The organism is Bradyrhizobium sp. CIAT3101 (assembly GCF_029714945.1).
GTDB lineage: Bacteria > Pseudomonadota > Alphaproteobacteria > Rhizobiales > Xanthobacteraceae > Bradyrhizobium.
In genome coordinates this window covers 1,642,965-1,756,647 of sequence record NZ_CP121634.1, presented here as the reverse complement: position 1 = coordinate 1,756,647, position 113,683 = coordinate 1,642,965, and the positions used below count along the sequence as shown (strand labels likewise).

General features: G+C 63.4%; 108 protein-coding genes, 1 tRNA gene and 4 pseudogenes (2 of these 113 only partly in view). 53 read left to right on the top strand and 60 right to left on the bottom strand.

Features of this window, described 5'->3' with window-relative positions:
• The 12 genes from QA645_RS08140 to urtA all read right to left on the bottom strand — a co-directional run.
• Window positions 1-315, bottom strand: the start of a protein-coding gene (locus QA645_RS08140) for an urease accessory protein UreE (RefSeq protein WP_283049451.1). 354 nt of this gene lie to the left of the window's left edge; the window shows 315 of its 669 coding nt (coding positions 1-315); the start codon lies at window positions 313-315; its stop codon lies beyond the left edge, outside the window.
• A 6-nt stretch (window positions 316-321) separates the two neighbouring features.
• The gene (locus QA645_RS08135; protein ID WP_254134030.1) at window positions 322-621 is read right to left on the bottom strand and encodes a putative quinol monooxygenase; all 300 of its coding nucleotides are present in this window, start codon (window positions 619-621) and stop codon (window positions 322-324) included.
• Window positions 622-760: 139 nt separating this feature from the next.
• The gene (gene ureC / locus QA645_RS08130; RefSeq protein ID WP_254134031.1) at window positions 761-2,476 is read right to left on the bottom strand and encodes an urease subunit alpha; all 1,716 of its coding nucleotides are present in this window, start codon (window positions 2,474-2,476) and stop codon (window positions 761-763) included.
• A gap of 37 nt (window positions 2,477-2,513) precedes the next feature.
• On the bottom strand, window positions 2,514-3,053 hold the full coding sequence (locus QA645_RS08125; RefSeq protein ID WP_283049447.1) for an HD domain-containing protein: 540 nt from the start codon (window positions 3,051-3,053) through the stop codon (window positions 2,514-2,516).
• Window positions 3,054-3,056: 3 nt separating this feature from the next.
• Window positions 3,057-3,362, bottom strand: a complete 306-nt coding sequence (locus QA645_RS08120) for an urease subunit beta (protein ID WP_092227079.1) — start codon at window positions 3,360-3,362, stop codon at window positions 3,057-3,059.
• Between the two features lie 11 nt (window positions 3,363-3,373).
• Window positions 3,374-3,676, bottom strand: coding sequence for an urease subunit gamma (locus QA645_RS08115; protein WP_007605424.1), 303 nt, complete (start codon window positions 3,674-3,676; stop codon window positions 3,374-3,376).
• A 24-nt stretch (window positions 3,677-3,700) separates the two neighbouring features.
• Complete coding sequence (locus QA645_RS08110) at window positions 3,701-4,543, bottom strand: urease accessory protein UreD (RefSeq protein WP_283049443.1); 843 nt, start codon at window positions 4,541-4,543, stop codon at window positions 3,701-3,703.
• Between the two features lie 53 nt (window positions 4,544-4,596).
• Entirely contained in the window at window positions 4,597-5,292 is a 696-nt protein-coding gene (gene urtE / locus QA645_RS08105) for an urea ABC transporter ATP-binding subunit UrtE (RefSeq protein WP_254134034.1), read from the bottom strand.
• Window positions 5,293-5,295: 3 nt separating this feature from the next.
• Window positions 5,296-6,057 carry an urea ABC transporter ATP-binding protein UrtD gene (gene urtD / locus QA645_RS08100; protein ID WP_014498216.1) on the bottom strand — a complete coding sequence of 254 codons (762 nt, stop codon included), beginning with the start codon at window positions 6,055-6,057 and terminating at the stop codon, window positions 5,296-5,298.
• Between the two features lie 5 nt (window positions 6,058-6,062).
• On the bottom strand, window positions 6,063-7,232 hold the full coding sequence (gene urtC / locus QA645_RS08095; protein ID WP_283049441.1) for an urea ABC transporter permease subunit UrtC: 1,170 nt from the start codon (window positions 7,230-7,232) through the stop codon (window positions 6,063-6,065).
• Entirely contained in the window at window positions 7,229-8,839 is a 1,611-nt protein-coding gene (gene urtB / locus QA645_RS08090) for an urea ABC transporter permease subunit UrtB (protein WP_283049438.1), read from the bottom strand. Before urtB ends, urtC begins: the two co-directional genes overlap by 4 nt.
• An 82-nt stretch (window positions 8,840-8,921) precedes the next feature.
• On the bottom strand, window positions 8,922-10,244 hold the full coding sequence (gene urtA / locus QA645_RS08085) for an urea ABC transporter substrate-binding protein (protein ID WP_200471806.1): 1,323 nt from the start codon (window positions 10,242-10,244) through the stop codon (window positions 8,922-8,924).
• Between the two features lie 505 nt (window positions 10,245-10,749).
• Here urtA and QA645_RS08080 point away from each other — a divergent pair.
• From QA645_RS08080 to QA645_RS08070, 3 genes are all read left to right on the top strand, one after another.
• Entirely contained in the window at window positions 10,750-12,309 is a 1,560-nt protein-coding gene (locus QA645_RS08080; RefSeq protein ID WP_254134037.1) for a DEAD/DEAH box helicase, read from the top strand.
• A 23-nt stretch (window positions 12,310-12,332) separates the two neighbouring features.
• Window positions 12,333-12,620 (top strand): translation initiation factor IF-1, encoded by a 288-nt coding sequence (infA, locus tag QA645_RS08075; RefSeq protein WP_018646603.1) that lies wholly within the window; start codon window positions 12,333-12,335, stop codon window positions 12,618-12,620.
• 264 nt (window positions 12,621-12,884) lie between these two features.
• Complete coding sequence (locus QA645_RS08070; protein ID WP_188101588.1) at window positions 12,885-13,097, top strand: cold-shock protein; 213 nt, start codon at window positions 12,885-12,887, stop codon at window positions 13,095-13,097.
• A gap of 93 nt (window positions 13,098-13,190) precedes the next feature.
• On the opposite strand, the gene QA645_RS08065 is transcribed toward QA645_RS08070, so the two are convergent.
• The 4 genes from QA645_RS08065 to QA645_RS08050 form a co-directional block, all read right to left on the bottom strand.
• Window positions 13,191-13,814 carry a TadE/TadG family type IV pilus assembly protein gene (locus tag QA645_RS08065; RefSeq protein WP_254135530.1) on the bottom strand — a complete coding sequence of 208 codons (624 nt, stop codon included), beginning with the start codon at window positions 13,812-13,814 and terminating at the stop codon, window positions 13,191-13,193.
• Window positions 13,815-13,837: 23 nt separating this feature from the next.
• The gene (locus QA645_RS08060) at window positions 13,838-14,416 is read right to left on the bottom strand and encodes a TadE/TadG family type IV pilus assembly protein (protein WP_283049434.1); all 579 of its coding nucleotides are present in this window, start codon (window positions 14,414-14,416) and stop codon (window positions 13,838-13,840) included.
• A 214-nt stretch (window positions 14,417-14,630) separates the two neighbouring features.
• Entirely contained in the window at window positions 14,631-15,128 is a 498-nt protein-coding gene (locus tag QA645_RS08055; protein ID WP_254134039.1) for a pilus assembly protein N-terminal domain-containing protein, read from the bottom strand.
• 159 nt (window positions 15,129-15,287) lie between these two features.
• Window positions 15,288-16,115, bottom strand: a complete 828-nt coding sequence (locus QA645_RS08050) for a sterol desaturase family protein (RefSeq protein WP_283053134.1) — start codon at window positions 16,113-16,115, stop codon at window positions 15,288-15,290.
• A 259-nt stretch (window positions 16,116-16,374) separates the two neighbouring features.
• On the opposite strand from QA645_RS08050, the gene QA645_RS08045 reads away from it, so the two are divergent.
• The 10 genes from QA645_RS08045 (at window position 16,375) to QA645_RS08000 (ending at window position 25,297) form a co-directional block, all read left to right on the top strand.
• Window positions 16,375-16,539, top strand: coding sequence for a Flp family type IVb pilin (locus tag QA645_RS08045; protein ID WP_008131913.1), 165 nt, complete (start codon window positions 16,375-16,377; stop codon window positions 16,537-16,539).
• Window positions 16,540-16,611: 72 nt separating this feature from the next.
• Entirely contained in the window at window positions 16,612-16,758 is a 147-nt protein-coding gene (locus QA645_RS08040) for a hypothetical protein (RefSeq protein ID WP_283049432.1), read from the top strand.
• Between the two features lie 125 nt (window positions 16,759-16,883).
• Complete coding sequence (locus QA645_RS08035) at window positions 16,884-17,408, top strand: prepilin peptidase (protein WP_148776824.1); 525 nt, start codon at window positions 16,884-16,886, stop codon at window positions 17,406-17,408.
• 127 nt (window positions 17,409-17,535) lie between these two features.
• A complete protein-coding gene (gene cpaB / locus QA645_RS08030) occupies window positions 17,536-18,333 on the top strand; it encodes a Flp pilus assembly protein CpaB (protein ID WP_254195336.1) in 798 nt (265 codons plus the stop codon).
• An 11-nt stretch (window positions 18,334-18,344) separates the two neighbouring features.
• A complete protein-coding gene (locus QA645_RS08025; protein WP_254134041.1) occupies window positions 18,345-19,820 on the top strand; it encodes a type II and III secretion system protein family protein in 1,476 nt (491 codons plus the stop codon).
• 20 nt (window positions 19,821-19,840) lie between these two features.
• Complete coding sequence (locus QA645_RS08020) at window positions 19,841-20,572, top strand: CpaD family pilus assembly protein (protein WP_254134042.1); 732 nt, start codon at window positions 19,841-19,843, stop codon at window positions 20,570-20,572.
• Window positions 20,569-21,834: an AAA family ATPase gene (locus QA645_RS08015; RefSeq protein ID WP_254134043.1), complete on the top strand. Its 1,266-nt coding sequence runs from the start codon at window positions 20,569-20,571 to the stop codon at window positions 21,832-21,834. The genes QA645_RS08020 and QA645_RS08015 overlap by 4 nt, the downstream gene beginning before the upstream one ends.
• Window positions 21,835-21,855: 21 nt before the next feature.
• On the top strand, window positions 21,856-23,319 hold the full coding sequence (locus tag QA645_RS08010; RefSeq protein ID WP_254195337.1) for a CpaF family protein: 1,464 nt from the start codon (window positions 21,856-21,858) through the stop codon (window positions 23,317-23,319).
• Between the two features lie 16 nt (window positions 23,320-23,335).
• A complete protein-coding gene (locus tag QA645_RS08005; RefSeq protein ID WP_254195338.1) occupies window positions 23,336-24,313 on the top strand; it encodes a type II secretion system F family protein in 978 nt (325 codons plus the stop codon).
• A 9-nt stretch (window positions 24,314-24,322) separates the two neighbouring features.
• On the top strand, window positions 24,323-25,297 hold the full coding sequence (locus tag QA645_RS08000) for a type II secretion system F family protein (protein ID WP_254134046.1): 975 nt from the start codon (window positions 24,323-24,325) through the stop codon (window positions 25,295-25,297).
• A 131-nt stretch (window positions 25,298-25,428) separates the two neighbouring features.
• Here QA645_RS08000 and QA645_RS07995 read toward each other — a convergent pair whose 3' ends face one another.
• From QA645_RS07995 to QA645_RS07985, 3 genes are all read right to left on the bottom strand, one after another.
• Window positions 25,429-26,241 (bottom strand): tetratricopeptide repeat protein, encoded by an 813-nt coding sequence (locus QA645_RS07995; protein ID WP_283049426.1) that lies wholly within the window; start codon window positions 26,239-26,241, stop codon window positions 25,429-25,431.
• A gap of 71 nt (window positions 26,242-26,312) precedes the next feature.
• A complete protein-coding gene (locus QA645_RS07990; RefSeq protein ID WP_283049424.1) occupies window positions 26,313-27,821 on the bottom strand; it encodes a metallophosphoesterase in 1,509 nt (502 codons plus the stop codon).
• A gap of 275 nt (window positions 27,822-28,096) precedes the next feature.
• Window positions 28,097-28,300, bottom strand: a complete 204-nt coding sequence (locus tag QA645_RS07985) for a hypothetical protein (protein ID WP_254134049.1) — start codon at window positions 28,298-28,300, stop codon at window positions 28,097-28,099.
• A gap of 191 nt (window positions 28,301-28,491) precedes the next feature.
• Here QA645_RS07985 and QA645_RS07980 point away from each other — a divergent pair, with 191 nt between their 5' ends.
• The 5 genes from QA645_RS07980 to QA645_RS07960 all read left to right on the top strand — a co-directional run bounded on the left by QA645_RS07980 (window position 28,492) and on the right by QA645_RS07960 (window position 32,877).
• Complete coding sequence (locus tag QA645_RS07980; RefSeq protein ID WP_283049422.1) at window positions 28,492-29,865, top strand: leucyl aminopeptidase family protein; 1,374 nt, start codon at window positions 28,492-28,494, stop codon at window positions 29,863-29,865.
• Window positions 29,858-30,700 carry a C40 family peptidase gene (locus QA645_RS07975; RefSeq protein ID WP_283049420.1) on the top strand — a complete coding sequence of 281 codons (843 nt, stop codon included), beginning with the start codon at window positions 29,858-29,860 and terminating at the stop codon, window positions 30,698-30,700. Before QA645_RS07980 ends, QA645_RS07975 begins: the two co-directional genes overlap by 8 nt.
• Before the next feature lie 131 nt (window positions 30,701-30,831).
• Window positions 30,832-31,215 (top strand): universal stress protein, encoded by a 384-nt coding sequence (locus QA645_RS07970; protein WP_283049418.1) that lies wholly within the window; start codon window positions 30,832-30,834, stop codon window positions 31,213-31,215.
• Between the two features lie 34 nt (window positions 31,216-31,249).
• Window positions 31,250-31,930: a VIT1/CCC1 transporter family protein gene (locus QA645_RS07965; RefSeq protein ID WP_283049416.1), complete on the top strand. Its 681-nt coding sequence runs from the start codon at window positions 31,250-31,252 to the stop codon at window positions 31,928-31,930.
• A 2-nt stretch (window positions 31,931-31,932) separates the two neighbouring features.
• The gene (locus QA645_RS07960; protein WP_283049414.1) at window positions 31,933-32,877 is read left to right on the top strand and encodes a TorF family putative porin; all 945 of its coding nucleotides are present in this window, start codon (window positions 31,933-31,935) and stop codon (window positions 32,875-32,877) included.
• 816 nt (window positions 32,878-33,693) lie between these two features.
• On the opposite strand, the gene QA645_RS07955 is transcribed toward QA645_RS07960, so the two are convergent.
• Window positions 33,694-33,885: a hypothetical protein gene (locus tag QA645_RS07955; protein ID WP_254134056.1), complete on the bottom strand. Its 192-nt coding sequence runs from the start codon at window positions 33,883-33,885 to the stop codon at window positions 33,694-33,696.
• Between the two features lie 140 nt (window positions 33,886-34,025).
• Complete coding sequence (locus QA645_RS07950; protein WP_283049411.1) at window positions 34,026-34,964, bottom strand: MBL fold metallo-hydrolase; 939 nt, start codon at window positions 34,962-34,964, stop codon at window positions 34,026-34,028.
• A 120-nt stretch (window positions 34,965-35,084) separates the two neighbouring features.
• Between QA645_RS07950 and QA645_RS07945 the strand changes: the two genes are divergently transcribed.
• Entirely contained in the window at window positions 35,085-35,981 is an 897-nt protein-coding gene (locus QA645_RS07945; protein ID WP_283049409.1) for a LysR family transcriptional regulator, read from the top strand.
• An 87-nt stretch (window positions 35,982-36,068) separates the two neighbouring features.
• Here QA645_RS07945 and QA645_RS07940 read toward each other — a convergent pair whose 3' ends face one another.
• From QA645_RS07940 to QA645_RS07915, 6 genes are all read right to left on the bottom strand, one after another.
• The gene (locus QA645_RS07940) at window positions 36,069-37,706 is read right to left on the bottom strand and encodes an ABC transporter ATP-binding protein (protein WP_283049408.1); all 1,638 of its coding nucleotides are present in this window, start codon (window positions 37,704-37,706) and stop codon (window positions 36,069-36,071) included.
• Between the two features lie 7 nt (window positions 37,707-37,713).
• Entirely contained in the window at window positions 37,714-38,892 is a 1,179-nt protein-coding gene (locus QA645_RS07935; protein ID WP_254134060.1) for an ABC transporter permease, read from the bottom strand.
• Window positions 38,892-40,001, bottom strand: a complete 1,110-nt coding sequence (locus QA645_RS07930; protein WP_254134061.1) for a microcin C ABC transporter permease YejB — start codon at window positions 39,999-40,001, stop codon at window positions 38,892-38,894. The genes QA645_RS07935 and QA645_RS07930 overlap by 1 nt, the downstream gene beginning before the upstream one ends.
• A gap of 2 nt (window positions 40,002-40,003) precedes the next feature.
• The gene (locus QA645_RS07925; protein ID WP_283049406.1) at window positions 40,004-41,890 is read right to left on the bottom strand and encodes an extracellular solute-binding protein; all 1,887 of its coding nucleotides are present in this window, start codon (window positions 41,888-41,890) and stop codon (window positions 40,004-40,006) included.
• A gap of 14 nt (window positions 41,891-41,904) precedes the next feature.
• Complete coding sequence (locus QA645_RS07920) at window positions 41,905-43,806, bottom strand: extracellular solute-binding protein (protein WP_283049404.1); 1,902 nt, start codon at window positions 43,804-43,806, stop codon at window positions 41,905-41,907.
• Window positions 43,807-44,019: 213 nt separating this feature from the next.
• On the bottom strand, window positions 44,020-44,574 hold the full coding sequence (locus tag QA645_RS07915) for a cytochrome c family protein (RefSeq protein WP_254134064.1): 555 nt from the start codon (window positions 44,572-44,574) through the stop codon (window positions 44,020-44,022).
• A 221-nt stretch (window positions 44,575-44,795) separates the two neighbouring features.
• Between QA645_RS07915 and QA645_RS07910 the strand changes: the two genes are divergently transcribed.
• Both QA645_RS07910 and QA645_RS07905 read left to right on the top strand, forming a co-directional pair.
• Complete coding sequence (locus QA645_RS07910; RefSeq protein ID WP_283049401.1) at window positions 44,796-45,536, top strand: 3-deoxy-manno-octulosonate cytidylyltransferase; 741 nt, start codon at window positions 44,796-44,798, stop codon at window positions 45,534-45,536.
• 21 nt (window positions 45,537-45,557) lie between these two features.
• Window positions 45,558-46,418, top strand: coding sequence for a prephenate dehydratase (locus QA645_RS07905; protein ID WP_254134066.1), 861 nt, complete (start codon window positions 45,558-45,560; stop codon window positions 46,416-46,418).
• Window positions 46,419-46,450: 32 nt separating this feature from the next.
• On the opposite strand, the gene QA645_RS07900 is transcribed toward QA645_RS07905, so the two are convergent.
• Window positions 46,451-47,467 (bottom strand): LLM class flavin-dependent oxidoreductase, encoded by a 1,017-nt coding sequence (locus QA645_RS07900; protein WP_283049398.1) that lies wholly within the window; start codon window positions 47,465-47,467, stop codon window positions 46,451-46,453.
• Window positions 47,468-47,868: 401 nt separating this feature from the next.
• Here QA645_RS07900 and metF point away from each other — a divergent pair, with 401 nt between their 5' ends.
• A complete protein-coding gene (metF, locus tag QA645_RS07895) occupies window positions 47,869-48,786 on the top strand; it encodes a methylenetetrahydrofolate reductase [NAD(P)H] (RefSeq protein WP_254195350.1) in 918 nt (305 codons plus the stop codon).
• A 6-nt stretch (window positions 48,787-48,792) separates the two neighbouring features.
• A complete protein-coding gene (metH, locus tag QA645_RS07890) occupies window positions 48,793-52,644 on the top strand; it encodes a methionine synthase (RefSeq protein ID WP_283049396.1) in 3,852 nt (1,283 codons plus the stop codon).
• Window positions 52,645-53,019: 375 nt separating this feature from the next.
• Here the strand turns inward: metH and QA645_RS07885 are convergent, their stop codons facing one another.
• On the bottom strand, window positions 53,020-53,649 hold the full coding sequence (locus QA645_RS07885; protein WP_283049394.1) for a glutathione S-transferase family protein: 630 nt from the start codon (window positions 53,647-53,649) through the stop codon (window positions 53,020-53,022).
• 155 nt (window positions 53,650-53,804) lie between these two features.
• Between QA645_RS07885 and QA645_RS07880 the strand changes: the two genes are divergently transcribed.
• Together QA645_RS07880 and QA645_RS07875 are read left to right on the top strand one after the other, a co-directional pair.
• Window positions 53,805-54,752: a threonine/serine dehydratase gene (locus QA645_RS07880; protein WP_283049392.1), complete on the top strand. Its 948-nt coding sequence runs from the start codon at window positions 53,805-53,807 to the stop codon at window positions 54,750-54,752.
• A gap of 258 nt (window positions 54,753-55,010) precedes the next feature.
• Window positions 55,011-56,135 (top strand): BBP7 family outer membrane beta-barrel protein, encoded by a 1,125-nt coding sequence (locus QA645_RS07875; protein WP_283049390.1) that lies wholly within the window; start codon window positions 55,011-55,013, stop codon window positions 56,133-56,135.
• 65 nt (window positions 56,136-56,200) lie between these two features.
• Here the strand turns inward: QA645_RS07875 and QA645_RS07870 are convergent, their stop codons facing one another.
• The 6 genes and pseudogenes from QA645_RS07870 to QA645_RS07845 form a co-directional block, all read right to left on the bottom strand.
• The gene (locus tag QA645_RS07870) at window positions 56,201-58,387 is read right to left on the bottom strand and encodes a DnaB-like helicase C-terminal domain-containing protein (RefSeq protein ID WP_283049388.1); all 2,187 of its coding nucleotides are present in this window, start codon (window positions 58,385-58,387) and stop codon (window positions 56,201-56,203) included.
• 18 nt (window positions 58,388-58,405) lie between these two features.
• Window positions 58,406-58,639 (bottom strand): hypothetical protein, encoded by a 234-nt coding sequence (locus tag QA645_RS07865; RefSeq protein WP_283049387.1) that lies wholly within the window; start codon window positions 58,637-58,639, stop codon window positions 58,406-58,408.
• A gap of 161 nt (window positions 58,640-58,800) precedes the next feature.
• A pseudogene (locus QA645_RS07860) lies at window positions 58,801-59,391 on the bottom strand (GNAT family N-acetyltransferase); the annotation flags it as partial.
• A 193-nt stretch (window positions 59,392-59,584) separates the two neighbouring features.
• Window positions 59,585-62,032: a penicillin acylase family protein gene (locus QA645_RS07855; RefSeq protein ID WP_283049384.1), complete on the bottom strand. Its 2,448-nt coding sequence runs from the start codon at window positions 62,030-62,032 to the stop codon at window positions 59,585-59,587.
• 124 nt (window positions 62,033-62,156) lie between these two features.
• Window positions 62,157-63,662 (bottom strand): glycerol kinase GlpK, encoded by a 1,506-nt coding sequence (gene glpK, locus QA645_RS07850; protein ID WP_254134075.1) that lies wholly within the window; start codon window positions 63,660-63,662, stop codon window positions 62,157-62,159.
• A 282-nt stretch (window positions 63,663-63,944) separates the two neighbouring features.
• A complete protein-coding gene (locus QA645_RS07845; RefSeq protein ID WP_283049382.1) occupies window positions 63,945-64,337 on the bottom strand; it encodes an endonuclease domain-containing protein in 393 nt (130 codons plus the stop codon).
• A 137-nt stretch (window positions 64,338-64,474) separates the two neighbouring features.
• On the opposite strand from QA645_RS07845, the gene QA645_RS07840 reads away from it, so the two are divergent.
• Together QA645_RS07840 and QA645_RS07835 are read left to right on the top strand one after the other, a co-directional pair.
• The gene (locus QA645_RS07840; protein WP_283049380.1) at window positions 64,475-65,833 is read left to right on the top strand and encodes an MBOAT family O-acyltransferase; all 1,359 of its coding nucleotides are present in this window, start codon (window positions 64,475-64,477) and stop codon (window positions 65,831-65,833) included.
• Between the two features lie 53 nt (window positions 65,834-65,886).
• Complete coding sequence (locus tag QA645_RS07835; RefSeq protein WP_283049378.1) at window positions 65,887-66,717, top strand: hypothetical protein; 831 nt, start codon at window positions 65,887-65,889, stop codon at window positions 66,715-66,717.
• A gap of 14 nt (window positions 66,718-66,731) precedes the next feature.
• On the opposite strand, the gene QA645_RS07830 is transcribed toward QA645_RS07835, so the two are convergent.
• The 6 genes from QA645_RS07830 to QA645_RS07805 form a co-directional block, all read right to left on the bottom strand.
• Entirely contained in the window at window positions 66,732-67,505 is a 774-nt protein-coding gene (locus tag QA645_RS07830; RefSeq protein ID WP_283049377.1) for an SDR family oxidoreductase, read from the bottom strand.
• A gap of 178 nt (window positions 67,506-67,683) precedes the next feature.
• Window positions 67,684-68,826 (bottom strand): pimeloyl-CoA dehydrogenase small subunit, encoded by a 1,143-nt coding sequence (pimD, locus tag QA645_RS07825; RefSeq protein WP_283049375.1) that lies wholly within the window; start codon window positions 68,824-68,826, stop codon window positions 67,684-67,686.
• A 163-nt stretch (window positions 68,827-68,989) separates the two neighbouring features.
• A complete protein-coding gene (pimC, locus tag QA645_RS07820) occupies window positions 68,990-70,180 on the bottom strand; it encodes a pimeloyl-CoA dehydrogenase large subunit (RefSeq protein WP_234683137.1) in 1,191 nt (396 codons plus the stop codon).
• 146 nt (window positions 70,181-70,326) lie between these two features.
• A complete protein-coding gene (locus QA645_RS07815) occupies window positions 70,327-71,514 on the bottom strand; it encodes an acetyl-CoA C-acyltransferase (protein WP_283049372.1) in 1,188 nt (395 codons plus the stop codon).
• Window positions 71,511-73,187, bottom strand: coding sequence for a dicarboxylate--CoA ligase PimA (gene pimA / locus QA645_RS07810; protein WP_283049370.1), 1,677 nt, complete (start codon window positions 73,185-73,187; stop codon window positions 71,511-71,513). The genes QA645_RS07815 and pimA overlap by 4 nt, the downstream gene beginning before the upstream one ends.
• A 220-nt stretch (window positions 73,188-73,407) precedes the next feature.
• Complete coding sequence (locus tag QA645_RS07805; RefSeq protein ID WP_254195360.1) at window positions 73,408-75,504, bottom strand: 3-hydroxyacyl-CoA dehydrogenase NAD-binding domain-containing protein; 2,097 nt, start codon at window positions 75,502-75,504, stop codon at window positions 73,408-73,410.
• A 129-nt stretch (window positions 75,505-75,633) separates the two neighbouring features.
• On the opposite strand from QA645_RS07805, the gene QA645_RS07800 reads away from it, so the two are divergent.
• From QA645_RS07800 to QA645_RS07760, 9 genes are all read left to right on the top strand, one after another.
• A complete protein-coding gene (locus QA645_RS07800; RefSeq protein ID WP_254134083.1) occupies window positions 75,634-76,500 on the top strand; it encodes an IclR family transcriptional regulator in 867 nt (288 codons plus the stop codon).
• Between the two features lie 66 nt (window positions 76,501-76,566).
• Window positions 76,567-77,364 (top strand): ABC transporter ATP-binding protein, encoded by a 798-nt coding sequence (locus QA645_RS07795; RefSeq protein WP_254134084.1) that lies wholly within the window; start codon window positions 76,567-76,569, stop codon window positions 77,362-77,364.
• Window positions 77,361-78,074, top strand: a complete 714-nt coding sequence (locus QA645_RS07790; RefSeq protein WP_212298422.1) for an ABC transporter ATP-binding protein — start codon at window positions 77,361-77,363, stop codon at window positions 78,072-78,074. Before QA645_RS07795 ends, QA645_RS07790 begins: the two co-directional genes overlap by 4 nt.
• A 12-nt stretch (window positions 78,075-78,086) precedes the next feature.
• Window positions 78,087-78,965: a branched-chain amino acid ABC transporter permease gene (locus tag QA645_RS07785; protein WP_254134085.1), complete on the top strand. Its 879-nt coding sequence runs from the start codon at window positions 78,087-78,089 to the stop codon at window positions 78,963-78,965.
• Between the two features lie 2 nt (window positions 78,966-78,967).
• Complete coding sequence (locus QA645_RS07780) at window positions 78,968-79,987, top strand: branched-chain amino acid ABC transporter permease (protein ID WP_254134086.1); 1,020 nt, start codon at window positions 78,968-78,970, stop codon at window positions 79,985-79,987.
• Window positions 79,988-80,026: 39 nt separating this feature from the next.
• A complete protein-coding gene (locus tag QA645_RS07775; RefSeq protein ID WP_254134087.1) occupies window positions 80,027-81,256 on the top strand; it encodes an ABC transporter substrate-binding protein in 1,230 nt (409 codons plus the stop codon).
• 119 nt (window positions 81,257-81,375) lie between these two features.
• The gene (locus QA645_RS07770; RefSeq protein ID WP_283053132.1) at window positions 81,376-82,599 is read left to right on the top strand and encodes an ABC transporter substrate-binding protein; all 1,224 of its coding nucleotides are present in this window, start codon (window positions 81,376-81,378) and stop codon (window positions 82,597-82,599) included.
• Window positions 82,600-82,827: 228 nt separating this feature from the next.
• Window positions 82,828-84,057, top strand: coding sequence for an ABC transporter substrate-binding protein (locus QA645_RS07765; protein WP_283049362.1), 1,230 nt, complete (start codon window positions 82,828-82,830; stop codon window positions 84,055-84,057).
• A 204-nt stretch (window positions 84,058-84,261) separates the two neighbouring features.
• Window positions 84,262-85,545 carry a glycerate kinase gene (locus QA645_RS07760; protein WP_283049360.1) on the top strand — a complete coding sequence of 428 codons (1,284 nt, stop codon included), beginning with the start codon at window positions 84,262-84,264 and terminating at the stop codon, window positions 85,543-85,545.
• 198 nt (window positions 85,546-85,743) lie between these two features.
• On the opposite strand, the gene QA645_RS07755 is transcribed toward QA645_RS07760, so the two are convergent.
• Window positions 85,744-86,265, bottom strand: a complete 522-nt coding sequence (locus QA645_RS07755) for a MarR family transcriptional regulator (RefSeq protein ID WP_283049358.1) — start codon at window positions 86,263-86,265, stop codon at window positions 85,744-85,746.
• Between the two features lie 177 nt (window positions 86,266-86,442).
• On the opposite strand from QA645_RS07755, the gene QA645_RS07750 reads away from it, so the two are divergent.
• The 3 genes from QA645_RS07750 to QA645_RS07740 are packed head-to-tail and all read left to right on the top strand — an operon-like array spanning window position 86,443 to window position 89,988.
• On the top strand, window positions 86,443-87,483 hold the full coding sequence (locus tag QA645_RS07750; RefSeq protein ID WP_254134091.1) for a branched-chain amino acid ABC transporter permease: 1,041 nt from the start codon (window positions 86,443-86,445) through the stop codon (window positions 87,481-87,483).
• Between the two features lie 7 nt (window positions 87,484-87,490).
• A complete protein-coding gene (locus QA645_RS07745) occupies window positions 87,491-89,260 on the top strand; it encodes a branched-chain amino acid ABC transporter ATP-binding protein/permease (RefSeq protein WP_283049355.1) in 1,770 nt (589 codons plus the stop codon).
• Window positions 89,257-89,988: an ABC transporter ATP-binding protein gene (locus tag QA645_RS07740; protein ID WP_283049354.1), complete on the top strand. Its 732-nt coding sequence runs from the start codon at window positions 89,257-89,259 to the stop codon at window positions 89,986-89,988. Before QA645_RS07745 ends, QA645_RS07740 begins: the two co-directional genes overlap by 4 nt.
• Window positions 89,989-90,039: 51 nt before the next feature.
• On the opposite strand, the gene QA645_RS07735 is transcribed toward QA645_RS07740, so the two are convergent.
• Complete coding sequence (locus QA645_RS07735) at window positions 90,040-90,582, bottom strand: disulfide bond formation protein B (RefSeq protein ID WP_283049352.1); 543 nt, start codon at window positions 90,580-90,582, stop codon at window positions 90,040-90,042.
• Between the two features lie 220 nt (window positions 90,583-90,802).
• Between QA645_RS07735 and QA645_RS07730 the strand changes: the two genes are divergently transcribed.
• Window positions 90,803-90,887, top strand: a tRNA-Leu gene (locus tag QA645_RS07730).
• Between the two features lie 766 nt (window positions 90,888-91,653).
• Here the strand turns inward: QA645_RS07730 and QA645_RS07725 are convergent.
• Window positions 91,654-93,249 carry a PAS domain-containing protein gene (locus QA645_RS07725; protein ID WP_283049350.1) on the bottom strand — a complete coding sequence of 532 codons (1,596 nt, stop codon included), beginning with the start codon at window positions 93,247-93,249 and terminating at the stop codon, window positions 91,654-91,656.
• A gap of 150 nt (window positions 93,250-93,399) precedes the next feature.
• On the opposite strand from QA645_RS07725, the gene QA645_RS07720 reads away from it, so the two are divergent.
• From QA645_RS07720 to QA645_RS07705, 4 genes and pseudogenes are all read left to right on the top strand, one after another.
• Window positions 93,400-93,900 carry a PAS domain-containing protein gene (locus QA645_RS07720; RefSeq protein WP_283049348.1) on the top strand — a complete coding sequence of 167 codons (501 nt, stop codon included), beginning with the start codon at window positions 93,400-93,402 and terminating at the stop codon, window positions 93,898-93,900.
• Window positions 93,901-93,962: 62 nt separating this feature from the next.
• A pseudogene (locus QA645_RS07715) lies at window positions 93,963-95,069 on the top strand (IS5 family transposase).
• A complete protein-coding gene (locus QA645_RS07710) occupies window positions 95,066-95,380 on the top strand; it encodes a hypothetical protein (protein ID WP_283049346.1) in 315 nt (104 codons plus the stop codon). Before QA645_RS07715 ends, QA645_RS07710 begins: the two are co-directional and overlap by 4 nt.
• The gene (locus QA645_RS07705; protein WP_283049344.1) at window positions 95,311-98,151 is read left to right on the top strand and encodes a PAS domain S-box protein; all 2,841 of its coding nucleotides are present in this window, start codon (window positions 95,311-95,313) and stop codon (window positions 98,149-98,151) included. The genes QA645_RS07710 and QA645_RS07705 overlap by 70 nt, the downstream gene beginning before the upstream one ends.
• Window positions 98,152-98,206: 55 nt before the next feature.
• On the opposite strand, the gene QA645_RS07700 is transcribed toward QA645_RS07705, so the two are convergent.
• From QA645_RS07700 to QA645_RS07680, 5 genes and pseudogenes are all read right to left on the bottom strand, one after another.
• Window positions 98,207-98,566, bottom strand: a complete 360-nt coding sequence (locus tag QA645_RS07700; protein WP_283049342.1) for a response regulator — start codon at window positions 98,564-98,566, stop codon at window positions 98,207-98,209.
• 132 nt (window positions 98,567-98,698) lie between these two features.
• Window positions 98,699-98,941: pseudogene (locus tag QA645_RS07695) on the bottom strand (DNA ligase); the annotation flags it as partial.
• Window positions 98,942-99,038: 97 nt separating this feature from the next.
• Window positions 99,039-100,442, bottom strand: a complete 1,404-nt coding sequence (locus QA645_RS07690) for a TAXI family TRAP transporter solute-binding subunit (protein ID WP_283053130.1) — start codon at window positions 100,440-100,442, stop codon at window positions 99,039-99,041.
• Window positions 100,443-100,648: 206 nt separating this feature from the next.
• A complete protein-coding gene (locus QA645_RS07685) occupies window positions 100,649-101,044 on the bottom strand; it encodes a PRC-barrel domain-containing protein (protein ID WP_283049341.1) in 396 nt (131 codons plus the stop codon).
• Between the two features lie 130 nt (window positions 101,045-101,174).
• A pseudogene (locus QA645_RS07680) lies at window positions 101,175-101,769 on the bottom strand (response regulator transcription factor).
• A 298-nt stretch (window positions 101,770-102,067) separates the two neighbouring features.
• Here QA645_RS07680 and QA645_RS07675 point away from each other — a divergent pair.
• Both QA645_RS07675 and QA645_RS07670 read left to right on the top strand, forming a co-directional pair.
• Entirely contained in the window at window positions 102,068-102,412 is a 345-nt protein-coding gene (locus QA645_RS07675; protein ID WP_283049338.1) for a DUF1236 domain-containing protein, read from the top strand.
• Window positions 102,413-102,502: 90 nt separating this feature from the next.
• Window positions 102,503-102,922 (top strand): hypothetical protein, encoded by a 420-nt coding sequence (locus QA645_RS07670; RefSeq protein WP_283049337.1) that lies wholly within the window; start codon window positions 102,503-102,505, stop codon window positions 102,920-102,922.
• A 60-nt stretch (window positions 102,923-102,982) separates the two neighbouring features.
• Here the strand turns inward: QA645_RS07670 and QA645_RS07665 are convergent, their stop codons facing one another.
• Window positions 102,983-103,399 (bottom strand): hypothetical protein, encoded by a 417-nt coding sequence (locus tag QA645_RS07665; RefSeq protein ID WP_283049335.1) that lies wholly within the window; start codon window positions 103,397-103,399, stop codon window positions 102,983-102,985.
• A gap of 92 nt (window positions 103,400-103,491) precedes the next feature.
• Between QA645_RS07665 and QA645_RS07660 the strand changes: the two genes are divergently transcribed.
• Window positions 103,492-103,893, top strand: a complete 402-nt coding sequence (locus tag QA645_RS07660; protein ID WP_283049333.1) for a hypothetical protein — start codon at window positions 103,492-103,494, stop codon at window positions 103,891-103,893.
• A 629-nt stretch (window positions 103,894-104,522) separates the two neighbouring features.
• Here QA645_RS07660 and QA645_RS07655 read toward each other — a convergent pair.
• The gene (locus QA645_RS07655; RefSeq protein ID WP_283049331.1) at window positions 104,523-104,750 is read right to left on the bottom strand and encodes a hypothetical protein; all 228 of its coding nucleotides are present in this window, start codon (window positions 104,748-104,750) and stop codon (window positions 104,523-104,525) included.
• 219 nt (window positions 104,751-104,969) lie between these two features.
• On the opposite strand from QA645_RS07655, the gene QA645_RS07650 reads away from it, so the two are divergent.
• The 3 genes from QA645_RS07650 (at window position 104,970) to QA645_RS07640 (ending at window position 107,073) form a co-directional block, all read left to right on the top strand.
• Window positions 104,970-106,103, top strand: a complete 1,134-nt coding sequence (locus QA645_RS07650; RefSeq protein WP_283049329.1) for a DUF1236 domain-containing protein — start codon at window positions 104,970-104,972, stop codon at window positions 106,101-106,103.
• Window positions 106,104-106,172: 69 nt separating this feature from the next.
• Window positions 106,173-106,322, top strand: a complete 150-nt coding sequence (locus tag QA645_RS07645) for a hypothetical protein (protein WP_283049328.1) — start codon at window positions 106,173-106,175, stop codon at window positions 106,320-106,322.
• A gap of 148 nt (window positions 106,323-106,470) precedes the next feature.
• Window positions 106,471-107,073 (top strand): cell envelope biogenesis protein TolA, encoded by a 603-nt coding sequence (locus tag QA645_RS07640; RefSeq protein WP_283049327.1) that lies wholly within the window; start codon window positions 106,471-106,473, stop codon window positions 107,071-107,073.
• 204 nt (window positions 107,074-107,277) lie between these two features.
• Here the strand turns inward: QA645_RS07640 and QA645_RS07635 are convergent, their stop codons facing one another.
• From QA645_RS07635 to QA645_RS07605, 7 genes are all read right to left on the bottom strand, one after another.
• Window positions 107,278-107,460, bottom strand: coding sequence for a hypothetical protein (locus tag QA645_RS07635; protein ID WP_283049326.1), 183 nt, complete (start codon window positions 107,458-107,460; stop codon window positions 107,278-107,280).
• A gap of 63 nt (window positions 107,461-107,523) precedes the next feature.
• Window positions 107,524-107,715: a hypothetical protein gene (locus QA645_RS07630; protein WP_283049325.1), complete on the bottom strand. Its 192-nt coding sequence runs from the start codon at window positions 107,713-107,715 to the stop codon at window positions 107,524-107,526.
• A 250-nt stretch (window positions 107,716-107,965) separates the two neighbouring features.
• Window positions 107,966-108,457 (bottom strand): 2'-5' RNA ligase family protein, encoded by a 492-nt coding sequence (locus tag QA645_RS07625; RefSeq protein WP_283049324.1) that lies wholly within the window; start codon window positions 108,455-108,457, stop codon window positions 107,966-107,968.
• Between the two features lie 30 nt (window positions 108,458-108,487).
• Window positions 108,488-108,757 (bottom strand): hypothetical protein, encoded by a 270-nt coding sequence (locus QA645_RS07620; RefSeq protein WP_283049323.1) that lies wholly within the window; start codon window positions 108,755-108,757, stop codon window positions 108,488-108,490.
• Window positions 108,758-108,898: 141 nt separating this feature from the next.
• Window positions 108,899-109,021 carry a hypothetical protein gene (locus QA645_RS07615; RefSeq protein ID WP_283049322.1) on the bottom strand — a complete coding sequence of 41 codons (123 nt, stop codon included), beginning with the start codon at window positions 109,019-109,021 and terminating at the stop codon, window positions 108,899-108,901.
• Complete coding sequence (locus QA645_RS07610; RefSeq protein ID WP_283049321.1) at window positions 109,018-109,350, bottom strand: hypothetical protein; 333 nt, start codon at window positions 109,348-109,350, stop codon at window positions 109,018-109,020. Before QA645_RS07610 ends, QA645_RS07615 begins: the two co-directional genes overlap by 4 nt.
• Window positions 109,351-109,432: 82 nt before the next feature.
• Window positions 109,433-109,894, bottom strand: coding sequence for an Hsp20 family protein (locus tag QA645_RS07605; RefSeq protein ID WP_283049320.1), 462 nt, complete (start codon window positions 109,892-109,894; stop codon window positions 109,433-109,435).
• A gap of 321 nt (window positions 109,895-110,215) precedes the next feature.
• Here QA645_RS07605 and QA645_RS07600 point away from each other — a divergent pair, with 321 nt between their 5' ends.
• On the top strand, window positions 110,216-110,437 hold the full coding sequence (locus QA645_RS07600; RefSeq protein WP_283053128.1) for a hypothetical protein: 222 nt from the start codon (window positions 110,216-110,218) through the stop codon (window positions 110,435-110,437).
• Window positions 110,434-110,613, top strand: a complete 180-nt coding sequence (locus tag QA645_RS07595) for a hypothetical protein (RefSeq protein ID WP_254129641.1) — start codon at window positions 110,434-110,436, stop codon at window positions 110,611-110,613. Before QA645_RS07600 ends, QA645_RS07595 begins: the two co-directional genes overlap by 4 nt.
• A gap of 429 nt (window positions 110,614-111,042) precedes the next feature.
• Here QA645_RS07595 and QA645_RS07590 read toward each other — a convergent pair whose 3' ends face one another.
• Both QA645_RS07590 and QA645_RS07585 read right to left on the bottom strand, forming a co-directional pair.
• Window positions 111,043-111,591 carry an NYN domain-containing protein gene (locus tag QA645_RS07590; RefSeq protein ID WP_283053126.1) on the bottom strand — a complete coding sequence of 183 codons (549 nt, stop codon included), beginning with the start codon at window positions 111,589-111,591 and terminating at the stop codon, window positions 111,043-111,045.
• A 139-nt stretch (window positions 111,592-111,730) separates the two neighbouring features.
• Entirely contained in the window at window positions 111,731-112,369 is a 639-nt protein-coding gene (locus QA645_RS07585) for a TetR-like C-terminal domain-containing protein (protein ID WP_283049319.1), read from the bottom strand.
• A 529-nt stretch (window positions 112,370-112,898) separates the two neighbouring features.
• Between QA645_RS07585 and QA645_RS07580 the strand changes: the two genes are divergently transcribed.
• Window positions 112,899-113,683, top strand: partial view of a helix-turn-helix domain-containing protein gene (locus QA645_RS07580; protein ID WP_283049318.1) — the 5' portion only. 172 nt of this gene lie beyond the right edge of the window; the window shows 785 of its 957 coding nt (coding positions 1-785); it begins with the start codon at window positions 112,899-112,901; its stop codon lies off the right edge, out of view.

Here is a 113,683-nt window from a genome sequence, read left to right as displayed (position 1 = left end):
GGCCATCAGTTGCGTCGGCAGATGGCGATTGCCGAGATGCCAGGCAACGCGGATGAGATGATGCGGGTCGTGGCCACGGATCTCCAGCAGCGGCTCGGGCGCCGCAACCACTTCGACCAGCCTTCCGTCCTCCAGCACCAGCGCATCGCCGCCGCGCAACGCGACGGCGTTTTCCAGGTCGAGCAGGAATTCGAGCCCCCGCGTCCCCGTCATCGCCATGCGGCGGCGGTGCCGATCGTCGAAATCGAGCACGACCGTATCCGCCGGCGTTTCCGTGAAACGGTGCTGTCCCTTGACCTGCGTCGCCCGGATCATGCGTTGTTACCTCGTCTCGACCTTCTCGGGCGTGATGATTTCGACCTTCGGCGGCGCCGTGAAGCACTTCACCGCAACTCGGCCGAACGTCTTCATGTGCTCCTGGCCGCGATGCGGCACCAGCGCCTCGGCGTTCTCCCACTGCTCGACGAACACCATCTTGGTAGGATCGGTGACGCTCTCGTGCATATCGTAGGCGATATTGCCCGGTTCCTTCCGCGTCTCCTTGATGCAGGCGGTGGCAGCTGCAATGAATTCGGCGCGCGTCTCAGGCTTGATGGTCAGGGTTGCAACGACGTAAATCACGAGAAATCCTCCCGGCTTTTCTTCTGGTTCAAGACACCGGGCGGGACATTAGACCAGCCCGGATCGAACGCAAAACCGGAAAAGCCGCCTCCGGGCATGCAATGAGACATGCGCCAGGGACATGCGTTGAGGCGCTATTTCAGTACATGAAATATCGCTGCGCCATCGGCAGCACCTCGGCCGGAGGACACGTCAGAAGCTCGCCATCGGCGCGCACCTCGTAAGTCTCCGGATCGACCTCGATATTGGGCGTGGCGTCGTTGTGGATCATGCTCTTCTTCGAGATCTTGCTGCGGGTATTCTGGACCGCGTAGAGCTTCTTCTCGATGCCCAGTTTCCGGGCGAGACCGCCGGTGATCGCGGCCTTCGAGGTGAAAACGACGGACGACGCTGTGCGCGCCCCGCCGAACGCGCCGAACATCGGCTGGTAGTGCACCGGCTGCGGCGTCGGGATCGAGGCGTTGGGATCACCCATGGGGGCTGCGACGATCATGCCGCCCTTGACGATGCAGTCCGGCTTGACGCCGAAGAAGGCCGGCGACCACAGCACGAGATCGGCGAGCTTGCCCTTCTCCACCGAGCCGATCAGCTTCGACACGCCATGCGCGATCGCCGGATTGATCGTGTATTTGGCGATGTAGCGCTTGACGCGGAAATTGTCGTTGTCCTTGCCCTTGTCCTGCGGCAGCGATCCGCGCTGCTTCTTCATCTTGTCGGCGGTCTGCCACGTCCGGATGATGACCTCGCCGAGGCGGCCCATGGCTTGCGAGTCCGACGACATCATCGAGAGCGCGCCGAGATCGTGCAGGATGTCTTCGGCCGCGATGGTCTCCTTGCGGATGCGGCTCTCCGCGAACGCCAGATCTTCCGCGATCGAGGGATCGAGGTGGTGGCACACCATCAGCATGTCCAGATGCTCGTCGATGGTGTTGCGGGTGAATGGCCGCGTCGGATTGGTCGAGGACGGCAGCACGTTCTTCAGGCCTGCGACCTTGATGATGTCGGGCGCGTGGCCGCCGCCGGCGCCCTCGGTGTGGAAGGCGTGGATGGTGCGGCCCTTGAACGCCTTGATCGTGTCCTCGACGAAGCCGGATTCGTTCAGCGTGTCGGAATGCAGCATGACCTGGATGTCGTAATCGTCGGCCACCGACAGGCAGTTGTCGATCGCCGCCGGCGTGGTGCCCCAATCTTCATGCAGCTTCAGCGCGCAGGCGCCACCCTTGATCATCTCGACCAGCGCGGCCGGGCGCGAGGCGTTGCCCTTGCCGGAAATGCCGAGATTGACCGGGAAAGCATCGAACGACTGGATCATCCGCCCCATGTGCCAGGGGCCGGGCGTGCAGGTCGTGGCGAAGGTGCCGTGCGAAGGACCGGTGCCGCCACCGAGCATCGAGGTGACGCCGGACATCAGCGCGTGCTCGATCTGTTGCGGGCAGATGAAATGGATGTGGCTGTCGAAGCCGCCGGCGGTGAGGATTTTTCCCTCGCCCGCGATCACGTCGGTGCCGGGGCCGATGATGATCGTCACGCCCGGCTGGATGTCGGGATTGCCGGCCTTGCCGATCGCCGAAATCATGCCCTCCTTGATGGCGACGTCAGCCTTCACGATGCCCCAGTGGTCGACGATCAGCGCATTGGTGATGACGGTGTCGGCCGCGCCCTGCTTGTTGGTGACCTGCGACTGGCCCATGCCGTCACGGATTACCTTGCCGCCGCCGAACTTCACCTCCTCGCCGTACGTGGTGAAATCCTTCTCGACCTCGATGATGAGATCGGTGTCGGCGAGTCGCACCTTGTCACCGGTGGTCGGACCGAACATGTCGGCATAGACGGAACGCTTCATCTTGACGGACATCACAAGCCCCGTTTGCGTTTGAATTTCAGGTCGGCGCTCACAGCGAAGCCCTCGCCTTTCGCACCATGTCGTCGAATGTCGTGTCGAGCCAGGCATTGCCGCCGCGGCAGCCGGCAACGACCTGCTCGGCCCAGCCGGTATAGTCGACGAGGTCGTCGCGCTCGTCCGCGGTCGGATCGGAATGAATGCGCGCGCCGATATTGCTGACCTTGTCGGCGATCTTGATCAGCTTTGCGCCGGCAGACTTTTTCGGTCCGTCGACAACCTGCAGGCGCCGCCGCTCCGCTTTCGGCAGGCTCATGTCGTCGGTGCATTCGACGACGAGGGAAGCGACACGATCGGAGAATCCTTGCGCCAGCTCTTCGCGCGTGGCCGCGGTGTCCTCGATCACGTCGTGCAACCATCCGGCGGCAACGAGTTCGGCATCCGCCCCATCGGTCGCAGCCGCGAGCAGATTCGCGACCTCGGCGAGATGGTTGATGTAAGGCTCATTCCCCCGCCCCTTGCGCGCCATGCCATTGTGCCGGCGCGCGGCCAGCTCAGCAGCTTCGGAGATGAGGCGGACGGCGGAGAGCATGAATCACAGCTTCCCCATCACGTCGCCGCGAAAACCGTAGATCGTCTTCTTGCCGGCGAGCGCGACGAGCTGGACGTCGCGGGTTTGGCCGGGTTCGAAGCGGACGGCGGTGCCGGCGGCGATGTCGAGGCGCATGCCGCGGGACTTCTTGCGGTCGAATTTCAGCGCGGGGTTGGTCTCGAAGAAATGGTAGTGCGAGCCGACCTGGATCGGGCGGTCGCCGGTGTTGGCGACCGTCAGCGTCACGGTCTTGCGGCCGGCATTGAGCTCGATCTCGCCGTCCTGGATGAAGAGTTCGCCGGGGATCATGCGTCTTACTCCTATCGGATCGGTTCGTGCACGGTGACGAGTTTGGTGCCGTCAGGGAACGTCGCCTCGACCTGGATGTCGTGGATCATCTCGGGGATACCCGGCATCACCTGATCGCGTGTCAGAACCTGCGCGCCGGATTGCATCAGTTCGGCGACGGTGCGGCCGTCGCGCGCGCCCTCGAGGATGAAATCGGAGATGATCGCGATCGCCTCGGGATGGTTGAGCTTGACGCCGCGGTCGAGCCTGCGGCGCGCCACGATGGCCGCCATCGAGATCAGAAGCTTGTCCTTTTCGCGGGGAGACAGGTTCATGCGAAATCTCTTCCGTTCAACACTTCAATTCAGCCACAGCCGGGGCAGCGCGGCGCCGGTGCGCGCCAGCACAGCCATCATGTCGGCACGCAAACGCGCCGCATCTTGGGCACAGAACCGCGCCATTGCAAAGCCATTCCAGGCCGAGATTCCGACCTCGCCCGCGAAAGAATCCGATGCCTCGCGGACGCGTTCGACCAATGCCTCATCGCCGGGCGCGATCAGGGCCGTGCCGATCGCAGCAGCGCCCTTCCCGACCGCCGATCGCGAGAGTTTCGCGCCGATATCGCCCTCGAGCCTGATCGTCTCGGCAAAGACCAGCTTGCCGCCACGGCGCAACCGCCAGCGGTCGACGAATTCGCCCTGCTCCATGCGCTCGCCCATGGCAGTGCGGCCGAAGACGACAATTTCACAAAGCAGGAGCGAGGCAGCCTCATCGAGTTCGATGTCGAAGCGGCGATGAACCCGGGCGCGATCGAACAGGATCGTCTCCTGGGGCAACCAGCCGAGATGCGCGCCAGCGGCAGCCCTCAGGGAAATGTTGAGCCGCGCAGCCGCGCTCGGCGCGCGATAGACCTTTTCGGCGGCGGCCGTCGTCAGCGTCAGCCGCGATCTGTCTGCAGCCGAAATCTCGATGTCGAAGCGATCGCCGCCGGCGACGCCACCGGCCGTGTTGACGAACACGCCGGACAGGCCATCGTCCTCCGGCGAGGGAAAGCGCACGCGCAACGAGCCGGATTCATGCAGAGCCCCGCGCCGCGTCACGCCGTCGCGGGCGTGCACGTCGAAACGCACCGCGCCGCGGGCACGGTTGGCCTCGAACACCGAAGATGTCGCCAAAGATGTGACCAAGGCGTCGCTGCGCATCCGTCTCCCCCAGCCGGTCGCGGCAGGATTTTTCTAGCCTACAATGTCCCGGTTTACAGCGCCATCTGGCGACTGATCTCGCTTGGGTCGAGATTGGAGCGGTCGCAGGTGAACTTCACCGCCCCGCGATCCATCACCGCGAAACTGTCGCCGAGCTCGCAGGCAAAGTCGAGATATTGCTCGACCAGCACGATGGCGATGTTGCCGAGGTTGCGCAAGTACGAGATGGCCCGGCCGATGTCCTTGATGATCGAGGGCTGGATGCCTTCCGTCGGTTCGTCGAGCAGCAGCAATTTCGGCCGCATCACCAGTGCGCGCCCGATCGCCAGTTGTTGTTGCTGGCCGCCGGAGAGATCGCCGCCGCGCCGGCCGAGCATGGACTCCAGCACCGGAAACAACGAGAACACGTCGTCCGGGATGTGCTTGTTCTCACGCTTGAGCGGGCCGAAGCCGGTCTTGAGGTTCTCCTCGACCGTCAGAAGCGGAAAGATCTCGCGCCCCTGCGGCACGAAGCCGATGCCCTTGCGGGCCCGCTCATAGGGCTTCAAGCCGGTAATGTCGCTGCCATCGAACATGATCGCGCCCGAGGAGATCGGATATTGCCCGACCATGGCACGCAACAACGACGTCTTGCCGACGCCGTTACGCCCGAGCACGCACGTCACCTTGCCCGGCTCGGCCGCGATCGATACGCCGCGCAGTGCCTGGGCCGCACCGTAGAACAGGTTGATGTCCTTGACCTCAAGCATTGCTCAGCGCCCCAGATACACTTCGATGACCCGCTCGTTGGACGAGACCTGGTCGATGGTTCCTTCGGCGAGCACCGTGCCTTCATGCAGGCAGGTGACCTTGACCCCGAGCTCGCGCACGAACGTCATGTCATGCTCGACCACCATGACCGTGTGGGTCTTGTTGATCTCCTTGAGCAGCTCGGCGGTCAGATGCGTCTCGACGTCGGTCATCCCAGCCACGGGCTCGTCGACGAGGAGCAGTTTTGGGTCCTGCGCCAGCAACATGCCGATCTCGAGCCATTGCTTCTGGCCGTGGCTGAGGCTGCCGGCGAGGCGGTTGCGGGCGTCGGTGAGGCGGATCGTCTCCAGCACCTTGTCGATGCGCTCCGACTCCGCCCTGCTGCCGCGCCAGAACAGCGTGCCCTTGACGCTGTGATCGACATTGAGCGCGAGCAGGAGGTTGTCCTGCACGGTCTGGCTCTCGAACACGGTCGGTTTCTGGAATTTGCGGCCGATACCAAGCTCGGCGATGCGGGTCTCGTCCAGCCGCGTCAGGTCGGTGACGCCGTCGAACAACACGGTGCCCTCGTCCGGCTTGGTCTTGCCGGTGATGATGTCCATCATCGTGGTCTTGCCGGCGCCGTTCGGGCCGATGATGGCGCGCATTTCACCGGGCGCGAGCGTCAGCGACAGGTTGTTGATGGCGTGGAAGCCGTCGAACGAGACGTGCACGCCGTCGAGATAGAGCATCGCGGAGGTTGCGCGGGTATCCATGACATTCATGACCGCTACTCCGCCATCTTCGGTTCGGTGACGCCGTCTTCGGCTGCCGCGCTCGCGTTGGCCTGAGCAGGACGCCTCTCTTTCGACGCTTCCCGCCAGGCATTGAAGGTGCCGACGATGCCCTTCGGCAGCAGCAGCGTCACTAGAATGAACAGCGCACCCAGCATGAACAGCCAGTACGGCGCCAGCATGCCGGAGGTGAAGAAGGTCTTGGCGTAGTTGACGACGATCGCGCCGAGCGCCGCGCCGACAAGCGTGCCGCGGCCGCCGACCGCGACCCAGATCACCGCCTCGATCGAATTGCCGGGCGCGAATTCGCTCGGGTTGATGATGCCGACCTGCGGCACATAGAGCGCACCGGCGACGCCGGCCATGCAGGCCGACAGCGTGAACACGAACAACTTGTAGGATTCGACGCGGTAGCCGAGGAATCGGCTGCGCGATTCCGCATCGCGGATCGCGATCAGCACCTTGCCGAGCTTGGAGGACACGACGGAGCGGCAGATCAGGAAGCTGACAATCAGCGCCAGGCAGCTCAGCGCGAACAGCGCCGCGCGCGTGCCTTCGGCCTGGACGTTGAAGCCAAGGATATCCTTGAAGTCGGTCAGACCATTGTTGCCGCCAAAACCAAAGTCGTTGCGGAAGAAGGCGAGCAGTAGCGCATAGGTCATCGCCTGCGTGATGATCGACAGATACACGCCGGTGACGCGGGAGCGGAAGGCAAGCCAGCCGAAGCAGAAGGCAAGCAGACCCGGCACGATCAGCACCATCAGCGCCGCGAACCAGAACATGTCGAAGCCGTACCAGTACCAGGGCAGCTTCTGCCAGTTCAGGAACACCATGAAGTCAGGCAGGATCGGATTGCCGTAGACGCCGCGGGTGCCGATCTGCCGCATCAAATACATGCCCATGGCGTAGCCGCCGAGCGCGAAGAAGGCGCCGTGGCCGAGCGAGAGGATGCCGCAATAGCCCCAGATCAGGTCGATCGACAGCGCCAGGATGGCGTAGCAGACATATTTGCCCCAGAGCGCGACCAGATAGGTCGGCACTTGCAGGAACGAGCCCGCCGGCAGCAGCAGGTTGGAGAGCGGGATGAGGATGCCGCAGGCGGCGACGATCGCGAGGAAGATCGCCGCGCCGCGGTCCAGCGATCGCGTCAGCATGTGAGGGGTCATGCTTCCACCGCACGGCCCTTGAGCGCGAACAGGCCGCGCGGCCGCTTTTGAATGAACAGGATGATCAGAACCAGGATCGCGATCTTGCCGAGCACGGCGCCGGCGACCGGCTCCAGGAACTTGTTGGCGATGCCGAGCGTGAAGGCGCCGACCAGCGTGCCCCAGAGATTGCCGACCCCGCCGAACACCACGACCATGAAACTGTCGATGATGTAGCTCTGGCCGAGGTTGGGGCTGACATTGTCGATCTGCGACAGCGCCACGCCGGCGATGCCCGCGATGCCCGAGCCGAGCCCAAAGGTCAGTGCGTCGACGCGCGAGGTGGCGATGCCCATCGAGGCCGCCATGCGACGGTTCTGCGTCACCGCACGCATCTCGAGGCCAAGCGCGGTGTAACGCAGCATCGCGAGCAGGATCATGAACACGGCGAGCGTGAAGATGAGGATCCAGAGCCGGTTATAGGTGATGGTGATCTGGCCGAGATCGAACGCGCCGCTCATCCAGGAGGGGTTGCCGACCTCGCGGTTGGTCGGGCCGAACATGGTGCGTACCGCCTGCTGCAGCACCAGCGACAGGCCCCAGGTTGCAAGCAGCGTCTCCAGCGGCCGGCCATAGAGGAAGCGGATGATGCTGCGCTCGATCAGCACGCCGATGCCGCCGGCGACGAGGAAAGCGAGCGGCACGGCGATCAGCAGCGAATAGTCGAACAGAGCGGGATAGCGGGTGCGGATCACCTCCTGCACCACGAAAGTGGTGTAGGCCCCGATCATCACCATCTCGCCATGGGCCATGTTGATGACGCCCATCACGCCGAAGGTGATGGCGAGCCCGATCGCGGCGAGCAGCAGCACCGAGCCGAGCGACAGGCCGTACCAGGCATTCTGCACCCCCGACCAGATCGCCAACGAGCTCTGAATCGAGCCGATGGCGCTCGCAGCGGCCTTTGCGACGGAGGGCGGTTGATCGGTGCCGATGTCGGACAGCAACGCCAGCGCTTCCTGATCGCCGCGCGCCTTGATGGTGGCGACGGCCTCGAGCTTCTGCACCTCGGTGGCGTCGGACTTGAACAGCAGAATGGCCGCGCGCGCTTCACCGAGCGCGGTCTTGACCGATTTGTTGGTTTCCTTGGCGAGTGCCGCTTCGACCGGCTCGAGCGCGGTCTCCTCATGCGATTTGAAGACGGACTGCGCGGCCTGCAGCCGCGCGCCGAGATCGGGCGACTGCAGCGTCAGGCTGCCGAGCGCAGCGTCGACGCTGCGACGCAGACGGTTGTTGAGGCGAACGGCGCTGGCGCTATCGGGCACGCTGGCCACGGGCTCGCCGGTCGCGGCGTCGATCGACTTGCCGTCGGTGCCGGTGACGTAAACCTTCTTGCTGTCCGGATCGGCCATGAGACGACCGTCCTGGAGCGCGCTGATGATGGGAAAGGCAAGCTTGTTGCCGCTGCTGGCGACCACGCCGATCGCTTCGTCCGTATCGGAATAATCGTCGTTGGCAAATTTGGCGACCGCATCCTCGAACGGACCGGCAAAGGCCGGCAGTGCGAACGCGATCAGGAACAGCGAGAGGACAAACGTACGGAAACGAGCGGATAGATTGGTTGGCACTGTGGATCACCCCGGCAGAAGTGGGGAGAAGGCGGCGGAATAGCCGTCTTCTCCCATTGTGCAGTCGAACGTCAGATCCGGATCAGGAGCCGGAGCCGAGGCACTTGTTGGTCTTGGTGTTGAAGTTGCCGCACTTCTTGCCGACCCAGTCGCCGATCAGGTCCTTGGAGCCGTCGAGCTCCTTCGACCAGGCGTCGCCAGCGACGAGACCCGGGGTCTTCCAGACCACGTCGAACTGGCCGTTGCCCTTGATCTCGCCGATGAACACCGGCTTGGTGATGTGGTGGTTCGGCAGCATCTTCGACACGCCACCGGTCAGGTTCGGCGCCTCGATGCCGGGAAGCGCATCGATCACCTTGTCCGGATCGGTCGACTTCACCTTCTCGACGGCCTTGATCCACATGTTGAAGCCGATCACGTGGGCTTCCATCGGATCGTTGGTCGTGCGCTTCGGGTTCTTGGTGTAGGCCTGCCAATCCTTGATGAACTTCTCGTTCGCCGGGGTCTTGATCGACTCGAAGTAGTTCCAGGCGGCGAGATGGCCGACCAGCGGCTTGGTGTCGATGCCGGCGAGCTCTTCCTCACCCACCGAGAACGCGACCACCGGGATGTCCTTCGCCTTGATGCCCTGGTTGCCGAGCTCCTTGTAGAAGGGGACGTTGGCGTCGCCGTTGATGGTCGAAACCACCGCCGTCTTCTTGCCGGCCGAGCCGAACTTCTTGATGTCGGCCACGATCGTCTGCCAGTCGGAGTGACCGAACGGCGTGTAGTTGATCATGATGTCTTCCTGGGCCACACCCTTCGACTTCAGGTAGGCTTCCAGGATCTTGTTGGTGGTGCGCGGATAGACGTAGTCGGTGCCCGCGAGCACCCAGCGCTTCACCTTCTCGTCCTTCATCAGATAGTCGACGGCCGGGATCGCCTGCTGGTTCGGCGCAGCACCGGTGTAGAACACGTTGCGCTCGGACTCTTCACCCTCGTACTGCACGGGGTAGAACAGGATGTTGTTGAGCTCCTTGAACACCGGGAGCACCGACTTGCGCGACACCGAGGTCCAGCAGCCGAACACGACCGAGACCTTGTCCTTGGTGATCAGCTCGCGCGCCTTTTCGGCGAACAGCGGCCAGTTCGAGGCGGGGTCGACGACGACGGCCTCGAGCTTCTTGCCGAGCACGCCGCCCTTCTTGTTCTGCTCGTCGATCAGGAAAAGGATGGTGTCCTTCAGCGTGGTTTCGCTGATGGCCATGGTGCCGGAGAGGGAGTGCAGGACGCCGACCTTGATGGTGTCGTCCGCGGCTTTGGCACCGGAAATGGACGCCAGACCGAGCATCAGTCCGGTGGTCGCGGCGAGAACGCCGCGGCGGCTAAATGACGCCGCTATATCGTGAATGGATTTGGTAGGCATGGATGTATCATCTCCCTGACGCAGACGTGAAAAACGCTGCGAAACGGCCCCACGGCCGCCTGCGATTAACGGAATCGCAAGAACCATGCCATGGGCTGGGCACCTGCCAAGTGATTGGTCAGTCTAGACAATTTCGGCGCAATCCCAGTTTCGCCGCAGTCTAACTGCTCAAAACTTGGGCGAATAAAATGTATGCTTATGCGGCAGCCAGTTCATTTTTTGAGCAAAACGCTGCTGCTGGCTAAAATTCCGGCATAACTATTTTTGCACTGCGATCGACGCTAGGTGATCGCCTGCCTTGAAAGCGCCCCGTCAATGTTCCATATAACTGTGGAGATCGTTCGCGAATCGAGCGGTCATAGCGAGCCGCGTGTTCTTAAGCCCTCTACGGGCCTCTGGCTTGCCCCATATCTCCCAAGCCATCCGACACCCCAAACACGCAGGTGTCTTCTCGACACCCTTATGCGCGCGCCCCGCAGATTGCGCCGGGCCGACCGCATTTGACATGGAAAGAACCCATCTTTTGACTTCGTTTCAGGACTTCGGCCTCGCCGAACCCATCGCACGTGCTCTCGCCGAAGAGAATTACGTCACCCCCACCCCCATCCAGGCCCAGACGATCCCCACGGCGCTGACCGGCCGCGACGTCGTCGGCATTGCCCAGACCGGCACCGGCAAGACCGCATCCTTTGCGCTGCCGATCCTGCATCGCCTGCTCGAAAACCGCATCAAGCCGCAGCCCAAGACGGCCCGCGTCCTGGTGCTGTCGCCCACCCGCGAGCTTTCGGGGCAGATCCTCGACAGCTTCAACGCCTATGGGCGCCACATCCGCCTGTCCTCGACACTGGCCATCGGCGGCGTGCCGATGGGTCGCCAGGTCCGCGCCCTGATGCCGGGCGTCGACGTGCTGGTTGCCACCCCTGGCCGCCTGCTCGATCTCGTGCAGAGCAACGGACTGAAGCTTGGCAGCGTCGAATTCCTCGTGCTCGACGAAGCCGACCGCATGCTCGACATGGGCTTCATCAACGATATCCGCAAAATCGTCGCCAAGCTGCCGATCAAGCGGCAGACGCTGTTCTTCTCGGCCACCATGCCGAAGGACATCGCCGAGCTCGCCGATTCCATGCTGCGCGATCCTGCCCGCGTCGCGGTGACCCCGGTCTCCTCGACCGCCGAACGCATCAACCAGCGCATCATCCAGGTCGATTTCTCGGCCAAGGCCACCTTCCTGACCAAGCTGCTGAAGGACGAGCCGATCAACCGCGCGCTGGTGTTCACCCGCACCAAGCACGGCGCCGACAAGGTGGTGAAGACGCTCGAGAGGGCCGGCATCGCCGCCAGCGCCATTCACGGCAACAAGTCGCAGAACCATCGCGAGCGCACGCTCGCCCAGTTCCGCTCCGGTGAAATCCGCACCCTGGTCGCCACCGACATCGCCGCCCGCGGCATCGACGTCGACGGCATCACCCATGTCATCAACTACGACCTGCCGAACGTGCCCGAGACCTATGTCCACCGGATCGGCCGCACCGCGCGCGCCGGCGCCGAAGGCACCGCGATCTCGCTCGTCGCAGGCGGCGAGGAACTCAGCTATCTCCGCGACATCGAGCGGCTGATCAAGGTGGCGCTGCCGCGCGAGGATCTGCGCACCGATGCCGGCCGCCGCGATGCAGGCGCTCCGCCGCCGCAGCAACGTCAGGGCCGGCCGGGCGGCCGCCCGGGCCAGCGCCCGCAAGGCGCACGGCATGGCGAGGGACGGCGCAACGACGAACGGCATGGCGATGGACGCCACCACAGCGCCGGCAAGCAGGGCGACGGCCGGCACGGCGACCCCCGGCATGCTGACGGAAGGCATGCCGATGGAAGGTCCGGCAATGGCGCACAGGCCTCGAAAGGGTCGCGCCGCCGCCGCTCCGGTGGAAAGGTGCATTCTTCGCCGGCCGACCGCCCGGAACAGCGTTCCGCGCATAGCGCCGGGGCGCCCGATGGGATACAAGGCGTGGCCTTTTTGCGCCGTGAGAGTCGGCCGAACGGCCACCCGAACCGCAAACCTCATTCGCACTAGCCGTCCACGACCTGGAGAAATTCATGGCTAAGGAAGAGCTGATCCAGTTCGAAGGACTGGTCACCGAAATCCTCCCCGACGCGCGCTACCGCGTGCAGCTCGACGCCGGGCACGAGATCGTCGCCTACACCGCCGGCAAGATGAAGAAGAACCGCATCAAGACGCTGGCGGGAGACCGCGTGACGGTGGAGATGTCGCCCTACGACCTCGAAAAGGGCCGGCTGATTTTCCGCCACAAGGACGAACGTCCCGCGACCGCCGGCGGACCGCCACGTCCCGGACAGCGCGGCGGCCAATTCCGCCGCCGTTAACGGCCCCGCGCGCAAGCGCGGAATGAAATGCTGATCTGTATGCTGATCCGCCGTGGGCATCACGGCGGATCAAAAAATCGTGCACGTCAGGATTGTTTTGGGGCCTTAGTTCCAATAAAATGAACACATCGATTTTCGGCCGGACGACATTGGCATCCACCGGTACAGCCGGTTCAGACACGCTAACGACCCTTCCAAAAATTCGATCTAACCTGCCTGCGCAAGCAGGCTTTTAAATTGTGTATCTGAGAAGGGACTACCCACGTGAGCATGGGAACCGTGAAGTGGTTTAACGCGACCAAGGGCTATGGCTTCATCCAGCCCGACGACGGCGGCAAGGACGTGTTCGTTCACATCAGCGCCGTCGAGCGCGCCGGCCTCGGCTCGCTGCGCGAAGGCCAGAAGATCTCCTACGAGATCGTCGCCGATCGCCGGTCCGGCAAGTCGGCTGCCGACAACCTTCGCGACGCAGGCTGATCTCCAGCGCGAGCGCACCGAACAACGAAAAAGGCCGTGCGGGATGCACGGCCTTTTTTTATGCGATATCGACGAACCTGGCCGCTGTGCGGCTCAGCACGTCGTCGGAACGCCACCATAGTAGACGCAGGTGACCTGCCGCGGCCGCGTATAAGAGACATCGCTCAGCGTAACGCCCGTCTTCAGGACGTATTTGACGGGAGCTGTGTAGATGTAGCTCACCTGGCTGAAGATGAGATAGGTCGACGGAAGCAGGAGCGTCGACGGAATCATCGACGTGACCGTGGTGTTGGCCGCCAATGTCGGCGGCGGAGCCGTCAGGCTGGCCTGCGTCGCACCGCTCGTAATGACGGCGGACTTGCTCCACTGAATCTTGGCGACGCTGTTTGCGTCGATATAGATCTGGGCGATCGTTCCGTTCACGAGCGTATTGTCGTACGGCGTGATGATCGACATGCTCGCCGTGAACGTGTTCTGGAGGTTGGCGTCGGTCAGCGTCCCTGAGGACTGCGACGTCAAATCGGACAGGGTTCGCGCGATCAGCGTCACCTTGCGGTCGACCGCCACCGCGGATGAGAGCTCGACGGTGCCGAAGAACATCACGAGCATCACCGGCACGATCACCGCGAACTCGGTTGCCGCGAGGGCCTTGTTGTCCGCGCGGAATTTGCCTGCAGAGATACGGCCAGCTTGCAAGATTTTCAGGATCGCCTGCATGGTTCTGCTCAAATCCGATGGTCCTAGTAGGGCTCGTTCTGGAATGCGGCCGTCGCGACGAGAAGCCGTGTATTGTTGGTGGTGCTACAGGCCAGATTGTAGCCGAGCCCGGTCACGAACAGCGGCCACTTGTAATAGAGCCGCACCACGACGACTTGCCCGGAGCTCCCGGGATTGTACCCCACCGTGGTGGGATCGAAGTTGCAGGCGGTGTAGTTGCCGAGAGTGACCGACGAGAAGTCCGAATAGCTCTGGACGTCGACGCTGAGGCTGTTGCAATCGAACAGCGCCGGGATCTGCGCACAAACGTAGGTCTTGAACGTCGCCTGGGTGCACGGCGTGGCCACGGTGTTCACCGCACAACTCGTCACCGAACCAGACTGCGCCTGCCCGGTCAGAACGACGCGGGCGGAGCTCTGCGTGATGGTCTCGAGCACCTGGCTCGCGAAGAACATCAGCGCCGTCTCGATGATCGCGAACAGCAGCCCGAAGAAGATCGGCGCGACCAGCGCGAACTCGACTGCTGCAGAGCCGCGGCGATTGCCGCGAAACCGGCGCAGCGCAGTCCGGAGCGTGAACCTCGAAGGTGCAGGCGATGGCATCGCGTGAAATTCCCCAGCGGCAGCGATCTCTGCCCCGATCAGTACCAAGAACTGATTGTTTAAGTGTTTCAGACAATCCGTACCGGCCGGACCGAGTCGTTAAGATCGGGTTAACCACGCCGGCCCGCGGACGCGGGAGAACAGAAAGCCTGCCGCGCACGACGCCTCGCGCGGGACCGGGTGGTCCCGCCGGTGGGCCTCTCGGCTGATCCCGCTAGTTCGTCTTGGCAGCCGCGGCGCCGTTGCCGCTGGCACTGTTGCTCAGCGTTCCGGCCTGATTCATCGTGGTGCTGAAGAAATTGTCGCTATCGCCGAGCGTGACGCGGCGCTGGCAGATCGGCAGGCAGCTATAGGACTCCCGCTCGATCCCGCGATAGACGGTGACAAGACGATCGCTTGGGCCTTCGACCTGGATCTGCCGGTCAACCAGGATCTCGCCGCCGCGGTCGAGCGCGATGAAGTTGGTGGCGCCGTATCCCTTGCCGGTCACGACGATCATCCCGCCGGGCTGCAGCGTCACGTCGGCGATCAGGGGATTCCCGACCACGATCGTTGCCACCTTGCCCGGCAGGCGCACCAGCTTGGCCTGGTCGACATTGACCGCGATGGTATCGGCGGTGGGCTCGGCAAGGCCAATGGCCGGCGAAGCCAGCACGGCAGCCGCAGCCAGGAGACAGATGCGCGCGTGGCGGCGCAGAAACTCTTTACGCATACTCTTACCCCGGGACGTCACAAACCGGCAGAATCGATCAGCAAGCGGAGCCGGCGCCCGACCCGGTTAACCTGCCTGTAATTCGTGAACGTTCCGCAAACTCGGCAAGTATTGTTTGAACGGACCGGCGTTTTTGTCGCCCCGGCGCCGGACGCACTCCTACTGGCGGAACGGGTAAGCGAGCTGGCCGCCGATCTCCTTCGGCATCGCCGCTTCATCCTTGCCGTAATCCTGCGGCAGCTCGCCCTTCGGCATGCGGAAGGTCCCGAACAGCACATCCCAAATCGGGAAGGTGCCGGCAAAATTGGTGTCGCCGCCCTCCTCGAGCGAGGTGTGGTGCCAACGGTGGAACACCGGCGTCGCCAGCACATATCTGAAGGGGCCGAAGGTCCAGTTCAGATTGGCGTGCACGAAGGCCGAATGGAAGGTCGTGAACGGGCCGACCCAGATCATCACGTTCGGCGAAATGCCGGCCATCAGCAGCACGACGTCGACGCCGATGGTGCCGAGCATCAGATTGACCGGGTGGAAGCGGGCCGCCGAGATCCAGCTGATCTCCTCGGAGGAGTGATGGATCGCATGATATTTCCAGAACCCGCCGCCGTGAAACAGCCGGTGCAGCCAGTACAGCATGAAGTCGGCCAGGACCAGGAACAGCACGCCCTGCACCCAGAGCGGCAGCTGCGCCAGCGGGCCGTGGCCGTTGTCATAGAAGGCGATCAGCTCGTCGGCGTCGTGGATGTTGAAGACGACACCAGCGGTAACGATCAGGAGCCCGATCCGCATGGTACGGGCGAATACCGGAACGAAGAACCAGTAGCAGATGTCGGTCACGATCTCGCGCTTGCGCCACCACACCGGACCGGAATTGCACGCCCAGAAATGCTCGAGCACGGTGAAGACCACCGCGAGCATGAAGGTGACCGGGATTACCTTCTCGATGGTCTCGCCGAGCATCAAGGCGACTTGCATGGGTAGGCTCGACATCATCGCTTCTGTTCCAGTCTGCTTGATCTCCCCTTAGGCCTACTCCGCGAAATTTAAAGGAGGATGAAGTTGACGGCGCGTTCGGGGCTGGAACGAATTTAGACGGCCGCCTTAAGGCGATGTTCACTCTGGCCAAAAGCATCGCGTGAGATGCGTGTTTGACCGAACGAATTAACTCTACCGAAAGAGCTCGGCTCACATGCTCGTCGCGTCAAGACAGCGCCGATCGAGGCGACCTCACCCAGATGGAGTTTAGTTCATGAAGAACCTGATTGCGCGTTTCGCGAAGGATGAATCCGGCGCCACCGCCATCGAATACGGTCTGATCGCCGCCGGCATCGCGCTGGCCATCATCACCGTCGTCAACAACCTCGGCACCACGCTGAACGCCAAGTTCGGCTCGATCAGCTCCTCGCTGAAGTAAGCCGACCGGCAGACGATCGCAAAAGCCCCGGACCTCCGGGGCCTTTGTTTTTTGCGGACAGTGCGAGTTCCAGTGGCGTTGCGTAAGCACAGAACGGATGCCGCGATTGCGGCGAACGAGGCGGACACGGCGCGAGGCGACGCCTCGGCCTATTGGATCTGCCTTGCGTTGCTGCTCGCCATGGTCACCCTCGCGATGCGCATCGCCAGCATGTGGTGAACCTTCCGGCGCCGGATGACCGGCCCCGAGGCCGCTGCGGTCGTTGTCGGTTTGTTTAGCACTGCCCCCTAGCATGCGCCGACGCCCCGATCCGGGCGACAGACCCAGGCCTCAAGACGCAGCCCATGATCCTCGACCTCGCGCGCCTTCTGCTGTTCCCAGCCCTGATGGCGTTCGCAGCCGCCAGCGATCTCTTCACCATGACGATCTCGAACCGCGTCTCGCTGGCGCTGGTGGCAGGTTTCTTCGTGCTCGCCTTTGCCGGTGGCATGGCACCTTACGAGATGCTCAGCCATGTCGGCGCCGGCGCGCTGCTCCTCGTCGTGGCTTTCACTTGCTTTGCGATGGGCTGGATGGGCGGCGGCGACGCCAAGGTCGCAGCTTCCGTCGCGCTCTGGTTCGGCTTCGGCCCCTTGATGGACTTCCTGCTCTACGCTTCGCTGTTCGGCGGTGCGCTGACCCTGCTTCTGCTCCAGTTCCGGCAATGGCCGTTGCCTTACGGGCTTGCCGGTCAGGCCTGGCTCGCGCGACTCCACGACAAGCAGACCGGTATTCCCTACGGCATCGCGCTCGCACTCGGCGCACTGATGGTCTACCCCGAGACCGAATGGGTGAAAGCGATCGACCTCGCTCACCTCGCACTGCGCTGAAGGTTCCGGATAAACCCGGCGTTAAGGCGATTTAGATACGCCTCATTAACCATGCTTTGACGAATAGCTGGTCAACTGCCGAATACGGCGGCGGCAGCGTCGCGGCGTTCTGTGGAAAGTGAAGCGTATGAATAGGGCACGCATAGTCGTCCTGACGGTCGCCATCTGCGCCGGCGGCGTCGCCGCGTATCTGGCGAGCGGCTCGGACTCTGCGCCGCCTCCAGCGGCTCCGGTCGCGCAGCTTCCCACCACCGACGTGCTCGTCGCCAAGAACGACATCGGCCTCGGCCAGACCGTGAAGGCGGAAGACGTGCAGTGGCAGACCTGGCCCACCGCGACCGCCAGCGCCACCTTCATCCGCCGCACCGAACGCCCCGATGGCGCGACCCAGGTCGTCGGCTCGATCGCGCGCGCGCCCTTCATCCAGGGTGAGCCGATCCGCGACCAGAAGCTGGTCAAGGCCGATGGGTCCGGCTTCATGGCTGCGATCCTGCCGACCGGCATGCGCGCCATCTCCACCGAAATCTCGCCGGAGACCGGCGCGGGCGGCTTCATCCTGCCGAACGATCGCGTCGATGTGCTGCTGACGCGCCGCCTCAAGAACCCGGACCAGAGCGCCGGCGCCCAGGACGTCATCACGTCCGAGGTCATTCTGGTCAATGTCCGCGTGCTCGCCATCGACCAGGCGCCGAAGGAGAAGGACGGCCAGAACGCGGTGATCGGCAAGACCGTGACGCTGGAGCTCAATTCCGCGCAAACCCAGCTGCTGTCCTCGTCCCGCCAGGCCGGAACGCTGTCGCTGGCGCTGCGCAGCATTGCCGACGTCAAGACGAGCGAGATCACGCTCGATGATTCCGCCCAGAAGCGCGATGGCGTTTCAATCATTCGCTACGGCATTCCGACCCAGGCGACGAAGGCACGATGAGGACAGTCGACATGAAATGCAGGGCAGATCTGGCGACGATGCGGACTTCGATGGTTCGCGCCCTGTCGTTCTCGGCCGCTCTCGCGCTGACGCTCAACCCCGCGCTGACGCCCGTGATCGCCGCGGACTACCGTCCCGCGGCGCCGGTTGCAGCCGACGGCCAGATGAACGCGCGCTTCCTCTCGCTCGGCATCGGCAAGTCGATCGTGATCGACCTGCCGCGCGACATCAAGGATGTGCTGGTTGCCGACCCCAAGATCGCCAACGCGGTGGTCCGCTCGTCGCAGCGCGCCTACATCATCGGCGCCTCGATCGGCCAGACCAACATCGTGTTCTTCGATTCCGCCGGCCAGCAGATCGCGGCCTATGACATCGCGGTCAAGCGCGACCTCAACGGCGTTCGTGCAGCGCTGAAGCAGATCCTACCCAATTCCGATATCCAGATCGACGGTCTCGGCGACGGCGTCATCCTGACCGGGAGCGCGGCCAATCCGCTCGAAGCGCAGCAGGCCAACGACCTCGCCGTACGCCTTGCCGGCGGCCCCGAAAAGGTGGTGAATTCGATCGTGGTCCGCGGCCGCGACCAGGTCATGTTGAAGGTGACTGTCGCGGAAGTCGCGCGCACCGTCATCAAGCAGCTTGGCATCGATCTCACCGCGAACCTGAACTACGGCACCTCGGTGGTGACCTTTTCCAACTCCAACCCGTTCACGGCGCTTGGCAAGAATCTCGTCGACGGCAACGCTCTGACCACCAAGTTCGGCGCAGCGCCGTCGGTGCAGGCCACCCTGCGCGCGATGGAAACCGCGGGCGTGATCCGGACACTGGCCGAACCGAACCTGACCGCGATCTCCGGCGAGTCCGCGACCTTCATCGCCGGCGGTGAATTCCCGGTGCCGGCAGGCTACGCCTGCGATCCCACCACGCATGTCTGTACCACCCAGATCAGCTTCAAGAAGTTCGGCATCTCGCTCAACTTCACCCCCGTGGTGCTGACCGAGGGCAAGATCAGCCTGCACGTGATGACCGAAGTCTCGGAACTGTCGAACGAAAATGCGATCACGCTGTCGCAGGCCGTGACCTCGACCTCCGTCAACTCGCTGACGGTGCCGTCGATCAAGACCCGCCGCGCCGAAACCTCGCTGGAAATTCCCTCCGGCGGCGCGATGGCGATGGCCGGCCTGATCCAGCAGCAGACCAAGCAGGCTATCAGCGGATTGCCGGGGCTCATGCAGCTCCCGATCCTCGGCACGCTGTTCCGCAGCCGCGACTTCGTCAACAACACGACCGAGCTGGTCGTGATCGTGACGCCCTATGTCGTTCGCGCAGCCGCACCGAAGGACCTGTCGCGGCCGGATGACGGCTTCGCGGCACCGGCGGATCCGCAAGCCGAACTGATCGGCAACATCAATCGCATCTATGGCGTGCCGGGCCGGAACGAACCGGCAAAGAACTATCGCGGCACCTACGGCTTCATCACGGACTGATGGCGGAACGGGGACATAGGATGATCACAACACGACCCCAGACCCGCTACCGCGCCGCCGGCCTCGGCGCCGCGCTCGTCGGTATCGCGCTCGCGCTCGGCGGCTGCCAGCACGACGAGGCCACCGCTTCGATCCCCGACGATTACAAGCAGCGTCATCCGATCGCGATCGAGGAACAGAACCGTTCGATCGTCGTGTTCGTCGGTCATGCTCGCGGTGGCCTGACCGCAGCCCAGCGCGCCGACGTGATGGGCCTGGCCTCGACCTGGATGCATGAGGGCACCGGCGCCATCCACATCGACGTGCCGTCCGGAACGCCGAATGCGCGTCCAGTGGCGGAATCGATGCGGGAGATTCAGGCGATGCTGGCGGCGGCGGGCGTTCCCCCGCGCGGCATCATCGCACGTCCCTACCAGCCGGAAGACAAGCGCTTCCTGCCGCCGATCCGGCTCACCTATTCCAAGATCGCCGCGGTTGCGGGCCCCTGCGGCCTGTGGCCGGAGGATCTCGGCCCCTCGATGAAGAACAAGAGCTGGTTCGAGAACAAGGACTACTACAATTACGGCTGCGCCTATCAGCGCAACATCGCGGCCATGGTCGACAACCCGTCCGACCTCGAGCAGCCGCGGTCTGAAACTCCGGCCTACACGGTGCGCCGCACTGCCGCCTTCGAGAAGTACCGCAAGGGAACTCCAACGGCGGTGGCCTATCCCGAGGCCGACAAGGCCAAACTCAGCGACACCGGCAAATGATCAGCTACGCGCGCCAGACTCAAGAAGAGCAGCCAGAGGCCCCTGCGCCGGTCGAGGAGCATATTGCACCCGCGCCGCGCGTCTCGGTTCAGGCCTTCTGCGAAACCGTGGAGACTGCGGCCGCCGTGCAATCGGCCGGCGAGGACCGCCGTCTCGGCAAGGCCCATCTGAAGATCCAGATGGGTGGCATGGCGGCTGCGATCGAAGCTTATCGGTCTGCGCCGACTCCCAACGTGATCGTGCTCGAGAGCGACGCCCGCACCGATTTGCTGGCCGGGCTCGACCAGCTCGCGACCGTCTGCGACGCCGGCACCCGCGTTGTCGTGATCGGCCGCATCAACGACGTCATGCTCTATCGCGAGCTGGTGCGCCGCGGCGTCAGCGACTACGTGCTCGCGCCGGTTGGCGCGATCGACGTCGTCCGCTCGATCTGCAACCTGTTCTCGGCGCCGGAAGCCAAGGCGGTCGGCCGCATCATTGCCGTGGTCGGCGCCAAGGGCGGCGTCGGCGCCTCCACCATCTCCCACAACGTCGCCTGGGCGATCGCGCGGGATCTCGCGATGGACGCCGTCGTCGCCGATCTGGACCTCGCCTTCGGCACCGCCGGGCTCGACTACAACCAGGACCCGCCGCAGGGCATCGCGGACGCCGTGTTCTCGCCCGATCGCGTCGATACCGCCTTCATCGACCGCCTGCTGTCGAAATGCACGGATCACCTCAGCCTGCTGGCGGCGCCTGCAACGCTCGACCGGGTCTATGATTTCGGCACCGACGCCTTCGACTCGGTGTTCGACACGCTGCGCTCGACCATGCCCTGCATCGTGCTCGACATCCCGCATCAATGGTCGGGCTGGACCAAGCGCGCCTTGATCGGCGCCGACGACATCCTGATCGTGGCGGCGCCGGACCTCGCCAACCTCCGCAACACCAAGAACCTGTTCGATCTGCTGAAGGCCGCGCGTCCCAACGACCGCCCGCCGCTGTATTGCCTGAACCAGGTCGGCGTTCCCAAGCGGCCGGAGATCGCGGCGGCCGAATTCGCCAAGGCGATCGAGAGCCAGCCGGTCGTCTCGATCCCGTTCGAGCCTCAGATCTTCGGGGCGGCCGCCAACAACGGCCAGATGATCGCGGAGATCTCCGCCAACCACAAGTCGATCGAGATGTTCCTCCAGATCGCCCAGCGCCTGACCGGCCGCAGCGAGACGAAGAAACAAAAGTCGTCCCTGCTTTCACCGCTGATTGAGAAGTTGCGGGGAAAATAGGCCGCCGCATGGAGTCGTTAAGTGTTCGGTAAGCGTAGCGGAACAGACACCGACCTTCGGGCACCCAAGCCCGGCGCCGTGTCGCCAGAGCCTGCCCCGGCTCCGGCGCCGACGGTGTCACGCGCGCCGCCCCCGCCGGCCGTCGCCTCGCCGCCGCTCGCCCCCTCCCGGCCGGCGCCGGTCATGGAGACCCGCCGCTCGGACAATTATTACGAGGTCAAGGCGACCATCTTCGGCGCGCTGATCGAGGCCATCGACCTCGCCCAGCTCGCCAAGCTCGATTCCGAGTCGGCGCGCGAGGAAATCCGCGACATCGTCAACGAGATCATCGCGATCAAGAACATCGTGATGTCGATCGCCGAGCAGGAAGAGCTGCTCGACGATATCTGCAACGACGTGCTCGGCTATGGTCCGCTCGAGCCGCTCTTGGCGCGCGACGACATCGCCGACATCATGGTGAACGGCGCCGGCACGGTCTTCATCGAAGTCAGCGGCAAGATCCAGAAAACCGGCATCCGCTTCCGCGACAATCAGCAGCTCCTCAACATCTGCCAACGCATCGTCAGCCAGGTCGGCCGGCGCGTCGACGAATCCTCGCCGATCTGCGACGCGCGCCTCGCCGACGGCTCCCGCGTCAACGCCATCGTGCCGCCGCTCGCCATCGACGGCCCCGCGCTCACCATTCGTAAGTTCAAGAAAGACAAGCTGACGCTGGATCAGCTGGTCAAGTTCGGCGCGATCTCGCCGGAAGGCGCGGAAATCCTCCAGATCATCGGACGTGTCCGCTGCAACGTGCTGATCTCCGGCGGTACCGGCTCGGGCAAGACCACGCTGCTCAACTGCCTGACCAACTATATCGAGCACGACGAGCGCGTCATCACCTGCGAAGACGCCGCCGAACTCCAGCTGCAGCAGCCCCACGTGGTGCGGCTCGAAACCCGGCCGCCCAACATCGAGGGCGAAGGCCAGGTCACCATGCGCGAGCTGGTGCGCAACTGTCTGCGTATGCGTCCTGAACGCATCATCGTCGGCGAAGTCCGCGGCCCGGAGGCCTTCGACCTCCTCCAGGCCATGAACACCGGCCACGACGGCTCGATGGGAACGCTGCACGCCAACAATCCCCGCGAAGCGCTGTCGCGCTGCGAATCCATGATCACGATGGGCGGCTTCTCGCTGCCCTCGCGCACCATTCGCGAAATGATCTGCGCCTCGATCGACGTCATCGTCCAGGCCGCGCGCCTGCGCGACGGTTCGCGCCGCATCACCCACATCACCGAGGTGATGGGCATGGAAGGCGATACCATCATCACCCAGGACATCTTCCTCTACGACCTGGTCGGCGAGGACGCCAACGGCAAGATCATCGGCAAGCACCGCTCGACCGGCATCGGCCGCCCGAAATTCTGGGAGCGCGCCCGCTACTACGGCGAAGAGAAACGCCTCGGCGCCGCGCTCGACGCCGCGGAAGTGGCACCGAACACGTGAGCAGGTCGGTACAGCCATGAACATGCAGGTCCTCGCCCTCGCCTTCCTCGCCACCGCCGCCGTCGGCGGCATCGCCTGGGTCTTCCTCTATCCGCTGCTGTCGGGCGAACGGAAGGCCGAGAGCCGCCGGGCCTCGATCGGGCGCGCCGACGCGCCCGCGGCCAAGCAGGCTGAAAAGAGCCAGCGCTCGCGCCGCGAGCAGGTCGAGACCTCGCTCAAGGACCTCGAGGCGAGGCGGGCGCAGGAAAAGAGCGTTCCACTCCACGTCCGCATTTCACAAGCGGGGCTCGACTGGACGCCGCAGAAATTCTGGATCGCATCCGCCGTCGTGGCAGGCGTGTTTTTCTTCGGCGCGCTATTCGGTGGCGGCGGCCTGATCGGCGCGGCCGGTCTTGCCTTTGCCGGCGGCCTCGGCCTGCCGCGCTGGACGCTGGGCTTCCTGAAGAAGCGCCGCGAAAACAAGTTCCTGGCCGCGCTGCCCGACGCCGTCGACGTCATCGTCCGCGGCATCAAGGCCGGCCTGCCGCTGTTCGAATCCATCAAGGTCGTCGCGGCCGACGCACCGGAGCCGCTGCGCAGCGAGTTCCTCGCCATCATCGAGACGCAGGCCATCGGCATGCCGCTCGGCGAAGCCTGCTCGCGCCTCTATGAGCGCATGCCGCTGCCGGAGGCCAATTTCTTCGGCATCGTGGTGTCGATCCAGCAGAAGTCGGGCGGCAACCTCTCCGAAGCGCTGGGCAACCTCTCCAAGGTGCTGCGCGACCGCAAGAAGATGAAGGAAAAGATCCAGGCGATGTCGATGGAAGCCAAGGCTTCGGCCGGCATCATCGGCTCGCTGCCGCCGATCGTGATGTTCCTCGTCTATCTCACGACGCCCGGCTACATCTCCCTGCTGTGGACCCATCCCACCGGCCAGCTCATGCTGGTCGGCTGCGTTGCCTGGATGTCGGTCGGCATCATGGTGATGAAGAAGATGATCAACTTCGATTTCTGACGGTGCCGTATGGTCGACTTCCTCGTTACGAAACTGCATGACCCGCACTTCATGACCATGCTGCTGGCGGCCATCGCCGCCAGTGCCACGGTGTATACGCTGGTGATGCCGCTGTTCGCCGGCGAGGGTCTCGCCAAGCGCATGAAGGCGGTGGCGAGCGAGCGCGAGCGGATCCGGCAGCGCGAGCGCGAACGCCTCAACAAGAGCGAGAAGGTCTCGCTGCGCCAGACCCCCAAGCAGCTCGTGTCCAAGGTGGTCGACGACTTCAACCTTACCAAATGGCTGGCGCAGGAAGCTGCGCGCGACAAGCTGATCATGGCGGGCTATCGCGGCCAGGCGCCTTACGTCACCTTCCTGTTCGCCCGCATGGTCGCGCCGCTCGTGCTGTTCGTCGGCTCGGTCGTCTACGTGTTCCTGATCGCCCATATGGATCGCCCGATGCCGATCAAGATCGGCATCTGCGTCGGTGCGGCCTATCTCGGCCTGCAGGCCCCGATGCTGTTCCTGAAGAACGCGATCTCCAAGCGCCAGCTCTCGATCAAGCGCGCGTTTCCCGATGCGCTCGACCTGCTGCTGATCTGTATCGAATCCGGCATGTCGGTGGAAATGGCGTTCCGCAAGGTCGCGACCGAAATCGTCGGCCAGTCGATCGCGCTGTCGGAGGAGTTCACGCTGACCACCGCCGAGCTGTCCTATTTGCAGGACCGCAAGGTGGCGTATGAAAACCTGGCGAAACGCACCGGGCTCGAAGGCGTCAAATCGGTGTGTCTGGCGCTTCAGCAGGCGGAACGCTACGGCACCCCGCTCGGCCAATCCCTGCGCGTAATGGCGCAGGAGAACCGCGACATGCGCATGAACGAAGCCGAGAAGAAGGCCGCCGCGCTGCCGCCGAAGCTGACGGTGCCGATGATCCTGTTCTTCCTGCCGGTGCTGTTCGTCGTCATTCTCGGACCGACCGGCATCAAGATCTCCGAGCTGCACTGACGCAGCAGGACAAAACCGCGAAAACAACCCCATGCACAGTAGCCGGCCAAGGCCGGCCCGATGCCATGTGGATCGCTGCAAAGCTCCGAAGTATCTGACGAAATTCTCCTGATCGCGCCGAGGGCGGCGGATCAGTCCGCCTGGCTGAGCGAGGCAACCGGCGTCCGCTTCGGCGCGCCGCGCGAACCATCATTGCGGTTCAGCATTTCCTTGAGATAGGCGACATTGGCCGCCGCCTGGTCCGGCGGCAGGTCCGCCTTCACGATGGTCTCCGCTTCCGCGAAGCGTCCCTGGAGGCCGACCACCAGCGCGAGGTTCTGCCGCACCCGGGCGCTCGCATGCGGCGAGGCGTAGGCCTGCCGCAGCGCTTCCTCGGCTTTCGGCAGCTCCTTCGTGAGCATGTAGGACAGGCCGAGATTGGAGAGCACGCCGGGATCGCCGGGCGCAATCTTGAGCGCGCTCGCATAGTAGCTGCGCGCCTCTTCGTGACGGCCCATCTGATCGAGCGCCGTGCCCTGCACCGAGAGGAGGCGCCAGTCCGGATTGTCGGGCGAATGCGCCTTCGACAGCACGTCGAAGGCCTGCTGGAAATTACCGGTGTCGGCGAGCGCGCGGCCATATTGGGCAAGCAGCGGCTTGTTGCCGGGATTGGCGATGGTCGCCTGTTCGAGCACGGCGGCGGCCTGGGCACGCTGCCCGTTGGCGCGCAGGGCCTGGCCGTAGGCCAGCGCCGCGTCGGGATCCTTGGGGTTGGCGCGATAGCGCTCGCTATAGGCCTCCATGGCGCGCGCCGGATCGGCCGGGGCGGCCTCCGCCTTCGGGCCGATCGAGCCGGTCACATCCGAGAGCTTTGACATTGCCGTGCAGCCGCCGAGGCTCGCGGCCGCGAGCGCAATCAGCGAGGCGGAGGCAAGAAGCCGGGCAGGACGGAACCATTGACGCATGACGCTTTGACTCTCGAGCCGATTGATCGAGCAGAACGCGTCAGCAATAGACTGTTAACCCTAATGGCCGGTTAACGTGGCGGACCGCCGCCCTGTGGCGGCATCTCGCCACCCAGGCCCAGATCGAGGCCGAGCAGCTTCACCTGGTCGTTCAGGTCCCGCAGCAATTGCAGTCGCTGCTGTGTCCTCGGCGCGATGTCGGCAGCCTCGCGCGGCAGCGTCGGCCACTGCCGCGACAGGTCGTCGCGATTGACCAGGCGGTCGGCGCGGAGTTCGTCCAGCGCGGCGCGCTCGATGCCGAGCGTGTCGGCGCATTGTCCGATCAACTGATGGAGCAGCCGCTTCACGTCTGCCAGCGCCGCGAGGTCGGACCTCTGGGCCGACTTCGCGAACCTGCCGGAGAGATCTGCCCAGGCATGGGAGGTGACGAGATAGGTGTAGAGGATGTCCGCCCAGTCCTGTCCGCCATCATCGTAGAAGGCGCGACGCGACAGCAGCCGACGGATCAGCGCCACGACCTGATCCCGCTTCAGCGATGCGCATGAGGCGATCTCGATCACGGATTGGACAGCGGGATCGCGCGACAGATCTCGTCCCACCGGAAGCCTGACGACGCCATCCGGCAGATTCGAGTCGAGCGGCCTGAAGGCGCCATCATTGCGTGGCCGCGAATAGCGGGCGATTGCGAAGCAGTACTCGGGCCGCGCGGCGTCGGCGGCCGCGCCAAAATGGATGATGTTGAAGCCGGCGTCGTCGCCGCCCTGCCCGGTGGAGGACGGGCAGGAGAGCAGATAGATCGTGCGCCAGAAATCCTCAGCCCCGCTCAAGGGCGCACGCGGGTCGGGGATCGAATAGCGGGTGAGCCCCTCGACATGCCGGTGCCCGTGGAGCACCAGATTGACGTTGAGCGAGGTGGCGGCTTCGAGAAAGGTCGCGGGGGCGGCCAGATACATCAGCGGCTCATCGGGGACGCCGAGAAACCGCTTGCCCTCGCCGGTCGCCTGCGGCAGCGGATGATGATGCAACGCCAGCACGCGCACCAGATTTTCCGTGGGCTCGGAATAATCCGCGCGTCCGGCCGAGCCCATGCTGCCCGCGAGCTCGACGCTCAGCCGGGCCGATTGCGCCACCAACGCGTGATAGGCCCGCTCATCGAAGTTGCCGCGGGCAAGCGTCGTCAGGCTTGCCCTGTTGGAATCGAGCAGCACCAGATCGAGACCGGCCTGGCGGTAATAGACGCTCTTCGAGGTGCGCGGCAGGTGCAGATAGTCATAGGCATCGTGCCGGCCGCCGCGCTGACTCGGACGCTTGACGTCGTGATTGCCGGCGACCGCCTGGATGTCGGTGAAAAGGCCGGTCTGCCGGAAGGACGCGATGACCGCGAGCGCTTCGTCGAGCGCACGCGGCGTCGGGTCGTTCACGATATCGCCTGTGATCAGCAGGATGCGATCGGGCACATCCGCAAAGTCCGCCATCCGTTCGCGCAACGCTTCGGCAAGGGCCTCGATCGTCGCAAGCAGCCGGCCGGACCCGTCCAGATGCAGGTCGGAAATCTGCGCAATGACAAACGATCTATCCATGTTGCGCCGCTCATTGCGAATGCTGCGTCGCCCAAACGATTGAGAGGATTGCCGTCGACGAAGAGTGCAGCCAGGTATCAACCCGGATCGGCATCAACCCGGATTCAAGCGGCGCTGCTGCGCTCGATACGTGCAGTCGCGCGCGACACAATCTAAAAATATCGAGCAATAATGCCACAACCGCGGCGCTAGTAAAGCCCTGCGGCACTGCGCTCGTGAACGGCAGTTCTCAAACGAGATACGCGCGCAATCAGCCGATTGTTTCGCTGGCACGATCAATATTCAATGGCGAGACGCTTGCGGATTTCGTCGATGCGCTTGTCGAGCGCATCGAACCGCGCATGAATCGAACGGTCATGGAGATAGAAGACGTAGCCGCCGGCGAGGAACGCGAAGACCCAGTGGTGATGCTCGACATAGCCAAAGACAGCCTCGACGGCCTGGCCGATGAATGTGATCACGCCCCACACAAATTCCATTGCAAGTCCTCCCGGCACGCTTCGTCTTCGGTCACCGGCGTTCTCTGTGCAACCTGGCAACCGCCGCCGGAACCTAGCATGGCTGCTGCTCTGCGAGTAGCGGCTCACTGAGCGGTGACAGCAAAGCCGATTGCAGCCACCGCAAAACTCTGCGAAGTCTCCTCCACCCGAATGACCTTGCGGACCCGCCAATGCCTTCCGTCTTCGAGACGTCCACGACTGCCACCCCGATCACCTTCGTCACCAAATCGAGCTGGGATGCCGTGCGCGAGACGCTGCCGCCGGCGCAACGCCAGTTCGCCACCGCGAGCGCTTACGCCGCCAAACCGGGCGGCTATCTCGCGCTGCCCGCGCCCGACGGAACGATCGCGCAAGTGCTGTTCGGGCTCGAGGACGACGGTGCCAGATCGCGCGATCCGTTCCGGCCGGGCGCATTGCCGGGCCTGCTGCCGCCGGGCACCTATCGCTTTGCCAATGCACCGCACGATACGCGGCTGGCGGCGCTCGCCTTCGCGCTTGGCTGCTACCGCTTCGCCCGTTACCGCAAGGCGGACCGCCCCGACGTCCGACTGGTGCCGCCCGACGGCGTCGACCCCGCCGAGATCAACCGCATGGCGGATGCCGCGATGCTGGCGCGCGATCTCATCAACACGCCATCCAACGACATGGGGCCGGAGGAGCTGGCCGCGGCCGCGCAAGAGCTCGCCGCTGAGTTCGGTGCAAGCTACGCCTGCACCATCGGCGAGGAGCTGGAGACAAGCTTCCCGCTGATCCATGCGGTCGGCATGGCATCCAGCCGTGCGCCGCGGCTGATCGACATCGGCTGGGGTGATCCCGGCCATCCCAAGGTGACGCTGGTCGGCAAGGGCGTCTGCTTCGACACCGGCGGGCTCGATCTGAAGCCGTCGAGCGGCATGCTGATCATGAAGAAGGACATGGGCGGCGCCGCCAACGTGCTGGCGCTGGCGCGCATGGTGATGGATGCGAAGCTGAAGGTGCGCCTGCGCGTGCTGATTCCGGCCGTCGAGAACGCGGTCTCCGGCAATGCCTTCCGCCCGCTCGACATCTTCACCTCCCGCAAGGGCATCACCGTCGAGATCGGCAATACCGACGCGGAGGGACGGCTGGTGCTCGCCGACGCGCTGGCGCTGGCCGACGAGGAGAAGCCTGAGCTGCTGATCGATCTGGGCACGCTGACCGGTGCCGCGCGGGTCGCGCTGGGACCGGATTTACCGCCCTTTTACACCAATGATGAGACGCTGGCCGCCGACGTCGCGCGCTGCGCGGCGAAGGAGAACGATCCGTTGTGGCGCATGCCGCTGTGGCCGCCTTACGATGCCTGGCTGGACTCCAAGACCGCCACCATCACCAACGCACCGTCCGGCGGCTTTGCCGGCTCGATCACTTGCGCGCTGTTCCTGCAACGTTTCGTCGAACAGGCCCAAAGCTGGCTTCACGTGGATATTTATGGCTGGACGCCGTCGGCCAAGCCGGCGCGCCCCGAGGGCGGCGAATGCCAGGCCGCCCGCGCCATCTACAAGGTGCTGAGCGAGCGCTATGCATGATCCTCGGCTGACACCAGCGCGCGGCGATCTCGCCGCGGCATATCTCGAAGGCAAGGTGCAGGCCGATCGCTTCGTCACGGGCGACGAATTCGAGGTGGTCGCCCCCATCGCGCCGGTGCGCGAACAGCCGTCCTCGAACGCGATGCTGATGACGGAGGCGCTGCGCGGCGAGCGTGTCACGATCTACGACCGCAACGGCGAAGGCTGGGCCTGGGGCCAGCTCGGTGGCGATGGCTATGTCGGCTGGCTGCCGGACGCTGCGCTGATGAAGCCAGCGGCCGATCCGACGCACAAGGTCAGCGCGCTACGGACGCTCGCCTTTCCCGGTCCCTCGATCAAGCTGCCGCCGGTCGACACGCTGGTGCTGGGATCAAAGTTCACGATCGCGCGCGAGGACGGAAATTTTGCCGTCACGCGCGAGGGTACATTCCTGCCAAAAACCCATCTCGCGCCGCTCGACCATCGCGAACAGGACTTCGTTGCAGTCGCCGAGCGCTTCGTCGGCACGCCCTATCTCTGGGGCGGCAAGAGCAGTCTTGGCATCGACTGCTCCGGCCTCGTCCAGGTCTCGCTGACATCGGCCGGCACCGGCTGCCCGCGCGACAGCGACATGCAGCAGGCCGGGCTCGGCCGCGCACTGGAGCCGCACGAGCGGAACAACTTGCTCCGCGGCGATCTGATTTTCTGGAAGGGCCACGTCGCCATCGTGCGGGATGGCACCACGATGGTTCACGCCAACGCGCATCACATGGCTACGGTGATCGAGCCAATCGCGCCGGCCATTGCGCGGATCAAGGCGGCCGGCAGCGAGGTCGTCGCGATCAAGCGGCTGTAACCGCGCCCATATAAGTTGCTGTTCCATACCCCGCGCAAGCGATAGATTGATCTATCTCAAGCTCCGTCCGAAATGCGGACCCAGCTTACCTTCACAAACCGGAGTTGCGTCCGGGAGATCGGAAGGTTGGCATGTATCGGCATATTCTCATTCCGACAGATGGCTCCGAGCTGGCACAGCGCGGGGTGGCGCATGGATTGGCGTTGGCCAAATCCGAGGGCGCGAAGGTGTCTCTCATCTATGTCGTGGAACCGCTGCTTGCCATCACCGGCGATTTTGCGAGCGTGCTGGATCACGCGGAAATAGCGGCACGGGAGGCCGGCGTATCCTGCGAGACAATTCAGGTGGAGCACGGTCAGCCTGACCAAGCCATCGTCGCAGCGGCCGATGCCAAGGGCTGCGATCTCATCGTCATGTCGTGGCATGGCCGCAGCGGTCTTTCGACGCTTCTCATCGGCAGTGTGACAAACAAGGTTCTGACCTACGCGAAAATCCCTGTGCTGGTTTGCCGGTGAACATGCAGACCGCTCGATACAGGACCATCAGGTCATGGGACTTGTGACCAGGATGCCGGAAGCTTCAGATTCCTCCTTCGGCGGCGCGCTGGATCCGATGGAGCGGATCTCGGAGACCCTGTTCGGGCTGATCATGGCTCTCACCTTCATCTGCTCGCTCGGCATCGCGACCGGATCCAACATCAATCTTCAGACCATGCTGATCGGCGCACTCGGCTGCAACCTTGCCTGGGGTATCGTCGATGGCGGTCTTTATCTGCTGGGTCGGATCAACAGTCGCGGCGGCAAGATTCGAATGCTCCACGCGGTGCGGCAGGCGCCGGATTCCGAGACCGCACGCAGCATCATCGCCGACGCCCTGCCATCGGAATTGGCGGCGTTTCTGCCTGCGCAACAATTGGAAGCGATGCGGCAGAAGTTGCAGCAATTGCCCGTGCCGTCTCGCCGCGTCAGTTTGACCAGGCGCGACTGGACCGGGGCATTGGGCCTTTGCCTGCTGAGCTTCCTTTCGACCTTCCCGGTGGTCATGCCGTTTATCTTCCTGAGCGACGCCAGGATGGCGCTGCGCGTCTCCTACGCCGTCGCCATCTTGATGCTGTTCTTCTGCGGTTACGTGTTTGGAGTTCAAAGCGGGCTGCGGCCCTGGGCGGCAGGTCTTGCGATGGTGGCCCTTGGTGGTGCGCTGGTTGGTGTCGCGGTGATTCTCGGAGGATAGCGATGGCGAGGCCGTGGGGCGGAGCATCGGTTCGGCGGCTACGCGATGCCTCATGCGCTGCGCTGGCCGGGCTGTGGCTTGCACCCATGACCGGCGCGCTGGCGCAGGCCAGTCCCCCAAGTCCAGGCGGTGCGATCGGTCTCGGCAACCGCGGATGGTCGGCCGCCGACACCAACCGTGAAACCTCTGCAACCGAGCTCGAATTCAGTGCCCGTGCGGGCGTTGCATCCGATTACATCTATCGCGGGACCACATTGTCCGATCATGGGCCGGCGGTCGGTACGGCCTTCGAAGCGCGATTCGGCGCGCTCTACGCTGGAACCACAGCGGCCACCGTCAAGCTGCCGACTTTGCCAGCCGCCGAACTCACCTTCGCCGGCGGGATCCGACCTAAGATCGCAAACATCGATTTCGATCTCGGTGTCACCTACTTCGCCTATCCCGGTGAGAGGCTTCCAGGTGAGACCAACGGCATCAACTATTGGGAGGCGGTGATCCGCGGCGATCGTCACATCGGCGAGCATCTCCGCATCGCGGCCGGCTACGCTTATTCTCCGAGCGTCTCGAACACCGGTGCGTGGAGCCAATATGCCGCGGCCGGCATCGGTTACGATATGCCCGGCCAGTTGGTGCCGCAAAACCTGGCCGTGTCGTTCACGGCTGCTGCCGGCTATTCCTGGTTCGGCAATCAGGCCGCGCAACTCGGCGGCTTCCCGCTACCAGCCTATCTCAACTGGCAGGCAGGCGTGACCTTCACCCACAAGGCCTTCAACCTCGATCTGCGCTACTATGATAGCAATCTGTCGAAAGAAAATTGCTTCGTCTTTACGGGTGATCCAAATGCGCGACCGGGCGGCCGCATGAATCCCGTCACCAACCCAGAGGGCCTCGTCTCGAACTGGTGCGGCGCGACATTCGTTGCCAAGGCCTGGTTTGCGTTCAACTAGCTCTTGCCCGCGAGCGACCCAACGCAACTCGTGGGATGGGTAGAGCGAAGCGAAACCCATCAATCTAACGGCTCGGCCGCAAAGCGATGGGTTTCGCTGCGCTCTACCCATCCTACAGGTACTGAAGCCGCCGTAGCCCATGTTTGCTTTGGGCCAACAGGCGACATGGCGGACGGATCATCAGGTACGTGGCCCGACTGCCCCGAACGCCACACGCCGAAAATCGCCCCAATTGCTCAATTTCTCCGAATTTGGTTGAACGAACCGTTAGGGAGGCGAGGCTAGTGGTGACATCAGTACATACCCTTGGAATGAACGATGAGATGGCTCAGGTGGCAGTTCACGCGCAGTGACGTCTTCGTCGTCCTTTTTGCCGTAGTTCTGATATGTGTCTGCGCTGTCATTCTTGTTCGATATCCGTCCGTTCATCAGGCATCTGGCTTCGGCCCAGATTGGGATTGCAAGAGTGTCCCCAACAGTGAGCCAGTTTGCATGAAGAAGACCAGCCATTAGCTTGACGACCGCTATGGGTCGAACACGTCACTTTGGCGCCGCGCGTCGCCGCCGCAACTGGTGGGCTGACGAGAAGCTCGTAGGATGGCTAGAGCGAAGCGAAACCCATCGCTCTGCCGTCGAGCGGTTAGAATGATGGGTTTCGGTTCGCTCTACCCATCCTGCAGGTATTACGGCGGACGGTACGGCAGGTCAGCAATGGGCCGGAAAGTGGAAGTCGTCCTTAGACGCTGCGGCATCTCTTGAGATGGGCGGAGCTCCGCGAGAGCGATCGTCAGCTCCACCCATCCCACTTTCCATTCCTTAGAACAGGCGTAGCTGCGGATTCTTCAGCAAACCACCGCCACCCAATTGGGGCGGGTTCTCGACACGCACCGGCAGATGCGGTTCGTTGATCCAGCCGGGATGGCCAAATACGCTGCCGCCGGCGACCTGCTCGAGTTCACCTGCCGATAACTCACGCTTCACCTGCGCTTCGACTCCAGTCAATGTCATCTCTGTCCTCCTGTCGCTGCCGCGAGACTGCCCCGCGACTACCCACACAGGATGCGGCAAAGATCGCACCATTGCCGTGATTGCGATCACGCTGGGATCAGGTCCCCACTCCAGCCGACGAGCCGCGAAAGACTCGTAGCTCAGGGCTGATGACCCAGCTTCACAATCATCCGCGGATGACGTTCACTCAGGGCCTTCAATGCGAGCAAGCTCTTCCGTTCCTCTTCGCGGTCGAACGTGTAGCTGCCAGGTTCGACTCCGTGCTCCCAGCCCCAGCGGGTGTGGCAAGCGTCGCCAGTGAGGAGCACCGGACCTGTCGGAGTGCGGGCGAGATAGGAAAGATGGCCCGCCGTGTGTCCTGGAGTCAGGATTGCGAACAACGAGCCATCACCGAAAACATCGATCACCCCTTCGAACTTGCCGTCCGGATCCTTGGCGAACTGAAATTCCTGAATCGCTGGCCGCCCCTCAAAGAAGGCGTCTTCCATCCCCTCGACAAAGAAGTTCTCCAGCTTCTTTTCCTCGGCCTCTCCAGGCCCCGTATAAAACGGCACATCTTTCGGAATGTCGGGCATCCCGGAGATATGATCGAGATGAAGATGAGTCATCAGCACCCCTTTGAGGGGAGTCCCTTCCGATTTGATGATCGACAAGGAGTCTTGCCGGACTTGCATCTTGTCGAGTTTTGCGAAGTTCCGCACCACCCATCCGACGCCCAGACTCTTGGGGTCCTCGACAAGCCGCTTCGAAACGCCGGTGTCGACCATGTAGAATCCCTGCGTCGGATGCCGCAGGAGATGCGCATAGATCTGGATCGGCTCCTCGTGGTCCTTGAGCCCCGCCTGGACGGCTTGGGAGTCCTTCAGATTGAGCAGCCCCGATAGATCGGCGACCCAATCCGCGCTGACGACCGTCTTGAGTTCGATCGGTCCCGGCTGATCGATGAGAGCCTCCATGGCCGCCGAGTTGATCGGCTTGCCAAGGCCGGCAGACTTCGTCTGATGGGAGCTCTGGGCGCACCCGGAAAGCGCGACGATGGCAAGGGCGCCAATAAAAGAGAGTCCTGACTTGCGGAGCATGATCGGTTTTTCCTCGTTTCTGCTACCGCTTTCGCCTTGGGCTGCTAGAATGGCAATCGCCTAAATTCCTATGTCGCCATCCATAAATGGATGGGCCTAGGACAAAGCCGAGGAGCGAACGTGGACCTGCAATGGGACGATCTGCGGATATTTCTCGCCGTCGCCGACGCCGGCAGCCTCAGTGGCGCCGCGCGCCGCCTCAAGGCAAGTCAACCCACTTTGAGCCGGAGAATAGCAGAGATGGAGTACGCGCTCGGCGAGCCCCTTTTCATTCGCAAGAACCAGGGCATCGCCTTGACGAAAACCGGAGCCAGGTTGCTGCCCGCAGCCCAGGGCATGGCGCAATGGGCGACGGAAGCAAATCGCGCAGTCGACGCGAAGAACTCAGCCGTGAGCGGCCGCGTGCGCATCGCGGCCGTACCGGCATTCGCCTTTGATTTCCTGCCTCCGATCGCGGAAAAGCTCAAGAGGAAGCATCCGCAGATCACTCTCGAAGTTCTTTCCGGCACCGAACGCTTGAACCTCGCGCGCGGCGAAGCCGACATCGCGCTCAGGAGATATCCATCCGATGATCCTGATCTCATCACAGTCGACGAAGTCGTTGTTCCGATCGGCGCGTATGCGAGCAGAGACTACGCCCGGAGACTTCCCGCGAGATACGACTTCCGCGATCTCCACTGGATCGCATGGGCAGGAGAGCTCGAGATGGTGAGCCCGAATCCGGAGTTCGCTGCCAGGATCCCGGACTTTCGTCCCGCTTTCACGTCTGACGATTACAGCGTTCAAGTCGCGGCTTGCCACGCCGGGGTCGGCGCAATGATCCTTCTCAAGACCTCCCATCGGCTCAAACGACCGGGCGAACTCGTCGAGCTAAAGCTTGTCCTTCCAACGTCTCTCCGCGCAGCCATCTCGATCATCTGCCATAAGCGCATGGTGGATCTCCCGAAAGTCAGAACGGTGGTGGACCTGCTCCGGCAAGAGTTTGCTGATCTGAGGAAGAGCCAAGGCAGCTCGTAGGATGGGTAGAGCGAAGCGAAACCCATCGCCTTGCGGCCGCGCCGTTAGAATGATGGGTTTCGCTTCGCTCTACCCATCCTACAGGTCCTACGTCGCGACCGAGCCGTTGCCCGCCGTCTCGAGCCGGAACGCCGCCGCGAACAGGGCGCGGGTGTAATCCGTCTTCGGATTCTTGAACAGCTCCGCGGCCTGGCCTTCCTCGACCACCTTGCCGCCGCGCATCACGATGAGATGGCTTGCGAGCGAGGCGACGACGCGCAGATCGTGCGAGATGAACATGTAGGTGAGATCGCGCCTGCGCTGCAATTCGCGCAGCAGGTCGACCATCTGCGCCTGGATGAGCATGTCGAGCGCGCTGGTCGGTTCGTCCAGCACGACGAAATCCGGCTCCAGCACCACCGCGCGCGCGATGCTGATGCGCTGGCGCTGGCCGCCGGAGAACTCATGCGGGTAGCGGAAGCGGGTATCCGGCTTCAGCCCGACATCCTCCAGCGCCTTGACGACCCGCGCTTCCCGCTCGTCGCGCGACAGCTTGGGCTGATGCACCGAGAGGCCTTCGGCGATGATGTCGTCGACCGACATGCGCGGACTGAGCGAGCCGAACGGATCCTGGAACACGATCTGCATGTCGCGCCGGAAGGGCCGCATCTCCTTGAAGCGCAAACCCTGGATGTCCTTGCCAAGGAACACGATCCGACCGTTCGACGAGATCAGCCGCAGCAGCGCGAGCCCCAGCGTGGTCTTGCCTGAGCCGGACTCGCCCACGACACCGAGCGTCTCGCCCTTGCGCACGGCGACGCTGACGCCGTCGACGGCCTTGATGTGACCGACCGTCTTGCGCATCAGGCCGCGCTTGATCGGAAACCACACCTTGAGATCATCGGCCGCCATCACCACCGGCGCATCCGGCTGGGGCGGTGCCGGATCCGGCTTCGGCTCGGCCGCGAGCAGATCGCGCGTATAGGGATGTTTGGGTGCCCTGAACACCTGCTCGACCGGCCCCTGCTCGACGATCTCGCCGCCCTTCATGACACAGACGGTGTCGGCGATGCGGCGCACGATGCCGAGATCATGGGTGATGAAGAGCAGGCTCATGCCGAGCCGCGAACGGATCTCGGCGAGCAGCGCCAGGATCTGCGCCTGCACGGTGACGTCGAGCGCCGTGGTCGGCTCATCCGCGATCAGCAAATCCGGCTCGTTGGCGAGTGCCATCGCGATCATCACGCGCTGGCGCTGGCCGCCGGAGAGCTGATGCGGATAGCTCTTCAGCCGCGTCTCCGGCTCGGGAATGCCGACCTGCGTCAGCAGCTCGAGCGTCCGCTTGCGCGCCTGCGCGTTGCTGGTCGGATTATGCAGCTGAATGATCTCGCCGATCTGCGCCTCGATCGTGTGCAGCGGATTGAGCGAGGTCATCGGCTCCTGGAAGATGATGGAGATGTCGCTGCCTCTGATCTCCCGCATCTGCTGCTCGGACTGGTCGATCAGTTCCTGTCCCTTGAAGCGGATGCTGCCGGTGGGATGCGAGGCGCTGGGATAGGGCAAAAGTTTCAGGATCGAGAGCGCGCTGACCGACTTGCCGGAACCGGACTCGCCGACCAGCGCGACGCATTCGCCGCGCTTGATCTGGAACGAGACCTTGTCGACCGCAAGCGTCGTGGCGCCGCCCTGGTGGAAGGCCACCGAGAGATCGCGTACCGCAAGCAAAGGCTGGTTGATCGCGTCCATCACGCCCTCACTTGAACGCCTTGCGCGGATCGAAAGCGTCGCGCACGGCTTCGCCGATGAAGATCAGGAGCGACAGCATGATCGCGACCGAGAAGAAGCCGGAGAAGCCGAGCCATGGCGCCTGAACGTTGGACTTGCCCTGGGACAGCAGCTCGCCGAGCGACGGCGAGCCGGGCGGCAACCCGAAGCCGAGAAAGTCGAGAGCCGTGAGCGTCATGACCGAGGACGATACGATGAACGGCAGGAACGTCATTGTCGCGACCATCGCATTCGGCAGCAAATGCTTGAACATGATCGTGGCGTTCGACACGCCGAGTGCCCGCGCCGCCTGGATGTACTCGAAATTGCGCCCGCGCAGGAACTCCGCGCGCACGAGCCCGACCAGCGACACCCAGGAAAACAACAGCAGGATCCCGAGCAGCACGAAGAATCCGGGCACGAGCACCGAGGACAGGATGAGCAGCAGATAGAGCGACGGGATTGCGGTCCATATCTCGATGAAACGCTGGAAGAACAGGTCGACCCAGCCGCCGAAATAGCCCTGCACCGCGCCCGCCGCGATGCCGACGACGGACGAGACAATGGTCAGGCACAGGCCGAACAGCACGGAGATGCGGAAGCCGTAGATCAACCGCGCCACCACATCGCGGCCCTGATCGTCGGTTCCGAGCCAGTTATATTCGAGATCGCGGCAGCTTTTGAGGCCCTTCTTCTCGACCACCGGCTTGCATTGCGCTTCCGTCAGCATCCAGGTTGGTGGCGACGGGGCGGGTGTCGGCAGATCGAGGTTGTGGGTGTCGTAGGAATAGCGGATCAGCGGCCAGACGATGCTGCCGCCCTTGTCCTTGATCAGCTTCTGCAAATAGGGATCGCGATAATCCGCCGCCGTCTCGAAGTCGCCGCCAAACGTTGTCTCCGAATAGGTAACGAAGGCCGGCCAATAGAGATGGCCGTCATATTTGATCATGAACGGCCGATCATTGGCGATCAGCTCGGCGAACAGCGACACGACGAACAGAATCATGAAGATCCAGAACGACCAATAGCCGCGCCGGTTCGCCTTGAAGTTCTGCCAGCGCCGCCTGTTGAGCGGCGACGGCGCGAACGGCTTGCGCGTGATCGGCACGGCGTCACCGAGCGGCGACTTCGCGGTGGTCTCGATCGGGGTCGGAGCGGTCAGCGTCATCAGACCTCCCGCGCCTCGAAATCGATCCGCGGATCGACCCACATATAGGCTAGGTCAGAGATGAGATTGACCACGAGGCCCACCAGCGAAAAGATGAAGAGCGTGCCGAACACGACCGGGTAGTCACGGTTGAGAACGCTCTCGAAGCTGAGCAGCCCCAGCCCGTCCAGCGAAAAGATGGTCTCGATCAGAAGCGAGCCCGAGAAGAAGGCGTGAATGAAGGTGGAGGGAAAGCCCGCGATGACGATCAGCATCGCATTGCGGAACACGTGGCCATAAAGCACCCGGTTCTCGCTGCAGCCCTTCGCGCGGGCGGTCATCACGTATTGCTTGCGAATCTCGTCGAGGAACGAGTTCTTCGTCAGGAACGTCATGGTCGTGAACGCCCCTAACCCCATGGCGATCAAGGGCAGCGTCAAATGCCAGAAGTAATCGATGATCTTCCAGTACCAGGGAAATTGCGACCAGCCGTCCGACGTCAATCCGCGCAGCGGGAACCAGTTGAAGAACGAGCCGCCCGCAAACAGGATGATGAGGAGGATCGCGAACAGGAAGCCGGGAATCGCATAGCCGAGCACGAGCACGGTCGACGTCCAGGTGTCGAAGCGCGTTCCGTCCTTCACCGCCTTGCGGATACCGAGCGGAATCGAGATCAGGTAGGTCAGGAGCGTCAGCCAGATGCCGAGCGAGATCGAGACCGGCAGCTTTTCCTTGACCAGCTGGAGCACGCTGACGTCGCGAAAATAGCTGTTGCCGAAATCGAAGCGGGAGAAATTCCAGACCATCAGCGCGAAGCGCTCCGGTGCGGGCTTGTCGAAGCCGAATTGCTTCTCCAGTTTCTTGATGAAGTCCGGATCGAGACCCTGTGCTCCCCGATATTTCGAGTTGATGGCGTCGCCGCCGGCGCCGAGCTGACCCGGCGCGCGCTGCGCAAAGTCGCCACCGCCGGAAATACGCGAGGTGCCGCCGGTGTCGGCGCCCGACAACTGCGCGATCACGCGCTCGACCGGGCCGCCCGGCGCGAACTGCACGACGACGAAGGAGACGAACATGATTCCGAGCAATGTCGGGATCATCAGAAGGATACGGCGGGCGATATAGGCGCTCATGATTACTTCGCCTGCTCGAGCTTGGCCGCCCCGGCGCGGTCATACCACCACAAGGTCCGCTCGCCCACGCCGCTCGCGTAGTCGGAGAGCGGATAACGCGGCAAGTTCGCCGGATGGCCGAACTCGTCCCAATACGCCAGCCGGTGGCTGGTATTGTACCATTGCGGCACCCAATAGCGACCGGCGCGGAAAACGCGGTCGATCGCGCGGCAGGCGACGATCAGGTCGTTGCGCGTCTCGGCCGCCATCGCCTTGTCCACGAGCGCATCGAGCGCGGGATTGGCGGCGCCGGCAAGGTTGTAGGATCCCTTCGTCGCAGCGGCTTGCGACGTGAAATAGGTGCGCAGACTGTCGCCGGGCGTCGCCGTCATGGACAGGCGGTTGATCGCCACGTCGAAATCGAAGGATTCGACCCGGGCGCGATACTGGACGGCATCGATGAGGCGCAGGTTCGCATCAATACCGAGCATGTTCAGGTTCTTGAGGAACGAGGCGTGGTGCGGCTGGAACGACGCCTCGTCGGTCAGGAACTCGATGCTGAAGACGTCGCCGTTCGGCAGCAGCCGCTTGCCGTCCTTGACCGGAAGCTGCGCCTCCTGGAGCAGTTGCTGCGCCTTGCGGAGCAGCGTGCGATCCTGGCCTGAACCGTCGGATACCGGCGGCACGAACGGCTCGCCGAAGACTTCGTCAGGCACTTGCCCGCGGAAGGGCTCGAGCAGCTTCAGCTCCTCGGGCGACGGCATCCCTTCGGCGACGAGATCGGAATTCTGGAACGGCGATCGCGTGCGCGCATAGGCGCCGTACATGATGGTCTTGTTGGTCCATTCGAAGTCGAACGCGCAGTTCAACGCTTCGCGCACCTTAGGATTCTTGAACTTGTCGCGCCGCGTGTTGAGGAACCAGCCCTGGCCGCCCGAAGGAGTCTGATCCGGCACCTCCTCGCGCTTGACGCGGCCGTCCTTGATGGCTGGGAAGTCGTAGCGCGTCGCCCAGATACGCGAGGTGAATTCCTCGCGATAGAGATAGTTCTTGCCGGTGAAGCCTTCGAAGGCGACGTCGCGATCGCGGTAGAATTCGTAGCGGATCACGTCGAAATTGTTGCTGCCACGGCAGACCGGCAGGTCCGCGCCCCACCAGTCCTTGACGCGCTCGAACTCGATGAAGCGGTTGATCTCGAACTTGCCGACCTTGTACGGACCCGAGCCCAGCGGCGTGTCCGTGGTGGTCTCATCGAAGACCCGGTTCGCGTAATAGGCCTTGGAGAAGATCGGAAGTCCCGCCACGTAAAGCGGCACATCGCGCGCGCGCTTCTCGGCGAAGGTCACGATCACCGTGGTCTCGTCGAGCGCCTCGGCGCCCTTGACGTCGCGCATCTGGATCTGGATCAGCGGATGACCCTTCTCCTTCAGCACGTTGATCGAGAACGCGACGTCGTGCGCGGTCAGCTTCGTGCCGTCATGAAACTTCGCCTCGGGCCGTATCGTGAAGCGATAGGCGAGCTTGTCGGGAGAAATCTGCACCGACTTCGCGGCGAAGCCGTACATGGCATCGGGCTCGTCACCGGCATGCGCCATCAGCGTGACGAAGGTCAGGTCCATGCCCTGTGCGCCCTCGCCCTTCAGGACAAAGGCGTTGAGCGAGTTGAAGGTAAAAAAGGACTGATTGTAGCCGCGCGTTGACGGGATCAGCGAGAATGCGCCACCCTTCGGAGCAATGGGATTGACGTAGTCGAAATGATGGAAATCGGCGGGATATTTGAGATCGCCGAACGCCGACATGCCGTGGGCTTCAGCGGGCCCCTCGGACGCCGCCGCGCTGCGGATTACGGCAGCGCCAAGCGCGCCGCCGACACCGAGGACCAGCACATGCCGGCGTGAAAGCTGCGCCATGCGAAACACGTCCTTCACGACTTCTTTGCGATCCGTGCCGCCTTGTCTGCGTCGTACCACCAGACGAACGGGAAGCCGGACTGGCCGTATCTGGGCAATTCCGCCGGCCGACCGAAACGATCCCAGCGCGCGGTGCGCACCTTCGTGTAGGTCCACTGCGGCACGACGTAGTGATTCCACAGCAGCACCCGGTCGAGCGCTTTGGTGGCCGCGACGAGTTCGTCGCGCCCCTTGGTGTAGATCACCCGATCGATCAGCTTGTCGACCGCCGGATTCTTGATGCCGGCATAATTCTGCGAACCGACGACGTCGGCCGACTTGGACGACCAGTATTCGCGCTGCTCGTTGCCCGGCGACTGAGACTCGCCCCACGAGTTGGTGATGACGTCGAAATCCCACTCGCGAGTCCTGTTCTCGTACTGGGTCGGATCGACGGTCCGCACGTTGACAGCGATACCGAGACGTTCGAGCGACGGCTTGTAGAACAGCGTAACGCGTTCGAAGCTCGGATCCGAGTTCAGCAGCTCAAGGGAAAACTGGGCACCGGTCTTGACGTCGATCAGCTTGCGATCGCGCACCTCGTAGCCGGCCTCCTTGAACAGGCGTAGCGCTTCGCGCAGATTGTCACGCACGGCTTCCGGACTACCACCAACCGGATTGGTGTAGGCTGTCGTGAAGACCTCGGGCGGGACATCGGCGCGGACGGTCTCGAGAATTTCGAGCTCCTTGCCTTGCGGCAAGCCCGTCGCCATGAGCTCGTCGAGGCCGTCGAAATAGCTGCTGACGCGCTTGTACTGACCGAAGAAGAGCTGCTTGTTCATCTCCTCGAAGTCGAATGCGTAATTGAGCGCACGACGCACGCGGGGATCCCTGAACTTGGCGCGGCGCAGGTTCGGCACGAACGCCTGCATGACGCCCGAACTGCGATTGGGGAATTCCTCGAGGATCACCCGCTTTTCAGTCACGGCCGGGAAGTCGTAGGCCGTCGCCCAGTTCTTCGCGCTGTTCTCGGTGCGCCAGTCGACCTGATCGGCCTTGAAGGCCTCGATCGCCACAGTGGTGTCGCGGAAATACTCGTAGCGGATCTCGTCGAAATTGTTGCGGCCAACATTGACGGCGAGGTCGCGCCCCCAATAATCCTTCACGCGCTCGAGCGTGAATGACCGGCCCGCGTCGTACGCCTTGACACGGTAAGGACCCGAACCGAGGGGAATTTCCAGCGTGGTCGTGGAGATGTCGCGCTTGCGGCCCTGCGCGTCGGTGCCCTCCCACCAGTGCTTCGGCAAGACCGTGAGCTGCCCCACGATCTGCGGCAGTTCGCGATTGCCCGGCGCGTCGAACACGAACTTCACTTCGCGCTCGCCCACCTTCTCGGCCTTCACCACATGGCTGTAATAGGCCGCGTATCTGGGGTGGAGCTTCTTGAAGGAATCGAACGAGAAGATCACGTCATCCGCAGTGACCGGCTTGCCGTCATGCCATTTAGCCTGCGGCCGCAAACGATAGACCACGAAGGAAAAATCGTCGGGGTGGCTAACGGCTTCGGCCAGCGCGCCGTATTCGGTCGAGACTTCGTCGAGCGCCTCCGTCATGAGGGCCTCATAGATGAACCCGATGGCACCGGCGACCTGTCCCTTCACACCAGAGACGACCATGTTGAGATTGTCGAAGGTGCCGATGGCGATCTGCCGAACGGTACCGCCCTTGGGCGCGTCCGGATTGACGTAATCGAAGCGCTTGAAGTCGGCGGGATACTTGACGTTGCCGAACAGCGACAGCGCGTGGCGCCAAGGGAGCTCGCCGGCCGACTGCGCCTCGGCAGTTCCGATGACGGGAAGGCCCGCCACAGAGCCGAGGGCGGGGAGCGCAGCAAATGCAGCGCCGGTGAGCAGGAGATCGCGTCGGGTAATGGCCAAATCAACATCCCAGTCTTGAAGGAGGTTACCCCTTTAAGTGCTCAATATAGGCGAGGTTTCGACGGAATATGTTGCTTTTTCCTCATGTTGGAAGGCCGGACGGCCTGCCAGATGCGGCCAAACGCCCCGATAACAACGTCGCGAGGCCCGAATACGGAAACGGCCAGGCTTTGAGGCCTGGCCGCACATCCAATATCGAGAGACCGGAGAGCCTTATTTCGCCGCGGTCGGGAGCGGCTTCGGGCTGTCGGAGAGGCTGTTCAGGTAGGCGATCACGTCGGCGCGCTCGCTGTCCTTCGGGATACCGGCAAAACCCATCGCGGTGCCGGGAACGGCAGCCTTGGGATTGGCGATGAACTTGTTGAGCGCGTCGAAGTCCCAGGTGCCGCCCTTGCTCTTCATGCCGGCCGAGAAGTTGAAGCCGCCGCGGCCTTCGCCGACGTGGTCGCCGACGACGCCGTAGAGGTTCGGACCAACGCGATTCGGGCCGCCCTTCTCGAAGGTGTGGCAGGCGCCGCACTTCTTGGCGGCGGACGCGCCCTTCTCGACGGAGGCGGTCTGGAGCAGCTTTTCGATCGGCTCGGACGGGGCCGCGGCAGCGCCCGCGCCGCCCTTGTCGCCGGCTTCTTCCTTCACGGCGATCTCGAAGCCCGGCTTTTCCGGAAATTTCGGCGAGAACAGCGCCTGCGCGGTGAAGCTCGTCACCAGCAGAACGAGACAGGTGCCAAGCAGAGCACCGAGAATCTTATTGAGTTCGAAAGAGTCCATTTCCGGCCAGGCCCCACACCGCAAGAAGGAATAGGCGGCCGGGCGGCCGCCAGGACGAGCCTCGGGAGAATCAAAAACGTTCCTTATTGTTTCCCCGAGTTTTGCCATTGAGATATCGGTTTGCCCGGGGTCTGGCAACCCGTATAAGCGACCCGGCTTTCAGCCCATCCCCACCCCATTTCTCGGTGCGGAAAACGCCCCGTTTCCAGGCCCTTGAACAGATGACCGATCCCCGCATCCTGGTGCTGATCCCGGCCCGCATGGCCGCCACCCGCCTGCCCGGCAAGCCGCTCGCTGATATCGCGGGCCTGCCGATGATCGTGCACGTGATGCGGCGCGCCGAGGCCGCCGGCATCGGCCGGGTCGCGGTGGCAACCGACACGGCGGAAATCGCTGCAGTCGTGACCGCCCATGGCGGCGAGGCCGTGATGACCCGCACGGAGCACCCCTCAGGCTCCGACCGCATCCACGAGGCCATGCAGAAGCTCGATCCGGACGGCAAGGCCGAGATCGTGGTCAATCTCCAGGGCGATTTCCCGACGATTGCGCCTGAGAGCCTCCGCGAGGTGCTTCCCCCCTTCGCCGATCCCGCGGTCGACATCGTGACGCTGGCCTCGCAGATCCACACCGAGGAAGAGGACCTCGCGCCCAGCGTCGTGAAGGCCATCGGCACCCGCATCGGCCCCAGACGGCTGCGGGCGCTCTATTTCACCCGGGCCACCGCACCTCATGGCAACGGACCGCGCTACCACCATATCGGCGTCTACGCCTATCGCCGCGCGGCGCTCGAGCGGTTCGTGTCCCTGCCGCCCTCGCCCCTAGAGCGCCAGGAGAGTCTGGAGCAGTTGCGGGCCGTGGAGGACGGCATGCGGATCGACATCATGATCGTCGACAGCGTGCCGCGCGGCGTCGACACGCCGCCCGACCTCGAAACCGCGCGCAGCATCCTTTCCAAATCCTGAGCCGCTGCTACAAGGCCCGTCATGAGCAAGCTGAAAATCGCATTCCAGGGCGAACCTGGCGCCAATTCCCATATCGCCATCGTCGAGGCCTACCCCGACGCCGAGCCGATGCCCTGCGCCACCTTCGAGGACGCGCTGTCGGCGATCTCCTCGGGCGAGGCCGATCTCGGCATGATCCCGATCGAGAATTCGGTCGCCGGCCGCGTCGCCGACATCCACCATTTGCTGCCGGCCTCCGGCCTCTTCATTATCGGCGAATGGTTCCTGCCGGTCCGGCATCAATTGATGGCGATCAAGGGCACCAAACTGTCGGACATCAAGTCCGTCGAGAGCCATGTGCACGCCCTCGGCCAGTGCCGCCGCATCATCCGCAAGCTCGGTATCAAAGGCATCGTGCACGCCGACACCGCCGGCAGCGCCCGCGACATTTCCGAGCGCAAGGACAAGAGCGTCGCCGCGATCGCCTCGCGGCTGGCCGCGCAGATCTATGGCCTCGACATCCTTGCCGAGGACATCGAAGACGAGGCCCACAACACCACGCGCTTCGTGGTGCTGGCGCGCGAGCCGAAATGGGCGGTCCAAGGTTCGGGTCCGCTGGTCACGACTTTTGTATTCCGCGTGCGCAACCTTCCCGCCGCGCTCTACAAGGCGCTCGGCGGCTTTGCCACCAACGGCGTCAACATGACCAAGCTCGAGAGCTACATGGTCGACGGCAATTTCTTCGCCACGCAGTTTTATGCTGACGTCGACGGCCACCCCGACGACAAGGGCCTCGCGTTTGCGATCGAGGAGCTGAAATTCTTCTCACGCGAATTCCGCATCGTCGGCGTGTATCCCGGCCACCCGTTCCGCGCGACGTTCAGCGAGACGCAGCAGGATTGATCTTTCACCCTCCCCTGGAGGGGGAGGGTAAGTTACGCCGCCTGCTTCGCCAGCCCAAAGGCCTCCGCGAGCAGCGAATAGGACCTCTTGCGCGCCTCGTGATCGTACACGGCCGTGATCACCATCAATTCGTCCGGCTTGCTCGCATCCATCAGCGGCTGAAGCTTCTTCTGCACCGTCGCCGGACTGCCGACGAACAGGCGCGAGCGGTTGCGCACGATCGAGACGCGCTCGGAATCCGTATAGGGATAGGCCAGCGCCTCCTCGACGCTCGGCAATGGCAGATATTGACCACGGTCGCGGCGCAGCCGGTTGAGATCGAAGGACGTCGCGAGCTTTTCGGCTTCTTCGTCTGTATCCGCCGTGATGACGGCGACCGCAAGGATCGCATGCGGGGTCGCGCGCCAGGCCGAGGGCTGGAAGCGGTTGCGATAGTGCACCATCGCATCAATCGCATCGTGAGACGCGAAATGATGCGCGAAGGCGAAGCCCATGCCGACTTGCGCGGCAAGCTCCGACGAATAATCGCTGGAGCCGAGCAGCCAGATCGGCGGCAACGGACTGTCGTCAGGCATCGCGACGACGTTGTGGTAGGGATGGCCTGCAGGAAATTCGCGGGTCTCCCACAAAATCAATTCATGCAGCCGCTCCAGGAAATCGTCACCCTCGCGGCGGTCGAGCCGGCTGCGCAACGCATAAGCCGTGGCACCATCAGTGCCCGGAGCGCGGCCGAGGCCGAGATCGATACGGCCGGGAAACAATGCCTCCAGCATCTTGAAGCGCTCGGCCACCACCAGCGGCGCGTGGTTGGGCAGCATCACGCCGCCGGAGCCGACGCGGATATGCTTCGTGACCGCAGCGATCTGCCCGATCATCACGTCGGGCGCCGGGCTCGCGACCGAGGCAAGGTTATGGTGCTCGGCGAGCCAGTAGCGGACATAGCCGAGCCCATCGACATGGCGCGCCAGGTCGATGCTGTTGCGCAGCGCCGCGGCGGGCTTTGTGCCTGTGGTGACGACGGAGAGGTCGAGGACTGAAAGCGGGATCATGGCGCGCTAACGTAGTGGAGGGCCGCGCGGCGGCAATGGGCCAACAGCGCAGGTCTGGCGTGTGCGGGCGGAGAGGCCGTGCGGGCGGCAGGAGCGCGGCGTTGGGACGATCGTAGGTCATGCAACATCAAATTCATCCTGCCCACCCTGAACTGCGCGATCAACACGCCACAAAAATAGAACTAACATATTTATAATGCTATATTTTATTCTCCTGAGCACCGCGTCCCACTCCGTTCCTCCGCAGCGCAATATTTGACACTCTCCTAGCAAAAGTGGGCGACTTCCCATCTCTGATGGGCTGTCGAGAAATCCGCCATTGCCCTATCTTAGCCGCTCCCAAGCTGGACCCGACCGCCGCCGCGAAACCGCTGGCGCGCGCCCCTGGAGTGAGTGGTGCCATGACCGATTTGACGACGCCTGCCCACCCTGACGGGCACCTCACCGCAAAGCGGCCCGCGATCTCCTTCGAGTTCTTTCCGCCCAAGACCGAAGATATGGAGCGGAATCTCTGGGAGACCATCAACCGGCTGGCCCCGCTCGACCCGAAATTCGTCTCGGTGACCTATGGCGCCGGTGGCTCGACCCGCGAACGCACCCACTCGACCATCGCCCGCATCCTCAAAGAGACCGCGCTGCTGCCGGCCGCGCATCTGACCTGCGTCGGCGCCTCGCGCGGCGAGATCGACGAGATCGTCGACCGCTACCACGAGGTCGGCGTCCGCCACATCGTCGGCCTGCGCGGCGATCCCGCCGGCGGAATCGGCACGCCTTACGCGAGCCATCCCGACGGCTATCAGACGTCCGACGCGCTCGTCGCCGGCATCAAGAAGCGGCACAGCGATATCGAGGTCTCCGTCTCGGCTTACCCCGAGAAGCATCCCGAAGCACGCGACTTCGATGCTGACATCGATACGCTCAAGGCCAAGGTCGACGCGGGTGCAACGCGCGCGATTACGCAGGTGTTCTTCGATAACGACCTCTACTTCCGCTATCTCGATCGCGTCCGCGCCCGCGGCATCAACATCCCGATCGTGCCGGGCATCATGCCCATGCACAATTTCAAGCAGGCCCGCAATTTCGTCACCCGCGCCGGCACCACCGTGCCGGACTGGTTCGCCGCGAAGTTCGAGGGCCTCGACGACGATGCCGAGACCCGCAAGCTGGTGGCCGCGACGGTTGCGGCGGGCCAAGTGCAGAAGCTCGCCAAGAACGGCGTTGACACCTTCCATTTCTACACCATGAACCGCGCCGATCTCGTGTTCGCGATCAGCCATTTGCTCGGCATTCGCGCCAAGAGCGCGCAGAAGGCGGCTTAAGACATCATGACCGTATCCATTTCGCCCAAGCGAACCGCCCTCATCAACGCCGCGCGCGAGCGCATCCTCGTGCTCGACGGCGCCATGGGCACGATGATCCAGAACCTCCAGTTCGACGAGGCGGCTTTCCGCGGCGAGCGCTTCAAGAACTTCCATCGCGACCTGCGCGGCAACAACGATCTCCTGATCCTGACCCAGCCGCAGGCGATCGAGGACATCCACGCCGCCTATTTGCGCGCCGGCGCCGACATCGTCGCCACCAACACCTTCTCGACGACCTCGATTGCGCAGGCCGATTACGACCTCACCGACATCGTGTATGAAATGGCGCGCGAAGGCGCCCGCCTCGCCGGCAACGCCGCAAAACGCGTCGCCGCCGAAGACGGCAAGCTGCGCTTCGTTGCCGGCGCCATCGGCCCGACCAACCGCACCGCCTCGATCTCGCCTGACGTCGCCAATCCCGGCTACCGCGCCGTCACCTTCGACGATCTGCGCAAGTCCTATGGCGAGCAGATCCGCGGCCTGATCGACGGCGGCGTCGACCTGCTGCTGGTCGAGACCATCTTCGATACGCTGAACGCCAAGGCCGCGCTCTATGCGATCGCCGAGATCACCGAAGAGCTCGGCATCGACATGCCCGTGATGGTGTCGGGCACCATCACCGACAAATCCGGCCGCCTGCTCTCGGGCCAGATGCCGGAGGCGTTCTGGAATTCGGTGCGGCACGCAAAGCCCGTCACCATAGGCTTCAACTGCGCGCTCGGCGCCGAAGACCTGCGTGCGCATATCGCCGATATCGGCCGCGTCGCCGACACGCTGGTCTGCGCCTATCCCAACGCCGGCCTGCCGAACGAATTCGGCCAGTATGACGAGACGCCGGAGTACATGGCGCGTCTCGTCGGCGAGTTTGCTGCGTCCGGCCTCGTCAACATCGTCGGCGGCTGCTGCGGCACCACGCCGGACCACATCGCGGCGATCGCCGCGGCCGTTGCCCCGCACAAGCCGCGTAGCGTGCCGGAGATCGAACCAAAGCTGCGCCTCTCCGGGCTCGAGCCGTTCGTGCTGACGGATGCCATCCCCTTCGTCAACGTCGGCGAGCGCACCAACGTCACGGGCTCGGCCCGCTTCCGCAAGCTGATCACCAATGGCGACTACACCGCCGCGCTGCAGGTCGCGCGCGACCAGGTCGAGAACGGCGCGCAGATCATCGACGTCAACATGGACGAAGGGCTTCTGGATTCGGAAGCCGCGATGGTGACCTTCCTCAACCTCGTCGCCGCCGAGCCCGACATCGCCCGCGTGCCCGTGATGGTCGACTCGTCGAAATTCTCGGTGATCGAAGCCGGCCTGAAATGCGTTCAGGGCAAGCCGGTCGTCAACTCGATCTCGATGAAGGAAGGCGAGGACAAGTTCATTCACGAAGCCAAGATCGCCCGCCGCCACGGCGCGGCTGTCGTGGTGATGGCGTTCGACGAGGTCGGCCAGGCCGACACGTTCGCGCGCAAGACCGAGATCTGCAAGCGCGCCTACGATATCCTGGTGAACCGCGTCGGCTTCCCGCCGGAAGACATCATCTTCGATCCGAACATTTTTGCGATCGCGACCGGCATCGAGGAACACAACAATTACGGCGTCGACTTCATCGAGGCGACGCGCTGGATCCGCCAGAACCTGCCGGGTGCGCACATCTCGGGCGGCGTGTCGAACCTGTCGTTCTCGTTCCGCGGCAACGAGCCGGTGCGCGAGGCCATGCATTCGGTGTTCCTGTATCACGCCATCAAGGCCGGTATGGACATGGGCATCGTCAATGCCGGACAGATGATCGTCTATGACGACATCGATCCCGAGCTGCGCCAAACTTGCGAGGACGTCGTCCTCAATCGCGACGCGGGCGCCTCCGAACGCTTGCTGGCGCTCGCGGAGAAATTCCGCGGCAAGAAGACCGAAAGCAAGGAAGCCGATCTGGCCTGGCGCGAATGGCCGGTGGAGAAACGGCTGTCGCATTCGCTGGTGCACGGGATCACCGAGTTCATCGAGCAGGACACCGAGGAGGCCCGCAAGAACTCCTCGCGCCCGCTCGACGTGATCGAAGGTCCGTTGATGGCCGGCATGAACGTGGTCGGCGACCTCTTCGGCGACGGCAAGATGTTCCTGCCGCAGGTGGTGAAGTCCGCCCGCGTGATGAAGCAGGCCGTGGCCTGGCTGATGCCGTTCATGGAAGAGGAAAAGGCGCGCAACGCTGCGAACGGCGTCGAGAGCGGCGCCAATTCGTCGGCCGGCAAGATCGTGCTCGCGACCGTCAAGGGCGACGTCCACGACATCGGCAAGAACATCGTCGGCATCGTGCTCCAGTGCAACAATTACGAGGTCATCGACCTCGGCGTGATGGTGCCGGCCGCCAAGATCGTCGAGACGGTGAAGGCGGAGAAGGCCGACATCGTCGGGCTGTCGGGCCTGATCACGCCCTCGCTCGACGAGATGGCGTTCTTCGCCGGCGAATTGCAGCGCGAAGGGTTGAAGCTGCCGCTGCTGATCGGCGGCGCCACCACCAGCCGCGTGCACACGGCCGTGAAAATCGACCCGAGCTATCGGGCCGGTCCCGTCGTGCATGTCAACGACGCCAGCCGCGCCGTCGGCGTCGCGTCCTCGCTACTCTCGCCTGAGAGGCGCGAAGCCTATGCCGCCGAGGTGCGTGCCGAATACGCAAAGATTTCGGACGCGCATCTGCGCGCGCAGGCTGACAAGAAGCGGCTGAAACTCGCCGACGCCCGCAAGAACCGCGTGCCGGTCGACTTCGCGGCGAACAAGCCGGTGAAGCCGACCTTCCTCGGCATCAAGAGCTTCGACGACTACGACCTCGCCGAGCTCGTGCCCTATATCGACTGGACGCCGTTCTTCCAGACCTGGGAGCTCGCCGGTCGCTTCCCCGCGATCCTCAAGGACGACAAGGTCGGCGAAGTCGCGCGCTCGCTCTATGACGATGCGCGCAAGATGCTCGACACCATCGTCAAGGAAAAGTGGTTCCGGGCGCGCGCCACCGTCGGCTTCTGGCCGGCGAACGCGCAAGGCGACGACATCGTGCTCTATGCCGATGAGAGCCGGACCAAGCGCATCGCGACGCTGCACACGCTGCGCCAGCAGCTCGAGAAGCGCGAGGGCCGCTTCAACGCCGCGCTCTCCGACTTCATCGCGCCCGCGGGCGTGCCCGACTATGTCGGCGGCTTCGTCGTCACCGCAGGGATCGGCGAGGACGCCGTCGCCGACCGCTTCAAGATGGCCAACGACGACTACTCCTCGATCCTGTGCAAGGCGCTGGCCGATCGTCTCGCCGAAGCCTTTGCCGAGCGGATGCATGCCCGCGTGCGCCGCGAGTTCTGGGCCTATGCGCCGGACGAGGCGCTCTCGAACGACGAGCTGATCCTGGAAAAATATCAGGGCATCCGCCCCGCGCCCGGCTATCCCGCGCAGCCCGACCACACCGAGAAGGCGACGCTGTTCGAGCTGCTCGATGCGGAAGCCACTGCCGGCGTGAAGCTCACCGAGAGTTTTGCGATGTGGCCGGGCTCATCCGTGTCCGGGCTCTATTTCGCAAACCCCGAGAGCTATTATTTCGGCGTCGGCAAGATCGAGCGCGACCAGGTCGAGGACTATGCCGCACGCAAGGGCATGAGCGTGGCCGAGACCGAGCGCTGGCTCGCGCCGGTGCTGAACTACATCCCCTCGCAACAGGACGCCGACAAGGCCTTCGCCGCGACGCCTGCGAATGACGAGACGTCGAAGGACCTCGCCTCGCATCCGCCCGGCTGCAATTGCGCGGTGCATCTGGTCTGGCAGAAGAAGCGCGCAGGCGCGGGTTAGGCTCACTGAACGCGAGACGCGAAAACAACCCCATGCACAGTAGGGATGGGGTTGAATGGCCTGATGATTTTCGGTTTAACCGAAAATTGCTTGCTCCGTCGGGCAAAACACCTGTAGTATGGCAGGATCGGGTGTCGCGCTTGGTGGCAACTGTCGTCCTTAAGGGCGGTCCTCATCCTCCCCTGGAGGGGGAGGATCGGTTCGCATGCAGCGAAGCGGAATGCGAACCGAGGTGGGGTGACGGTGTCTCTGCGGTGAAAACTACCCGTGTGGAGGGATCACCCCACCCCGTCTCACATTTCGCTACGCTCATGTGAGCCGACCCACGAGCGAGCTCCGCTCGTCTCGGACCCCTCCAGGGGAGGGTAAGAGGCCTCACCCCTTCGGCGGCGCCAGCGGCTGCACGATGTCCCTGAACGGGGCCAGCGCTTCACAACGCTCGGCATGCGCGCTCAGCGCCGGATAGCGCGCCGTGTCGAACAATTGCGGATGAGCCTCGCGAGTGAATCTGAGGACGCAGGCGACTGCGATGTCGGCGTGGCCGATGCGGGCACCGAGCCAGTACGGCGTCGCCACCTTGGCGCGCTCAGCCTCCAGCACGCCGAGCACGTCGCCGATCTGCGCCTGGCAGCGCTCGACCCATAGCGCGAGCTGCTCCTTCCGCAGCACGCGCTCGTAGAGCAGGCTGACCGCCTTGTCGCCGAGGCCGGTCGCGAGCGCGCAGATGCGCAAATGCCGGCGACGCTCGACGCCGCCTCGCGGCAGCATCGCCTTCTCCGCACCGACGTGCTCGTCGAGATAGTCCAGGATGATCGTGCTCTCGATCAGCGCCTCACCGTCATCGAGCACCAGAGTCGGGACCCGGCGCAGCGGATTGTACGGCACGATTTTGTCGGCATCTCCGAAGGTCGACCACGGCTTATGCTCGAACGCGAGCCCGTAGAGCCGGAGCCCAATCGCGACGCGGCGGACGAAGGGGGAATCATATTGGCCGATCAGGAACATGGTTCTCGCTCTTCTCTGGCGTTGAAAAAGGCAGGGCCGATCAGTTTCCACGATGAGATTGCGGCCGCGCAAGGAAAATCCCGGACATGCAGCCTTGCGTCGAATGCAACGGGCTCGCGACAGCGTCTCCCGAATGCGCTATCAAGGACGGCATCATGACAGCGACATCAGACATCAATCGGGAGCGGATCGCGGCGACCGAGGCCGTCATCCGTCCGCACATCAGGCGAACGCCGCTCATCCAGGCCGATCTCGCCGATTTCGGGCTTGCCCCGGCGCCCGTCACGTTCAAGCTCGAGATGCTGCAGCATTCCGGATCGTTCAAGGCGCGGGGCGCCTTTGCCAATCTGCTGCTGCGGCAGGTGCCGCAAGCCGGAATCGTCGCCGCGTCCGGCGGCAATCACGGCGCGGCGGCGGCGTATGCGGCGCAGCGCCTCGGCATTCCCGCCACGATCTTCGTGCCCGACATCACTTCGCCGGCCAAGGCCGAGCGGATCAGGAACTATGGCGCGAAACTCGTGATCGCGGGCAGCCGCTATGCCGACGCGCTCGCGGCGAGCGAAGCGCATCTCGCCCAGACCGGCGCGTTGGCCGTTCATGCCTACGACCAGGCCGAGACCCTGCTCGGCCAGGGCAGCGTCGGCCTGGAGCTGGAGCAGGACGCGCCCGGGCTCGACACGCTGCTGGTGGCCGTCGGCGGCGGCGGACTGATCGGCGGCATCGCGGCGTGGAGCGCCGGGAGGACACGCATCATTGCCGTCGAGCCGGAGCTATCGCCGACCCTGCACGCCGCGCTCGCGGCAGGAGCACCGGTCGATGCGCCGGCCGGCGGCGTCGCCGCCGACAGCCTCGCGCCAAGACGCGTCGGTGAATTGATGTTTCCGATCGCGCGCGCCCATGTTGATCGCGTCGTCCTTGTCAGCGACGACGCGATCCGGCAGGCGCAGGCCGCGCTATGGTCGAGCCTGCGTCTCGTCGCAGAGCCCGGCGGCGCAGCCGCGTTTGCAGCGCTGCTCTCCGGACGTTATCGCCCGTCGGCAGGCGAACGCATCTGCGTGCTGGTCTGCGGTGCCAATACAACGGCGGTGAACTTCGATAGCTAGCGGTTCGGCGCTGTAGCCCGGATGGAGCGAAGCGAAATCCGGGAATCGATCCACGGGTGAGAAAGCCCCGGATTGCGCTTCGCTCCATCCGGGCTACGAGCCCCCATTTGACAACGAGGCTTTGCGGCAACAGCCGCCGGTTTCCTTCGCCGCTCTCGTCAACTCCGCCTTGCCGAACAATTTGTCGCATGGTTCCATCTTCGGGAGCTTGGGGGAGCGGCCATGAATCGGCGGGCAGTTTGCGCTGTAGCGACCGGGATGATCCTGGCTACGACGGCACTTGGCGGCACGAGCGCGCTTGCCGCCGATCTGCCGGTGAAGGCGCCGCCGAAAGCCGTTGATTTCAATCCGTTCTGGGCCGAGGCCGACTACCTCGCCTGGAGCGTGAGCGGCGACAAGCTGCCGGCGCTGGTGACCACGGCCCCCGTCGGTACACCGCTCGGCCTGGCCGGCGTGTTAGGGCAACCGACCACGACGGTGCTGTTCGGCGATTCCAGCGTCAACAAGGACTGGCGTTCAGGTGGACGGATCACGGCCGGCTACTGGTTCGATCCGCAGCGCAGCCGCGGCATCGAGGCCTCGTTCTTCGGGCTGGAAAATATCGGGACCGGTTTTGCCGCCAACACCGGCGCTACCCCGATCCTGATGCGCCCGTTCCTGAACGTCGCGACCGGCGCGCAGGACGCGCTGATCGCCGGCTTCCCCGGCATCGGCACCGGCAGCGTCAATGCCAACGAAACCTCGCGCCTTCTCGGTGCCGGCGCGCTCTATCGGCAGGATATCGGCTCGTGGAGCGGACAGCGCGTGAGTGCGCTGATCGGCTATCGCTATCTGCGTTCGTCCGACACGCTGTGGATCACCGATACCTTGAACAGCGCGGCCTTCGGGGTGTTCACGCCGACGGACAATTTCAAGGCGGCGAGCAATTTCCACGGCCTCGATCTCGGCCTCACCGGGGAGTGGCGCAACGGCCCGTGGTCGCTGGAATGGCGCGGCAAGGTCGCGCTCGGCGCCAATCTCAAAACCGCCGATATCTCGGGCTCGACGACGAGCACGATCGGCGCTGTCACCACGACGACCGCGGGCGGCTTCCTCGCCGCCCCCAGCAATATCGGTCATTTCGAACAGACCCGCTTTGCGGTGGTGCCGGAGATCTCGCTCAAGGCCGGCTACCAGATCGCACCCGCCTGGCGGCTGATCGCCGGCTACGATGTCATGTACTGGACCGGCGTGCAGCGTGCGGGCGGACTGATCGACACCGGCGTCAACCCGACCCTGGTGCCGCCGGGTCCCGCCGTCGGACCGGTGCGGCCACTGCCGGTGTTCAACACGACGAACCTGCTCGCGCAGGGGTTTAGCTTCGGCGTGCGGTATAATTATTAAGACTACGAAGTAGCACGCCCATAGCCCAGCAAGCCACACTGACTATATCGTCGCCGGTGCAAATGTTAGGCCTCCAAATCGGAAAATGATCCATTGCTAGAGTTGAAGTGCAGATAGATGCTGCCGGTTTCTCCGTTACGTTGCTTGGCAACAATCAATTCCGCCCTGCCAAAGGCTAGCTCAATCTCTCTCAACCAATTTGTATAGTCGTAAGTGCCTGGCATTGGCTCTTCCTTGAAAAGAAAAAAATCATCGCGATGAAGGAAAATGACGATGTCGGAATCCTGTTCGACTGCGCCTTTATCGCTAAAATCTTCCAGCCTAGGCCGCTTGTCCTGGTAACGCTTATCTGCCTTTGATGGGAGTTGCGCCAACAGCAAGATCGGAATGCCAAGGTCTTTGGCTAGTTTTTTTAACTCGCGCGTAATCTGGCGCGTATTGGCCTTCTCATTGCCAGCCCCTGTCCGAGCAGCAGCGCGCAACAATTCCAAATTGTCGACAATCAGGAGGTCAAGGCCTCTGTCAGACTTTAACTTGTGAGCGCGACTGACAAGCTGTCCAATCGAAAGCGCTGTGGTTTCGTCGATGAATAGCGGAAGCGTTTGAAATTCGATCGATCGATCGCGGATAAGATAGAAATCTCGCTCATTGATCCTGCCCCGTCTGATGTCGGTGATGGGAACGCCGCTTTGCTGCGAGATCACACGCGTGGCGATTTGCTCCGCGGACATTTCCAACGAGAAGAAGCCAACGATGCCGCCCTTATAGGGCGTATCGTTCCCGGCCTGCTCTCCTGTCCATGACCGAGCGACATTGTACGCTATGTTTGTCGCAAGGGCTGTCTTGCCCATACCGGGACGGCTTGCCAAGACGATAAGTTCTGAGGGTTGAAGTCCCGCAATCTTGCGATCGACATCTCGGAGCCCGGTCTCGATGCCGTAACCAGTCCCGCTAATCGCCCGGGCCGCGGAGCCAATGGCATCCACAAGCGCTTTGCTGAACTGATGTAGGCCATGAGTCGTAGGCGCCTGAAGCGGAAGAGTCGGTTCAGACCGAATCTCCTGACTAGCCTCAAGGTCCGCGAGACGTGATCTGGCGAGCTCGATCAGATTGCTTGCTTTGCCAGCTCCAACCTCCACAGCGGCGCTTGCTATCGTTCGACCAAAATCAACTACTTCTCGCCGGATAGCGAGTTCGCGGACGGTCTGGCTATCCTCAAGCACTTTCGGAAATGCAACCTCCATCGCAGCTATATGTTCTAGATACCGACCAAGAGTCATTAGTCCGGCTAGATTGGTTCCAACTGGAAGAACGGACTGAAGATCAGCCAAGTTCGCAGATCGCCCCCCACGAATCAGATTTCCAGCGGCTTCAAAAATGGTCTGATGTATCGGCTCAAACATGTGCTTTGGTTCGATCAAATCTGACAATTCTCGGAATGCATCGGCGTTGGCCATAATTGCCGCCAAAACGCGTTGCTCCGCCTCAATGTCGTGAGGAATGGGTTGGCGTCCTGCATCAGCGATTGTGGCAATCGTTTCTGACTGCGCTTCGCGCTGAATTCCTAATTCGGCGGGGAAGCTGACGATAGAGCCAACATTAGATCCGCGCCGCGTGGATCCGTAGTTATCGAAAAAATTGACGCCCAACGGTTCCAGGACGAAACGAGTTACCCAAGCTGGAGGCGTTCCGACAAGCTCATACTGAGGCAGCCGCCCTGTTCGCGATGCCGTCCGATGAAACACGAGGCGCGGAATAGTTTCTATTTTCCCTGCCGTGCTGTTGTCAAAAATGTAGGATTGATCAGAAGATCGAATCGCTTCGTGCAATAGCCGCATGGTACGAAACCAGCGGCCACGAACTTTTTCATCAGGCACACTATGGCCGCCGAGGCTCACACGAAGAGCGACACGCTCAACATTCGTCTGAGGATCGTCCGTTCCGACAAAGTACAATATGATCTTGTACCCAGCCTCCTTTGCACGTACTAGAATGTCGATCTTTGAAGGATGCGACATCACCGTCTCGAAGGTAAAACTTCTCCTGACCTTGATGCAGTCGTCTCGGCGAATGTCTGCAATCTGCTGAGCTTGTTTGCTCCGCTCAGTTAGCGATCCAGACAATTCGGCGGCAATTTCGTCTGGGTTGATGTATTCGCCCAAATCGACATCACTTTTTCGAAGATGCTGAGTAAGGGTTGTTTTGCCAGCCCCATTCGGGCCGGCGACAATGAGCAAGAACGGTTCGCTCAAAGCCTAGCTCCATCCGTCCTAGGCCACGGAACGTCCCGACTTGCTGGAAACAGCAACCTCCCCCTCTTTGGGAAGCTCAGCGACCGGCCCCAAATCTTCAATACGTCCGTCAGGATGATACTTAATCCTGCGTCCGTCCCGAGAACCAGTAATCGATTGCCCGGCTGAAAGTGCCTGCTGCGCCGCAACAGACCACGCTTCGCGCGCGAGCGAACCCAGTTCGGTAGGGGTAAGGTCAGTCACCTTTTTCATAGCTATCACTATAGAGATGATTTCCGGAAAAGGTAGGAGCTGACCGTTAACTTTTGCTCTCGGTGGAGGCCAATTCCAGAGAGGATCGCCTGCAAGGGGCAAAGCCCAATCCGCGCGCACCACGTCGCTTCGATCATGGGGTTACAAGCCCCCCCCTCACACTCGACAATCGGCACATGCTTCGCCGCGTCGCGCGAGAGCGTGCCATCCAGCCGCGGATCATCCGCAACTTCGATCTGCCGCCGGAACGGACGAAATCCCGAGCGCTGATAGAACGCGACGGCCGACGGGTGATCGAAGGTGCAGGTGTGCACCCAGACGCGACGCACGTCGCCGGACCACGCGCGCTCCAGTGCGCGGTTCATCAGGAAGCGGGCGGCGCCGGTGCCGATCAGGTTTGCGGTGACGCCGAAATAGACCAGCTCGCACTGGCCGGGGTCGCGAAAATCGAGCTCGAGCAGGCCCTCCTCGCGACCGTCCACGACGAGCGCATAGATCTCGATGCCGGCGGTGTGGATGATCGCGGCGAGCTCCGCGTCGCTCATGCGTGCGCGTGAGAACCACAGCCAGTCCTCGCCGACGCGGCGGAAGAGATCGCGGTACCACGCAAGCTCCGGTGCGTCGGCCTTGCGCAGCGACCACGTGCCGGGCGGTTCGTCGCGATGCGGAGGGCGCGCGGTCATCTCCAGATGGGTGACGATCGCGGCGATCTTGCCGGCGGGGATGTCGGAATAGCCGTCGGGGAGGATCATGGGGCTGGCTCGTTCAGTTCAGGCCAAAGCGGTGATGCGCTCCCTCGCCCCGTTCTTACGGGGAGAGGGTTGGGGTGAGGGGCATCTCTCCACGATTGAGATCGTCGTGAGACCTGTACCCCCTCACCCGGATCGCAAGAGCGATCCGACCTCTCCCCGCAAGCGGGGAGAGGTGAAACGGAGCTCGCCTCGCTCACCGCGGCGTCAGCGTGATCGCCTCGGCCGTCGCGGCTTCGACCGCGGACAGGCTATAGAGCAGCGGCACATATTGGCCCGTTGCCCAGAGCGGGGCGAGGTCGCGGTAGTGGCCGCTGAAGGGATCGCCGGACTGGCCGGGCGTGTTGATGGTGCGGCTCGCATCCCAATTGCCGACGTCGAGCACCATGCGGAACGAGGCGCCCGCGGTGAGCTGGTAATCCGAGCGGCGGTAGGTGGCAGCGCGCGGCACGTTGGCGGCGCCGCCATAGGCGAGCGGACCGACCGACAATTGCGCCGCGGTGGCCTTGTCGGCGAGCGGCATCAGCGCGTGATCGAACTTTGCGACATGCAAGCGGCCCCAGCGCCAGGTGGACGGATCAGGGCCGAGCTTGCTGGCGACATCGGCCACGGCAGCACCGAGGCTGTCGCGCAAAATCTGGTCGCGCGCGGCCGCGGGATCGGCGCCGAACGACGCATCCGGAGACTCCAGCGCGGCGACGAGCGCAGAAATGCTGGAAGCCTCGGGCGCGATCAAGTCTGCCGCCTTGGGCGCCGTGATCTTCAGCAGCACGGGGCCCAGATGATTGGCGATCCAGACCTCGAACACCGCCGCCGCCGCGCTGTCCGCGCTGTCACGCGCATCCCATGACTTGAGCAGATCGAGGCCCTGCTTCACATTAGCGTCGTCGGACGTCAGCCGCTGCAACAGCTTGACCAACCGGCGCCCCATCATGGCCGTATCGTCGTTCTGCAGATCCATGGCGTCGGCGAGCGTCACCTTGTTGTTGGCCGCGAGCACGTCGGTGATGCGCTGCCAGCGCGCGCTGTCGGACCATTCGAAGCCGACCCTGCGCTCGTTGACGGGATAATCGGGCGGCAGGTTCATGTGGTTGGCGGTGGCGAAAAAGCCCTGCTTCGGCTGATAGGCTTTCGGCAGCTCGTCGAGCGACAAAAATCCCTGCCATTCATAGCGGCCGTCGCCGGGCACCGGCATCAAGCCGTCGAAGTTGACGCGGCGCGGCGTCTTGCCGGCGGCGACCCAGCCGATATTGCCCTTGGTGTCGGCATAGACCTGGTTCTCCGACGGCGCGCCCCAACGGCGCATGGCGCCGAGAAAACCGGTCCAGTCCTTCGCGGTCATGTAATCCGACGAACCGAAATAGGCCGAGGTGCCGGGCTCAAACCAGATCGAGCGCACGGCGAAGGCGCGCTTGTTGGCGTCGTCGACGAAGATGACGGGGCCGTGGCGGGTGAACTTTAGTTCGAGGTCGCGATTCCCCTCGCCCTTCACCTCTTCTTTCTCGTGCACGATGCGCATGTCCTCCCAGCCGTTGCCGTAGCGGTATTGGTTGGGATTTTGCGGATTGAGCTCGTAGACGTAGAGGTCTTCCTGGTCGACGTTGAAGATGGTGAGGCCGAAGGCGATGGTGCCGTTGTGGCCGATCGAGATGCCGGGCAGCGCCGGCTCACCGGCGCCTATCACGGAGAGGCCGGGCGCATTGAGACCGACGATGTAGCGCAGCGAGGGCACGCTGTGCTCGCGATGCGGATCGTTGGCGAGGATCGGCCGACCCGTCGCGGTGCGCGAGGCCGCGATCACCCAATTGTTGGAGCCGATAGTGTCGCGCTGCTGATCGGCTTCGGTGAGGTATTTGTCGGGATCGTGCGCGAGCGCGGCCTTCTGGTCCTTTGGCGCGGCGAAGGCGACGGGGCGCGTCGCGAGATCGTAGGCCGCGAGCACCCCCTTCGGCACGCTGCAGGGATCGAGGCCTTCGGGGATTTTCGTGGTCCAGGCCGGCTCGAGCTTGACGCGAAACCGATCGGCATCGAGACCGGCGGCGCAGGCGACCAGCGAGCGCTTGACCTCGGAGGAAACATTGCGGGTCAGGCCGTGGCTGCGGATGCGCACGACATCGTCGGCGGTCCAGGCATCGGGCATGGTGCCGGCGATCCTGAACTCGATCGGCAGCGGACGCTTGCCCGCGCGCACGTCGGCGACATAGGCGTTGACGCCGGCGACGAAGGCGTCCGCATAGGTCTTCGCCTTGGGGCCATAGGCCGCCCATTCCGCATTCATGTCGCCGCGATAGAGGAACAGCCGCAGCGCCTTGTCCTGCTCCGCATAGGCCTGGCCGAAATCCTTCGCGAGCAGGCCGAGGCCGCGCTTGCGCCAGAGATCGATCTGCCAGAGCCGGTCGCGCGCGGCGTTGAAGCCTTGCAGGAAGAACAGGTCGTGCTCGTTGCCGGCATAGATGTGCGGGATGCCCCAGACGTCAACCAGGATCTGGGCGGGGGCGTTGAGGCCGGCGACGTCAGTCTTGACCTGCCGCGCGCTGAGAAGCGGGCTCGGCTTTTCGCGCGCGATGGCGGTGGAGGTGAGCAACGCGGCGCAGATCGCTGCAATGCTGAGCTTTTGGATGACGCGGTTGAAATCCGTGTTCATTGTTGGTCCTCTGGTTGTTGTTTTTTGTTGCTCGCTGCCGATTCAAACCTTGGCCACCGTGCTGCCCCACTATCGTCGTCCCGGCCTAGCGCGCAATTGCGCGCGGGGGCCGGGACGACCTGCCCTACTCCTCCCCCTCGTCGCTCGCCAATACGCCCTTCACCGCACGAGCCCAGCCGGCAAGCTTCCGGTCGCGCGTCGCCTCGCTCATGTTCGGCTTGAAGCGGTGCTCGAGCCGCCAATTGTCGGCGAACTTCGTCGGCTCGGGATAGACGCCCGCATTGAGGCCGGCGAGATAGGCCGCACCGAGCGCGGTGGTTTCCTGGATCACCGGACGATCGACCGGCGCATCGAGCAAATCGGCGAGCCGCTGCATGGTCCAGTCCGACGCGGTCATGCCGCCGTCGACGCGGAGCACGACGCTCGCGGTTTCCGAGCTCGGCCAGTCCGCGCGCATCGCGGCCCAGAGATCGAAGGTTTGGTAGCAGACGCTCTCCAGCGCAGCGTGCGCAAGCTCGGCCGGGCCGGTGTTGCGGGTGAGGCCGAACAGCGCGCCGCGCACGCGCGGATTCCAGTAGGGCGCGCCCATGCCGACAAAGGCCGGCACGAGATAGACGCTCTGCATGGAGTCGGATTGATCGGCGAGCGGCCCGGTCTCCGCGGCGTGCTTGATGATGCCGAGGCCATCGCGCAACCATTGCACGGCGCTACCCGCGACGAAGATCGAGCCTTCGAGCGCGTAGGTGCGCTTGCCGTCGAGCTGGTAGGCGATGGTGGTGAGCAGCTTGTTCTTCGACACCACCGGCGTGGAGCCGGTGTTGAGCAGCGCGAAACAGCCGGTGCCGTAGGTCGACTTCATCATGCCCGGGCGGAAGCAGGCCTGGCCGATGGTGGCGGCCTGCTGGTCGCCGGCGATGCCGGAGATCGCGATCGGGCCGCCGAACAGGTCCGGCGTGCTTTCGCCGAAGCGCGCGGAGGAATCCTTCACCTCGGGCAGCATCGAGCGCGGCACGCCGATGATCTCGAGCAATTCGTCGTCCCACTGGCCGGTGTGGATGTTGAACAGCAGCGTGCGCGAGGCGTTGGTGGCATCGGTGGCGTGCACCTTGCCGCCGGTGAGGCGCCAGAGCAGGTAGCAATCGACGGTGCCGAACATCAGCTCGCCGCGGGCGGCGCGCGCGCGGGCGCCGGGGACGTGGTCGAGGATCCAGGCGACCTTGGTGCCGGAGAAATAGGGATCGATGATCAGGCCGGTCTTCTGCGAGATCAGCGGCTCGCGGCCGTCGGCTTTCAGTTTGGCGCAGACGCCCGCGGTGCGGCGGTCCTGCCAGACGATGGCGCGGTGCACGGCCTGGCCCGTGGTGCGGTCCCACACCACGGTGGTCTCGCGCTGGTTGGTGATGCCGATCGCGGCGATGTCCTTCGCCGTGATGCCGGCCTGGTCGATCGCATCGCGGCAGACCATCACGGTCGAGGTCCAGATGTCCTCCGGCTCGTGCTCGACCCAGCCCGAGGCCGGAAAATGCTGCGGAAACTCCTGCTGCGCGCGGGCGGCGATCGAGATGTCGCTGCGAAACACGATCGCGCGCGAGGAGGTGGTGCCCTGGTCGATGGCGAGGACGAAAGACATGGAAGCTACCTTGGCGTTTTTTCCCGGTGACGGGTCATTGTGTCGCGCCAAAAGGAGCGGATTAGGGCAGGAAGGTCAAGGTGGGATGCGCGCGCTTCTCTTACCCTCCCCTGGAGGGGGAGGGTCGATCGCGCGCAGCGCGAGCGGGGTGGGGTGATCTCTCAACACGGGCAGCGTTCGATGCGGAGAGACCGTCACCCCACCCCGTCTCACATTTCGCTACGCTCAATGTGAGCCGACCCTCCCCCTCCAGGGGAGGGTAAGAGAGCGGCGGCCGCGTTGCTAAGTTCGACGATGCTTCAAGGGTGAGGATTTTGCATCGCGGGATCCATACAGCTCGACATAGATTCGTTCGAGCACGGCGGTTAGATCGCCCATGACCTCTGAATTCCAAAACCGAATGACATGATATCCTTCGCCCTCAAGCCAACGTTGGCGTTCGAGATCTCGTTTGGCCACATCGTCTTCGTTGTGGTGTCCGCCGTCGAGCTCGATGATGAGGCGCTTGCCGGGGCAGAAGAAGTCAACGATGTAGGGACCGATCGGCGCTTGCCGGCGGAAGTGGGAGCCTTCAAGCGGAAGGTCCTTGAGAGCTCGCCACAGCGTACGTTCGTGCGGTGTTGCATTGGCTCTCAGTTTCTTTGCAGCTGCGCGTCGGATCGATGTTGAGACCATTTTTGTGGCTTCGCCCCTCCAGGAGAGAGTAAGCGAAGCACTGCACCCCGGCAACTATAAGTCGTCCCCGAGAGCCAACAAGGCTATGACCATCTCGGCCAAAGTGCTACATGCCGGATCGGGCATTTCGGGGCGGCATGAGTTTCACTTCGGTTCAGTTCGGCGTCTTCGTTGCGGTGGTGTTCGGCGCCTATTATCTGCCGCCGTTGCGCCGCTTCCAGGTTCAGCTGCTGGTGTTGGCGAGCCTGGTGTTCTATGGCTCCGGCCAGCCGGACCTGCTGCCGCTGCTGCTGCTTGCCGTGCTCGGGACCTATCTCTGCCTGGTGCTGGCGTTCGACAATCGCGCGGTCTGGATGCCGGCCGGCATCGTCTTCAATCTCGCGCTGCTGGCGTTCTTCAAATACAAGCTGCTGTTCATCGACCCGACCTCGGTGCACCCGACCGGCATTGCGCCGATCGACGTCCTGCTGCGGCTGCCGCTGCCGATCGGCATCTCGTTCTTCGTGTTCCACAACATCAGCCTGCTGGTCGACCTGACGCGCGAGAAGCAACCGCCTCGCTTGCGGGACGTGTTCCTCTACATCATCTTCTTCCCGCAGCTGGTGTCCGGGCCGATCACCCGCGCGGGGCAATTCATGCCGCAGATCGCGCCCAAGCGGCTCGGCGACGTCGATTTTGTGGAGGCCGCAAAATGGATCCTGTCCGGCTTCTTCTTCAAGCTCTACGTCGCCAACAACCTCAACGAGATGACGTCCTATATGGACTATCCGCTCTACGAGACCGTGGCGACGGCGGACCGCTGGCTGCTCGTGTTCCTGTACAGCTACCAGATCTATGCCGATTTCTTCGGCTATTCGGCGATCGCGCTCGGCCTGGCGCTGCTGTTCGGCTACCGCCTGCCGATCAACTTCGATCTGCCCTACATCTCGGCCTCGTTCTCCGAGTTCTGGACGCGCTGGCACATCTCGCTGTCGACGTGGCTGCGGACCTATCTCTACATCCCGCTCGGCGGCAACAGGAAGGGGCCGGTCCGGACCTGCCTCAATCTGATGATCGTGATGACGCTCGGCGGGCTCTGGCACGGCGCGAGCCTGAGCTACGCACTGTGGGGCATGCTGCACGGCCTGCTGCTGGTCGTCGAGCGGCCGTTCCTGAAACTGCTCGGCGAAGCCGGGCCCGTGGTGCGGGTCGTCCGCATGGGCGTGGTGTTTTTCTGCGTGACGATGCTGTGGATCTTCTTCAAGCTGCCGAACTTCGATCACGCGCTCGGCTACCTCGCAGGCATGTTCTCACCGACCGACAATCCCAATCCGACAAAGCTGTTCCGCAACATGGCGCTGCTCTACGCCCTGCCCGTGCTGATCCAGCACCTCGGCATCGGCGCGCTGCTTGAGGGTAGATTGCGGCGATGGGAGCCGTATCTCTATGGCGCGCTCGCCGCGATGGCCTTTCTCGAGGCCGGCCCGGACGCCGCCTTCATCTATTTCCAGTTCTGACCATGCAGCGCGCATCCCGGTTTTCATGGCTGATCAAATGCGCTGCTGTCGCAGTGGCGATGCTGCTCGCCTGCGGCCTTGCCACCGCGCGCTTCGGCTCCGCGCTGCAGCAGCCGGCCGTCACCACGCGCGACGGCAGCCTCGTCACCCTGAACCGCTATGCGCGCGAGCCGACGCCGGACATCGTGCTGGTCGGCAGCTCGGTCATGTGGCGCCTCAAGGAAGAGTATTTCTCGCGCCCCCAAGTCCGGAACCTGGCTCTGGCCGGAGGCTCGCCAGTGACCAGCCTGCGGATTCTCGCCGAGCGGCGAAGCCTGCCGAAGCTCGTCCTCATCGAGACGAACGTTCTCACGCGCATGCCGGACACCGCGCTGATCGAGAAATTCTCGGGTGGCGTTGGCGCAGAAACACTGTTCCTGCGTCCGATACGCGCGGCAACCGCGGCGTATGAGACCTGGAATCACGCCAGCCCCGATCCTGCGCAGGCGCGAGCACAGCAGGATCGCCTGCTCAGCCAGCCACCAGACACATTCGACAACAAGGTCTATCTCGACCGCGCCGTGGAACAGATGAACGATGAAGACCCGACCGGGCCGACGCGCACAAACGTCGCCCTGATCAAGGCGCTCATCGACGACCTGCAGCGGCGCGGCACGCTTGCCCTTCTGATCCACATTCCCTTCGCGCCGGAGATCGAGGACTCTCGCTTCGTCCGCACCACGGAGGAGATCGTCCACGCGGCGTTCCCGGATCGCGCGCGCTGGCTGCCGATCAATCCTCGCTTGAGCGAATTGCGCTGGGCCGATGGCGTGCATCTCGACGAGAGATCCGCCCTGCTCGTCGTGCGCGCGATCGAAGACGCCCTGGCCGAGCGAGGCCGGTAGCGGAGCAGCGGCGGCTATACCGCCGCGGTGGTCACGCCGCCGTCGATGACGATGGTCTGTCCGGTCATGAAGCTCGATGCGTCCGAGGCGAGATAGGCGACGGCGCCTGCGATCTCGTCGGGCTCGCCGATGCGGCGGAGCGGCGTGGTGGCGGTGCGGCGCTTGAGGTTGGCTTCGTCCTCCCACAGCGCGCGGGCGAAATCGGTCTTGACGAGGCCGGGCGCGATGCAGTTGACGCGGACGCCCTTCGGGCCCCATTCGCCGGCGAGCGAGCGGCATAGCGCGAAATCCGCGGCCTTGGAGATGCCGTAGGCGCCGATCACGGTCGAGCCGCGCAAGCCGCCGATCGAGGAGATGATGACGACGGAGCCGTTGCCGCGCTCCGCCATCTGCGGGATCGCCAGCGCCGAGAGCCAGATATTGCTCTTGACGTTCGAGCCCATGATCTTGTCGAAGGCCTCGTCGGTGATGTCGAGCAGCGGGCCGTAATACGGGTTCACCGCGGCATTGCAGACGAGGATGTCGATCTTGCCGTAGTGCTTGATCGTGCCCGCGATCAGCGCCTCGACCTCGGCCTTGCGCGCGATGTTGCAGGGGATGACGGTGGCGTCGCCGCCGGAGGCATTGATGCCGTCGGCGACCTCCTTGCAGGCGTCGGCCTTGCGCGAGGACACCACGACCTTGGCGCCGAGCTTTGCCAGCAGCTCGGCCGAGGAGCGGCCGATGCCGCGGCTGGAGCCGGTGACGATTGCGACCTTGCCGGTGAGATCGAACGGGGTGTTTTTCATTGTTGTTGCTCCGTTGCCGATGCTTGTTCGGTGTCATCGCCCGGCCTTATGCGCAATTGCGCATCGGGACCGGGCGATCCAGTATTCCAGAGACGACGCGGCTAGAACCGAGAAGCCGCGGCGTACTGGATCCCCCGCTTTCGCGGGGGATGACAGTCGTCGTGTGGTCTAGATCAGCTCAAACCAACCCACCCGCATCCGCGACGCGGCGCTGATGGTAGTCGGTGTCGCCGAAGGTGTTCTCGATCATGGTCAGGCGCTTGAAGTAGTGGCCGATCTTCGCCTCCATGGTCATGCCGATGCCACCGTGGAGCTGGATCGACTGCTGACCGACGAATTTCAGCGACTTGCCGATCTGCACCTTGGCCGCGGCGATGGCGTTGGAGCGCTCCTTGGCGTTCTCGAAATCGTTCGCCATGGTCGCGAACATCGACATCGAGCGCGCCTGCTCGGCCGCGACGAACATGTCGGAGGCGCGATGCTGCAGCGACTGGAACGAGCCGATCGCAACGCCGAATTGCTTGCGCGTCTTGATGTACTCGACCGTGGTCTTGAGCGACTCGTCCATCAGGCCGACCGCCTCGGCGCAGAGCGCGACGCGGGCTTCGTCCACCACGCGCTCGATCAGAGCGAGCGAGTCATCGGGGTTGCCGATCGCCGCGTCGCTGCCGACCTCGACACCCGTCAGGGTGATGTCGGCGGCGTGCAGGCCGTCCTGGGTCGGGTACGACTTCCTGGTCACGCCCTTGGCGTTCGCCGGAACCAGGAACACGCCGATGCCGGTGGTATCGCGGCGGTTGCCCTTGGTTCGCGCTGTCACGATGAGGGTGTCGGCGTTCTCGCCGTTGAGCACGACGAATTTTTCGCCGTCGATGACCCAGCCGTCGCCCTTCTTCTTCGCCGTGGTGGTGACGTCGAACAGATCATAGCGCGAGTTCTTCTCGAGTTGGGCGAACGCCAGCGTCTTGCTGCCGTCGACGATCCCTGGCACATGCGCGGCCTTCTGCGCATCGCTGCCGGCATGGCGCAGGAAGCCGCCGCCGATCACGACGGTCGCCAGATAAGGCTCGAGCACCAGCGCCTTGCCGAGCGCTTCCATCACGATCATGGTCTCGACGCCGCCGCCGCCGAAGCCGCCATCGGCCTCGCTGAAGGGCAGACCAAGCAGGCCCTGCTCGGCGAGCTTGCCCCAGACGGCTTTGCTCCAGCCGCCCTTCTCCTTCATGTACTTCTTGCGGCTCTCGAAATCGTAGGAATCGGTCAGCAGGCCGTCGATGCTGTCCTTCAGGAGCCGCTGCTCCTCGGTCAAATCAAAATCCATGTTTCTCTCCAAATCGGCGGGAATTGCCCTGCCGTCGCCTCACCCTCAGACGTCATCCCCGCGAAGGTGGGGATCCAGTAAACGCAGCAGCCTGCCGTACTCACGACCGCCGCGGCGTACTGGGTCCCCCGCTTTCGCGGAGGACGACACCGTCATTGTTGAATCAAAGCCCCAGCACCGCCTTGGCGATGATGTTGCGCTGGATCTCGTTGGAGCCGCCGTAGATCGAGACCTTGCGGTTGTTGAAGTAGCTCGGCGCGATCTGGGCGGTCCAGTCCATGGCTTCGTTGGAGCCGTCGTCACCGTGCACGTCGTAGGGCGCGGCGAACGGGCCGATCACTTCCATCAGCAGCTCGGTGGTGGTCTGCTGGATCTCGGAGCCCTTGATCTTCAGCACGGACGAGGCCGGATTGGGCTTGCCCTTGCCGTGCTTGCCTTCGTCGGCAACGACGCGGAGCTGCGTCAGCTCGAGCGCCTTCAGCTCGATCTCGCAGGCCGCCAGCTTCTCGCGGAACGCGGCATCCTGGATGATCGGCTTGCCACCTGACTCGACCTTGGAGGCCAAGTCGCGGATGCGGCGCAGCCGCTCCTTGGAGACGCCGACCCGGGCGATGCCGGTGCGCTCATTGCCGAGCAGGAATTTTGCGTAATCCCAGCCCTTGTTCTCCTCGCCGATCAGGTTCTCGTAGGGAACCTCGACGTCGTCGAAGAAGACCTCGTTGACCTCGACGCCGCCGTCGATGGTCTGGATCGGGCGCACGGTGACGCCCTTCGACTTCATCGGGAACACGATGAAGGAGATGCCCATCTGCTTCTTGGCGTTGTTGTCGGTGCGGCAAAGGCAGAAGATCATGTCGGCGTGCTGGGCCAGCGTCGTCCAGGTCTTCTGGCCGTTGATGATCCACTTGTCGCCCTTGCGCTCGGCTTTTGTCTTCAGCGAAGCAAGGTCAGAGCCCGAACCCGGCTCCGAAAAACCCTGGCACCACCAATCGTCGACATTGGCGATGCGCGGCAGGTACTTCTTTTTCTGCTCTTCGTTGCCGAAGGTGTAGATGACCGGGCCGACCATGCTGACGCCGAAGGCGAGCGGCTGCGGCGCCGGATAGGACTGCAGCTCCTCGTTGAAGATGTAGTGCTGCACCGAGGTCCATCCCGTGCCGCCATACTGCGTCGGCCAGTGGCTGGTGCCCCAGCCCTTCTTGTTGAGGATGCGCCACCACGTCACCATCTCGTCCTTCGAGAGATGACGGCCCTCGACCAGCTTGCGCCGCGTATCCGGCGGCACGTTGTCGCGGAAGAATGACCGCACTTCCTCGCGAAACGCCTGTTCTTCTTTCGTGAATGCGAGATCCATCGGATCCTCCTGTGAGCTTCCCTTGTCGTCCCGGCGAAGGCCGGGACCCATAACCACCGGCCCTCATAGTCTTGCGAAGGCCACGACCATCTGCGTTCCATACGTCTGCTGCGACGTATGGGTCCCGGCTTTCGCCGGGACGACGACTACTGCAACACCTCAAAAAGTCCCGCAGCGCCCATGCCGCCGCCGACGCACATGGTGACGACCGCGTACTTGGCCTTGCGGCGGCGGCCTTCGATCAGAGCGTGGCCGGTCAGGCGCGCGCCCGACATGCCGTAGGGATGGCCGACCGCGATCGCGCCGCCATCGACGTTGATCTTCTCGGGATCGATGCCGAGCTTGTCGCGGCAATAGAGCACCTGCACCGCGAAGGCTTCGTTGAGCTCCCAGAGGTCGATATCGTCGACCTTGAGGCCATGGCGCTTGAGCAGGCGCGGCACGGCGAACACCGGGCCGATGCCCATCTCGTCCGGCTCGCAGCCGGCGGAGACGAAGCCGCGGAAGATGCCGAGCGGCTGGAGGCCGCGCTTGGACGCTTCCTTGTCGCTCATGATCACGCTCGCGCTCGCGCCATCCGAGAGCTGGCTGGCATTGCCGGCGGTGATCGAAAAACCTTCGCCGCGCACGGGCTTGAGGCCGGCGAGGCCTTCGATCGTGGTCTCGGGGCGCGGACCTTCGTCCTGCGACAGCGTCACGTCCTTCATCGACACGGCGCCGGTCGCCTTGTCGGTGACCGCCATCTGCGTGGTGATCGGCGCAAGCTCGTCCTTGAACTTGCCGCCCTGCTGCGCCGCTGCCGTGCGGCGCTGGCTCTCCAGCGAATATTCGTCCTGCTTCTCGCGCGAGATGCCGTAGCGCTTGGCGACGATCTCGGCGGTGTCGATCATGGGCATGTAGACCTCGCCCTTGATCTTGAGCAGCGCGGGATCCTGCGCGTGGAAGCCGTTCATCTTGTCGTTCTGCACGAGCGAGATCGACTCGCCGCCGCCACCGACCGCGACCTCGACACCGTCGAAGATCACCGAGCGCGCGGCGAGCGCGATCGCCTGCAGGCCCGAGGCGCACTGACGATCGATCGTGGTGCCGGCGACGGTGACGGGCAGACCGGCACGGAGCAGCGCCTTGCGCGCGATGTTGCCGCCGGTCGCGCCCTGCTGCAGCGCTGCGCCCATCACGACGTCCTCGATCTCCTTCGGATCGACCTTGGCGCGCGCAACGGCTTCGCCGATGGCATGGCCGAGCAGCGTGGCGCCCTCGGTGGCGTTGAGCATGCCGCGATAGGCCTTGCCGATCGGCGTACGGGCGGTGGAAACGATGACGGCGTCGGTCAAGAGCGACCTCCTGGTTGCGTGGATTGTGATGGCTTCTGCTGCTGGCGCAATTCGTGGCGCGACAGCTTTCCGACCGGCGTACGCGGCAGATCGTCGACGAACTCGACCGCCGCCGGCAATTCATGCTTGCCTACCTTGCCGGTGAGCTGCGCGCGCAGCTCGTCGAGCGAGAACGGCTTTGCATCCGGCTTGAGCTTGATGAAGGCCTTTGCGGCCTCGCCGCGATATTGATCGGGGATGCCGAGCACGATCACCTCGTGCACGCCGGGAACGGTGTAGATCGCCTGCTCGATCATCTGCGGATAGACGTTGAAGCCGCCGGAGATGATCATGTCCTTCTTGCGGTCGACCAGGAAGAAATAGCCGTCGGTGTCGACGTAGCCGATGTCGCCGGTCAGGAAGCGGCCGTCGGAGAAATACTCCGCGACGTCCTTCTGCTTGTTCCAATAGCCCTTGGTGACGTTCGGGCCCTTGATGCGGATCTCGCCGACTTCGCCCGTCGGCATCACCTTGCTCGGGTCTTCCAGCGAGACGACGTCGAGCTCGATACCGGGCAGCATCAGGCCGATCGAGCCGGGCTTCTCGGGCCCCGTCGGCGGATGGCCGGTGCCGGGCGAGCAGGTCTCGGTCATGCCCCAACCGCTCTTGAGCTTCTTGCCGACCTTGCGTTCGAAGAAGCTCGCGACCTCGACCGGCAGCGGTGCACCGCCGGAGCCGATGGCGGTGAGCGAGGAGAAGTCGCGCTTGTCGAGATTGGGGAGCGCGGCGATCGCAATCCACATCGTCGGCACGCCCGGGAAATAGGTCGCGCGCTTGACCTCGATGTCGCGCATCACGGCTTCGACATCGAAACGCTGATGGAGCGAGATCAGATTGCCGCGGCTGAGCGAGGACAGCAGCACGACGGTGAGCGCATAGATGTGGAACAGCGGCAGCACGCAGATCACGCGCTCGATGGCGTCGCCGCGCGCCGCGCGTGCCGGCTTGCCCCAGACGTCGTAGATCGACACGGCGGAGGTGAGATTGCCGTGCGTCAGCATGGCGCCCTTCGGCAGGCCGGTGGTGCCACCGGTATATTGCAGCAGCGCGACGTCATCGACTGCAACGGCGGGCCATTGCCCCGGCAGCGGCGCGCCCTCGACGAAGGCCTTGAAGGTGACGATGCGCGGATCATCGGGGATCGCCGCCTGCGGCGTGCCGACCTTACCCCAATCGTCGTCCTCGCAAACGACGAGGCGATCGATCAGCCCCTTCTCCAGAAATTTCAGCGCGGTCGGCAGCAAGGCCTGGAGGTTCGAGGTGACGAGCAGGCGCGAGCCGGAGTCCGAGACCTTGTGCGTCAGCGCGATCTCGCCGTCGAGCGGCGAGAGATGCGCGACCCGGGCGCCGGCCTTCAGCGCGCCGAAGAAATTGACGGGGTGATCGGGCGTATTGCCGAGGAACAGCGCAACGGAGCTGTTCTTGCCGATGCCGGCGCGCAGAAACGCCGCCGCCGCGCGCTCGGCCATGGCAGCGAGCTCGGCATAGGTGATCGGACGATCGCGAAACTCCAGCGCGGTCCGCGGGCCGTAGCTTGCCGCGGCCGTCGAAAGCAGGTCAGGCAGCGTGCCCTGGACGATGGTGTCGTCCCAATGCACGCCCTCGGGGTAAAACTGTTCGCCGGGATGGGTCATTAACGGTCGATACTCTGCAAGACAGTCGTGACAGGGCCGTGTGAGGTGGGCACCGACGGATAGGCTCCCTTCCCCCTTGCGGGGAAGGGTTGGGGAAGGGGGTGGCCACAAACTCGGACCTCGCCCGGGGCTACCCCCCTCCCTGACACTCCCCCGCAAGGGGGGAGGGAACGGAGAGAGTGTTGCCCGGAGCCAGACATTGCGGCGACCACCAACCTGATCAAGCCGCCTTCGACGCGGCCGCCAGCGAGGCGAACGTCTTGCCTTCGGCCGCGAGCTTCTTCAGCAGGGGCGCGGGCTCGAGGCTCGGGTCGTTGGTCTCCTTGGCGTAGAAGGCGAGACGGTCGGCGATGTGCTTGAGGCCGACGGTGTCGGCCCAGAACATCGGGCCGCCGCGATAGATCGGCCAGCCGTAGCCATAGAGCCAGACCACGTCGATGTCGGACGGACGCGCCGCGATGCCCTCTTCGAGGATCTTCGCGCCCTCGTTGATCATCGGGTACATCATGCGCTCGAGGATCTCGTCGTCGCTGACGACGCGCTTCTTGCGTCCGAGACGCAGCAGCGTCTCGTCGATCAGCTTCTCGACCTCCGGATCGGGAAGCGCCGACCGCGAGCCCGCCTCGTACTTGTAGTAGCCCTTGCCGGTCTTCTGGCCGAAGCGGCCGGCTTCGCACAGCGCGTCCGCGATCTCCGACTTGATGCCGCGATCCTTGCGCGAGCGCCAGCCGATGTCGAGGCCGGCGAGATCGCCCATCGCGAACGGGCCCATCGGCATGCCGAACTTGGTGACGACGGCGTCGACCTGCTGCGGCAGCGCGCCTTCGAACAACAGCTTCTCGGACTGCTTGCCGCGCTGGGCCAGCATGCGGTTGCCGACGAAGCCGTCGCAGACGCCGACCACGGCCGGCACCTTGGCGATCTTGCGCGCAATGCTCACCGCGGTGACCAGCGCGTCCGGCGCGGTCTTGTCGGCGCGCACGATCTCGCACAGCTTCATGACGTTGGCCGGCGAGAAGAAGTGCATGCCCAGCACGTCCTGCGGACGCTTGGTCGCCTTCGCGATCTCGTCGATGTTCAGGTACGAGGTGTTGGAGGCGAGCACGGCGCCTTGCTTGACGTATTGGTCGAGCTTGCCGAACACTTCCTGCTTCACGGCCATGGTCTCGAACACGGCTTCGATCACCAGATCAGCATCGCCGACGTTCTCGATGCCGACCACGCCGTTGATCAGCGCCATGCGCTTGGCGGGCGCGTCCGCCGGGATGCCGCCGCGTGCGGCGGTCGCTTCCCAGTTCTTCTGCATGATGCCGAGGCCGCGCTTCAGCTGCTCCTCACCGGTCTCGATCAGAGTGACGGGAACGCCGGCATTGGCAAAGGACATCGCGATGCCGCCACCCATCGTGCCCGCACCGAGAATGGCAACACGGTTAACCGGACGCGACTTGGTGCCTTCAGGGACGCCTGCGATTTTGGCGGCTTCACGCTCGGCAAAGAACGCATAACGCTGCGCCTTGGACTGGTCGCTGGCGACGAGCTTGAGGAAGCCCTCGCGCTCCTTCTTCAGACCTTCGTCGAACGGCAGGTCGATCGCCGCACCGACGGCGTCGGCCGCCGCGAACGGCGCTTCCAGGCCGCGCGACTTCTTGGTCATGGCGGCAACCGCATTGGTGAAGATCGAGCGGTCGGCCTTGGCGGCGGCGATCTTGGAATCGTCGTCGCGGAGGCGACGCAGCGGGCGCTTCTCGGCCAGCAGCTTGCGCACGAAGGCTTCGCCGCCGGAGGCCGGGCCTTCGACGATCTCCTCGATCAGGCCGTTCTTCAGCGCTTCGGCGGCGCCGATGGGATCGCCACCGACGATCATCTTGACCGCGAGCTCGGGGCCGACCGCGCGCGGCAGGCGCTGGGTGCCGCCGGCGCCCGGCAGCAGGCCGAGCTTCACCTCGGGCAGGCCGAGCTTGGCCTCTTTGACAGCTACGCGGAAATGACAGGCCAGCGCGACCTCGAGGCCGCCGCCGAGCGCGGTGCCGTGGATCGCCGCCACGATCGGCTTCGGCGAATTCTCCATCTCGGCCAGCACTTCGTTGAGGCCGGGCGGCTTCGGCGGCTTGCCGAATTCAGTAATGTCGGCGCCGGCAATGAAGGTGCGCCCCGCGCAGGTCAGCACGATGCCCTTGATCGCGGGATCGGCGATGGCGGCCTTGATGCACTCCAGGATACCACCGCGGACTGCGGCACTCAGCGCATTGACCGGAGGGCTATTCACCGTGACGATCCCGACTTCGTCATGACGCTCAAGCTTGACCACTTCGCTCACGGTTTCCCTCCTTGGTGGGGATTTACTTTTGTTCGATTTCGCGGTGCGGAATTTAATTCCGCATCTTGACGGCAGGGTTATTTTGAAGCACGTGGCTTGTCAACGACTCCGCGCAAGAGCAGATCAGGGATGAAGCGTACAGGAAAGAAGACAGCGACCGATCGGAATTTCGTCGTCGCGCTTTCCCGCGGGCTTGACGTATTGCGAGCATTCCAACCCAGTGACGGACTTCTCGGCAATCAGGAGATTGCCTCCCGCACCAACCTGCCGAAGCCGACGGTTTCGCGGCTCACTTATACGCTGACGAAGCTCGGCTATCTGACACCGGTTCCCCGTTTCGAGAAGTATCAGCTGGCGCCCGCCGCCATGGCGCTCGGTTACGCTGCGCTCGCCAATCTCGGCGTTCGGCATTTGTCCGAGCCGTTCCGCGAGGAAATGATGCGCGCCACCGGCGGCGCCGTCGCCATCGGCGGCCGCGACCGTCACAGCATGATCTATTTCGGGCAAAGCCGTGGCAGCGAGACGGTCGGCGTTCAACTCGACGTCGGCTCCCGCGTGCCGATCGCAACCAGCGCGATGGGCCGCGCCTACTTCTGGGCACTCGACGAAGATGGGCGCGCTGAAGTGACGCGCATCCTGCGCGAACATTACGGCAGCCGCTGGCCCAAGATGCGCGACGGACTGGAACGCTCGGGCGAGACGGTTGCGAAATACGGTTTCGCGATGTCCGTCGGCGACTGGCATGACGACATCGGCGCCGCCGGCGTCGCACTCAGGCTCAACGACGGAACCGGTCCTTACGCATTCAATTGCGGCGCACCGGCATTCCGCTTCACGGAAGAACGCTTGATCAACGACATTGGACCGCGACTGCTGGCGATGGTAAGGAACATCGAAGCGGCACTTGGGGGTCTGATGCCGCAATCCAAAAAAGAAATCAGCAAAAAGCTGAAATCAGGAGGAAAAGTTGCGCGTGTGGCCGAGGGGTTCAGATAGCCTTTGTCATCATCGGGAGCGGTTCGCATCGCCCTGTCGCCCACTGAATAGTGTGGGCGAGACGACATGACGCAGGCACAGCTCGCGCAGGGGACATCGCCCCTGCTCGCCGTTCGCGACGTCAGCGTCGTGTTCGGCGGCATCGTCGCGCTCAACGGTGTGTCCTTTGACATGCACAAGGGCCAGATCCTCGGATTGATCGGCCCCAACGGCGCCGGCAAGACCACGCTCTTCAACTGCCTCTCCCGCCTCTACCAGCCGTCGTCCGGCGACATCCTGATGGAAGGCGCGAGCATCCTGACGCGGCCGCCGCACCGGATCGCCGAGATCGGCATCGGCCGCACCTTCCAGAACGTCGCGCTGTTTCCGAACCTCTCGGTGATGGACAATGTCCGCGTCGGCACGCATGCGCGCACGTCGAGCGACATCATCAGCGACTCGCTGCGGCTGGCCTGGATTCGCCGCAGCGAAACCAGCGTGAACAAGAAGGTGCACGAGATCCTCGCTTATCTCGACCTCGAGGACGTCGCCCACACCGTCGTCTCCGGCCTGCCCTTCGGCACGCAGAAGCGCGTCGAACTGGCGCGGGCGCTCGCGGCCGATCCGAAGATCCTGCTGCTCGACGAACCCGCAGGCGGCCTGAACCACGAAGAAGTCTACGTGCTCGGCGACCTCATCCGCAAAATCCGGGATGAGCGCCACATGACGGTGCTGCTGGTCGAGCACCACATGGGCCTCGTGATGTCGATCGCCGACCACGTGGTCGCGCTGAATTTCGGCAAGAAGCTCGCGGAAGGCACGCCCGCGCAGGTGCAGGCAGACCCCGACGTCATCAAGGCCTATCTCGGGAGCAAGGACCAATGACGACGCTGCTCAACGTCAAGGACCTGCGCGCCTATTACGGCCAGGTCCAGGCGCTCCACGGCCTCTCCTTCTCGCTCAACGAGGGTTCGCTGACGACGCTGCTCGGCGCCAACGGCGCCGGCAAGACCACGACGCTGCGCGCGATCTGCAACATGGTGCGCTCCACCGGCGGCATCGAGTTCGACGGCAAGCCGCTGAACAACAAATCGACCGAAAGCATCGTGCGGTTCGGCATCGCCCATGTGCCGCAGGGCCGCGGCACCTTCACCACCATGACGGTGGAGGAGAACCTCCAGCTCGGTGCCATCACCCGCAAGGACAATGCCGGCATCGTCTCCGACATCGAGCGCATGTATGCGCATTTCCCGGTGCTGAAGCAGCGGCATACCCAGCAGGCCGGCACGCTCTCCGGCGGCGAGCAGCAGATGCTCGCGGTCGCGCGCGCGCTGATGCTGCGACCGCGGCTGATGCTGCTCGACGAGCCGTCCTTCGGCCTTGCGCCGCTCGTCGTGCGCGACCTGTTCGGCATCCTCGGCAAGATCAACCGCGAGGACAAGGTGTCGATCCTGGTGGTCGAGCAGAACGCCCAGCTCGCGCTCGAGCTCGCCGACCAGGCCTATGTGATCGAGACCGGCCGTATCGTGATGTCGGGCAATGCCAAGGACATCGCGAACAACGAAGAAATCCGCAAATCCTATCTGGGTTACTGAGGAGCCGGCACAATGGAACTGTTTACCAACCAGGTCCTGGCCGGGATCGCCACGGGCGCCATCTACGCCTGCATGGCGCTCGCGGTGGTCATGATCTACCAGGCGATCGACCATCTCAACTTCGCGCAAGGCGAGATGGCGATGTTCTCGACCTTCATCTCCTGGCAGCTGATGCAGTGGGGGTTATCCTATTGGGTCGCCTTCCTGATCACGCTGGCGTTCTCGTTCGTCGCCGGCATCGCGATCGAGCGCATCCTGTTCAAGCCGCTTGCGAAGGCACCGGTGTTGACCAACGTCGCGGGCTTCATCGCGCTGTTTGCGATCATCAACTCGTCGGCCGGCCTGATCTGGGACTTCACCATCAAGCAATATCCGACGCCGTTCGGCTCCGCGCCGTTCCTCGGCAGCCAGCTGATCTCGACCCACCAGGCCGGCATGATCGGCGTCACCGTGCTGCTGCTGCTCGGCCTCTATTTCTTCTTCCAGTACACCCGCATCGGTCTTGCGATGCGCGCGGCCGCCTCCGTGCCTGAATCGGCCCGCCTGGTCGGCATCAACACGAGCTGGATGATTGCGCTGGGCTGGGGCATGGCGACGGCGATCGGCGCGATCGCCGGCATGCTGATCGCGCCGGTGGTATTCCTCGAGCCCAACATGATGGGCGGCGTGCTGATCTACGGCTTCGCCGCAGCCGTGCTCGGCGGTCTCACCAGCCCGTTCGGCGCCGTGGTCGGCGGCTTCCTGGTCGGCATCTTCGAGAACCTTGCCGGCACCTACATCCCCGGCGTCGGCAACGAGCTGAAACTCCCGATCGCGCTCGCGCTGATCATCTCCGTCCTGGTCGTCAAACCCGCTGGTCTGTTCGGCCGGCACATCGTCAAGCGAGTTTGATCATGAGCGCAGCAGAAGAAGTCGTCGCCGAAGGCCACGAAGCGGTCGAAGCCGTTCCGAAGCGGGCCATGACGCTGGGCACGGGCACCTCGGTGGTGGTGCTGTTGCTTCTCATCGCCGTCCCCTTGTTCGCGAAGAACTTCGTAATCTTCCAGCTGACCCAGCTGCTGTATCTGGGCCTCGCCGTGCTGGCGCTGAACATCCTGACCGGCGGAAGCGGCCAGTTCTCGCTCGGCCAGAGCGCGTTCTACGCCATCGGTGCCTACGTCACCGCCGTCATGATGGAGCAGTTCAACGTCCCCTACTTCCTCTGCCTGCCGGTCGCGGCCGTGCTCTGCTTCGGCGCGGGCTTCCTGTTCGGCCAGCCGGCGCTGCGGCTCTCCGGCGTCTATCTTGCGCTTGCGACCTTCGCGCTCGCCACCGCGATGCCGCAGCTGCTGAAGCTGAACTTCCTTGAGCACTGGACCGGCGGCGTGCAGGGCCTCGTCGTCACCAAGCCCGACGCGCCGTTCGGCCTGCCGATGTCGCAGGACATGTGGCTGTATTATTTCACGCTCGTCGTCGTGCTCGCGATCTACATCTTCGCGGTCAATCTGCTGCGCTCGCGCTCGGGCCGCGCCTTCATGGCGATCCGCGACAACGAGATCGCGGCCTCCGCCATGGGCGTCAACGTCGCGCTGTACAAGACGCTGGCCTTCGGCGTCTCCGCCGCCATCACCGGCGTCGCCGGCGGCCTGAGCGCCATCGCGGTGCAGTTCGTCGCGCCCGACAGCTTCACCATCACGCTGGCGATCCAGCTGTTCCTCGGCATGGTCGTCGGCGGCGTCGGCTGGCTGCCCGGCTCGATCGTCGGCGCCGCCTTCATCATCTTCGTGCCGAACATCGCCGAGGGCATCTCCAAGGGCCTCTCGGGCGCCGTGTTCGGCGTGCTGCTGTTCCTCGTAATCTACCTGGTGCCGCATGGCGCAAGGCAAGTCGCAATCCTGGGCCAGCAACTCGCCGGGCGGCTCAGAAAAAACTGAAACTTCGACAAGACTGTTTGTTTAACCAAGGAGACCCAATTGCTTTTCGGAAGAACACTGCGAACCGCAGCGCTCGCGACTGCGGTCGCAACCCTCGCCTCCAGCGCAGCCCTCGCCCAGAAGAAATACGACACCGGCGCGTCCGATACCGAGATCAAGATCGGCAACATCATGCCGTACAGCGGTCCGGCCTCGGCCTATGGCATCATCGGCAAGACCGAAGAAGCCTATTTCAAGATGATCAACGACAAGGGCGGCATCAACGGCCGCAAGATCGTCTACGTCACCTATGACGATGGCTACTCGCCGCCGAAAGCAGTCGAACAGGTCCGCAAGCTGGTCGAGAGCGACGAAGTGCTCGCCGTGTTCAACCCGCTCGGCACGCCCTCGAACACCGCGATCCAGAAATACCTCAACGCCAAGAAGATCCCGCAGCTGTTCGTCGCCACCGGCGCGACCAAGTGGAACGATCCGAAGAACTTCCCCTGGACCATGGGCTGGCAGCCCTCCTACCAGAGCGAAGCGCAGATCTACGCGAAGTGGCTGATGAAGGAGAAGCCCGACGCCAAGGTCGCGATCCTTTATCAGAACGACGATTTCGGCAAAGACTACCTCAAGGGCACCAAGGACGGTTTTGGCGCCAAGGCGTCGTCCACGATCATCCTGGAAGAGAGCTATGAGGTCTCCGAGCCGTCGATCGACGGCCACATCGTCAAGATCAAGGCCGCCAATCCGGACGTGCTGCTGATCTACACGACGCCGAAGTTCGGCGCCCAGACCATCAAGAAAACCGCCGAGCTCGGCTGGAAGCCGCTGCAGATCATCACCAACGTGTCGGCCTCGGTCGGCAGCGTGATGAAGCCGGCCGGCTTCGAGGCCGCGCAGGGCGTGCTGTCGGCGGCCTATGCCAAGGACGGCGCCGACCCGCGCTGGAACGACGATGCCGAGATGAAGAAGTGGGTCGAGTTCCTCGACAAGTACATGCCCGGCGCCGACAAGACCGACTCCAGCGTCGTCTACGGCTACGGCGCCGCGCAGACGCTGGTCAAGGCGCTGGAACAGTGCGGCGACGATCTCACCCGCGCCAACCTGATGAAGCAGGCGGCGAGCCTCAAGGATTTCACGCCGGACACCCTGCTGCCCGGCGTCAAGATCAACACCGGACCGAACGACTTCGCCCCGATCAGCCAGCTGCAGATGCAGCGGTTCAAGGGCGAGAAGTGGGAACCGTTCGGCGATATCCTGAGCGGCGACATCGCTCCCGAGTGACACGCTGACGCTGGAGTCCAAGGTCGAAAAGCCCCCGCGAGCAATCGCGGGGGCTTTTTGTTGACGTCGTGCATCAATCTTGTTCAATGCGGCGCCGATCCAGGTGAGGTGGGAGAATGATGTCTGCCGTTCGATTTCAGGTTGTGGTGATTTCGGCCGCATTTGCATTGTGCACTGCGATGAATCCCGCACTGGCACAGAAGTCCTACGACAGCGGCGCTTCCGATACCGAGATCAAGATCGGCAACATCATGCCCTATAGCGGCCCGGCCTCGGCCTACGCCGTGATCGGCAAGGCCGAGGAAGCCTATTTCAACAAGGTCAACAGCGAGGGCGGCATCAACGGCCGCAAGATCAAGTTCATCTCGTATGACGATGCTTATTCGCCGCCGAAGACGGTGGAACAGGCGCGCAAGCTGGTCGAAAGCGACAACGTGCTCTTGATCTTCGGCTCGCTCGGCACCTCGACCAACGGCGCGATCCGCAAATACATGAACGAGAAGAAGGTGCCGCAATTGTTCGTGGCGAGCGGCGCCTCGAAGTGGAACGATCCGAAGAACTTCCCGTGGACCATGGGCTGGCAGCCGAGCTACGCCAGCGAAGCCAGGATCTACGCCAAGTACATCATGAAGGAGAAGCCGGACGGAAAGATCGGCGTGCTCTACCAGAACGACGATTTCGGCAAGGACTATCTGAAGGGGCTGAAGGACGGGCTCGGCGCCAAGGCCGCGATGATCGTGATGGAGGAGCCGTACGACACGTCGGAGCCGGCGATCGACGAGCACGTCGTGAAGCTGAAGGCCGCCGGCGCGGACGTCTTCATCAGTATCACCACGCCGAAATTCGCGGCGCAGGCGATCAAGAAGGCGGCCGAGATCAACTGGCACCCGATGCACATCATCTCCAACGTCTCGGCATCGGTCGGCGGCGTGATCGAGCCGGCAGGCTTCGAGATCTCGCAAGGCATCCTGTCGGCGAGCTACACCAAGGACGGCTCCGACCCGCAATGGAACGCCGACGAGGGCATGAAGCGATTTTATAACTTCGTCGCGCAGTTCAATCCGAAGGCCAACAAGCTCGATGCCGGCGTGGTGTTCGGCTATGCCGCCGCCCAGACCATGGTGAAGGTGCTGCAGATGTGCGGCGACAATCTCACCCGCGACAACATCATGAAGCAGGCGGCAAGCATGAAGGATTTCGAGCCGGACACGCTGCTGCCCGGCATCAAGATCAACACCGCGCCCGATAATTTCGCGCCGATCGAGCAGCTCCAGATGATGCGGTTCAAGGGCAAGACCTGGGAATTGTTCGGCGAAATCATCTCGAGTGATCTCGGTCACTGATCGCAACTCAGAATAGTCAGATTTTCTGAAGGCAACTCAAGACGGTTTCACCTTCTCGCAGTTGCACAGGCGGTTCTGACTACTAAAGACGCAGCCCCTGCGGCGTTGTCGCGGGGGCTTTCTGTTGAAGGCCCAGGGCAAATCGTATTGAATTGCGGCTGCGTCCGCCAAAAACAATCAAGGCAAGAAAAGGAGCGCACACACACCAAGAAAAATAGGGAGATTGGAATGCCCGCTGTCACCGGCAAGCTTGCGGCCGCGTCACTGGCGCTCGCGCTCATTGCAGCCGCGACCTCCACCGCATCGGCCCAGAAGAAATACGATACCGGCGCGACCGATACCGAGATCAAGATCGGCAACATCATGCCCTACAGCGGACCGGCCTCCGCCTACGGCATCATCGGGCGGACCGAAGCCGCCTATTTCAAGAAGATCAACGACGAAGGCGGCATCAACGGCCGCAAGATCAACTACGTCTCCTATGACGACGCCTACTCGCCGCCGAAGACGGTGGAGCAGGCGCGCAAGCTGGTCGAGAGCGACGAGGTGCTGTTCATCTTCAACTCGCTCGGCACGCCGTCGAACTCGGCGATCCACAAATACATGAACACGAAGAAAGTGCCGCAGCTGTTCGTCGCCACCGGCGCCACCAAGTGGAACGATCCGCAGAACTTCCCGTGGACGATGGGCTGGCAGCCCAATTACCAGAGCGAAACGCAGATCTATGCCAAGTGGCTTCTGAAGAACAAGCCCGACGCCAAGATCGCGGTGCTTTACCAGAACGATGATTACGGCAAGGACTATCTCAAGGGCCTGAAGGACGGACTTGGCGCCAAGGCCGCTTCGATGATCCTCATGGAGGAGAGCTATGAGACCTCCGAGCCGACCATCGACAGCCACATCGTCAAGCTGCGGTCAACGGGCGCCGACGTCTTCATGAACATCACGACGCCGAAATTCGCCGCTCAGGCGATCAAGAAGGTCGCCGAGATCGGCTGGAAGCCGCTGCACTTCCTCAACAACGTCTCGGCCTCCGTCGGCAGCGTGATGAAGCCCGCCGGATACGAGAACGGCCAGGACATCATCTCGGCCGACTATCTCAAGGACGTGTCGGATCCGGAATGGAACAACGATCCCGGCATGAAGGAATTTCTGGCCTTCATGGGCAAGTACTTCCCCGAGGGCGACAAGCTCGACAAGGGCACTATCGTCGGCTTCGCGGTGGCGCAGACGCTGGTCCAGGTTCTGAAGCAGTGCGGCGATGATCTCACGCGCGAGAACATCATGAAGCAGGCGGCGAGCCTGAAGGACTTCCGCACCGAGGCGCTGCTGCCGGGCATCAAGATCAACACCGGGCCGAACGACTTTGCGCCGATCAGCCAGCTCCAGCTCGAGAAGTTCAAGGGCGAGAAATGGGAACTGTTCGGCGACGTCATCAGCGCCGACGCCGGCGGCTGACCCGTCGTCCCCTGTGACGATATCAGGCCCCCTGCGAGATGATCGCAGGGGGTTTTTGCTGTGCGCCGATTATGATCACGCGATTGCACAATCGAATGATGGTAAAGCCTGCTTACCCTTTGGCGCCCGATGCGCTAGGCAGGGGCATGGCGACGTTCTCGCCACAGCTCTAGTCTGCTCACGAGTTTGCTGAAGGCCCTCGTCATGACCGACCGACGCCCCCTGCTCCGCGCGCTCTACGATGCCGCTGTTGCCGCCGCCCATCCCAACACGATCCTGGCGCCGCATCTGCGCCCCGCACCCAAGGGGCGCGTGATCTGCCTCGCCGCCGGCAAGGGCGCGGCCGCGATGGCCGCGGCTGCCGAGCGGCATTATCTCGACACGCTCAAGCTCGCGCCGGAGCGGCTCGTCGGCATCGCCACCACGCGCCATGGCTATGGCGTGCCGACGCGTCGCATCCGCGTCGTCGAGGCCGGCCATCCCGTCCCGGACGAGGCCGGCCTCAAGGGCGCCGCCGACACGCTCGCGCTCGCGGGCGAGGCCGGCCCTGACGATCTGCTGCTGGTGCTGCTCACCGGCGGCGGCTCGGCGAACTGGATCGCGCCGGTTGACGGCATCAGTTTTGCCCAGAAGCAGGCGGTCAACAAGGCGCTGCTGCGCTCGGGCGCGCCGATCGGCGAGATGAATATCGTGCGCAAACATCTCTCGCGCATCAAGGGCGGGCGACTGGCGCGCGCGGGCCGGAACGCCGCCGAGATTGTGACGCTCGCGATCTCCGACGTGCCGCATGATGATCCGTCCGCGATCGCCTCCGGCCCGACCGTACCCGATCCGACCACGCTGGCGGATGCGCGCGCGATCGTCGCGAAGTACAAGCTCACCATCGACGATGCCGTGCGCCGCGCGCTCGACGATCCCGCCAATGAAAGTGCCAAGCCCGGCGATGCCGCCTTTGCGCGCGCGCATTTCGAGCTGATCGCGCGTCCCAAGCAATCGCTCGACGCCGCGGTGAAGCGCGCGAAAGACGCCGGCTATGAGACCATCGATCTCGGCGCCGATCTCGAGGGCGAGGCACGCGACGTCGCGGCCGATCACGCCAGGCTGGCGCTTGCCGCCCGCGCGCAAGGCAAGCGCGTCGCGATCCTCTCCGGCGGCGAGCTCACGGTGACCGTGCGCGGCCAGGGGCGCGGCGGCCCCAACCAGGAATATGCGCTGGCGCTGGCTTCGCTGTTGAAAGACACACCCGACATCTCGGCACTCGCTGGTGACACCGACGGCGCCGACGGCGGCGCCGGCCACCCCACCGATCCCGCCGGCGCGCTGATCGATGCAGCGACGTTTGCGAAGATGAAGGCGCTGGCGCTTCAGCCGCAGGCGTATCTGGACAACAATGATGCGACGACGTTCTTCGAGGCGACTGGGGATTTGTTGCAGCCCGGCCCCACGCTGACCAACGTGAACGACATCCGCGTGATTTTGGTGGATTGAGGTCGCGCTTACCCTCCCCTGGAGGGGGAGGGTCGGCTCGCAATCGAGCACAGCGAGATGCGAGACGGGGTGGGGTGACGGTCTCTCCGCATCCAACAGCGCCCGAGTGGAGAGATCACCCCACCCCGCTCGCGCTTCGCGCGATCGACCCACGAGCGAGCTATGCTCGTCTCGGACCCCTCCAGGGGAGGGTAAGAGTCAAAACTCGTTCGCGATCTTCGACAGCATCCCGAGCAGGGCTTCGCGGTTGGCCTGCCCCAGCAGCTCGTTGAGCCGCGACTCGTGCTTGGTGGCGACGAGCTTCTTGGCGCGCGTCAGGACCGCCTTGCCCTTGTCGGTCAAAACCAGGATGTGCGAGCGGCGGTCGTTGGTGGAGCGGATCCGCGCGCAGAGGTCGCGGCTCTCGAGATTATCGAGCATGGCGACGAAATTCGGCCGGAGAATGCCGAGGGTGGAGGCGATCTCGGTCTGGTTACGGCCCGGGTTCTTCTCCACCAGCAGCAGCACCGAGAACTGCGCCGGCGTCAGCTGGAGCGAGGCCATGCAGCGCAAAAAGTTCTCGAATACCTTGAGCTGGGCGCGCTTGAGCACGTAGCCGAGCTGCTCCGAGAGCTCGCCGAGCTGGAGGGCTTCGGGCAGGCCTTCGGCGGCATCCTTGCGGCCCTTGGTCGCGTCGGGCGCCTTTTCGGCAGACTTTTCAGCGGATTTCGAAACGGTCATCGCCTCATGCTCGCAATCCCGCTAAATTCGGGACGGGTCGTTCGCCGCCCTTGAGATTATATTTGATAATTGTTATGGACCATATCAAATATCGTCAGCGTATTTCAATGGCTGTGAACGGACCATCCACCGCAACCACGGAGGCCGGTCCGGATCGTTAAGGGGGAGCGTCCGGTCTTGAACACCACCATCATGCTGTTCCTGCTGCAGGACGGCATTACCAATGGCGCGATCTATGCGCTGCTCGGCCTGGCGCTGGTGCTGGTGTTCGCCGTCACCCGCGTCATCCTCATCCCCCAGGGCGAATTCGTCACCTATGGCGCGCTGACCTATGCCTCGCTGGCCTCGGGCCAGATGCCGGGCACGGCCAAGCTTGCCTTGGCCCTGGGCATCGGCGCCTGCGCCTTCGACCTGTTCGTAGCCCGCAAGGCACTGCATGGCCGGCTGATCGTCCGCAGCGTCCTCGCCAACGTCGTGCTGCCGGCGATCGTGCTGGCGCTGACGATCACCTTCGCCGCCCAGAAGCCGCCGGTCGCGGTCTGCATCGCGCTGTCGCTGGTGATCGTGGCCATGATCGGCCTTTATCTCTACCGCATCGCGTTCCAGCCGCTGGCCCACACCTCGGTGCTGGTGCTGCTGATCGCCTCGGTCGGCGTGCATCTGGCGCTTCAGGGGCTCGGCCTGCTGTTCTTCGGCGCCGAGGGCCAGCGCGGACCGGCCGTGCTCTCCGGTGCCTTCACCGCGGGCTCGCTGCGCTTCACCGGCCAGAGCCTCACGGTCTACGGCATCACCATCGCCTTCATCGTCGGTCTCTGGCTGTTCTTCGGGCTGACGCTTTACGGCAAGGCGTTGCGTGCCACCGCCGTCAACCGGCTGGGCGCCCGGCTCGCCGGCATCCGCACCACGCTGTCGGGGCAGATCGCCTTCCTGCTGGCCTCCGTCATCGGCGCGCTGTCGGGCATCATGATCGTCCCGATCACGACGCTCTACTACGACTCGGGCTTCCTGATCGGCCTGAAGGGCTTCGTCGCCGCGATCATCGGCGGCCTCGTCAGCTATCCCCTCACGGCGGTCGCGGCTCTGTTCGTCGGCATCGTCGAGGCGTTCTCGTCCTTCTATGCCTCCAACTACAAGGAGGTGATCGTGTTCATGCTCCTGATCCCCGTGCTGCTGTTGCGCTCGCTCGCAGCACCTGCCGTCGAAGAAGAGAAGGACTGAGGCTGAGATGCAGAGCCGGCTTCCCATCCTCATCTTCGCACTCGTGATGGCAGCGATCCCGTTCATCCCGGGCATGCCGCCGTTCTGGATCGTGCTGCTCGACAATATCGGCCTTGCCGCGCTGGTCGCGATGGGCCTCGTGCTGCTCACAGGCGTCGGCGGCCTCACCTCGTTCGGACAGGCCGCCTTCGTCGGCTTCGGCGCCTACACCACCGCGCTGCTGACGACGGCTTACGGCCTGTCGCCCTGGCTGACCCTGCCGCTATCGCTCGTGGTCAGCGGATCGCTCGCGGTGCTGCTCGGCCTGGTCACGGTCCGCCTCTCCGGCCATTACCTGCCGCTCGGCACGCTGGCCTGGGGGCTCGGCCTGTTCTACCTCTTCAGCAAGCTCGAATTCCTCGGGCGCAACGACGGCATCTCGGCGATCCCGCCGCTGTCGATCGGCTCGTTCAGGATGCTCGATCCCGGCTCGATCTACTTTGCGATCTGGGTCGCGGTCATCCTCTCCGCCGTGCTCACGATGAACCTGCTGGACTCCCGCACCGGCCGCGCCATCCGCGCGCTGCGGCGCGGCCATGTCGCGGCCGAAGCGTTCGGCGTGCACACGCCGCGCGCCAAGCTCCTGGTGTTCATCCACGCCGCCGTGCTCGCCGGCCTCTCCGGCTGGCTCTACGCCCATCTCCAGCGCGCGGTGAACCCGACGCCGTTCGGCGCGCAGGCCGGCATCGAATATCTCTTCATCGCGGTGGTCGGCGGCGCCGGTTACGTCTGGGGCGGCGTGCTGGGGGCTGCGATCGTCGTGATCCTGAAAGAGGCGCTGCAGAGCTACCTGCCGATGATCCTGCCCGGCTCCGGCCAGGTCGAGACCATCGTGTTCGGCATCATGCTGGTGGCGCTGCTGCAGCTCGCGCCCGGCGGCGTCTGGCCCTGGCTGATGTCGTTCCTGCCCGAGCGCACCGGCGGCAGGAAGCCGGACACCTCGCTGAAGCTCGAGGCGCGCTCCCGCGCACCCGGCCAGTCCGGCGTGCTGCTCCAGGTCGAGAAGGCGCGCAAGCAGTTCGGCGGCGTGGTCGCGGTCAACAACGTCTCCTTCGACGTCCAAGCCCGCGAGATCGTCGCGCTGATCGGTCCCAACGGCGCCGGCAAGAGCACCACCTTCAACCTGATCACCGGCGTGCTGTCGGTAACGTCCGGCTCGATCTCGGTGCTCGGCAAGAAAGTGGATCGCGCGCCGCCGCAGGAGATCGTCAAGCTCGGCATCTCCCGCACCTTCCAGCACGTCAAGCTGGTCCCCGACATGACCGTGCTGGAAAATGTCGCGATCGGCGCGCATCTGCGCGGCCATTCCGGGCCGCTCGCCTCGATGCTGCGTCTCGACCGCGCCGATGAAGCAAAACTGCTCGCGGAAGCCGCCCGCCAGATCGAGCGCGTCGGCCTTGCCGACCAGATGCACCAGCTCGCCGGATCGCTCTCGCTCGGCCAGCAGCGCATCGTCGAGATCGCCCGCGCGCTCTGTGTCGATCCGATGCTGCTGCTGCTCGACGAGCCCGCGGCCGGCCTGCGCCACATGGAGAAGCAGCAGCTCGCGAAGTTGCTGCGCGATCTGCGCGACGGCGGCATGAGCGTGCTGCTGGTCGAGCACGACATGGGCTTTGTGATGAATCTCGCCGATCGCATCGTGGTGCTGGATTTCGGCACCAAGATCGCGGAAGGCACGCCCGCCACGATCAAGACCAATCCCGAAGTGATCAAGGCCTATCTCGGAGTGGCGGCATGAGCGCGCTGTTGTCCGTCACCGATGCACATGTCGCCTATGGCAAGGTCGAGGCCGTGCGCTCGGTTGGGCTCGAAGTCGGCGAGAACCAGATCGTCACCATCGTCGGCGCCAACGGCGCCGGCAAGACCACGCTGCTGTCGGCCATCATGGGCATCCTGCCGTTGAAGGGCCGCGTCGCCTTTGCCGGCCAGGACCTTGCCCGGCTCGACATCGACGATCGCGTCGCGATGGGGCTCGGCCTGGTCCCTGAGCACCGCGAATTGTTCGTGACCATGAATGTCGAGGACAATCTCGAACTCGGCGCTTTCCGCATCGAGCGCAGCAAGGCGAAGGCCTCGATGGAGCAGGTCTACGCGCTGTTTCCGCGGCTGAAGGAGCGGCGCAAGCAGTTCGCCGGCACGCTCTCCGGCGGCGAGCAGCAGATGCTCGCCATGGGCCGCGCGCTGATGGGCGCGCCGAAACTCCTGATGCTGGACGAGCCGAGCCTCGGCCTCGCGCCGATCATCGTCGCCGACATTTTCCGCATCATCACCGAGCTGCGCGCCAGCGGCGTGTCCGTGCTGCTGGTCGAGCAGAACGCACAGGCCGCGCTGAAGATCGCCGACCAGGCCTATGTGATGGAGCTCGGCGAGTTCGTCCTCAGCGGCAAGGCCAGCGACATCGCGGCGAACGAGCGGGTAGCGGCCAGCTATCTCGGCTTCCAGCACGAAGGCGAGAGCGCAATCTAGGTTGTTATCTGAGCATGATCTGTTCGGAAAACCGCCGCACGCTTTTCCGGATCATGCTCGCTTCGCCGTCCGCACAAAGCCCCAGGCGGCAATCGCGGCCATCAACAGCGAGATCAGCACGTTGTAGCCGGCGAGCGAGAGGCCGAGGAAGCGCCATTGCACCTCGTCGCAGCGCACCACCTTGACGGTGTCGAGCCGCGACAGCAGATCGCCGGCGCTGCCGAGATTGACGACCGGGCCGCTGCAATCGGTCGGGCCCTTCCAGAACCCCCATTCGACGCCCGAGTGATAGGTGCCGAGGCCGGCATTGGCGAGCGCCGCCAGCGCGAGGATTGCGAGCCCGGCCAGCAGCAGCGGCCGCGGCGCGCAGCTCCGCGCCGCAACGGCCGTGAGCGCACCGACCGGGATCAGAAGGTAATAGGCGTAGCGCTGCTCGAGGCAGAGCGGACAGGGCAGGATCTCGAGGACGAGCTGGAAGAACCAGGCGCCCGCAATCGTCGCCGCGGCGATCAGGGTGACGGCCAGCGAGCCGGTCAGCGCAGGCGCGCTCGCGGCCGGTCGAAATGCGGGCATTGCGGCACTCTGGGTCGTCACGGCGGCCTCTTTCGGATGGGGCGTGGCGCTAGATTCTCATTTTGACGCGCTTTCCTGAGGCGAACCGGTATCCACTTCGCTCGAAAACGCTACTAGCCTCTAACCCCGGCCCAGGCCCCTGTCGAGAACGCCCGGGATCACTTTGGCGCGGGTTGACCCCGGTTTCTCCATGGCTATAGTCCGCCGGCTTCGTGAGGCTCCTTCCGGGACCCGACCGAGGGCCCCTGTGGCGGAACTGGTAGACGCGCTCGACTCAAAATCGAGTTCCGCAAGGAGTGCTGGTTCGATTCCGGCCAGGGGCACCAAGACGAAAACATCAACAATAACAATAGCTTACAATGATGGTTCGATTCCAGATTTTCGGGAGAATTCTCAACGGCCATTGAAAACACGCGTAAAAATTCGCTCCAGCCGTGCGTGTTGTCGGTATTTTTGTCGGTAGTTGGGAGAACAATCGTTCGCGGCGAATTTCGCTATTCCGAACGAATTGAGCAGATGACGCGTAAGAACGATGGCGAGTGCGCTAACCCCCAAGCAGCGACGGCAGGTTCGATTTCGGAGTCTCTGAACCGCGGTATTCGCGCTCGGTGTGATCTACCTAGGCGGCTTTCAGCTTGCTGTTCGCCGGGTCGCGAACCCAGCGGCGCGTATGGAAAGCCCACTTCGCAAGCTGCCACCGCGTAGGAGTAATGCTGCAACGGTCCCACCGCCCGCCGGCAGCGGGACGTTGCCTGTTGTTCGATCTGGCGAGATCACTTCCCCGCCATCTTGGCGGCGAGCGGCTTACGCGGGTGAGTTGTAGCGAAGCGTGGCGGAGAGAGTGGGACTTCCTTCCCCATAGCGCCGTACGCGCGAAAACCGCCGAAAAACAAGGATTTCTAGAAAGCTCGGTCGGAATTGGTGACCACCGCTGTGTACCACTGGCTTTGCCCATTCGGGTGTCAATCTCAGTCGAATTCGAGGGGCTCGGAGGAGCGGGGATCCGGCTCGGGCGAGCAGCACACCGTCACGTTCGAGCTCGGCGCCCCCCGCTTGCAGCAGGATCCCGTTGGCGGAGCGGTAGATCCCGGTTCATAAGCGACGTTGCGGTGCGGCGGTCTCGCCCATGGCCAGCTTCCTGCTTCCCTGCTCGATTTTGCCGCCAAGCTCGGAAGCTACACTTCGCTCGGTAAGTATCGTGCCGAAACCTTTAGCCTGCGGCTTTGCTTCAATGACAGGGCCCCCGGCTTCATCCCATTCAAGATGAAAATCATCCTGGTCGGCGTCCCACGTGACATGAATCGACCCGTTCGGCTGGGAGAGCGCGCCGTACTTCACGGCGTTAGTCGCAGTCTCGTGCAGCGCAAGGGCGAGGCCAGTCACCGACTTGGCCCCGACCGGAACGTCCGGCCCGCGCAGGACAATGCGGCCATGCGAGCCATCTTCATAGGGCTGCAGGACGGTGCGCACCAGCGCGTCCACTGTCGTGCGCTCACTTTCGTGCTCCGTACCCATGATTCCCGGTCGGACGAGATCCTTCGCTCGCAACAGCGCGTCCATGCGGCCACGAAGTGCTCGAGCCATCTCCTGAGGGGTGCGCGAAGATCGAGCGCTCAAACTGATCAAGGAGTGAAAATTCGCGAAAATGTTCTTCACTCGGTGATCGGCTTCGCGTGCAAGGAGCCGTTGTCGCTCCTGCGCGTTTTTCTGGCTGGTCACATCCACCACCACGCCGACGAAGCGATCGGGTTTGCCGTCCTTGTCATAAAGGCACTCGCCGCGGGCCTCGACCCAGCGGATGTCTCCACCCTTCTTCACCCGGTATTCCTGGACGTACCGTTCCCGGGTAGTCACGGCGCGATCGACTGCTCGGGCGATCCGGTCAACGTCCTCCGGATAGATCCCGGCAAGATACTCTGCCAGCGGGGCGCCCTTCTCGCCCTTGTCGGGATCGACCGAGAACATTTCCGCAAAGCGGGCGTCGGAATAGAAGGTGTCAGACTGTACGTGCCAATCGAAGGTACCCACCATCCCAGAGGCACTGAGGGCCAAGGTTAGTCGTTCTTGCGCCCGGGCCAGCTCGGCTTGTGCGACAACCCGTTCCGTCGTCTCGCTCACGATGCACAGGACGCCGTCGATTTCACCCGTGTCGCTTCGGACCGGAGAGTAGGAGATGTCGAAATAGACATTCTCCGGATAGCCATGTCGCTCGATGTAGAAGGGACGATCCTTGGCGGATACAGTCTCGCCCGTCTCCAGGACGCGCCGAAGGAGGGGCTCCAAATCATCCCATAGTTCAGACCAGCTCTCCCGAGCCGGTCGTCCAAGCGCCTTTGGGTGCTTCTCGCCTATGGTGAGGGCATACGCGTCGTTATACAGGGCCACGAACTCCGCGCCCCAGAACAGCACGATCTGTGCCTGGGCGGGCAGCATGAGGGTGACAGCCGCCTTCAGGTGCGGAGGCCAACCGGCGATCGGGCCGAGGCTCGTCGTGGACCAGTCAAGCGAGCGCATAAGGTCGGCCAATTCGCCCCCTCCGGGGGGAAAGGTGCCTTTACTCTGGGAATGACCGGGACCGGTTTGCATTACTTGACGGAAACTGATTTTCCCCAGCCATGCAAGTCGCGAAAGCATAAAGCGTCCATTGAGCAGCCGCAGTTCAGCATTGGCGGGCTCGATAGGAACCAACGCAGATCCTTGTCGTTAGACGAGGTTGTTCTCCGGGGCACAAGCTGAAGATATCCGAGAGCCGCTTTCTGCCCAAGGCGGCCGCCAGGGGGGGTCGAATGATGTCTAGTGGAGCAGATAGGCCAGTTTCCGCAGTCAAACGGAAATCCTATGTCCACGCGGCGGATGAGCCAGGACCGGTGGCGCTTTCGGCGATCTTGGCCGGGTCCCACGACGCGATCTGGTGTTGCGCGCACCGACGGCATCATCACGCAGTGGAATCCAGCGGCAGAACGCCTGTTGGGGTTCGAGAGTTCGGAAATCGCCGGTCGTTCTCTACTTGACCTGGTCACGCAAGCGGAGCGCTCAGCGGCCGAGAACATGATCAATCGCGTGAGCGTCGGCGAATCCTTTGGCCCGTTCGAAACCGTCAGGGTGGGCAAGGATGGCCGAGCCCTCCCCGTGGAGATTACGGTCGCTCCGCTGCGCGATGAGAATGGTTCGATCGTGGGCGGAGCATCGTTTTGCCGGGACATAAGTGAACGCAAGAGCGTCTCGGAATCTCTATCGCGGACGATCCGGGAGCTCGAAACACTCTTTCACCTGTCCGAGCGATTTCAGGCCGCGAAATCCGCCGAAGAGGTGTACGAGGCGGCGCTAGCAGGCTGTTGAAGAAGTCTCTGGCGGGATGGAATTGGACGTGATTCTCTCGATGATTGAATCGGGAGGCCAGGATGCGGGGATCGGACGAGCGGTCTGGATCGCTGTTCAGTTACGTGGACCTTGAAGCGCGGGTTCGCCGGGATCATCCCCTACGGATGATCCGGGAGATTGTGAACGCCGCGCTGGACGATCTATCGAAGGCATTTGCAGGGCTTTACACGGACTTTGGCCGGCCCTCGATTGCGCCGGAGAGGCTGCTTCGGGCGATGTTGTTGCAGGCTTTCTACGGCATCCGCTCGGAACGACAATTGATGGAGCGGCTGGAGTTCGACCTGTTATTCCGCTGGTTTGTCGGTCTGGGCGTGGACGATCAGGTGTGGGATCACTCGACCTTCTCCAAGAATCGCGACCGGCTGTTAGAGGGTGAGATCGCCGTTAAGTTCCTTTCGGCGGTAATGGCTCAGCCGAAAGTGAAGCGGCTATTGTCGAGCGATCACTTCTCGGTGGACGGCACGGTGATCGAGGCGTGGGCTTCGATCAAGAGCTTCCGCAGAAAGGATGGAGACGACAACGACCGTGAGGGTCCGGGACGCAACGCTGAGCGCAGCTTCCACAAGGAGAAGCGTTCAAACGAGACGCACTAAAGCACGACCGACCCGGAGGCTCGGCTGTACAAGAAGGGCGACGGTCAGCCGGCCAAGCTCTGCTACATGGGGCATGCTCTGATGGAGAACCGCCATGGCCTGGCGGTGGGCGGCATCGTCAGCCAGGCGACCGGCACTGCCGAACGAGAGACGGCGCTGGCGTTGATTGATAGTCGCCATCGTAGCGGCCGGCGGATCACGCTCGGCGCGGACAAGGCCTATGACGTTACGCAGTTCGTGCACGACTTGAGAGAACGATCGGTGACGCCGCATATCGCGATCGACGGACACCTCAGCAAGACCGGAATCCCGCGCAAGACGGCGGTCGACGCCCGCACCACCCGCCACGCCGGCTACGAGGTCAGCCAACGCTGCCGCAAGCGGATTGAGGAGGTGTTCGGGTGGATCAAGAGCTCCGCCGGTCTGGCCAAGGTAAAGCTGCGGGGGCGCGAGCGCGTGGACGCCGTCTTTACGTTGGCGCTTGCGGCCTACAATCTGATCCGCCTGCCCAAGCTGCTGGCGGTGCAGCTATGAGCGTACGGGGCAAATGGCGTGTCGTGGAAACGCCCGATCACGACATGGCTGGGTCGGGCTCTTACCTTCTGTTCACAAACGAAGGCGGCGAGTTCGCCCTGGATTGCCTCACGGGGGCAATACATGGCCGTTGCGAAGGCGATGCCGTCGAGTTCACATGGGACGGCAGCGACGAGATGGAGCCCGCAAGAGGCCGTGGCTGGGCAGAACAGCTCGCCGATGGCTCGCTTGAAGGTGAGATATGCCTCGACGGCGGCGACGACATTCCCTTTATCGCCCGCCGATTGGCTACTTCTTCAACAGCCTGCTAGAGGCGATTACCGTAGCGCTTGAATGCGAGCGCGCATCGATTCTTCTGTTCGATTCGACTTCCGTCATGCGCTTCGTCGCATGGAAGGGCATCAGTGAGGAATACCGCAAAGCCGTGGACGGCCACTCGCCGTGGACGCCAGAGACGACCGTCGCGGTACCGATCTTTGTCACCGACATTCGGGATACGAACGAACCTGATGCCTTGAAGAAGGTGATCGAGGCAGAAGGAATTCGTGGCCTTGCCTTCATTCCGCTCCTCGCCAACGGACACGTCTTCGGCAAGTTCATGACCTATTATCGTTGCCCGCACCAATTCAGCGAGCGCGAGACCCGACTAGCGAGCACGATTGCACGCCAGCTTAGCTTGGCAGTCGACAGGATAATGACCGAAGCGCAACTGAAGGAGTCCGAGATGCGCTTCCGGCTCATGTCGGAGCACGCTCCGGTCATGATCTGGATAAGCGATTCCGCGGGCAATTGCCTCCACCTCAATCGGCTGCTGCGTAGCTTCTGGGGCGTGGAGGAAGCAGCGATTTCCGACTTCAACTGGTCGTCGACGATACATCCCGACGACGCCGCGGCCGTCGGCGAACAGGTCGGGGCCGCAATCGCGAGACGGACTCCAGTCGAGCTGAAAGGGCGATACCGCAGCGCTTCGGGAACATACCGGGTGCTGGAAACCGTAGCCCATCCGCGTCTTGGGCCTTCAGGTGAATTCCTTGGGATGATCGGCGTTAATGTCGATATCACGCAGAGAGAGGAAGCAGAGGCCGAACGTCGCCGTGCCGACGAGGCACTGCAGGCGATGAACATAGCCTTGCGGGAGAACGAGGAACGGCTGCGCCTGGCTACGGCCAACGCGGACGTTGGCTTCTGGGACGTTGACGAGGTCAATCAAGTCCTGCACTGGCCGCCGTTGGTCAAGGCAATGTTCGGCATCTCGCCGGACGTAGCCGTGTCAATGCTGGACTTCTACTCGGGCCTTCATCCCGAGGACCGGGAGTTCGTCAGCGCAGCTTACGCAGCCGCGGCAGATCCCGACAAGCGAGCCCTCTATGACGTCGAGTATCGAACCGTCGGCAAGGAAGACGGTCGTGTTCGCTGGGTCGCTGCGAAAGGGCGAGGTGTGTTCGATGCCCGGGACCGCTGCGTCCGGGTGACCGGCACCGCCATCGACATCACTACCCGTAAGGCGGACGAAGCAAAGCTAAAAGAGCTGAACGAGACGTTGGAGCGCCGCATCTCGGAAGTTTTGGAGGAAAGGAAGGTTTTGGCGGACATCGTCGAAGGGACGGACGCCTTCGTCCAGGTCGTCGACCTCGATTTCCGCTGGCTTGCCATCAACAAGGCCGCCGCGGACGAATTCGAGAAGATTTTCGGGGTTCGTCCGCAGACCGGCCAGCGCATGCTCGATCTTTTGGAGCACTTGCCCGCCGAGCGCGAAGCCGTTCGCGCGGTCTGGGCCCGCGCGTTGTCCGGTGAGGAATTCACGGACATCCGCGAGTTCGGCGACCGCGGTCGCGAACGCCGCCACTACGAAATGAAGTACAACACCCTCCGGAACGGTAAAGGGGATCGGATCGGCGCCTATCAGTTCGTCTACGATGTCACCGAGCGCATCCGGGAGCAGGAGCGGCTGGCAAAGGCGGAGGAGCAACTCCGTCAGGGACAGGAGATGGAAGCGATGGGCCAGCTTACCGGTGGCGTCGCCCACGACTTCAACAATTTGTTGACGCCGATCGTTGGCGCCCTAGATGCCTTGCAGCGCAGAGGCGTAGGCGGGGATCGCGAGCAGCGATTGATAACCGGAGCGATGCAGTCCGCGGATAGGGCCAAGACGCTTGTGCAGCGGCTGCTCGCATTCGCGCGGCGGCAACCGCTCCAAGCCCGAGCGACCCAGGTGGGCGACCTCATTCGCGGGATGGGCGACCTGATCGCGAGTACGTCCGGTCCGCAGGTCAAGGTTTCGGTCGAGATCGAGCAGGACTTGCCAACCGCAAAGGTCGATGAAAATCAGCTCGAAATGGCTCTTCTCAATCTCGCAGTCAATGCGCGTGACGCCATGCCCGATGGCGGTTCGTTGCGCATCACTGCGGACACCCAAGACATCGACTTGGGACACCGCGCGAACTTGAAGCCCGGGCGTTACGTCAGGCTGTCGGTGGCGGACAGCGGCATCGGCATGGACGAGTCTGTGAAGGCCCGGGCCATCGAGGCATTCTTCTCAACTAAGGGCATCGGAAAAGGTACGGGCCTCGCTCTATCGATGGCTCACGGCCTGGCATTGCAGCTAGGCGGCGCTCTGACCATTCAAAGCCGCCCAGGGATTGGTACGAATATTGAAATCTGGCTCCCTTCGACCGACGAGCCTGTAGGGTCGGAGAATCAGCAAGCGGCCTCTGCGCAAACCGGAGGGACTTTTGGCATTGCACTTCTCGTCGATGACGAGCCCCTGGTGCGCGCAGCGGCCGCGGACATGCTCACAGATCTCGGATACGCGGTTCTTGAAGCCGGCTCGGCGGAAGAGGCAATCCGGCTGATCGGCGGCGGCGTCAAGCCCCAGCTGCTTATCACCGATCATCTCATGACAGGAATGAACGGCACAGATCTGGCCCGGTTGGTTCGTTCCGAACTGCCTGGGACGAAGGTGCTATTGATGTCGGGCTACGCCGAAAGCGAGGGCGTTGCGCCGGATCTTCCGCGGATGGTCAAGCCCTTCAGCAGCAACGAGCTCGCTGCCAAACTAGCCAGCCTATCGAGCAGCGGATGAGGCGTCCCTTTCGCCGACGAGAGCACGTGCGTTTCTCTCCGAGGGAGGTCCCGTGCTACCGGAAGAGTGGCCGATCGGCGAGATGCTTCACGGCGCGTACGACCTCCTCAGGGTGAAAAGGCTTTTGTAGCAGCACGCTGCCGGCGACCGGCCGCGGAGCGACCGGGGAAAATCCCGTCGCGTAGATCACGGGCAGAAGTGGATTGTGCAGCCGGAAGCCTTCGGCGATCTGCCACCCGTCGATCGGCCCCGGCAGCTTGATGTCGGTCACCAGAACATCGACGGCCTGCCGATCCTGCCAGGCGAGTGCCTCGCACCCATTGGAGGCATGGATCACGTCGAAGCCTGCCTCTTGCAACGCCTCGACCACGAACTCCCGGATCAGCGGATCGTCCTCCACCAGCAACACGCGCACAGCTGCTTCCTCAAGAATCCAAACTCGTGGCGTTCTAACCCGGGCGCCTCGAAATTGTTCGGAAGAGACGCCAATTGCTTTTCGACGCGCAGAGCCGCCACTCCCTGTCGCCCCGCGAGGGCGCAAAGGATGCTACTGCAGGTCTTCCCGCAGTCCCTTGAAGAACGGGTGTCGGACCTTCCCTTCCGCGGACTTGGCCCGGTACTCGACCTCGGCATGCAGCTTCGGCTCGACCCAGATGCCTTTGTGGGCGATCCGCTTCGCGTAGGGCTGCGTCTTCCGGCTCAGCGGTTTCAGGCGCTTCTAGAGGTCGGCGGCGGACACTTTGTCGAATCCATGATCGACCTTGCCGGCATAGACCAGGTCGTCGCCTCTTGCGGCCGAGCTGGAGACAAAGCCGGTTCGGAATAACACCCCGCAAGTCAGGAACGACCACCTCCGATTCATGGAGAGGCTATGGTGCCCTTAAAGCTCACGGGCGCAAGGCCAGTGGCGTGCCTGCGCGTCTTGCCGGACCGGCTGGACCGCCCTCTAACGCCGCCCGCCTTTCGGCGACGGCATGGTCGAACAGATGGAGGCTGAGGCCGAAAGCCACCATGTCGTCTTGTTCGATCGAACCGTCGTCATAGCACTTCAGCGTTTCGCCGATGATACTGTCGACTTCTCGTTGGGCTGCCAGCAAGTCATCTTCGGACCCAGCTTCCTCGAGCTTCGATGTCAGGGCGAGGATACGGTTGCGGCGGCCGGCATCGTCGTCTCGGTCGTCCCTGTTCAGGTAGCGACGCAGCCAAGCGGCCGCTGAGCCGATGCCGGAAAGAAGCAGCAAGGCGAACCAGAAGTAGTCGCTGTACTTGTCCAGAAAGGTCCGCTCGGTCCCGTTTATGACCGCAGCGGCGCCCCTGTGTACGGAGGGCTCGGCCTCTTTCTCGGTATCGGGCTTGGTGATGTGTGCGGCGCCGGCCACGCGTCGCGTGATCGTGTCGCGGACGGCGAAAAGTTGCCGATAGAAGGCCGCCGCCTTGGCTTCGGAAAGCGTCCTTCTGGCGAGAATGAGATGACTGACGCTGATGGTGTCGACCTTGTCGTCGGGCCAGGCCGGGTTCGCACTGAATACGCTGCCGGGAATTTCCTCGGCCTCGTAGCGCGGTTGCTTCAAGGCGATCGATTCGGATGCGTCGATCGGAAGAAACTTCGGAACTCCGCGCGATCGCGAGGTCGCGGCGATCGCGTCGGCCGTGATCCCGCTGTCAAGCGGACCGACCGCGAGATATGCGTCGAGAGTGGTGTCCTGCGCGAGCTTTTCGACCTGGTCGGTCCCGAATTGGACCGTCGCAACCTTATCGGGCTCCACGCCCGAGCCGATCAGAACGGTGCGCAGAAGCGCTAAATTGGCGCCGGTCCTTCCGATGATGCCGACCTTGTGGCCTGCCAGATCGGCGATCTCTGAGATCTTCCCAGTTGCCTTCTTCCGGGAGTCCTTGCCCGGTCGTCCAGAGTGCGTCCAAAGGATGACGTAGTTCTTCCGCAGCACGGCCAACGTCTGCGCATCCGCCGGCATGCTCAGATCGCCGCGACCGACCGCCAGATCGGCCTTGCCGGCGCCAAGCAGAGCGAGGGACTCGGCCGCGCCTTCCGTCGTGATCGGGGATAGCCTGACCGACCTGCTCTCCTCGCCGAAGGCATCCGCCATCGCCTCGACCACCCGATGGTCGTCGCTGCCTGCGGGGCCAACCGCGATACGGAGGGTCTCGGGCTGCAGGATGTAGTAGAGAGCGGCCGCGGCGGCGGCGAAGACGATGAATCCCAACGCGAGCACCACCAGCAGCCTTCGTTGGCGTCCGTTGTGCGCAATCTGGGCAGGGTCAGACGGGGTCATCGGCAGAACCTCCGCCACGAAACAAGTGGCTCCGGTGATCGGTTCACGCACCGCTCTATTTTCCTGCCGAGCTTCCCTCATTGCATCGATTATATCGAGAAGCTGCCTCTCATGGATTTTATTGGCGGCGGGGGCACAAACCGAGATTTCCACGCCTGGATCGGAGAGCGAGCGCTTCGCTCGCATTCGCCCTCCGCGATGTCCAGTTACTTCTTTTCCGGCACCCAAGTGGTGCTGGCCCGATCGTACTTGAAGCCCGGGGCGCCCTTCAGGTCGTCCTTGGTTTCGTCGAGGGTCAACCACCACTTGTCGTTCTTTTTCGCGGTCTTAACGGCGTTGAACGGCACGATGACGTCCTTCTCGCCCGCGCCGAGAAATCCGCCCACCCCGATGACGAGTCCCGTTATCTTGCCCGATTTGTCGACGAGGACGTCGTCGATGTCGCCGATCTTGCTCTCCTTCGGATCGTAAACAGCCTGCTTGTAGTAGTTTGTCACAGTCCAGCTTTCCGTCGGCGCCGCTGTCAGCACAGTGGTGGCAGCGAAGGCCCCGGTCGCCGTCGTCGCGGCCAGCAGACATCCGATTGCAAGATTTTTCTTCATATCCGAACTCCTCATTTCGTAATGGACCCATCCAACGGGATAAAATGGCGAATGTTCCGATGCTGGAACACACTGAGCGCGTGCAGCAAGGCTTGGAAGTTGCGTGAAGCGAGCGCTGTCGGCTGCACTGTCAGTGCAGGTCGATCTCGACCGCCACCCCTGACCAGGTCCGAGTGGCTTCGTCTTGAGCGCCAAAGTGACGTTCGCGACGGTCTTGTAGGAGATGCCGAGTTCGGATGCCACTTCCGCTATCCTGTCACCCCCCAGCAGCCTGAGTATTTCGAGTTCGCGCGCGTTCATCCGTGTCAACGGGCTGGCTTTGATCTCAGCCCCGGCGAAGGTCGTCGCTTCGGCCAAGCGAGGCGATACGAAGCGCCCGCCCGCTGCAACCTTCCGTATCGCCTCGGCCAGGATGTTGGATCGTCGCTCTTTGAGACGTATCCTTGAATGCCCATTTCGACGGCGCGCACCACGAAAGCCGGATCCTCGCTCACGCTGAGCATCACGATCCGCGCGCCGGGATCGTCCTTGCGGATCCGGCGCGTCAACTCGAAGCCCGTCAGGTCGGGAAGCCTCAGGTGCACGACGGTCACGTCCGGATGCTGCTGCAGGTACGCCTGATGACCCGTCTTCGCGTCGAAGGCCTCCTCGATTTCGACGGAACGGTCCGATGCGAACAGCGCGCGGCATCCCGTCGTGACGACAGGATGGGCGTCAACAACCAGCACCCGCACGACCGATTTTGTCTTATCCTGCACCGACGATCCTCGATTCACGCGACAGGAACGCCGGGCACGCACCATTGGTTCGGTATCGTCCTAACGGAAGACGGGCGAAGCGCTCTAAGAACGCAAGTCCCGAATCATCCGGATCGCTCCTTCCTCCGACAGCGGCCGCAGTACGCCGAGGCTGCGAGCAAATGCATTCGCCGGGAAAAATAGGCAATCGGTCTGCCGCAAATCTGGAACCTTGCCACCATCCGCGTGTTCTCGCATGCCGCATGTTGCGGACAGGGAGACATTCATGAAGAAGCTGTTGCTGACGTGCGCGGCCGCCGCGCTGATCTCGACCGGTGCGATGGCACAATCCACGGTCGTCACCACCACCGGCACAGGTCATACCGCCGCGGTCCAGATCGAACCGGAATACCGCACCAAGATCCGCACCTACGTGACCGAACACAAGATCCGCCCGGTCGAGAGCCGCGAAAAGATCGTGATCGGCCAGCCGGTGCCGCGCGAGGTCGAACTCGAAGCCGTGCCCGCCGATTGGGGTCCATCGCTCACCAGGTATCGCTACGTCTACTCCGGCGAACGCGTGATGCTGGTCGACCCGTCGACCCGCACGGTCGTTCAGGAGATCGACTGAGTCCTTCGGGGCGGGTCGCCGAACGGACGGCCCGCCCCGACATCAATCCGGCGCCCGCCGAGTGTTGATTCCTCCCGCAAGCGGCCGTCCATGCCCATCATCCGATACTTCGCTTTCGTCGGCGCGCTGCTGCTGGCGTTGCTCTTCGCGGCCGACCGATATCTGCCGGCTCCCGTCGAACGCGTGGCGGCGGCCGACCCGGACAGAACCATCATCCGGATTGCCTCGGCGAGAAGGCTTCCCGACAAGATCGTCTTCGATACGCGTCCGCGGTCCGACGTTTCAGCCATCGCGCAGGCCGATCCGGCGGCTGAACGGTCGCAGCAGCTTGTACGCGAAGCCATGGCCGCCGCGCCCGCAGCGCCTCTTCGGGAGGCCAAGAAAGAGCAGCCGATACGCGTCTCCGGAGCGCCCCGTCCACGCCCCAAGCGCCTTGCTAAGCTGTCGAAAAGAGCACCCGAGCGGCAGCTTGCCTTCGACCGGCGCGACACGTTTTCAGCCGAATGGTAAGAGAAGAGGAAGAGGCCGCGTCTTGCGGAGCGCGGCCTCTTCTGCGTCGGACCGACAGGTTCACCAATGGTGACGATGCCAGCGATGCCGAACCACCGGATAGGAACCGCCGTAGTAGGCGTACGCGGGTCGCACGACGCGTCGATAGCGGTAGCCGTAGGAGACAGGCGCGCTGTAGTAGGTGGTGGTGTAGCCGCCGCCCCAGCGATAGGGTTCGTCGTACCCGTCATCGTAGGCGTACGGGCCGCCGTAATAGCCGGCGCCGTAGTAGCTGGGACCGCCGTAATATCCGTAGCCGGGGCCCCAGCCGTACGCCGAGGACGCAAGCCCGCCGATCACGGCACCTGCGACCAGGCCACCCGCGATGCCAGGGCCCCAGCCACCACCTCGCCAGCGAGCTTCGGCGGGAGACGTCGTGGCCACCGAAGCCAGACCGAGTGCGCCGACCATGAGCGCCGACATTGCAATCTTCTTCATCGGAATTCCTTTCTCATTGCGTGCCCCGGCCGTTAACGGGAAAAATAGGCAATAGTTGCTGCGGCGGCGGCATTCGACAAGGCAGGACACGGGTGAACTTCCAGGTCACGGTGCTCAAGATCCTCGTCAGCTATCCCGACGGGTTCGCCGTCATGGCGGATCTCAAGCGGGACATGGCCATCCTGGCCACCAGCGGCCGCGAGTGGGCGGACAGAACTCGCCGCCTTGCCGCCCGCGCCCCCGATCTCGACCTCTTCTCGCAAGGACTCGTCGAGCGCTTGAACGGCGGATGGCGGATCACCGATACGGGACGCGCGGTGCTCGACTTCATGGAAGCAAGGCCTGTCGAAGCGAAGGCGGAGCTAGGCGCTTCCGCCGAAATCCCCGCCTCCGAGAAGGCCACTCCAAGGCTCCTCGCCTGGACAAAGGGCGCCCGAAGCAGGCGCCTGCAACGCCGCCGCGCGGCACGCGAAAAAGCAAGGGCGAAGGCGTGAACGCCTCCGCGCATCGATCGGGAAAAACCGGAAACTTTCGCCTGCGCATGGAGTTTGCGTCGACAGCAATGCGGCGGCCCGAAAATGTTCGACGATGAAGTGTTGAAGACGGCTGCGGAAACGGCGTGGACGGTATACCGCTCGCGTCACCCCGACGTCGATGCGCGAGATGATCGGCACTGCTTGCTGCAACGTCATCTGCAGAGGAGATGGGAAGAGCGACGAAGCGACTCCGAAGAACTCGCGAACTTCGGGATAGCGTATCTCGACCGTCTTCCTAGAGAGGGATGCTGACGCGGCTCAAGACGTTCGTTGCGCGGGTGGCTCGCTGAAGCACCAGGCCTTACTGGACTTTGCTGGCGATCGCCTGTCTCGCGTCCGCCGCGATCGTCATGGCGCTGCGCTTCGTGGTCGAAGGGCTAAAAAGCGGATGCGTCCATCCGAAGAAAACGGCCCGCTGGGTTTTTCCCGGCGGGCCGCTCCGGCGTCAACCGGTTCAGTGCATGTGAACCAGGAAATATCCGGCACCGCCGACGAAGATGACTGCGGGGACGGCCCACAACAAGACGACGGGCATGACGTTCTCCTTCATTCCTCAATTTTATCGGAAGGACCTGGCGGCCCTTCGGTTACTGCTCGGTGCAGATCTTCGTGGTCTTCACTGCGGATTCCGCCTCGACCTTGGTCTTGTACACGCCGTCGCCTACGACCGTGGTGGTGGTCGTTGTCGGCTTGCTGTCGACGACGGTGCACTTCTTCGTGGTCGCGTCGCGCACGATGTAGAACTCCGCGGCGCTTGCGGCCTGGGTACCAAGAGCGAAAGCGGCGAGAGCGCCGCACACGATCAGTTTCTTCATGATGCTTTCTCCTCCAGTAGTGATCAAGTAATCACGGAAACGAGAGGGAAGGCTGATAGTTCCTTTTTTTCCCGAAATCCGGCGCGACCTCCGAAGCCGCCTCGATGCAATTTTCGCGCAATCGAATATTGCTAAACGAAACGGATTGCCGCTAATTCCCGATTTGGAACCGCTGACACCATGGAATGTTGATGGGCACCCATGTTTCAGGAGGTTCAGATGAACAAACGTATTTTGTTGGCGACCACCGCCTTCGTCGCTATCGCTACTTCGGCTTTGGCCCAATCTTCGACGAACACTTCGACAACCGCCCCGTCGGCGCAGCGTCAGCAGGATTCTACGACGTCGACTTCGACGCCTGCGACGACGAACGCGCCGTCCGCGTCGACCACCAGTCCGTCGACGTCGAGCACGACGCCGACCGGCTCCGCCCAGACTTCGAATCCTTCGTCGACAAATTCGGCGCAGACGCAGGCCCCTTCGACCTCCAACCAGAGCGCCGCGGGTCAGTCGACGGGTTCCGGCAGCAACACCAGCACGTCGCAGGCGCCGGCAACTTCGACTTCGCCGAGCCAGGCGCAGACCAACACCACCAATCCGCCATCGAACCAGGCCCAGACCAGCCAGCCCTCCAGCGGCCAGACCCAGTCGGCCAATCCGCCGGCGACGGGCAGCAATCAGGCGCAGCAGAACCAGACCGGCTCGAACTCCACCAATGCCGCGCAGCGAACCGACGACCGGCAGAACAATGCCGACCGTTCGTCGACCAACGTGAACGCGTCGGTCAACATCAACGACCAGCAGCGCACCCGCGTCAGCCAGTCGATCGCGCGTCTAGACGTGAGACCGCTCACCAGCGTGAACTTCTCGGTGTCCGTCGGCACCGTCGTTCCGCGCGACGTTCGCCTGCAGCAGTTGCCGGCCGACGTCGTCGAGATCGTCCCGCAATACCGCGGCTACGACTTCGTCGTCGTGAAGGATGAGATCGTCATCGTCGAGCCGTCCAGCTACAAGATCGTCGCCACGCTGCCGTATTCCGGTAGGTCCACGGCGTCAGCGCCCGCCCGCAGCGAGGAGCGCAAGACCACCTTCAGCGATCGCGACCGCGAGGTGATCCGGAAGCACGCGAAGGCGCGCCCGGTCGAGCGCGAGAAGCACGTGACTACCGGCAGCACGGTCCGTACCGAGATCCGGACCGGCGAGCGCGTGCCCGAGGGCGTCGAGGTCGAGACTTTCCCCGAGGAAGTCTATCGCGACGCGCCGACGCTGCGGGAGTACCGGTACATCAACCGCGACAGCCACACCTACATCGTCGAGCCGCGCGAGCGCCGCGTGATCGAAGAGATCGACTGACCGTACCGAGAGGGCTTGTTTGAGAAGGAAGGGCCGCCCGCGCGGCCCTTCCGATCAAGGGAGTACCATATGTCTGCGATCGCGAAACTCACGGAACAGAAGAGACAGCTTTTGGAGCGCCTCGAGGCAGAGCCCGGACCCAACGAAAGAACCGAAATCCAGGCGCTGCTCGCGAAGATCGAGACGGCCCTGCGGCTTCTTGGAGCGGGGGTCGCTTAGGATTCCCGCGCCACTGGCGGACGAGTAGCGGAGGTGAGCAACTTTCGACAAATCGGCGATCAAGAGAAGTCGACCAGTGGCGGTCGGACCTGCCGGGCGCTACGCCGCGTGTTACACTGGCGTTTCCCCGTCGCGCAGGTGAACTCAGGTGCCGCGAAAGCTAAAGACCTACCAGACCTCGCTCGGATTTTACGACCTCGCGATCGCCGCGCCTTCGATGAAGGCCGCGCTGGAGGCGTGGTGTGCCGGCAGCAACCTCTTTCACCAAGGACACGCCACGGAGACCGAGGATCCAGACGTCGTCGCCGCGACCATGGCGAAACCCGGCGTGGTCCTGAAGCGGCCTGCCGGCTCCAGCGGGCGGTTCGCCGAACATGCCGACCTGCCGGACGTGGACGAAGGAGCCAAGCCCAAGAAGAGCCGCCGTCCGGAGCCGAAGCGACGAGCGGCTCCCAAGGCCAGCGTCGAGGATTCGCAAAAGGCCGCTGCGGCTTTCGAGCGCGAGCAGAAGCGGCGGGACGTCGAACGTCGCAAGGAGGAGGCGGCATGGGAGAAGGAGCGCGCCAGGCGCGAGAAGCTGGTCGACAAAGCCCAGGCGGCGCTGGACGCCGCGCAACGGGAGCACGAAGAAAGGTCCGAGGCGCTCGACGCCGAGCGGCGCGATGTCGAGAAGCGGATAGAGGCCGAGGACGCGCGCTGGGAAGCCGAAAGGGAGACACTCAGGGACGCGCTTCGCCGCACGCGGGAATAGGAGACGGGCGATCGGGGTAAGGTGGCAGACCTAGTTCAGTTTCGGAGGTATCCGCGGATCCAATTTGCGAAGCAGCCTTTCGACGGTCTGCCGTTGCTCCGCGATATCTTCGCGGACCATCTGCCTGAGAACGTCGGTTATGTCCTGGTCCGATTGAGTATCCGGCGACGTCGAGTTCGTCCTGCGCATGAAATGTCCTCCATCCTACCGGATGACGTCTTGATACGTTCCTGCGAGGAGCGCAAGGCGCTTCGCCATCAGTTCGACGGTCTTGCGCTCGTCGTCGTCCGCTTGGCTCGCTCCGCTGTTGCGCGCAAGCCAGTTTTCGATGGCCTGCAGTCGCGTCGCGAGCGCGACGGCGTCGTCGCCGAACCATCCGCTTACCATCGCCCTGAATTCGTCCCTCATCTCGCCGCAGATACGGACATGCAGGCAAAAGGTTTCGCGATGTCAGGCGCCCGGTTTGGGTTCCTTCCCGACGCTCTCCATCTGACCGCGGAGCTTTAGCGCGTATTCCTTGAGTTCGACGGCCAGGCGGCGGTTGTAGATGCGCGCCTCCTCCTCCATCGACAGGTTGCCGAGCAATTCGCTCTCTGCGGCTCTGGCTTCGATCTCTTCGACGCGCTCCTCGAGGTCGGTCAACAGAGACCTTTCACTTTGACGGGAAATGAGGGGATGGCCGGAGCCTTGGTCTCAACCGGCGCACGACTTATCGCCGGCCGCTGCGGGAACAACAAACGTCGATTTAGAAGAGCGATCCGCGGGCTGCGGGGCTTGAAAATGTGAGCGCTCCGACAGTACCGATTTTTCCCGTTCGGTTCTGCGACGCCGTCCCTCCGAATCTTCACGGGACGGCGCGAAACATCGCGCAGCACGCGAGAAGCGCCGGCATTTACTCGAAGGGGAGCCGGTCTACCAGCTTCCACGGCCCGTTGAGGTATTCCCAGACCAGAAGTCCGGTAGCCGCGCCGGCGCGCGGCTCGAAGCCCGTCGAGAGCTCCCGATGAAGCCGCCTCGCATCGTCGGCGGCGACCTTGTTCTGGATCGTCACATGCGGTCGCCAGCCTTGGCTGTCCTGGCTGGAAAACTCGCCGCCCATGGCCAGACGCGCTGCGGACCGGACCTGTTCAAGCTCCAGCGACCGGACGCGGATCGCGACCCCGAAGCCGAGCAGGAGCGGCGTATCCAGCAAAATCGGTATCGGGCCGAGTGGAAGGCGGACTTTGCACAGGCGCGCCGTCTGCGCCGACGAGAGACGGTGGAACAACGTGAGGTGCGCCGGCAACAGGTTGCGCTCGGGAGGAAAGTGACCCCGGCGTAGGCCGTCCAGCCAGGCGAAGCTCGTGAGATCCAGTTCTGCGGTGAGGAGGAACGTCGGCGTCATCTCAATTCGGATATCGCGATCCGCCTGTCTTCAGCAATCTCCGTCCGGACATTCGGGATAGGTGTCGCCGATGCCATCGAGCACGTCGCGAAGCGCAGCAGCAGCTTCATCGGCGGGAACGCCTTCGGGAGGATGCCGGCGTGCGATGTCGACCGCCCGGTTGCGGGCGTGGGGATCGGCCCGGTCCTTCGCCAAGCCATGCTCCTCGCATTCGTGGATGGCGCCGGCGTCCTGCAGCACGTGGATCGCCCATCCGCCCAGCGTCCGGATCGCCTTCGGTGTTTCCTTCGTCTTGAGCATCGAGATCGCTCCTGCAGGACGAATTCTCCCGCCCACCGCTCGTTCCGGGCGGTAAGCACACGGCAGGGATTCGCAATCGGCAGGGCTGAAGCTTGTCCACGTGTTCCGCCCATCCGATGACAGGTTGGGCCGGAGGAGATGTTACTGTCGAGGAGGCGAAAAGCCTTCGATCCGGAGCGTCGTCGACATCGCGACGAACGGCACTGCCCAAGCCGCCGCGACGTTGCCGAGCATCACTATCGTCAGGACAGCCTGCGTCATCATCCCGGCAACCTCCGAAAAGCGGCGGCCCAGGGCCGCCGCAACCGCATCGGGACGCCCCCGCCGCGCGGCGGGTCATCGTCATTGCCGTCCAGCTTACGCAATGCGGCGAGGATGTCGGCGAGACGGATGGGGCGCTCCATGCCGGGTATCTCGCGCAAGGCGGGACAGGATTCGACGGCGAACATGTCCGACGCCCACGACGACAGAATGATCCGCTTCTCCGAGGCGGACAGCGCGGCATCGCTCAGGACGTCGTCCGGAGATGCGTAGTGGGCGGCGGGGTGGAAAAGATGATGGAGATTGCCAGCGTTGGTATTCGCATTGGTCATAGGTCGTCTCCCTTCTTACGCTCCTTTCAAGGGATGGGTTTGGCGAGCGCGGTGGCGGCGGGGTCGCCGCCGCCCCAAGCCGTCAGGCGGCCTTCTTCTGCTCGATCTGTTGAGTTGTTCCGGTCGCGCCGGCGATCTGGATGCGGCGCGGCTTCATAGCCTCCGGCACCTCGCGGACGAGATCGATGACGAGGAGACCGTCGCGGAAGGCGGCATCCTTCACCTGCACATAGTCGGCCAGGTTGAATACGCGGCGGAACGGCCGCGCGGCTATGCCCTGGAAGAGGTACTCGCCCGCCGGCTTGTCCGGCTTGCGCCCCTCGATTGTGAGCGCGTTCTGCTCGGCGGTGACGGAAATGTCGTCGGCGCCGAAACCGGCGACCGCCAGGGTGATGCGGTAGTGGTCCTCGCCGGAACGCTCGATGTTGTAGGGCGGGTAGTTGTCGTCCGTGGCCTGGCGCAGCGCGCTGTCGACGAGACCGGCCAAGTGGTCGAAACCGATGGTGGAGCGCCACAGCGGCGCGAAGTCGAAGGTCGTCCTCATATCCAAGTCCTCCAAAGAGCAAGTTGGTTACGAAGGAACGCAGGACGTCGGTCCCAAGACTTCCGGCCTGCGCCCGCGCGGGACCCTGGAAGGCGACCCGCACACCGCTCTCGCGGCGAAAAACGAGATAGAAAAACGCAAGAACCGTTCAAGAGGGTCGGCGAAAATTTTTTGAACTAAGCGAGTAGCGATCCGCGGAGCGTTCGCGCCCGCACCACTGCCATCTTGACAGCGTCCGGCCGCCGAATATCTTTTGCGCAGGGAATTCTTTTCCCGTTCTCGAACCCCGAAGGACTTGGAAGACCGTCAGGAGTGGCGATGATGCTCGACGAAGATTTTGCCCGTATCCGTGCGCACCGAAACAACATCCACCGCTATCGCAAGCTGCTGAAGACGCGGCTCTCGGATCTCGAACGCCGGTTCATCGAACGGCGGCTCTCCGAAGAGAACTCGGCGCTTCGGACGCTGGTGTCCAGCACCTTCCCTCTCACGTTCGACATGGCTGAAGCGCCCACACCGGCGATCGCGGGAGCCGTGTCATGACCGCGGTACGAGAGTTGCTCATCCGCGGCAGCGAGAAGGTCGTCGGGCACTATCGGCTTCTGCTCGCCGGCGCCAAGACCGAGAGGGAACGCGCGTTGTACCTGGAGCGGATCGAGCGCGAAGAACGTCTTCTCGATCAGCTGCGCGACGGTTTGCCTATGCGGGATGCGGCATGACCTCCGCCGACGAGGACGGCTTCGCCGGCTACAACATCGCGCTGCGACAGCGCGACCGGAGGAGCGGTGATGGTATCCCTATCGGAGTGCAGCCGCGCGGGCGCTAGATACAAGGGGGAGCGGGCGCAACCGCTACGCCTTGGGGATAATCCGGCAGAAGCAAGTCTCTGCGCAGGTAGAGGGCGCACGAACGTCGCTCAGCGATCCGGCTGGCTAGGATCGCGATCTTGACGATACCTTGGTCGCTGGACCATCGTTCGGTTGTGGCCAAACGAAGAAAAGCCTGATCCGATTCCGTAAAGTACCTGATCCGGTCTGCCGAACTGACGATGTCCTGTTAGGATGGTAGTGTGGCGATCTCGTCCGTTCGGCCGGTGGTCGTTGGCTGCACGGTACTGCAGACTTTGAGGCGCCCGACCCTGCGCGAGTTCACATATGCTCCCCCATCCTCCCGGAATTACGTTCAATTCTTGATTGCAGCTGGGCCAGATCAATGAAGTCATCCGCCTGCCGTCTTAGCTCATCTGCGATCACCGTTGGCTGGGTCGAACAGCTCGAAACAACCGTTACGCGGACGCCGCGTCGTTGGACGGCCCTGACCAGCGAACTGAACCCACCGTCGCCTGAAAACAGGAAAATCTCGTCTAACTGTTCCAACAATTGCATGACGCCGACTGCGAGATCGATGCCCATACTACCTTTGAATTTTCGGCGGCCCCGTTCGTCAGAAAACTCCTTGACTGGCTTTGAGACCACCGTGAAACCGTTATAGTCGAGCCAGTCGAGCAGAGGTCGAACTCCGGAGTAGTCCTGGTTGTCGACGATCGCGGTGTAATAGAAGGCTCGTAGGACGTTCGCCCTGCCTCGAAATTCGCCGAGTAGCTTTCGGTAATCGACATCGAAGCGCAGGGCTCTTGCGGTCAAATGGAGACTGTCCCCGTCAATAAAGAGTGCGGCAGTCCGCTGGCTCTGATTCATCCGTGAGCTATCCATCGCGTTTTGAGCCAACGCTGATGCATCAGCCGCTTTCATCTCGCTCGGCCGCTTGGGAACAATCAGTCGGCCTATTGGGCACGATTCGACGTTAAGCAGAGGTCATCAACCTTCGGAGATTGAACTAGATCCGTGGTTCGCTCGTCGCGGACATGGAATACCGGAAACCTAGTTCAGAGCGATCTGTCTTGCTGATACGCAAGCCCGCAATAAAAATGTCCAGCGCCCGCTCGTAAGCCTCATCGTAAGAATATGTATGTAAGAACGCGTCCATGAATTCGTGCAAAGCAAAGCCGCGGACCAGGCATCGGAGGATTTGCAGAGCGTCATCGCCTTCACGGCCGTGGAGATTACATTCAGCGAACACGGCGACCATGAACTCGTGGAGTTCCTGATAAGCTCGGCGCCATTCCGGACATTCGCCTAAAGGCGCACGAAAAGTTGCTGCAGCCAGTCCAGGGTGCTCGACCGCAAACCGGCGCATTTCACCGGCGACTGCCCTAAGCGCCGAAAACGACGATTTGCCGCTCCGTATGCTTTCGAGCCGACCTAACAGATTCCGGAACGACTTGATCGCGAAGAAGCGCCGGATCTCCGGGATGCTGATGCGTGGCTCACCCGAAGCGAGCTCCAATTCGGCCGCAATGTCGTCTGCAAGCCGCTTGTCCCAGTTCGTAGCCAGGATCTCATCGATCGAGAAGTCGCGCGGGTGCTTCATCGAGCTGATTTCTTTCCAGTGCGTAGCAAGACGGCTGCCGTTCATAGTTGACTTCAAGTTCGTTCCCGCGGACCCAGACCCGCTTGCATCGTCGAAAGACCGGCTTCGGGCTTGACGCGAAAATAAGAAAGAACGTGGTTAGGTTTCGCGGATCTCGGACCAATAATCGCGCTCCGCCATCCCAGACGCTTAGAACTTGGCAATCGGTCGACCATGACTCGTCAAGGGCGACGCACCACGCATCCAGTGGATCAGTGAACGTGACCCTTTTTGATTCGGTGCGAAGTGCTGGGAAGCCCAACGTATGAGGTCGGCTCTTCGCGGCATCCAATCCGTTCGATTTCCTGGGAGTTATCGACGGCGGTTTCTCTTCGTGTTCTGACGTGTTCAGCATCGTTGCACGGCGCAAGTAGTTTTACGGGTCTTAGAAGGGAACTTTCGGTCGTTATTTGACAGTTGGCTAAGGAGGGCTCAGTTCTGAAATTCGAACAAGGTGAACATAAGCCGCTCCTGGCACGGCGCTCGGTTGAATGAGCGCCATTGCTCGGCCAAACGACGGTAAAGGACTCGTTACGTGCAGACAGTTTTCTCAACCGAGAAGGTCCATGCTCGCGACCGGTTTGACTATTGGCATAGCGTCGCTTGCCAAAGGATCGTGGAGCACGAGACGATCCCGGCGGATCGGTTGAACTTTACCGCCTCAATTGAGGTGGGTGGCTTGGGCAATCTGGAGCTAGTCCAGTTCCACAATTCCCCTATGCAGGTAAGCCACACGCTGGCGCACTCGACTCGAACGCGTTCCGACCAACTGTTCGTGTGTTATCAGGTCTCTGGATCCGTCTTCATGGCGCAAAATGCACGTGAGGTGACCTTGAGCGCGGGAAACCTTACGTTGATCGATCCATTGCTTCCCTATGAGTGCAGATTTCTTGATGGTTCAAAGACGCTTGTTCTGAAAGTGCCGCGGCTCGAGTTGCGGGCCCGCCTTGGTCGAAATCGGGAACTTGTCGCCCGTCTCGTTCGTCAGGTGCGGGTCGATGACAGCCTGACACTGAGGCTCACAGCAATGCTGCCCTCTCTCGCCGGGAAGATGAAGCCTGTCGCGGAGGAGATGGTGGGCAATCATGCCGTAGACCTGATTGCCCTGTCCATCGCCCGAACTCTTGAGGGGGATACTGTTCGTGTTTCGTCATCAAAGGCAGTTTTGCTCGCTCGCATTCGTACGTCGATAGAAGCGCGGCTTACCGATTCGAATTTACACGCTCAGGACATAGCTGACGCGGTCGGCATCAGTGTTCGCTATGCGAATGAACTTTTGTCAGCGCAAGACACGTCCATCATGCAACTGGTGCTGACAAG

Excerpts from the sequence above, each read along its gene's own strand:
- QA645_RS08045 (WP_008131913.1), top strand. The coding sequence starts at position 16,375 with ATGAAGAACCTGATTGCGCGTTTCGCGAAGGATGAATCCGGCGCCACC.
- QA645_RS07740 (WP_283049354.1), top strand. The coding sequence starts at position 89,257 with ATGAGCGCGCTGTTGTCCGTCACCGATGCACATGTCGCCTATGGCAAG.
- QA645_RS07590 (WP_283053126.1), bottom strand. The coding sequence starts at position 111,591 with ATGAATCAGAGCCAGCGGACTGCCGCACTCTTTATTGACGGGGACAGT.
- QA645_RS07720 (WP_283049348.1), top strand. The coding sequence starts at position 93,400 with ATGTCCACGCGGCGGATGAGCCAGGACCGGTGGCGCTTTCGGCGATCT.
- cpaB (WP_254195336.1), top strand. The coding sequence starts at position 17,536 with ATGAATAGGGCACGCATAGTCGTCCTGACGGTCGCCATCTGCGCCGGC.
- QA645_RS08110 (WP_283049443.1), bottom strand. The coding sequence starts at position 4,543 with ATGCGCAGCGACGCCTTGGTCACATCTTTGGCGACATCTTCGGTGTTC.
- QA645_RS07950 (WP_283049411.1), bottom strand. The coding sequence starts at position 34,964 with ATGCTCCGCAAGTCAGGACTCTCTTTTATTGGCGCCCTTGCCATCGTC.
- QA645_RS08035 (WP_148776824.1), top strand. The coding sequence starts at position 16,884 with ATGATCCTCGACCTCGCGCGCCTTCTGCTGTTCCCAGCCCTGATGGCG.
- QA645_RS07790 (WP_212298422.1), top strand. The coding sequence starts at position 77,361 with ATGACGACGCTGCTCAACGTCAAGGACCTGCGCGCCTATTACGGCCAG.
- QA645_RS07830 (WP_283049377.1), bottom strand. The coding sequence starts at position 67,505 with ATGAAAAACACCCCGTTCGATCTCACCGGCAAGGTCGCAATCGTCACC.
- QA645_RS08015 (WP_254134043.1), top strand. The coding sequence starts at position 20,569 with ATGATCAGCTACGCGCGCCAGACTCAAGAAGAGCAGCCAGAGGCCCCT.
- QA645_RS07670 (WP_283049337.1), top strand. The coding sequence starts at position 102,503 with ATGCCCATCATCCGATACTTCGCTTTCGTCGGCGCGCTGCTGCTGGCG.
- urtE (WP_254134034.1), bottom strand. The coding sequence starts at position 5,292 with ATGCTTGAGGTCAAGGACATCAACCTGTTCTACGGTGCGGCCCAGGCA.
- urtA (WP_200471806.1), bottom strand. The coding sequence starts at position 10,244 with ATGCCTACCAAATCCATTCACGATATAGCGGCGTCATTTAGCCGCCGC.
- QA645_RS07990 (WP_283049424.1), bottom strand. The coding sequence starts at position 27,821 with ATGGATAGATCGTTTGTCATTGCGCAGATTTCCGACCTGCATCTGGAC.
- QA645_RS08025 (WP_254134041.1), top strand. The coding sequence starts at position 18,345 with ATGAAATGCAGGGCAGATCTGGCGACGATGCGGACTTCGATGGTTCGC.
- QA645_RS07705 (WP_283049344.1), top strand. The coding sequence starts at position 95,311 with ATGCCTCGACGGCGGCGACGACATTCCCTTTATCGCCCGCCGATTGGC.
- QA645_RS07650 (WP_283049329.1), top strand. The coding sequence starts at position 104,970 with ATGAACAAACGTATTTTGTTGGCGACCACCGCCTTCGTCGCTATCGCT.
- QA645_RS08050 (WP_283053134.1), bottom strand. The coding sequence starts at position 16,115 with ATGTCGAGCCTACCCATGCAAGTCGCCTTGATGCTCGGCGAGACCATC.
- QA645_RS07970 (WP_283049418.1), top strand. The coding sequence starts at position 30,832 with ATGTATCGGCATATTCTCATTCCGACAGATGGCTCCGAGCTGGCACAG.
- QA645_RS07930 (WP_254134061.1), bottom strand. The coding sequence starts at position 40,001 with ATGAGCGCCTATATCGCCCGCCGTATCCTTCTGATGATCCCGACATTG.
- urtD (WP_014498216.1), bottom strand. The coding sequence starts at position 6,057 with ATGAATGTCATGGATACCCGCGCAACCTCCGCGATGCTCTATCTCGAC.
- QA645_RS07635 (WP_283049326.1), bottom strand. The coding sequence starts at position 107,460 with ATGGTAAGCGGATGGTTCGGCGACGACGCCGTCGCGCTCGCGACGCGA.
- QA645_RS07910 (WP_283049401.1), top strand. The coding sequence starts at position 44,796 with ATGACCGATCCCCGCATCCTGGTGCTGATCCCGGCCCGCATGGCCGCC.
- QA645_RS08115 (WP_007605424.1), bottom strand. The coding sequence starts at position 3,676 with ATGAACCTGTCTCCCCGCGAAAAGGACAAGCTTCTGATCTCGATGGCG.
- QA645_RS08120 (WP_092227079.1), bottom strand. The coding sequence starts at position 3,362 with ATGATCCCCGGCGAACTCTTCATCCAGGACGGCGAGATCGAGCTCAAT.
- QA645_RS07595 (WP_254129641.1), top strand. The coding sequence starts at position 110,434 with ATGACCGCGGTACGAGAGTTGCTCATCCGCGGCAGCGAGAAGGTCGTC.
- QA645_RS07755 (WP_283049358.1), bottom strand. The coding sequence starts at position 86,265 with ATGACCGTTTCGAAATCCGCTGAAAAGTCTGCCGAAAAGGCGCCCGAC.
- QA645_RS07645 (WP_283049328.1), top strand. The coding sequence starts at position 106,173 with ATGTCTGCGATCGCGAAACTCACGGAACAGAAGAGACAGCTTTTGGAG.
- QA645_RS07935 (WP_254134060.1), bottom strand. The coding sequence starts at position 38,892 with ATGACGCTGACCGCTCCGACCCCGATCGAGACCACCGCGAAGTCGCCG.
- metF (WP_254195350.1), top strand. The coding sequence starts at position 47,869 with ATGACCGATTTGACGACGCCTGCCCACCCTGACGGGCACCTCACCGCA.
- pimC (WP_234683137.1), bottom strand. The coding sequence starts at position 70,180 with ATGGATCTCGCATTCACGAAAGAAGAACAGGCGTTTCGCGAGGAAGTG.
- pimA (WP_283049370.1), bottom strand. The coding sequence starts at position 73,187 with ATGACCCATCCCGGCGAACAGTTTTACCCCGAGGGCGTGCATTGGGAC.
- QA645_RS07655 (WP_283049331.1), bottom strand. The coding sequence starts at position 104,750 with ATGAAGAAACTGATCGTGTGCGGCGCTCTCGCCGCTTTCGCTCTTGGT.
- QA645_RS07795 (WP_254134084.1), top strand. The coding sequence starts at position 76,567 with ATGACGCAGGCACAGCTCGCGCAGGGGACATCGCCCCTGCTCGCCGTT.
- QA645_RS07965 (WP_283049416.1), top strand. The coding sequence starts at position 31,250 with ATGGGACTTGTGACCAGGATGCCGGAAGCTTCAGATTCCTCCTTCGGC.
- QA645_RS07675 (WP_283049338.1), top strand. The coding sequence starts at position 102,068 with ATGAAGAAGCTGTTGCTGACGTGCGCGGCCGCCGCGCTGATCTCGACC.
- QA645_RS07765 (WP_283049362.1), top strand. The coding sequence starts at position 82,828 with ATGCCCGCTGTCACCGGCAAGCTTGCGGCCGCGTCACTGGCGCTCGCG.
- QA645_RS07995 (WP_283049426.1), bottom strand. The coding sequence starts at position 26,241 with ATGCGTCAATGGTTCCGTCCTGCCCGGCTTCTTGCCTCCGCCTCGCTG.
- QA645_RS07620 (WP_283049323.1), bottom strand. The coding sequence starts at position 108,757 with ATGCTCAAGACGAAGGAAACACCGAAGGCGATCCGGACGCTGGGCGGA.
- QA645_RS07960 (WP_283049414.1), top strand. The coding sequence starts at position 31,933 with ATGGCGAGGCCGTGGGGCGGAGCATCGGTTCGGCGGCTACGCGATGCC.
- QA645_RS08000 (WP_254134046.1), top strand. The coding sequence starts at position 24,323 with ATGGTCGACTTCCTCGTTACGAAACTGCATGACCCGCACTTCATGACC.
- QA645_RS08005 (WP_254195338.1), top strand. The coding sequence starts at position 23,336 with ATGAACATGCAGGTCCTCGCCCTCGCCTTCCTCGCCACCGCCGCCGTC.
- QA645_RS07605 (WP_283049320.1), bottom strand. The coding sequence starts at position 109,894 with ATGAGGACGACCTTCGACTTCGCGCCGCTGTGGCGCTCCACCATCGGT.
- QA645_RS07600 (WP_283053128.1), top strand. The coding sequence starts at position 110,216 with ATGCTCGACGAAGATTTTGCCCGTATCCGTGCGCACCGAAACAACATC.
- QA645_RS07780 (WP_254134086.1), top strand. The coding sequence starts at position 78,968 with ATGAGCGCAGCAGAAGAAGTCGTCGCCGAAGGCCACGAAGCGGTCGAA.
- QA645_RS07885 (WP_283049394.1), bottom strand. The coding sequence starts at position 53,649 with ATGTTCCTGATCGGCCAATATGATTCCCCCTTCGTCCGCCGCGTCGCG.
- QA645_RS08020 (WP_254134042.1), top strand. The coding sequence starts at position 19,841 with ATGATCACAACACGACCCCAGACCCGCTACCGCGCCGCCGGCCTCGGC.
- QA645_RS07955 (WP_254134056.1), bottom strand. The coding sequence starts at position 33,885 with ATGACATTGACTGGAGTCGAAGCGCAGGTGAAGCGTGAGTTATCGGCA.
- QA645_RS07880 (WP_283049392.1), top strand. The coding sequence starts at position 53,805 with ATGACAGCGACATCAGACATCAATCGGGAGCGGATCGCGGCGACCGAG.
- infA (WP_018646603.1), top strand. The coding sequence starts at position 12,333 with ATGGCTAAGGAAGAGCTGATCCAGTTCGAAGGACTGGTCACCGAAATC.
- QA645_RS07980 (WP_283049422.1), top strand. The coding sequence starts at position 28,492 with ATGCCTTCCGTCTTCGAGACGTCCACGACTGCCACCCCGATCACCTTC.
- QA645_RS07710 (WP_283049346.1), top strand. The coding sequence starts at position 95,066 with ATGAGCGTACGGGGCAAATGGCGTGTCGTGGAAACGCCCGATCACGAC.
- QA645_RS07900 (WP_283049398.1), bottom strand. The coding sequence starts at position 47,467 with ATGATCCCGCTTTCAGTCCTCGACCTCTCCGTCGTCACCACAGGCACA.
- urtC (WP_283049441.1), bottom strand. The coding sequence starts at position 7,232 with ATGACCCCTCACATGCTGACGCGATCGCTGGACCGCGGCGCGGCGATC.
- glpK (WP_254134075.1), bottom strand. The coding sequence starts at position 63,662 with ATGTCTTTCGTCCTCGCCATCGACCAGGGCACCACCTCCTCGCGCGCG.
- QA645_RS07940 (WP_283049408.1), bottom strand. The coding sequence starts at position 37,706 with ATGGACGCGATCAACCAGCCTTTGCTTGCGGTACGCGATCTCTCGGTG.
- QA645_RS07845 (WP_283049382.1), bottom strand. The coding sequence starts at position 64,337 with ATGGTCTCAACATCGATCCGACGCGCAGCTGCAAAGAAACTGAGAGCC.
- QA645_RS07975 (WP_283049420.1), top strand. The coding sequence starts at position 29,858 with ATGCATGATCCTCGGCTGACACCAGCGCGCGGCGATCTCGCCGCGGCA.
- QA645_RS08125 (WP_283049447.1), bottom strand. The coding sequence starts at position 3,053 with ATGCTCTCCGCCGTCCGCCTCATCTCCGAAGCTGCTGAGCTGGCCGCG.
- QA645_RS07615 (WP_283049322.1), bottom strand. The coding sequence starts at position 109,021 with ATGATGACGCAGGCTGTCCTGACGATAGTGATGCTCGGCAACGTCGCG.
- QA645_RS07665 (WP_283049335.1), bottom strand. The coding sequence starts at position 103,399 with ATGAAGAAGATTGCAATGTCGGCGCTCATGGTCGGCGCACTCGGTCTG.
- QA645_RS07610 (WP_283049321.1), bottom strand. The coding sequence starts at position 109,350 with ATGACCAATGCGAATACCAACGCTGGCAATCTCCATCATCTTTTCCAC.
- QA645_RS07925 (WP_283049406.1), bottom strand. The coding sequence starts at position 41,890 with ATGGCGCAGCTTTCACGCCGGCATGTGCTGGTCCTCGGTGTCGGCGGC.
- QA645_RS07905 (WP_254134066.1), top strand. The coding sequence starts at position 45,558 with ATGAGCAAGCTGAAAATCGCATTCCAGGGCGAACCTGGCGCCAATTCC.
- QA645_RS07760 (WP_283049360.1), top strand. The coding sequence starts at position 84,262 with ATGACCGACCGACGCCCCCTGCTCCGCGCGCTCTACGATGCCGCTGTT.
- QA645_RS08080 (WP_254134037.1), top strand. The coding sequence starts at position 10,750 with ATGGAAAGAACCCATCTTTTGACTTCGTTTCAGGACTTCGGCCTCGCC.
- QA645_RS07865 (WP_283049387.1), bottom strand. The coding sequence starts at position 58,639 with ATGAAAAAGGTGACTGACCTTACCCCTACCGAACTGGGTTCGCTCGCG.
- QA645_RS07685 (WP_283049341.1), bottom strand. The coding sequence starts at position 101,044 with ATGAAGAAAAATCTTGCAATCGGATGTCTGCTGGCCGCGACGACGGCG.
- QA645_RS07745 (WP_283049355.1), top strand. The coding sequence starts at position 87,491 with ATGCAGAGCCGGCTTCCCATCCTCATCTTCGCACTCGTGATGGCAGCG.
- QA645_RS07985 (WP_254134049.1), bottom strand. The coding sequence starts at position 28,300 with ATGGAATTTGTGTGGGGCGTGATCACATTCATCGGCCAGGCCGTCGAG.
- ureC (WP_254134031.1), bottom strand. The coding sequence starts at position 2,476 with ATGTCCGTCAAGATGAAGCGTTCCGTCTATGCCGACATGTTCGGTCCG.
- QA645_RS08055 (WP_254134039.1), bottom strand. The coding sequence starts at position 15,128 with ATGCGTAAAGAGTTTCTGCGCCGCCACGCGCGCATCTGTCTCCTGGCT.
- QA645_RS07585 (WP_283049319.1), bottom strand. The coding sequence starts at position 112,369 with ATGAACGGCAGCCGTCTTGCTACGCACTGGAAAGAAATCAGCTCGATG.
- QA645_RS08060 (WP_283049434.1), bottom strand. The coding sequence starts at position 14,416 with ATGCCATCGCCTGCACCTTCGAGGTTCACGCTCCGGACTGCGCTGCGC.
- QA645_RS07625 (WP_283049324.1), bottom strand. The coding sequence starts at position 108,457 with ATGACGCCGACGTTCCTCCTCACCGCAGAACTGGATCTCACGAGCTTC.
- pimD (WP_283049375.1), bottom strand. The coding sequence starts at position 68,826 with ATGGATTTTGATTTGACCGAGGAGCAGCGGCTCCTGAAGGACAGCATC.
- QA645_RS07915 (WP_254134064.1), bottom strand. The coding sequence starts at position 44,574 with ATGGACTCTTTCGAACTCAATAAGATTCTCGGTGCTCTGCTTGGCACC.
- QA645_RS07785 (WP_254134085.1), top strand. The coding sequence starts at position 78,087 with ATGGAACTGTTTACCAACCAGGTCCTGGCCGGGATCGCCACGGGCGCC.
- QA645_RS07875 (WP_283049390.1), top strand. The coding sequence starts at position 55,011 with ATGATCCTGGCTACGACGGCACTTGGCGGCACGAGCGCGCTTGCCGCC.
- QA645_RS07690 (WP_283053130.1), bottom strand. The coding sequence starts at position 100,442 with ATGACCCCGTCTGACCCTGCCCAGATTGCGCACAACGGACGCCAACGA.
- QA645_RS07770 (WP_283053132.1), top strand. The coding sequence starts at position 81,376 with ATGTCTGCCGTTCGATTTCAGGTTGTGGTGATTTCGGCCGCATTTGCA.
- QA645_RS08065 (WP_254135530.1), bottom strand. The coding sequence starts at position 13,814 with ATGCAGGCGATCCTGAAAATCTTGCAAGCTGGCCGTATCTCTGCAGGC.
- QA645_RS07840 (WP_283049380.1), top strand. The coding sequence starts at position 64,475 with ATGAGTTTCACTTCGGTTCAGTTCGGCGTCTTCGTTGCGGTGGTGTTC.
- QA645_RS07800 (WP_254134083.1), top strand. The coding sequence starts at position 75,634 with ATGAAGCGTACAGGAAAGAAGACAGCGACCGATCGGAATTTCGTCGTC.
- QA645_RS07855 (WP_283049384.1), bottom strand. The coding sequence starts at position 62,032 with ATGAACACGGATTTCAACCGCGTCATCCAAAAGCTCAGCATTGCAGCG.
- metH (WP_283049396.1), top strand. The coding sequence starts at position 48,793 with ATGACCGTATCCATTTCGCCCAAGCGAACCGCCCTCATCAACGCCGCG.